General features: G+C 68.8%; 103 protein-coding genes and 5 pseudogenes (1 of these 108 running past the window's edge). 53 read left to right on the top strand and 55 right to left on the bottom strand.

Going from position 1 to position 107,926, the window contains the following annotated elements; all coding sequences use genetic code 11:
* Positions 1-324: 324 nt before the first annotated feature.
* On the bottom strand, positions 325-1,200 hold the full coding sequence (locus ACIHCX_RS27360; RefSeq protein WP_400033910.1) for a sigma-70 family RNA polymerase sigma factor: 876 nt from the start codon (positions 1,198-1,200) through the stop codon (positions 325-327).
* Positions 1,201-1,286: 86 nt separating this feature from the next.
* On the opposite strand from ACIHCX_RS27360, the gene ACIHCX_RS27355 reads away from it, so the two are divergent.
* A complete protein-coding gene (locus tag ACIHCX_RS27355; protein WP_400033908.1) occupies positions 1,287-1,745 on the top strand; it encodes a carboxymuconolactone decarboxylase family protein in 459 nt (152 codons plus the stop codon).
* Positions 1,746-2,989: 1,244 nt separating this feature from the next.
* On the opposite strand, the gene ACIHCX_RS27350 is transcribed toward ACIHCX_RS27355, so the two are convergent.
* The 5 genes from ACIHCX_RS27350 to ACIHCX_RS27330 form a co-directional block, all read right to left on the bottom strand.
* Complete coding sequence (locus ACIHCX_RS27350; RefSeq protein WP_400033906.1) at positions 2,990-3,487, bottom strand: hypothetical protein; 498 nt, start codon at positions 3,485-3,487, stop codon at positions 2,990-2,992.
* A gap of 242 nt (positions 3,488-3,729) precedes the next feature.
* Complete coding sequence (locus ACIHCX_RS27345) at positions 3,730-4,263, bottom strand: AAA family ATPase (protein WP_400033949.1); 534 nt, start codon at positions 4,261-4,263, stop codon at positions 3,730-3,732.
* A gap of 700 nt (positions 4,264-4,963) precedes the next feature.
* Positions 4,964-5,290: a DUF1048 domain-containing protein gene (locus tag ACIHCX_RS27340; RefSeq protein WP_400033904.1), complete on the bottom strand. Its 327-nt coding sequence runs from the start codon at positions 5,288-5,290 to the stop codon at positions 4,964-4,966.
* Between the two features lies 1 nt (position 5,291).
* Complete coding sequence (locus ACIHCX_RS27335; RefSeq protein ID WP_400033902.1) at positions 5,292-5,648, bottom strand: DUF1048 domain-containing protein; 357 nt, start codon at positions 5,646-5,648, stop codon at positions 5,292-5,294.
* Positions 5,645-5,971, bottom strand: coding sequence for a PadR family transcriptional regulator (locus tag ACIHCX_RS27330; RefSeq protein ID WP_400033899.1), 327 nt, complete (start codon positions 5,969-5,971; stop codon positions 5,645-5,647). The genes ACIHCX_RS27335 and ACIHCX_RS27330 overlap by 4 nt, the downstream gene beginning before the upstream one ends.
* Before the next feature lie 79 nt (positions 5,972-6,050).
* Between ACIHCX_RS27330 and ACIHCX_RS27325 the strand changes: the two are divergent.
* Positions 6,051-6,200: pseudogene (locus ACIHCX_RS27325) on the top strand (transposase); the annotation flags it as partial.
* Between the two features lie 90 nt (positions 6,201-6,290).
* Here ACIHCX_RS27325 and ACIHCX_RS27320 read toward each other — a convergent pair.
* The 3 genes from ACIHCX_RS27320 to ACIHCX_RS27310 form a co-directional block, all read right to left on the bottom strand.
* Entirely contained in the window at positions 6,291-7,349 is a 1,059-nt protein-coding gene (locus ACIHCX_RS27320) for a phosphotransferase (protein WP_400033897.1), read from the bottom strand.
* A 95-nt stretch (positions 7,350-7,444) separates the two neighbouring features.
* A complete protein-coding gene (locus tag ACIHCX_RS27315; protein ID WP_400033895.1) occupies positions 7,445-7,831 on the bottom strand; it encodes a hypothetical protein in 387 nt (128 codons plus the stop codon).
* Positions 7,832-8,024: 193 nt separating this feature from the next.
* The gene (locus tag ACIHCX_RS27310; RefSeq protein ID WP_400033893.1) at positions 8,025-8,738 is read right to left on the bottom strand and encodes an HAD family hydrolase; all 714 of its coding nucleotides are present in this window, start codon (positions 8,736-8,738) and stop codon (positions 8,025-8,027) included.
* Between the two features lie 368 nt (positions 8,739-9,106).
* Between ACIHCX_RS27310 and ACIHCX_RS27305 the strand changes: the two genes are divergently transcribed.
* Entirely contained in the window at positions 9,107-9,550 is a 444-nt protein-coding gene (locus tag ACIHCX_RS27305; protein ID WP_400033891.1) for an HIT family protein, read from the top strand.
* Positions 9,551-9,679: 129 nt separating this feature from the next.
* On the opposite strand, the pseudogene ACIHCX_RS27300 reads toward ACIHCX_RS27305, so the two are convergent.
* Positions 9,680-9,919: pseudogene (locus ACIHCX_RS27300) on the bottom strand (transposase family protein); the annotation flags it as partial.
* Positions 9,920-10,019: 100 nt separating this feature from the next.
* On the bottom strand, positions 10,020-10,364 hold the full coding sequence (locus ACIHCX_RS27295; RefSeq protein ID WP_354783638.1) for a helix-turn-helix transcriptional regulator: 345 nt from the start codon (positions 10,362-10,364) through the stop codon (positions 10,020-10,022).
* Between the two features lie 91 nt (positions 10,365-10,455).
* On the opposite strand from ACIHCX_RS27295, the gene ACIHCX_RS27290 reads away from it, so the two are divergent.
* From ACIHCX_RS27290 to ACIHCX_RS27280, 3 genes are all read left to right on the top strand, one after another.
* Positions 10,456-11,433 (top strand): zinc-binding alcohol dehydrogenase family protein, encoded by a 978-nt coding sequence (locus tag ACIHCX_RS27290; protein ID WP_400033889.1) that lies wholly within the window; start codon positions 10,456-10,458, stop codon positions 11,431-11,433.
* Between the two features lie 387 nt (positions 11,434-11,820).
* Positions 11,821-12,249 carry a VOC family protein gene (locus ACIHCX_RS27285; RefSeq protein ID WP_400033887.1) on the top strand — a complete coding sequence of 143 codons (429 nt, stop codon included), beginning with the start codon at positions 11,821-11,823 and terminating at the stop codon, positions 12,247-12,249.
* 50 nt (positions 12,250-12,299) lie between these two features.
* A complete protein-coding gene (locus tag ACIHCX_RS27280) occupies positions 12,300-13,064 on the top strand; it encodes a transposase family protein (protein ID WP_400033885.1) in 765 nt (254 codons plus the stop codon).
* 211 nt (positions 13,065-13,275) lie between these two features.
* Here ACIHCX_RS27280 and ACIHCX_RS27275 read toward each other — a convergent pair whose 3' ends face one another.
* The 4 genes from ACIHCX_RS27275 to ACIHCX_RS27260 form a co-directional block, all read right to left on the bottom strand.
* Positions 13,276-14,334, bottom strand: coding sequence for an NAD(P)-dependent oxidoreductase (locus tag ACIHCX_RS27275; RefSeq protein ID WP_400033883.1), 1,059 nt, complete (start codon positions 14,332-14,334; stop codon positions 13,276-13,278).
* 225 nt (positions 14,335-14,559) lie between these two features.
* Positions 14,560-15,306 (bottom strand): phosphotransferase family protein, encoded by a 747-nt coding sequence (locus tag ACIHCX_RS27270; protein WP_400033880.1) that lies wholly within the window; start codon positions 15,304-15,306, stop codon positions 14,560-14,562.
* Positions 15,307-15,383: 77 nt separating this feature from the next.
* Positions 15,384-15,536, bottom strand: a complete 153-nt coding sequence (locus ACIHCX_RS27265) for a hypothetical protein (RefSeq protein WP_400033878.1) — start codon at positions 15,534-15,536, stop codon at positions 15,384-15,386.
* Positions 15,537-15,820: 284 nt separating this feature from the next.
* The gene (locus ACIHCX_RS27260) at positions 15,821-17,032 is read right to left on the bottom strand and encodes a M20/M25/M40 family metallo-hydrolase (RefSeq protein ID WP_400033876.1); all 1,212 of its coding nucleotides are present in this window, start codon (positions 17,030-17,032) and stop codon (positions 15,821-15,823) included.
* A gap of 124 nt (positions 17,033-17,156) precedes the next feature.
* Between ACIHCX_RS27260 and ACIHCX_RS27255 the strand changes: the two genes are divergently transcribed.
* From ACIHCX_RS27255 to ACIHCX_RS27230, 6 genes and pseudogenes are all read left to right on the top strand, one after another.
* Complete coding sequence (locus ACIHCX_RS27255; protein ID WP_400033874.1) at positions 17,157-17,615, top strand: Lrp/AsnC family transcriptional regulator; 459 nt, start codon at positions 17,157-17,159, stop codon at positions 17,613-17,615.
* 55 nt (positions 17,616-17,670) lie between these two features.
* Positions 17,671-17,913 (top strand): annotated as a pseudogene (locus tag ACIHCX_RS27250) (NUDIX domain-containing protein); the annotation flags it as partial.
* A gap of 141 nt (positions 17,914-18,054) precedes the next feature.
* A complete protein-coding gene (locus tag ACIHCX_RS27245; protein WP_400033947.1) occupies positions 18,055-18,579 on the top strand; it encodes a GNAT family N-acetyltransferase in 525 nt (174 codons plus the stop codon).
* 264 nt (positions 18,580-18,843) lie between these two features.
* The gene (locus ACIHCX_RS27240; RefSeq protein ID WP_400033872.1) at positions 18,844-19,119 is read left to right on the top strand and encodes a hypothetical protein; all 276 of its coding nucleotides are present in this window, start codon (positions 18,844-18,846) and stop codon (positions 19,117-19,119) included.
* A gap of 74 nt (positions 19,120-19,193) precedes the next feature.
* Entirely contained in the window at positions 19,194-19,706 is a 513-nt protein-coding gene (locus ACIHCX_RS27235; protein ID WP_400033869.1) for a DUF402 domain-containing protein, read from the top strand.
* Positions 19,707-20,018: 312 nt separating this feature from the next.
* Positions 20,019-20,651: an SMI1/KNR4 family protein gene (locus ACIHCX_RS27230; protein ID WP_400033867.1), complete on the top strand. Its 633-nt coding sequence runs from the start codon at positions 20,019-20,021 to the stop codon at positions 20,649-20,651.
* A 50-nt stretch (positions 20,652-20,701) separates the two neighbouring features.
* Here the strand turns inward: ACIHCX_RS27230 and ACIHCX_RS27225 are convergent, their stop codons facing one another.
* A complete protein-coding gene (locus ACIHCX_RS27225; RefSeq protein WP_400033865.1) occupies positions 20,702-21,340 on the bottom strand; it encodes a LysE family translocator in 639 nt (212 codons plus the stop codon).
* Between the two features lie 232 nt (positions 21,341-21,572).
* Between ACIHCX_RS27225 and ACIHCX_RS27220 the strand changes: the two are divergent.
* Both ACIHCX_RS27220 and ACIHCX_RS27215 read left to right on the top strand, forming a co-directional pair.
* Positions 21,573-21,656 (top strand): annotated as a pseudogene (locus ACIHCX_RS27220) (transposase); the annotation flags it as partial.
* 388 nt (positions 21,657-22,044) lie between these two features.
* Positions 22,045-23,364 carry a peptidase S8 gene (locus ACIHCX_RS27215; RefSeq protein ID WP_400033863.1) on the top strand — a complete coding sequence of 440 codons (1,320 nt, stop codon included), beginning with the start codon at positions 22,045-22,047 and terminating at the stop codon, positions 23,362-23,364.
* Between the two features lie 103 nt (positions 23,365-23,467).
* Here the strand turns inward: ACIHCX_RS27215 and ACIHCX_RS27210 are convergent, their stop codons facing one another.
* Positions 23,468-23,746 carry a class I SAM-dependent methyltransferase gene (locus ACIHCX_RS27210; RefSeq protein ID WP_400033861.1) on the bottom strand — a complete coding sequence of 93 codons (279 nt, stop codon included), beginning with the start codon at positions 23,744-23,746 and terminating at the stop codon, positions 23,468-23,470.
* On the opposite strand from ACIHCX_RS27210, the gene ACIHCX_RS27205 reads away from it, so the two are divergent.
* Entirely contained in the window at positions 23,745-24,128 is a 384-nt protein-coding gene (locus ACIHCX_RS27205) for a VOC family protein (protein WP_400033859.1), read from the top strand. The two genes, ACIHCX_RS27210 and ACIHCX_RS27205, sit on opposite strands and share 2 nt — an antisense overlap.
* Positions 24,129-24,344: 216 nt before the next feature.
* Here ACIHCX_RS27205 and ACIHCX_RS27200 read toward each other — a convergent pair whose 3' ends face one another.
* On the bottom strand, positions 24,345-26,726 hold the full coding sequence (locus tag ACIHCX_RS27200; protein WP_400033857.1) for a SpoIIE family protein phosphatase: 2,382 nt from the start codon (positions 26,724-26,726) through the stop codon (positions 24,345-24,347).
* A 538-nt stretch (positions 26,727-27,264) separates the two neighbouring features.
* Between ACIHCX_RS27200 and ACIHCX_RS27195 the strand changes: the two genes are divergently transcribed.
* A complete protein-coding gene (locus ACIHCX_RS27195; protein ID WP_400033855.1) occupies positions 27,265-28,617 on the top strand; it encodes a PP2C family protein-serine/threonine phosphatase in 1,353 nt (450 codons plus the stop codon).
* A gap of 138 nt (positions 28,618-28,755) precedes the next feature.
* The gene (locus ACIHCX_RS27190; protein ID WP_400033853.1) at positions 28,756-29,835 is read left to right on the top strand and encodes an MASE1 domain-containing protein; all 1,080 of its coding nucleotides are present in this window, start codon (positions 28,756-28,758) and stop codon (positions 29,833-29,835) included.
* Between the two features lie 29 nt (positions 29,836-29,864).
* Here the strand turns inward: ACIHCX_RS27190 and ACIHCX_RS27185 are convergent, their stop codons facing one another.
* Positions 29,865-30,668, bottom strand: a complete 804-nt coding sequence (locus ACIHCX_RS27185) for a sulfite exporter TauE/SafE family protein (protein ID WP_400033851.1) — start codon at positions 30,666-30,668, stop codon at positions 29,865-29,867.
* Between the two features lie 85 nt (positions 30,669-30,753).
* Here ACIHCX_RS27185 and ACIHCX_RS27180 point away from each other — a divergent pair, with 85 nt between their 5' ends.
* A complete protein-coding gene (locus ACIHCX_RS27180; protein WP_400033849.1) occupies positions 30,754-31,551 on the top strand; it encodes an AraC family transcriptional regulator in 798 nt (265 codons plus the stop codon).
* 29 nt (positions 31,552-31,580) lie between these two features.
* On the opposite strand, the gene ACIHCX_RS27175 is transcribed toward ACIHCX_RS27180, so the two are convergent.
* The gene (locus ACIHCX_RS27175; RefSeq protein ID WP_400033847.1) at positions 31,581-32,018 is read right to left on the bottom strand and encodes a VOC family protein; all 438 of its coding nucleotides are present in this window, start codon (positions 32,016-32,018) and stop codon (positions 31,581-31,583) included.
* Positions 32,019-32,690: 672 nt separating this feature from the next.
* On the opposite strand from ACIHCX_RS27175, the gene ACIHCX_RS27170 reads away from it, so the two are divergent.
* Complete coding sequence (locus tag ACIHCX_RS27170; RefSeq protein WP_400033845.1) at positions 32,691-33,824, top strand: N-acetylmuramoyl-L-alanine amidase; 1,134 nt, start codon at positions 32,691-32,693, stop codon at positions 33,822-33,824.
* Between the two features lie 302 nt (positions 33,825-34,126).
* Here the strand turns inward: ACIHCX_RS27170 and ACIHCX_RS27165 are convergent, their stop codons facing one another.
* The 10 genes from ACIHCX_RS27165 to ACIHCX_RS27120 form a co-directional block, all read right to left on the bottom strand.
* Complete coding sequence (locus ACIHCX_RS27165) at positions 34,127-35,116, bottom strand: hypothetical protein (RefSeq protein WP_400033843.1); 990 nt, start codon at positions 35,114-35,116, stop codon at positions 34,127-34,129.
* Complete coding sequence (locus ACIHCX_RS27160) at positions 35,113-36,435, bottom strand: cytochrome P450 (RefSeq protein WP_400033841.1); 1,323 nt, start codon at positions 36,433-36,435, stop codon at positions 35,113-35,115. Before ACIHCX_RS27160 ends, ACIHCX_RS27165 begins: the two co-directional genes overlap by 4 nt.
* 90 nt (positions 36,436-36,525) lie before the next feature.
* On the bottom strand, positions 36,526-38,124 hold the full coding sequence (locus tag ACIHCX_RS27155; protein ID WP_400033838.1) for a prenyltransferase/squalene oxidase repeat-containing protein: 1,599 nt from the start codon (positions 38,122-38,124) through the stop codon (positions 36,526-36,528).
* The gene (locus tag ACIHCX_RS27150) at positions 38,121-39,206 is read right to left on the bottom strand and encodes a polyprenyl synthetase family protein (RefSeq protein WP_400033836.1); all 1,086 of its coding nucleotides are present in this window, start codon (positions 39,204-39,206) and stop codon (positions 38,121-38,123) included. Before ACIHCX_RS27150 ends, ACIHCX_RS27155 begins: the two co-directional genes overlap by 4 nt.
* 140 nt (positions 39,207-39,346) lie before the next feature.
* Complete coding sequence (locus ACIHCX_RS27145; protein WP_400033834.1) at positions 39,347-40,585, bottom strand: cytochrome P450; 1,239 nt, start codon at positions 40,583-40,585, stop codon at positions 39,347-39,349.
* On the bottom strand, positions 40,582-41,178 hold the full coding sequence (locus ACIHCX_RS27140; RefSeq protein WP_400033832.1) for a GTP-binding protein: 597 nt from the start codon (positions 41,176-41,178) through the stop codon (positions 40,582-40,584). Before ACIHCX_RS27140 ends, ACIHCX_RS27145 begins: the two co-directional genes overlap by 4 nt.
* A complete protein-coding gene (locus tag ACIHCX_RS27135) occupies positions 41,159-41,530 on the bottom strand; it encodes a DUF742 domain-containing protein (RefSeq protein WP_400033830.1) in 372 nt (123 codons plus the stop codon). Before ACIHCX_RS27135 ends, ACIHCX_RS27140 begins: the two co-directional genes overlap by 20 nt.
* Entirely contained in the window at positions 41,527-41,961 is a 435-nt protein-coding gene (locus ACIHCX_RS27130) for a roadblock/LC7 domain-containing protein (protein WP_400033828.1), read from the bottom strand. Before ACIHCX_RS27130 ends, ACIHCX_RS27135 begins: the two co-directional genes overlap by 4 nt.
* Entirely contained in the window at positions 41,958-43,160 is a 1,203-nt protein-coding gene (locus ACIHCX_RS27125) for an ATP-binding protein (protein ID WP_400033826.1), read from the bottom strand. The genes ACIHCX_RS27130 and ACIHCX_RS27125 overlap by 4 nt, the downstream gene beginning before the upstream one ends.
* Before the next feature lie 722 nt (positions 43,161-43,882).
* Positions 43,883-44,377 carry a GNAT family N-acetyltransferase gene (locus ACIHCX_RS27120; RefSeq protein ID WP_400033824.1) on the bottom strand — a complete coding sequence of 165 codons (495 nt, stop codon included), beginning with the start codon at positions 44,375-44,377 and terminating at the stop codon, positions 43,883-43,885.
* Positions 44,378-44,721: 344 nt separating this feature from the next.
* Between ACIHCX_RS27120 and ACIHCX_RS27115 the strand changes: the two genes are divergently transcribed.
* On the top strand, positions 44,722-45,618 hold the full coding sequence (locus tag ACIHCX_RS27115; protein WP_400033822.1) for an RNA polymerase sigma-70 factor: 897 nt from the start codon (positions 44,722-44,724) through the stop codon (positions 45,616-45,618).
* Between the two features lie 135 nt (positions 45,619-45,753).
* On the opposite strand, the gene ACIHCX_RS27110 is transcribed toward ACIHCX_RS27115, so the two are convergent.
* Positions 45,754-46,554, bottom strand: a complete 801-nt coding sequence (locus ACIHCX_RS27110) for a DUF427 domain-containing protein (RefSeq protein ID WP_400033820.1) — start codon at positions 46,552-46,554, stop codon at positions 45,754-45,756.
* Positions 46,555-46,793: 239 nt separating this feature from the next.
* Between ACIHCX_RS27110 and ACIHCX_RS27105 the strand changes: the two genes are divergently transcribed.
* Together ACIHCX_RS27105 and ACIHCX_RS27100 are read left to right on the top strand one after the other, a co-directional pair.
* A complete protein-coding gene (locus ACIHCX_RS27105; protein WP_400033818.1) occupies positions 46,794-47,267 on the top strand; it encodes a carboxymuconolactone decarboxylase family protein in 474 nt (157 codons plus the stop codon).
* Positions 47,268-47,366: 99 nt separating this feature from the next.
* Positions 47,367-47,501: pseudogene (locus tag ACIHCX_RS27100) on the top strand (ketoreductase); the annotation flags it as partial.
* 199 nt (positions 47,502-47,700) lie between these two features.
* On the opposite strand, the gene ACIHCX_RS27095 reads toward ACIHCX_RS27100, so the two are convergent.
* Entirely contained in the window at positions 47,701-48,147 is a 447-nt protein-coding gene (locus ACIHCX_RS27095; RefSeq protein WP_400033816.1) for a cupin domain-containing protein, read from the bottom strand.
* 366 nt (positions 48,148-48,513) lie between these two features.
* Here ACIHCX_RS27095 and ACIHCX_RS27090 point away from each other — a divergent pair, with 366 nt between their 5' ends.
* A complete protein-coding gene (locus tag ACIHCX_RS27090) occupies positions 48,514-48,906 on the top strand; it encodes a hypothetical protein (protein WP_400033814.1) in 393 nt (130 codons plus the stop codon).
* A 181-nt stretch (positions 48,907-49,087) separates the two neighbouring features.
* Here ACIHCX_RS27090 and ACIHCX_RS27085 read toward each other — a convergent pair whose 3' ends face one another.
* The 3 genes from ACIHCX_RS27085 to ACIHCX_RS27075 form a co-directional block, all read right to left on the bottom strand.
* Entirely contained in the window at positions 49,088-49,939 is an 852-nt protein-coding gene (locus ACIHCX_RS27085; protein WP_400033812.1) for a putative RNA methyltransferase, read from the bottom strand.
* Between the two features lie 260 nt (positions 49,940-50,199).
* The gene (locus ACIHCX_RS27080) at positions 50,200-51,813 is read right to left on the bottom strand and encodes an amidohydrolase (RefSeq protein ID WP_400033810.1); all 1,614 of its coding nucleotides are present in this window, start codon (positions 51,811-51,813) and stop codon (positions 50,200-50,202) included.
* The gene (locus tag ACIHCX_RS27075; protein WP_400033808.1) at positions 51,810-53,237 is read right to left on the bottom strand and encodes a purine-cytosine permease family protein; all 1,428 of its coding nucleotides are present in this window, start codon (positions 53,235-53,237) and stop codon (positions 51,810-51,812) included. The genes ACIHCX_RS27080 and ACIHCX_RS27075 overlap by 4 nt, the downstream gene beginning before the upstream one ends.
* 157 nt (positions 53,238-53,394) lie before the next feature.
* On the opposite strand from ACIHCX_RS27075, the gene ACIHCX_RS27070 reads away from it, so the two are divergent.
* Positions 53,395-54,300 carry an Lrp/AsnC family transcriptional regulator gene (locus ACIHCX_RS27070; RefSeq protein ID WP_400033806.1) on the top strand — a complete coding sequence of 302 codons (906 nt, stop codon included), beginning with the start codon at positions 53,395-53,397 and terminating at the stop codon, positions 54,298-54,300.
* Between the two features lie 32 nt (positions 54,301-54,332).
* On the opposite strand, the gene ACIHCX_RS27065 is transcribed toward ACIHCX_RS27070, so the two are convergent.
* The 3 genes from ACIHCX_RS27065 to ACIHCX_RS27055 form a co-directional block, all read right to left on the bottom strand.
* Positions 54,333-54,578, bottom strand: coding sequence for a helix-turn-helix domain-containing protein (locus ACIHCX_RS27065; protein ID WP_400033804.1), 246 nt, complete (start codon positions 54,576-54,578; stop codon positions 54,333-54,335).
* Positions 54,579-54,642: 64 nt separating this feature from the next.
* Positions 54,643-55,461: an isocitrate lyase/phosphoenolpyruvate mutase family protein gene (locus ACIHCX_RS27060; protein WP_400033802.1), complete on the bottom strand. Its 819-nt coding sequence runs from the start codon at positions 55,459-55,461 to the stop codon at positions 54,643-54,645.
* A 524-nt stretch (positions 55,462-55,985) separates the two neighbouring features.
* On the bottom strand, positions 55,986-56,951 hold the full coding sequence (locus ACIHCX_RS27055; RefSeq protein ID WP_400033800.1) for an NAD(P)-dependent alcohol dehydrogenase: 966 nt from the start codon (positions 56,949-56,951) through the stop codon (positions 55,986-55,988).
* A gap of 99 nt (positions 56,952-57,050) precedes the next feature.
* On the opposite strand from ACIHCX_RS27055, the gene ACIHCX_RS27050 reads away from it, so the two are divergent.
* Positions 57,051-57,722, top strand: coding sequence for a TetR/AcrR family transcriptional regulator (locus tag ACIHCX_RS27050; RefSeq protein WP_400033798.1), 672 nt, complete (start codon positions 57,051-57,053; stop codon positions 57,720-57,722).
* Positions 57,723-57,781: 59 nt separating this feature from the next.
* Here the strand turns inward: ACIHCX_RS27050 and ACIHCX_RS27045 are convergent, their stop codons facing one another.
* On the bottom strand, positions 57,782-58,222 hold the full coding sequence (locus ACIHCX_RS27045) for a winged helix-turn-helix transcriptional regulator (protein ID WP_400033945.1): 441 nt from the start codon (positions 58,220-58,222) through the stop codon (positions 57,782-57,784).
* Between the two features lie 138 nt (positions 58,223-58,360).
* Between ACIHCX_RS27045 and ACIHCX_RS27040 the strand changes: the two genes are divergently transcribed.
* The gene (locus ACIHCX_RS27040) at positions 58,361-59,233 is read left to right on the top strand and encodes an aldo/keto reductase family oxidoreductase (protein ID WP_400033944.1); all 873 of its coding nucleotides are present in this window, start codon (positions 58,361-58,363) and stop codon (positions 59,231-59,233) included.
* Between the two features lie 666 nt (positions 59,234-59,899).
* Here ACIHCX_RS27040 and ACIHCX_RS27035 read toward each other — a convergent pair.
* Complete coding sequence (locus ACIHCX_RS27035; RefSeq protein WP_400033796.1) at positions 59,900-60,430, bottom strand: hypothetical protein; 531 nt, start codon at positions 60,428-60,430, stop codon at positions 59,900-59,902.
* A gap of 549 nt (positions 60,431-60,979) precedes the next feature.
* Here ACIHCX_RS27035 and ACIHCX_RS27030 point away from each other — a divergent pair.
* The 5 genes from ACIHCX_RS27030 (at position 60,980) to ACIHCX_RS27010 (ending at position 65,017) form a co-directional block, all read left to right on the top strand.
* On the top strand, positions 60,980-62,077 hold the full coding sequence (locus ACIHCX_RS27030; RefSeq protein ID WP_400033794.1) for a peptidoglycan-binding protein: 1,098 nt from the start codon (positions 60,980-60,982) through the stop codon (positions 62,075-62,077).
* A 228-nt stretch (positions 62,078-62,305) separates the two neighbouring features.
* Entirely contained in the window at positions 62,306-62,656 is a 351-nt protein-coding gene (locus tag ACIHCX_RS27025) for a hypothetical protein (protein ID WP_400033792.1), read from the top strand.
* Positions 62,657-62,771: 115 nt separating this feature from the next.
* Positions 62,772-63,341, top strand: a complete 570-nt coding sequence (locus ACIHCX_RS27020) for a L,D-transpeptidase family protein (protein WP_400033790.1) — start codon at positions 62,772-62,774, stop codon at positions 63,339-63,341.
* Positions 63,342-63,606: 265 nt separating this feature from the next.
* Entirely contained in the window at positions 63,607-64,320 is a 714-nt protein-coding gene (locus ACIHCX_RS27015) for an SDR family NAD(P)-dependent oxidoreductase (protein WP_400033788.1), read from the top strand.
* A 76-nt stretch (positions 64,321-64,396) separates the two neighbouring features.
* On the top strand, positions 64,397-65,017 hold the full coding sequence (locus ACIHCX_RS27010) for a TetR/AcrR family transcriptional regulator (RefSeq protein WP_400033786.1): 621 nt from the start codon (positions 64,397-64,399) through the stop codon (positions 65,015-65,017).
* 316 nt (positions 65,018-65,333) lie between these two features.
* Here ACIHCX_RS27010 and ACIHCX_RS27005 read toward each other — a convergent pair whose 3' ends face one another.
* Entirely contained in the window at positions 65,334-66,380 is a 1,047-nt protein-coding gene (locus ACIHCX_RS27005; protein ID WP_400033784.1) for a LacI family DNA-binding transcriptional regulator, read from the bottom strand.
* A 217-nt stretch (positions 66,381-66,597) separates the two neighbouring features.
* Between ACIHCX_RS27005 and ACIHCX_RS27000 the strand changes: the two genes are divergently transcribed.
* The 6 genes from ACIHCX_RS27000 to ACIHCX_RS26975 are packed head-to-tail and all read left to right on the top strand — an operon-like array spanning position 66,598 to position 76,126.
* Complete coding sequence (locus ACIHCX_RS27000; RefSeq protein ID WP_400033782.1) at positions 66,598-67,887, top strand: ABC transporter substrate-binding protein; 1,290 nt, start codon at positions 66,598-66,600, stop codon at positions 67,885-67,887.
* A 6-nt stretch (positions 67,888-67,893) separates the two neighbouring features.
* The gene (locus ACIHCX_RS26995) at positions 67,894-68,838 is read left to right on the top strand and encodes a carbohydrate ABC transporter permease (protein ID WP_400033780.1); all 945 of its coding nucleotides are present in this window, start codon (positions 67,894-67,896) and stop codon (positions 68,836-68,838) included.
* A complete protein-coding gene (locus ACIHCX_RS26990; protein ID WP_400033778.1) occupies positions 68,835-69,743 on the top strand; it encodes a carbohydrate ABC transporter permease in 909 nt (302 codons plus the stop codon). The genes ACIHCX_RS26995 and ACIHCX_RS26990 overlap by 4 nt, the downstream gene beginning before the upstream one ends.
* A 55-nt stretch (positions 69,744-69,798) precedes the next feature.
* Complete coding sequence (locus ACIHCX_RS26985) at positions 69,799-71,055, top strand: glycosyl hydrolase (RefSeq protein ID WP_400033776.1); 1,257 nt, start codon at positions 69,799-69,801, stop codon at positions 71,053-71,055.
* Positions 71,052-73,070, top strand: a complete 2,019-nt coding sequence (locus ACIHCX_RS26980) for an endo-beta-N-acetylglucosaminidase (RefSeq protein WP_400033774.1) — start codon at positions 71,052-71,054, stop codon at positions 73,068-73,070. The genes ACIHCX_RS26985 and ACIHCX_RS26980 overlap by 4 nt, the downstream gene beginning before the upstream one ends.
* 35 nt (positions 73,071-73,105) lie before the next feature.
* Complete coding sequence (locus ACIHCX_RS26975; RefSeq protein WP_400033772.1) at positions 73,106-76,126, top strand: alpha-mannosidase; 3,021 nt, start codon at positions 73,106-73,108, stop codon at positions 76,124-76,126.
* 623 nt (positions 76,127-76,749) lie between these two features.
* Here ACIHCX_RS26975 and ACIHCX_RS26970 read toward each other — a convergent pair.
* On the bottom strand, positions 76,750-77,412 hold the full coding sequence (locus tag ACIHCX_RS26970; RefSeq protein WP_400033770.1) for a class I SAM-dependent DNA methyltransferase: 663 nt from the start codon (positions 77,410-77,412) through the stop codon (positions 76,750-76,752).
* Between the two features lie 183 nt (positions 77,413-77,595).
* Here ACIHCX_RS26970 and ACIHCX_RS26965 point away from each other — a divergent pair, with 183 nt between their 5' ends.
* The 11 genes from ACIHCX_RS26965 to ACIHCX_RS26915 all read left to right on the top strand — a co-directional run bounded on the left by ACIHCX_RS26965 (position 77,596) and on the right by ACIHCX_RS26915 (position 89,019).
* On the top strand, positions 77,596-78,501 hold the full coding sequence (locus ACIHCX_RS26965) for a LysR family transcriptional regulator (protein ID WP_400033768.1): 906 nt from the start codon (positions 77,596-77,598) through the stop codon (positions 78,499-78,501).
* A gap of 413 nt (positions 78,502-78,914) precedes the next feature.
* Positions 78,915-80,480 carry a 4-hydroxyphenylacetate 3-hydroxylase N-terminal domain-containing protein gene (locus tag ACIHCX_RS26960; RefSeq protein WP_400033766.1) on the top strand — a complete coding sequence of 522 codons (1,566 nt, stop codon included), beginning with the start codon at positions 78,915-78,917 and terminating at the stop codon, positions 80,478-80,480.
* 94 nt (positions 80,481-80,574) lie between these two features.
* Entirely contained in the window at positions 80,575-81,510 is a 936-nt protein-coding gene (locus ACIHCX_RS26955; protein ID WP_400033764.1) for a VOC family protein, read from the top strand.
* Complete coding sequence (locus ACIHCX_RS26950) at positions 81,507-82,259, top strand: dimethylmenaquinone methyltransferase (protein ID WP_400033762.1); 753 nt, start codon at positions 81,507-81,509, stop codon at positions 82,257-82,259. Before ACIHCX_RS26955 ends, ACIHCX_RS26950 begins: the two co-directional genes overlap by 4 nt.
* Before the next feature lie 3 nt (positions 82,260-82,262).
* Positions 82,263-82,685 carry a cupin domain-containing protein gene (locus ACIHCX_RS26945; RefSeq protein WP_400033760.1) on the top strand — a complete coding sequence of 141 codons (423 nt, stop codon included), beginning with the start codon at positions 82,263-82,265 and terminating at the stop codon, positions 82,683-82,685.
* Between the two features lie 58 nt (positions 82,686-82,743).
* The gene (locus ACIHCX_RS26940) at positions 82,744-84,294 is read left to right on the top strand and encodes an aldehyde dehydrogenase family protein (protein WP_400033758.1); all 1,551 of its coding nucleotides are present in this window, start codon (positions 82,744-82,746) and stop codon (positions 84,292-84,294) included.
* Between the two features lie 11 nt (positions 84,295-84,305).
* On the top strand, positions 84,306-84,707 hold the full coding sequence (locus ACIHCX_RS26935; RefSeq protein WP_400033756.1) for a RidA family protein: 402 nt from the start codon (positions 84,306-84,308) through the stop codon (positions 84,705-84,707).
* Between the two features lie 157 nt (positions 84,708-84,864).
* Positions 84,865-86,244, top strand: a complete 1,380-nt coding sequence (locus tag ACIHCX_RS26930; protein WP_400033754.1) for a purine-cytosine permease family protein — start codon at positions 84,865-84,867, stop codon at positions 86,242-86,244.
* Positions 86,245-86,343: 99 nt separating this feature from the next.
* Positions 86,344-86,943, top strand: coding sequence for a flavin reductase family protein (locus ACIHCX_RS26925; protein WP_400033752.1), 600 nt, complete (start codon positions 86,344-86,346; stop codon positions 86,941-86,943).
* Positions 86,943-88,136 (top strand): acyl-CoA dehydrogenase family protein, encoded by a 1,194-nt coding sequence (locus ACIHCX_RS26920; RefSeq protein ID WP_400033750.1) that lies wholly within the window; start codon positions 86,943-86,945, stop codon positions 88,134-88,136. Before ACIHCX_RS26925 ends, ACIHCX_RS26920 begins: the two co-directional genes overlap by 1 nt.
* Before the next feature lie 64 nt (positions 88,137-88,200).
* Positions 88,201-89,019, top strand: a complete 819-nt coding sequence (locus ACIHCX_RS26915; protein ID WP_400033748.1) for a fumarylacetoacetate hydrolase family protein — start codon at positions 88,201-88,203, stop codon at positions 89,017-89,019.
* A 113-nt stretch (positions 89,020-89,132) separates the two neighbouring features.
* On the opposite strand, the gene ACIHCX_RS26910 is transcribed toward ACIHCX_RS26915, so the two are convergent.
* The 6 genes from ACIHCX_RS26910 to ACIHCX_RS26885 all read right to left on the bottom strand — a co-directional run bounded on the left by ACIHCX_RS26910 (position 89,133) and on the right by ACIHCX_RS26885 (position 95,075).
* Positions 89,133-90,188 (bottom strand): MBL fold metallo-hydrolase, encoded by a 1,056-nt coding sequence (locus ACIHCX_RS26910; RefSeq protein ID WP_400033746.1) that lies wholly within the window; start codon positions 90,186-90,188, stop codon positions 89,133-89,135.
* Positions 90,189-90,764: 576 nt separating this feature from the next.
* Positions 90,765-91,364 carry a VCBS repeat-containing protein gene (locus tag ACIHCX_RS26905; protein ID WP_400033744.1) on the bottom strand — a complete coding sequence of 200 codons (600 nt, stop codon included), beginning with the start codon at positions 91,362-91,364 and terminating at the stop codon, positions 90,765-90,767.
* A gap of 467 nt (positions 91,365-91,831) precedes the next feature.
* Entirely contained in the window at positions 91,832-92,689 is an 858-nt protein-coding gene (locus tag ACIHCX_RS26900) for a serine protease (RefSeq protein ID WP_400033942.1), read from the bottom strand.
* A gap of 399 nt (positions 92,690-93,088) precedes the next feature.
* Positions 93,089-93,781 (bottom strand): hypothetical protein, encoded by a 693-nt coding sequence (locus tag ACIHCX_RS26895; RefSeq protein WP_400033742.1) that lies wholly within the window; start codon positions 93,779-93,781, stop codon positions 93,089-93,091.
* 34 nt (positions 93,782-93,815) lie between these two features.
* Positions 93,816-94,463, bottom strand: a complete 648-nt coding sequence (locus ACIHCX_RS26890) for an MSMEG_1061 family FMN-dependent PPOX-type flavoprotein (RefSeq protein ID WP_400033740.1) — start codon at positions 94,461-94,463, stop codon at positions 93,816-93,818.
* Between the two features lie 162 nt (positions 94,464-94,625).
* Positions 94,626-95,075: a hypothetical protein gene (locus ACIHCX_RS26885; RefSeq protein WP_400033738.1), complete on the bottom strand. Its 450-nt coding sequence runs from the start codon at positions 95,073-95,075 to the stop codon at positions 94,626-94,628.
* A 176-nt stretch (positions 95,076-95,251) separates the two neighbouring features.
* Here ACIHCX_RS26885 and ACIHCX_RS26880 point away from each other — a divergent pair, with 176 nt between their 5' ends.
* Positions 95,252-95,899 carry a TetR/AcrR family transcriptional regulator gene (locus ACIHCX_RS26880; protein ID WP_400033736.1) on the top strand — a complete coding sequence of 216 codons (648 nt, stop codon included), beginning with the start codon at positions 95,252-95,254 and terminating at the stop codon, positions 95,897-95,899.
* Between the two features lie 330 nt (positions 95,900-96,229).
* Positions 96,230-97,396 (top strand): alanine--tRNA ligase-related protein, encoded by a 1,167-nt coding sequence (locus ACIHCX_RS26875; protein ID WP_400033734.1) that lies wholly within the window; start codon positions 96,230-96,232, stop codon positions 97,394-97,396.
* Positions 97,397-97,475: 79 nt separating this feature from the next.
* On the opposite strand, the gene ACIHCX_RS26870 is transcribed toward ACIHCX_RS26875, so the two are convergent.
* A complete protein-coding gene (locus tag ACIHCX_RS26870) occupies positions 97,476-98,738 on the bottom strand; it encodes a beta-ketoacyl-[acyl-carrier-protein] synthase family protein (protein WP_400033732.1) in 1,263 nt (420 codons plus the stop codon).
* 70 nt (positions 98,739-98,808) lie between these two features.
* On the opposite strand from ACIHCX_RS26870, the gene ACIHCX_RS26865 reads away from it, so the two are divergent.
* Entirely contained in the window at positions 98,809-99,426 is a 618-nt protein-coding gene (locus ACIHCX_RS26865; RefSeq protein ID WP_400033730.1) for a TetR/AcrR family transcriptional regulator C-terminal domain-containing protein, read from the top strand.
* A gap of 237 nt (positions 99,427-99,663) precedes the next feature.
* Positions 99,664-100,740 carry a fatty acid desaturase family protein gene (locus tag ACIHCX_RS26860; protein ID WP_400033728.1) on the top strand — a complete coding sequence of 359 codons (1,077 nt, stop codon included), beginning with the start codon at positions 99,664-99,666 and terminating at the stop codon, positions 100,738-100,740.
* A 189-nt stretch (positions 100,741-100,929) separates the two neighbouring features.
* Here the strand turns inward: ACIHCX_RS26860 and ACIHCX_RS26855 are convergent, their stop codons facing one another.
* Positions 100,930-101,814 carry a glycoside hydrolase family 19 protein gene (locus tag ACIHCX_RS26855; protein ID WP_400033726.1) on the bottom strand — a complete coding sequence of 295 codons (885 nt, stop codon included), beginning with the start codon at positions 101,812-101,814 and terminating at the stop codon, positions 100,930-100,932.
* 386 nt (positions 101,815-102,200) lie between these two features.
* Between ACIHCX_RS26855 and ACIHCX_RS26850 the strand changes: the two genes are divergently transcribed.
* On the top strand, positions 102,201-103,229 hold the full coding sequence (locus ACIHCX_RS26850) for an aldo/keto reductase (RefSeq protein WP_400033724.1): 1,029 nt from the start codon (positions 102,201-102,203) through the stop codon (positions 103,227-103,229).
* 114 nt (positions 103,230-103,343) lie between these two features.
* On the opposite strand, the gene ACIHCX_RS26845 is transcribed toward ACIHCX_RS26850, so the two are convergent.
* The 5 genes from ACIHCX_RS26845 to ACIHCX_RS26825 form a co-directional block, all read right to left on the bottom strand.
* On the bottom strand, positions 103,344-104,075 hold the full coding sequence (locus ACIHCX_RS26845; RefSeq protein ID WP_400033722.1) for an amino acid ABC transporter ATP-binding protein: 732 nt from the start codon (positions 104,073-104,075) through the stop codon (positions 103,344-103,346).
* Positions 104,075-105,541, bottom strand: coding sequence for an ABC transporter substrate-binding protein/permease (locus ACIHCX_RS26840; protein ID WP_400033940.1), 1,467 nt, complete (start codon positions 105,539-105,541; stop codon positions 104,075-104,077). Before ACIHCX_RS26840 ends, ACIHCX_RS26845 begins: the two co-directional genes overlap by 1 nt.
* A gap of 112 nt (positions 105,542-105,653) precedes the next feature.
* Positions 105,654-106,631, bottom strand: a complete 978-nt coding sequence (gene hutG / locus ACIHCX_RS26835; RefSeq protein ID WP_400033720.1) for a formimidoylglutamase — start codon at positions 106,629-106,631, stop codon at positions 105,654-105,656.
* Positions 106,628-107,371 carry an IclR family transcriptional regulator gene (locus ACIHCX_RS26830; RefSeq protein ID WP_400033718.1) on the bottom strand — a complete coding sequence of 248 codons (744 nt, stop codon included), beginning with the start codon at positions 107,369-107,371 and terminating at the stop codon, positions 106,628-106,630. The genes hutG and ACIHCX_RS26830 overlap by 4 nt, the downstream gene beginning before the upstream one ends.
* 195 nt (positions 107,372-107,566) lie before the next feature.
* On the bottom strand, positions 107,567-107,926 hold the final stretch of the coding sequence (locus ACIHCX_RS26825; protein WP_400033716.1) for an IS982 family transposase. Its footprint extends 534 nt past the window's final position; the window shows 360 of its 894 coding nt (coding positions 535-894); its start codon lies off the right edge, out of view; the stop codon is at positions 107,567-107,569.

The following is a 107,926-nucleotide window of genomic DNA, read 5'->3' as shown; positions in this document are numbered from 1 at the left end:
GCCAACTTCGCCCGAGCACGGTTCACTTCATGTGCGTCCACAACGTCCAACATGCCCCAAACAGGGCCGAGAAGACCTAACGGAGCCCTACTAGGTCATGTACGCGCTTCTCCCACGCTGCGTATGACTGCGCCATCCCCGCATCCTGGCACGCTGACCGTCGCGTACCGTGACCGCGCGGACGACGAAACAGTGCTCATCAAGCTCACGCGCGACCAGGCATTCGTCCCGTCTGACTGAGGTTTCCGCAGAGGCTGACTTCGACGTATCTGCGGGATCAGGTGTGGACCGCTTCGAGTATGCGCGGCTGTCGCCGGTAGGGAGTCACACCGGGTCCGGCAGGTCCATGAGCGCGAGTTTGGCCGGGTCGACCACGGCGGTGATCTCGGTGATGTGGCCGTCGACGACGGTGAAGGCGAGGAGGGACAGCGGGGTGCCGTCCTTGCTCCAAGAGATGACGCCTGGCAGGCCGTTGACGGCCGCCGCATGTCCTCGTGCCGCGCTGCCGGCCACTCGCGCGCGGGTGGCGACTTCCGTGGCTCCGAGGGTGACGAACGCGCCGTTCGGAGTGTGGACGGTGAACTTCACTTCGGGGTGGAGAACTTGCAGCAGCTGCTCGAACTGACCGTCGCGGGCCGCGGCCAGGAAGGCTTGGACCACCTCGCGTTGTTGCCGTCCGACGCTTACCGGCTGCTGGGCGGCTTGTACTTTCCTGCGTGCGCGGCTGGCAAGCATTTTGGTGGCGTCGGCGGATTTGCCGAGAATGGTGCCGATCTCACCGAAGGGCACGGCGAACACGTCGTGCAGCACGACCGCCAGTCGTTCCTCAGGGCGCAACGAGTCGAGGACCGTGAGAAGCGCGAGGGCGACGGAGTCCCCGAGTGCTACAAGGTCTTCCGGAGCGGGAGCGTCGTCGAGCGTCACGGTGAATTCGGGTAGCTGGTCGTCGAAGGAGACTTCCGGGCGCGTCCGGCCCGACCGCAGGACATCGAGGCTGATGCGGCCGACCACGGTGGTCAGCCAGCCGCCGAGGTTGTCGATGGTGTCGGTGTCCTGGCGGGAGAGACGCAGCCACGCCTCTTGGACCACGTCTTCCGCGTCGGCATGTGATCCGAGCACGCGGTAGGCGACGGCGCGGAGCCGGTCACGGTGGGACTCGAAGGCACCGGCGATCGGGTCCGCGGGATGGGTGCCGGCCATGTTGTTACCTCCCTGGAAGCTGCTCCGTCATAGGGATGACGCGATCCGGCGCCGCAACGTAACCCGATGAAGGAGAACGCTCCCACATGGAAAACCGCCTCAAGAACAAGAACACGAACAACCCCGACGTGTGGACCGCGATCCAGCACCTCCAGAAGGCGATCGCCGCCGGGGGCGTCGATCCGAAACTGCTCGCGCTGGTCCACCTGCGCGCCAGCCAGATCAACAGTTGCTCGGCGTGCGTCTACGCCAGTGTCGCCGGGGGAAAGAAGGCCGGTGACACCGACGAGCGGCTGCACAACGTAGCGGCGTGGCGTGAGGCACCGTTCTACACCGATGCAGAGCGCGCGGCGCTGGCACTGGCCGAGGCCGCCACCCGGTTGCAGGACGGTGCGCAGGGAGTCACCGACGAGATCTGGGAAGAGGTCAGCGCCCATTTCACCGAGGAGCAGATCGGCGCGATCAACCTGGAGATCGCGCTGACCAACTTCTTCAACCGGATCAACCGCACCATCAAGGAACCGGCCGGCAGGACCTGGGGCTGAGCCCAGCGTGGTCTCACCCACTGAGGCTTCCCCAGCGAAATGATCCTCGAGTGGGCCACGGGGCCGGGCAGGCGTGAAGCCCCTTCTAGGACTGGTCTGCAAAGATCACGTCCGCTCGAACCAGAAGCCTCACGTTGGTCACCTGTGCTGCCGCGCTCGACGTCCCACGCCACATCGTGGAGTTCCTAGCCCGGCTTCTGGCCACCCCCCGGCGCGAGATCGGCACGCCGAAGGGCTCTCGCGCCCTGGGCCCGTTCCGCCAGGCGGTACTGGTGCTGCGCTGGTTCCAAGAACGCGGCTGCGTGCACTGCCTGGCCCGGGACGCCGGGATCTCGCAGGCCACCGGCTACCGCTACCTCCATGAGGGCATCGGCGTGCTGGCCGCCCAAGTTCCTGATCTGCGCGAGGTGTTGACCAGAAGATGCGCACCACAAGCCTCTTCGCCCTCCCAACACCAAAGTTCGGTCTCGCAGGCGGCGCAGGTTAGGGCTGCTCGCCCTACCCGCGCTGCTGAGCGACGCCCCAAGGCGCCGTACTCAGGCCACGGCCCAGGGCGCCGTGCTCAGTCCCGGCACCCCGGCCGACGAAGCCCGGCCACGGTCCCACACAGGGTCTGTCGCCGCGGAAGACGATCCCCCACAAATGTCCTGCCGTCAGATTACCCACCGGAACGGAGACCTGACCGACAAGGCTGATCCCATACACCGACTCAAGCTGCCTGATAATCCCCATCAGCGCCAAAGAGTCGAGACCATAAACCTCCATGGGCAGATCAGCGACAGGCACCACGTCAGTACCCAGACCAGGCAGATGCTGCCGCAAAATCGCCTCAAACCCCGCATCCCACAAAACAGCGGCCTTCGACAGACACCCTTCCCACAAGCAGGCGAGCGGTCCACGCGAGGAATCACGCGCTACCCCAACAATGCCCCCCACCACTCGACCACCCCTGGAGAGACAGTAGGCCACCAAACCCACCCAAACGATCACCCAAGCGTTGCAGCCGTCGACGACACCGCAACATCCCTGATCGACGAGAACAACAACTCCTCCAACCAAAGCACGACCTCCTCCACGACCCCGAACTGTCACCCCAACCACCCTGACCACGAGCCAATTTCGAGCGACATCGCCAACTGCCCGAAGAAGCTCAGCTGTCACTCAGCGCGGCCGCATCACAGAAGCAGAGCCAGAACCCGAGTATTGACAGCACTCCTGGCTGTGTCGTGTGAAAGTGACGGCGATCAGCAGGTTCGCCGGCTTCGTTCCTCGGCTTCGGCCGGGGTGTCGTAGTAGCCGGGCTGCGCGATGAGGACGGAGCTGAAGTAGTAGCCCCGCTCTTCCTCCGGTTCATCGTCAGCTTCGAAGGGACGCCAGAACTTCAGCAGCAGATCGGGGGCAACGAACGAAGCGGGATCCTCTGTATCTGCCTGAACCGCGGTGCGTTCGCGCATGAGTCTGACGACCTCGCGCGCCGGCAAGGAGAACACGTCCAGCTTGCCGAACATAACCCGGTCCGTCGCGGCGACCGGGCCTTTGAATTCGATCGCTTTCAGTTGACCTTGCATGCAGTGAATGCTGATCATCAGCCCGCTCGGACGGAAGATGTGCTGTCCTGGCCGGTCTGAATCCGACAGCGAGGAGATGTCGCGGAGCGAGTCCAGGGCGGCGTTGGCCGCTTGCCGAGGCATGCCGATCCGCAGGGGGCCGACTCCGACAGGAGGAGCAAGGTCAAAATCCATGCAGACATGGTGCCAAAGGGCACTGTCAGCAGTGGATGGACTTCACTCGGTACGGACTTCGCTGGTCAGCCTCTGCCCGGTGCTGCTCGCGGGGCGGGCAGAGAGGTCCTGAAGCCCGCAGGGAGGTCCTGAAACCCGGTCAGCCGGCCTCCGCCCGGGCTCGGGTGCCGGCGAGGCGGTAGAAGTCTGCTCCCGTTTCGATGACGGTGCTGCCGAATCAGCGCATCGCAACCGTGCTCCGGTCAGCGGTCCACGGCGGGCAGGTGGGCCAGGCCGGTGTCGAGCATGATGCGGTCGACGGTCTCGTGCAGGGCGCTGTCGGCGCCGATGACGGTCTCGATGCCGCCGGGCAGCAAATCGCGCGGCCGGTACCAGTCGCGCAGCTGCCTCTTGCTGACGTCGTCGGCGATCGGCTTGGTGGCATGCCGAGCGAGAGTTTCACCGAACGGCACGTCCAGGTAGTAGCCGTGGGTCGGGCCGCGGTGGTCGGCACGCAGCGCCGCGAGCATGTCGCCGTAGTGGTCGGCGTAGAGGATGCCTTCGACCACGACATGGAATCCGGCGTTGAGGGCGTAGCGGGCGGTCAGGTCGATCAGGCCGATGTTCGCGGCGCCGGGCCGGTCCCGCTCGCGGAGCACGATTCGGCGGAGGTTGTCCTGGCCGACCAGGGCCAGGCCGCGGCCGAACCGCTCGCGCAGGCCGGCCGCGACGGACGACTTCCCCGAGGCGCTGTTGCCACGCAGGACGACCAGCCGGGTTTCTTCAGTGCCCACCATCACGGCGGTCACGCTACCGGCGGCGGCCGGTGACAGCGTCTGGGGCGTTCTGAGGACGATGGTCTCTCGCGGCTGTTGCATGAGGGAGCATCGTCGTCGCCCAGACAGGTCGCCTGCCCCTACGGCGGCCCACAGGCCCGGGGACCGCTCGCGGCGCCGGTCCGGGTCGTCGACGCCGATCCCGTACCAGGGATCGCGGCGCTGAAGCCGGCGCAGGGTGTTCCCCCACACCGTGATGGTGATGCGGTGCATGACGGCGGTGTCGAGCACATGTTCTGCCTTGCCCGCCAGGACGACACGGGCCTCCTTCGCGAGGCGGGCCTGGGGCATGCTGCCGTTGTCGATCTCGAGGAGGCGGACCACGCTGGTTTTGGCCGGCGCGGCGACTTCGCTGAGCTGGGATACGGCGCTCGTCGCGCCGCAGCAGCCGCGCGGCTACCACCACCAGGCCGTGGTCATCGAGCCGCGCGAGTTCCGCCGGGGTGGAGCGGCAGCCTCGCCGGGGGGGGTGACCGTCCAGCGCACTCGGGCGCTTGTGCATGTCCCGGTAGAGGTAGGTAAGGCCGTTCAGAACGCCAGCCTGCTCGACCACCTCGGTGGACAGGATCCGCGGTGCCGGCCGGTCGGCACCTGTTCGCGCTGCGCCGAGGTGAACGAACCGCGCGTGCGGGCCACGCCCTCCGGCAGGGGGCGGTGGGCGTTACTTCTCGGCCGTGTCGGGTTCCCCGCTGAGGGACGCCTGGTAGACGTCCGCATGGGTGGGAGAGTCCTTGACCAGGTCGTCGCAGAAGGCGGCGACGTCGTCGCCGATGAGTTCCAAGACCCCCTTGCCCGCGGCGACGCCCTCCTCGAAGAAGTCGACGATCCCAGGGAGCAGGGGCCCGTCAGGCAGGTCGATCGGTCCGACCTTGAACAGGTACCTCTGCATCTCCTTGTAGACGATCTGGTAGTCCGCAGGGAGCGCCTTGACCCGAGCCATGTGTGCCCGCCACTGCTTCTTGCCCTCGATGATGTCCTGGATGCCCACGTCAGCCTCCCAGCCGGCTCAATTTCCTGGCGACGTTCCTGTTCAACTGCTCGCGCCACCGGTCGCGATAGGTTCGAGCTCCTTCTCCACCGGCCAGCGCCGCGCAAAAGCCTTGGATGTCGTCGCCGAGCACCTCGTGGACGCTCTGCCCGTCCGCCGCTGCTTCTTCGAGCAGCCCCAGGGCGGCGTCGAGGATCGGCGTCAGGTTGCGGCCGGTGAAGTCCGCACGGGGGAAGAGGTGGCCCTTGATCTGTTCCCACGCCGCCCGGCAGTCGTCCGGCAGGGCCTCGGCGCGAGCATCGAACGCCTTCCATTCCCTGGTGAGATCACTGCCTGTGACGGTCTCCCAGAAGTTCATCGCCCGCCCTCCTTGAGCCTGTCGATGCGTGATGAGACGTACTGCCATTTCGCCCAGAACTTCGCGAGTTCCTCGCGTCCGGCGTCGTTGAGCGCGTAGAACTTGCGCGGCGGACCGACCCCGGACGGTCGTTTCGTCACCTGGACGAGTCCGTTCCGCTCCAGTCGCAGCAAGATGGTGTACACCGTCCCCTCGATGACGTCGACGAAGCCGAGCTCGTTCAGCTGACGGGTGATGGCGTACCCGTAGGTTTCCTCACTGCCGATGATTTCGAGCACGCACCCTTCGAGCGTGCCCTTCAGCATCTCCGTCAGGTCGTCCATCGCGGGTCCTCCTCAACACCCTCGGTACTGCGTGCCACCGAGCACTGCTATACGGTATCACCGAGTAGCGGAAAAGGGGGACACGCCTGATGAGACGCTGTTCGCGGCGATCGTCTACGTGCTGGTCAGCGGCTGTGCCTGGCGAGCCTTGCCACCCTGCTTCGGCATATCGGAGTCGACCGCCCACCGCAGGTTCCTGATCTGGTCGAGAGCCGACGTCACTGCTCGACCGTCGCAAGGACGGCCGGACCCGCCGCTGGTGCTCGCGAAAGTGTTACCGCTTGTCCCGCGGCTGGCCTGAGCAGCCGAAGAAGAGGACCTAGTACCAAGGGCGGGCCTCATGCGTGGGCAGCGGACGCAGTCTTGGCCAGCGTTCGAGCAGGCGGCCGGCCAGGTCGGAGCTGAGGCGGCCGACGGCGTGCAGGTGATCGTGGTCGCGGGTCATGTCGGCGACCACGCCCAGGCGGTGGACGAGCCGCTCACGAGCGGAGACGTAGCCCCACTCGAAGTCCTCGGCAGGCACCCGGGCGAGCTGGTCGACCGTCCCGCGGTGGGCCCGCTCGACGAGCGCGTCGCCCTGGATCAGCCAGCCTGCGCACGCGTCGGCGAGGTCACCCGGCACGTCCTTCCCGGTGAGGCCGCGCCAGGTGGTCCGGTAGACGTCCTCGACCTCCGTGAGCGGGGCCGCGGTGACCGACATGGCACACCAGCAGGTGGGGAAGCCGATCCGGAAGTAGGCGAGTTCGATCAGGCCGTTGCCGAGCGAGGCCCGCTCGAAATCGACGAAGCGGACGCCGTCGGCGGTGCGCAGATCATTGCCGGGGCAGGGGTCGCCGTGCAGCAGCGCATGGTGCGGGGTGGGGTCCAACCGCTCCAGGAGACCGGCGAGTTCATTGGGAACCGTGGACGGTACCGGCACGTCGAGCGCCCTGGCCAGGGTGAGGAAGGACTCCACGTCGGTGGCCGTGGGCCCCGACCAGACCGGTAGTGCGCCCGCGTCGGCGGGCCCGGTCAGGGCGTGCAGCCGGGCGAGCGACTCGGCGTACCCCGGCATCCAGTCGTCCGTCTTGCCGAGGTCGTCCAAGTGCTCGAGGACCATCACCCGCGAGGACAGGTCCGTGGCGAGCACCGCGGGAGCCACGGCGGGACCGGAGGCCCGCCCCGCCAGGTGCAGCCCGGCGACCTCCCGCGCGAAGCGCGTGTTCGCGTCGGCGCCCGTGTCCCCGCCGTCGGTGATCTGCTTGACGATCACCAGCCGCCGGTCGGCCAGCCGCACCCGCCACACTCGTGACCGCGGACTGCTGTCCAGGAGTGTGGTGTGCTTGGGGGTGCCCACGGTGGAGAGCAGCGCCTCATTGAACGGAACTCGGTTCAGCATGCCGACGAGCGTAGCCGTAGCTTCGTACGCGCGAGCGCCCTAGCAGCCGACCACCGAGCACGGCCCCAGACGACCGGCACTGAGCCAATCAACCTTCACTGAGACAAACCATCAAGCATCAATTTTCGCTGAGACGGAAGTAGATCAGCGCAAATCGTTTGAGATCGCATCAACCTTCCCTGAGGCAGGTCAACATCGATTCGGCGGACGTGCGCGGCGCCGCCCTGGCGGCCCTGCGCGGCTGGGCCGCCCGCCGCGACCGCCTCGCCGCCAACCGCGCCGATCTCATGGCCGCCGCTTGGTGGGCGGGCACCCGCACCGTCGCCGAACTCGCCCGTGCCGCCGACGTCTCCCGCGACACCGTCTACGATCACCTGCGCGCCCGCGGCATCGAACCAGCCGAGAAGACCGCCGAACCCGCCGGCACCCTCCCGCCCTACGCGCCGCTCACAGCCGAGCCCGTGCGGGAACTCGCCCAGCATGCCTGGTCCCTGGTGCGGCCCGCGATGGGGCCGCCTCCGGGCGGTCGGTGTGTGCGAGCTGTTCCGCAGGCAGCAGCCACACCCGTGCTGCCTCGGCGGCGCGCGGCCGCTCAGTCGGCCCCATGCCGAGTTCTCTGCCCGTGTCGAGCAATCGTCAATAGTTTTGGGCGGCCTGGCCTTGATGAGGGCCGCATCAGTTGAGTACCGCGAGGCGGGTAGGCAGGTCGAAGATCGATGAGAGGCGTGCCTCGTCAGGTATTGCCACTTGACGGCGTGGGTCGATGAGGAGCGAGCGGATTCCGACCTGTGAGGGGCCGCGGTAGTCGGCGTTGTAGGTGTCACCGACGAATACGGCGGCGGCGGGGTCGATGCGAAGTTCGTTCAACGCGGCCATGTAGATCTTGGGGTGTGGTTTGCGCCATCCGACCTCGAAGGAAGTGACCACCGCGTCGAACAGCTGCCGCACTCCCATCTCTTCGAGGTGTCCCGGGAGGAGTTCCGCGTCCTGGGTGTTGCTCACCACGGCGAGCCGGTATTCAGCGGACAGCGTGGTCAGCAGGTCACTGATGCCTGGCAGGTGGTGCACCCCCTTGTCCCACTCCGACAGGTAGGTCCGCAGCAGCAGGTCGGTGTGGGCGCTGGCTGGTGTGCGGCCCAGGACGTCCCGCAGGAATGCCGTGCCGATATCGGTCATCGTGTACTCGCGGTCATCGAGGTCGCTGAGCTCGTCGAATCGCGCTGATGTTTTCGACCATGCCTCCAGGAAATTGTGGTAGGTCAACGCGGCCCCCAAGGCCCGGGTGATTTCATAGGACCGGGTGAAACCCTGCTCGGTGCGGCTGGGTGAATAGCTGACCAGGGTGCCGAAAAAATCGAACAGGACGTGAGTGACACGGGGGCCGGACATGGCGGCTCCTCTCAGCGCTTGGCCTCGTACGGTTCAGTATCGGATGAAGGGAGCCTCACCGGGTCTCCCGGCGCGGGTGCGGTCACCAGCGTCCTGGCACCAGGCCTGTTCGGCCAGATAGAGCCGACGGTCGATCAAAGCCCTGCCTCTGCTGGACGCGTAGGCGAGGAACACGCAGACCTGGCAACACCGGAACCTCGACGCCGCGCCCGGTGTCGTAGTCGGGTCGAGTGCCCTCCCCACGCCGACGCGGGGGCCAGGCACGCAGCCGCTGAGTGAGTCCACTTGGGTGAAATTCGCTCGCGCCTGTGTGCTGCTTCTGATGTTGTGAGCGGCACGGGGCAACTGGGGCCTTGAGGGGGCATGCTGTGCCGGACGACGGATGCATCTTTTGTGCAATAGCGAGAGGTCAGGCGGACGCCAGCATCGTCCACGAAGATGACTCAGTGATCGCCTTCATGGATCTCCAGCCTGTCACTCCAGGCCACTTGCTGGTCATCCCCAAGGCGCACGCGGTGGGCCTGGACGATCTCCAGGAGGACGCCGGCGTCCAAGTCTGGAAAGTGGCGCATCAACTCGGACGCGCACTGCGCAGGTCAAGCTTGCGATGCGAGGGCGTCAACTTGTTCCTTGCGGACGGCGAGGCAGCCTTCCAGGAAGTCTTCCACGTTCACCTCCATGTCTTCCCCCGCTTCGCAGGTGACCCATTCCGCATTGATGCTGACTGGCGCGTGCAGGAGCGAGACCAGCTCGACAAGACGGCTGCTGCCGTCCGTCGCGGCCTCGCTGCCCTCGACGTTGGCCCCCATTGACGACCGTCGCTCTCCGGGACACGGTCTCACGTTGGCTCAGCTGAGGCCCGACGCCGGTTTCCTCGGCCAGCTGGGGGTGGCGCCTTTCCGGGCCAGGTGCCTGGTCATGAGAGTGAGCCTCTTCCAACCTCACGCTGACGCGTGGTGAAGGACGACGACGGCCTTTGCGACGTCGGTGATTCGGTTGGTGCTGCAGCGGAGCTTCCGCAGGAGGCGCCAGCCCTTGAGAGTGGCCATGGCCTGCTTATCGAGGCATCGGATCTTGGCGTGGGTGGTGTTGTGGCGGCGCTTCCACCTTCTGAGGCGACGACCCTGAAACGGCACCCGGACAGGTCCGCCGGCGCTTTGATACGCCTTGTCCGCCCAGCATCAACGGAACGCTGATGGTTGGCGCTCGCATGGCAATGATGGCCGCGGTCGGGCAGGTGGCCGACGGCGCTGCCCGGCCGCGTGGAAGAGTCAGCTGCTGTCACTCGGTCTCGTCGGCGCGGAGGGTGAGGTCGAGGAGGCCGGGGAAGCGGGCGTCGAACTCTTCGCGGCGCAGTCGGTTGAGTCGTTTGGGGCCCTGGTCACGCTGTTCGACCAGGCCTGCGCTGCGCAGGATCGCGAAGTGGTGGCTCTTTGCGGCCCGGCCGACCGGTACGTCGAAGTTGCTGCAGCTGAGCGCCCAGTCGGGGTGTTTGGCCAGTTCGCGGATCAGCTGGATGCGCACGGGATCCGCGAGTGCGGACAGGGCCGTGAGAAGCGGGACCTCGTCAGGGTGCGTATGTACGGGCGCCGGACGGTGACTTGCGCCTTCAGTCTGTTCGGGCATTCCCATGTTTCCTCCAGCCAGTGTTCGACAACCATCGTACAGTGCTAGTGTTCGCTTTCAGTTGAACACTCGTTGAGGGGTGGTCTGACGTATGCGTGCGATCGAGTTCCAGGAGTACGGCGGTCCCGAGGTGCTGCACGTCGTGCAGACTGCGGCACCCGAGCCGGGCCCTGGCCAAGTGACCATCGAGGCCCTGTGGGCGGGGGTGAATTTCGCGGACGTGAAGGCGCGTGCCGAGGGGTACCGGGTGGCGTCGCTGCCCTACCGTCCGGGCCTGGAGGTCTCCGGGCGCATCCGGGCGGTCGGGGAGGGCGTCGAGGATCTGTGGGCGGGGCAGGAGGTCGCCGCGCTCGTCGACGGCGGCGGCTACGCCGAGGTCGTGCTCGCGGAGGCCGCGAGGGTCTTCCCGTTGCCCGACGGGCTGGACCTGCGGACCGCGGCCACGTTGCCGACGGTGCTGCCGACCGCGCACGCGCTGGTCCATGAGGTGGGGCGGCTGCGGGCCGGGGAGAGTGTGCTGGTGCACGGCGCGGCGGGAGGCATCGGCACGGCGGTCGGGCAGCTGGCCCGGGCAGCTGGCGCCGGCGCGGTGTACGGGGTGGCCTCCAGCGACGCCAAGGCCGACTATGCGCTGAAGTACGGCTACGACGAGGTGTTCCGGCCCGACACCTTCGAGACGGACGTCCGCCGGGCGACCGGCGGCCGGGGCGTCGACCTGGTCCTGGACCCGATGGGCGGCGACACGCTGCGCCGCGGCCTGGAGGCACTGGCGGTCTTCGGGCGTCTGGTGTCCTTCGGCAACGCCAGCGGCGCCAAGCCCTGGCGGGCCGGGCAGGGTGAACTGTACGCGCAGGGCCGATCCGTCGCCGGCTTCTCCGTGCTCGCCCTCGCTCAGTCCGCGCCCGACGCCCTGCGTGCGCTGACCGAACGCGCCCTGCGCACCGTCTGCGACGGAGCGGTCACCCTTCCCGTCACCGCCGAGTTCCCTCTGCCGGACGCGGCCGGCGCGCACCAGCTCATCGGCGAACGCACGTCCACGGGCAAACTGCTGTTGCGCACCACCGACTGATCGTCGACTCCCGCACGCGACGGTCCGTCAGGGCGACTCATCCCGCGGTCATCCACCACGAGCAACTGGCCCAGGAGCGCGTGCAGTGCCCCGGACTCAAGGACACGGACCCATGAATGCAGCAGCACAGCACATCCCGTGAACTGTCTGCCGTCGCGGGAAGGGTGTCGGCGCCGCTCCCTCGCGGGACAGTCAGGATTCCCTACCTGGAAGGCTGACAAAGCCCCACTTCATATCAAATATCTCCCTACCGGGGGAATTGGCGCGATCCGCTCATCGTCTCAGTCGATCTGGTCCTTTGACGCCACTCATGTCACGCGTGACCCAGACCCGCACGGCGATGAAACCGCGCATCCCTGGAATAGGACGCGCCAACATGGAGGACCGATGACATCGATCAAGACGTTCCAAGTCACCTTCGACTGCGCAGAACCTGAGCGCCTCGCTCGCCTCTGGTGCCAGGTGCTCGGGTATGTCGTGCCGCCGCCGCCCGAGGGATTCGCCACCTGGGACGAGTACAAGCGCTCGCAACCACCCGAGCAACGGGACTCATGGTTCGCTTGCATCGATCCCTCAGGCGTGGGCCCGCGGCTGTACTTCCAGCGCGTTCCCGAAGGAAAGGCCGTCAAGAACCGGGTGCATCTTGATGTGCGGGTCGGCACAGGGCTCGTGGGTGAAGAGCGCCTCGCCGCACTCGAGGCCGAATGCGCACGACTGGTCCCGCTCGGCGCAGTACACGTGCGAACACTGTACGACGGCAACGATTCGTGCATCCCGATGCTGGACATCGAGGGCAACGAGTTCTGTATCGACTGACAAAGTCGCGAACGTTTCCTCGCTCTGTCCCGAAACGACAGGAGCTTTGCGTGGTTGTCTACCCGTCCTCGATTGATCTGTCCAGCCGCACCTTGCGGTTCCTGACCGGACAACTGACAGCCAGGCGGCGGGAGATCGGGACGCGGTGGCGGCGCCTTCCCGCCGCGCGACAGGCCCTGCTTGCCCTGGCCCATCTGCGCTGCGGCGACACCTACGCACGGCTCGCTTTCGGGTTCGGCATCGGGATCGCCACCGCCTACCGCTACATCACCGAGGCCGTCGGCCTCCTGGCCGACCTCGCCCCGACACTCGCCGAGGCGGTCCGGATGGCCTCGATGAAGGCGTTCATCCTGCTCGACGGCACGCTGCTGCCCGTCGACCGGATCGCCGCCGACCGGCCCTTCTACTCCGGCAAGCACAAGAAACACGGAATGAACGTGCAGGTCATCGCCGACCCCTTCGGCCGCCTGCTGTGGGCATCTCCGGCCCTGCCCGGGGCCATCCACGATGTCCGCACGGCCCGCGAGCACGGCATCGTTGACGCGCTGGCCCAGGCCGGCGTCCCCTGCTGGGCCGACAAGGGCTACCAGGGCGCGGGAGGCACGGTTCGCGTTCCCTACCGCGGCAGGTGGGAGACGCTTTCCACCGGCCAGCAGGCCGTCAACCGGTCCCACGCGAAGATCCGAGCCCTCGTCGAGCAGGCCGTCGCCACCCTCAAGTCCTGGCGACTCCTCCGCAAGCTCCGGTGCTCGACCACCCGCATCACGAGTCTCGTTCAGGCCGTCCTCTGCCTGCATCTGGCCAGCTCAGACTGAGGATGGAAAGAGCTCAGTGATGGCGGCCCATGTGATCAGCGTTTCGGAGTACTGCACGAGCCGCGCGTTCTTCATCGCCCTGGCCAGCGCCATTATCACCGTCCGCTGTCTCGTCCGACGCGCCTGGACCCTATGTCGCTGGGACAGCAGCCCGAGAAGCCCGCGCATCCGATGACCCACCGCGCAACGCTCGCGGGGCGTTGACCAGGCGTCAGGCGGTCACCAGAGGCACACCGTCTGGGCAGCCGGCGAGCAACGACGCGATGTGGTCTGCGCACCGGACGGCTGCCGTGGCCATGGCCTCCTTGGTCATCCCGGCGACGTGCGGGGTCAGCAGGGCGTTCGGCAGACCGAACAGCGGCGAGGCGAAGGCGGCGTGCTCGTGCTCGAACGTGTCGACAGCTGCCGCCAGGAGCGGGTGTGCGTCGTCGCGCAGGGCATCGGCCAGCGCCTGTTCGTCCACGATTCCGCCCCGGGCGGTGTTCAGCAGGATCGCCCCGGACCGCATCATTGCCAGCTCGGCCCGACCCATCATTCCCCGGGTCTGCGCGGTGAGCGGAAGGTGCAGGGAGATCACGTCACTGGTGGCGAGCAGAGCGTTGAGGGACTTGGCCCGGGGCACCGAAGTCTCGGTCGGGCGCCGCGAGAAGCCCTGGACCGACATGCCCAGGGCGGTAGCTCGTTCGGCCAGCGCCAGTCCGATCCGACCCAACCCGACGATGCCCAACGTCAGTTCTGACAAACCCACGGCGGGAGCAGCTGGTGCACTCCAACGGCCCTGGTGCGCGGCCTCGTTGTACGCCGGAAGATTCCGGGTCAAGGAGAGGAGCTGGGCCAGGGCGAACTCGGCAACCGCGTTCGCGTTGGAGCCCGGGGTGTGGGTGACGACGACGCCGTGACGGGCGGCAGCGACCAGTTCGACGTGGTCGGTGCCTGCCCCGGCCCGACCGACCACCCGGAGCCGGTGGGCCAGCGCGGGGTCGGTGGCCGCCGCGAGGAAGGCAGCGCGCAGCGGGACACCCGCGCGGGACTTGACCGCGTGGTAGCCGATCCCATCCCGAATGGTCTCGGCGATCAGCGTCGGCTCGTCGAAGGCGTCGAAATCGGCAAAGTCCACCCGACCGACCCAAGCGGCCCGCGTGCCAGCCTGGTCGGCCACCCGCCGCACGTTCAGTGTGACGGCCAGCCCGTGGCCGAGCAGACGCGCCAGTTCACGGTCGAGCAGTTCGCCAGGAGCCGCGTCCAGCAGTAGGACTCGCAACCGCTCCATTGGATGGACCCCCTTCCCCCAGAACCGACCCTACTGTGCTCCAGGAGCTGGTCGCGAGACACTCCTGACCGGACAGGCATCAGTGCTACTACCCTGCTCGATCCCGCACCTACTGGCGGAGCGCCTCTTACAGCGTGTCCTACGTGGTGAGGCAGGTGATGCACCGCAGGACATGGTCTGCTCGATACGTCAGCACGCACTCGCAGCAGTCGGGCTCGCGCAGCCTCACATCCGGGATCTCAGCACGTCGACCTCACAGCCCGGCGCGAACGGGTCGAAGTCATGCTCGACCAGCCAGCGAACCACCAGCAGGCTTCGCAACGACCACCACGCGCGGACCACGTCGAGGTCGACGTCGGTGCCATAGCCGGCGATGACGTCGCCGAGGTGCTCCTCGTGTCCGAGCGTCAAGGTGGCGAGGTCGAACAGGGCATCACCCTGGCCGGCTTCGGACCAGTCGATGATGCCCGTGATCTCCTCGCCGTCGACGAACACGTGAGTGATCTGCAGGTCGCCGTGCGTGAACACCGGGGTCCACGGCCGGAGCGCTGCCTCGGCGACCTGGCGGTTGCGGGTGACCAGGTCGGCGGGCAGGACGCCGTTCGTCACGAGCCACTCGCACTCGCCGTCGAGATCCGCCGCCAACTCGTCGAGGCCCCGGCCGGCCTGGCCCGGCCGGGGCGGCAACGGCGCGTCGTGCAACTTGCGGATGGCGGCACCCGCCGCGGCCCATGCCGCCGGCGACGCGGTCGACGGCTCGCCGAGGCAGCCGAGCGCCGTCCCCGGGACCGCGGCGATCGCGAGCACGGGCGGCTTGCGCCACAGGACTTCCGGGGTCGGGACCGGCGCCAGGGCCATCGCCTCGACCTCGACGTCGATGCGCGCCTGATCGGCGTCCACCTTCAAAAACACGTCGCCGACGCGCAGGGTCGCGCGCTCGGAATGGGCGACGACGACTTTGACCTCATCCATGGGTGACCAGTATCCCGGGGATGACCGTCGACGTCGCCGGGTTTACCGCGTGCGATTACGCGGCTGACCACGTCCCGCTACCCGGCGGCCTCGTGCACGACACCGACCGCCGACCCGGACGCCCCGGCCCCGGAGCCGCCGGGCCGCGCGTCCTCGACCTGCCGGGCAAGGCCGCCGACTTCCTCCGCGCCACCGAGCCGGAGCCCGCCGAGCGCGCCGCGCTCGACCACGGCGTGATCCCCAAAGAGCGCAGGCCCGGTCGGGGCCGGACACCACGATCACGGCCAGCGCCACGGGCGGCGCATCCGAAGACGGCGGACAGGTCCACGAGGCACTCCTTTCTCAGGAGAAGGATTCAGGTGGCCCTGACTGAACGTGCTCGCGCCGTGAGCGCGATGGAGGTGGGGTTGGAGAGGGACACGGCTGGCTGATCACGGCGGTGCGCGCATCGTCGTATCCGCCTCGCCCGGGCCGGGCGGACGTACAACCGGCCGTCCGGCCCGAGGGGCGAAGGTCAGGCGAGCATGTCGGCTGCGTAGAGGGCGTAGACGGCGGCAGTGCGGAACAACTCCCGCTCGTCGACGTGCTCGTTCGGGCCGTGGGAGACGTCCAGGCGGCCGGCGCCGTAGCCGAAGGCGGGGATGCCGAGTTGGTCGTACCAGCGGTTCTCCAGGATTCCGCCGCACATCTCGAACCTGGCGGGCTCGCCGCGGACCTCCTCGACGCAGCGGGCCAGCGCGGCTCCGGCCGGGTGGTCGGCCGGGGTGCCGGCGGGCGGCTGGAACTGGGTGAGCTCGACGGTGACCTTCGCCTCCACCTCGGCCGCCGCGTCGCGGATGAGGGTCTGCATCCGCTCCAGTTCGGCGTGCAGGTCCTCTTCGGGATTGAAACGGCCGTCGACGGTGAACCAGGCGTCGGCGGGCACGACGTTGAAGTTCGACCCGCCGCCACACAGTCCGCCGACGACGACCATCGACCCGGCCGGGTCGTCAGGGTCCATGGTGTAGCCAGTGGGTCGGCCGGCCATCTCCTCGGCGTAGGCCAGCAACGGCCGGGCCACGTGGACCATGTGGGCGAAGGTGTTGACACCGAACACGGCCTGCCCGACGTGTGCCTCCCGACCCTCGAAGCCGACCTTGAGGCTGATCGCGCCGCGCGCGGCGTTCCAGATGCTGCTGCCGCTGGGCTCGCCGGTCACCATCGCCACCGCGGACGGGTCGATGAGACCGTGCTCGCGCAGGTGCCCGGCGCCGACGACGCTGCCGGTCTCCTCGTCCGGGACGAGGTGGATCACGATCCGCCCATCCCCGATCAGCCCCAACTCCTTCGCGGCCACCGCCCCGTAGAGCATGCTGACGATGCCGCCCTTCATGTCGGCCGTCCCCCGGCCGATCAGTTTGCCGCCCTCGCGCCGCAGGGTGAACTGCCCCCGGTCCTGCACCGGCACCACGTCGTAGTGGCCGTGGAAGTACAGCAGTTTCTCCCCTTCCCCGGCGCCGCCACGCACGACGAAAGGCTCCTCCAGGCTGTGCGGACCGGTGATCTCGACCAACTCCGCCTCCAGGCCCAAGCGGCGCACCTCCTCCTCCAGCAGCCGCGCGCACCGGCCCAGCCCCGCCCCGGGCGGGTTCTCGGTCGGCTCGGCGACCAGACGGGCGAGGAAATCGACCATCTCCTCGACTCGCGGCTCAAGCCACGCGGCGACCAGGTCGGAACGTGCGCTCATCGGTATCTCCTCGTCGAAGCCGGCCTGCGGGACGCAACAAACCGGATGCCCTGACTGACCTATGAGCAATTTTAGAAAATTACGAGCCTCATATGGTTGCCGATTCCGCCCTAGGATCGCCACCATGGGCAATGATGAAACTCTGGATGCCATCGACCGCGATATTTTGTTTCACCTGCGCCAGGACGGGCGGATGTCGAACGTCGAGCTCGCGGCCCGGGTAGGCCTGACTCCCCCACCGTGCCTGCGACGGCTCAAGAGGCTGGAAGAACGCGGAGTGATCACCGGCTACCGGGCCATCATCGACCCGGCAGCCATGAAACGCGGCGTGGAAGTGATCGTCTCCGTCGAAGTCTCCGTCACCGACGTCGACAGCCTCCGGCGCTTCGAGACGACCGTCGCCGCACTCGACGAGGTCATCGAAGTCCGCCGGGTCTTCGGCGTACCCGACTACTTCCTACGCGTCGCCGTCCCCGACGCGGACGCCTACGCCGTCTTCCAGATGACCAAACTCGTCACCATCCCCGCCGTCAACCGCGTGATCTCCTACCTCACCATGGAAGTCATCAAGTCCGAGAGCTAGGGTCCGTTGGGAAAGTCGATCTTCCTGGGGCTGGAGTCCTCGCCGGCTCGCTTTGATGTGGAGAGGGGCGGAGAGCGTGGATGCTCGCGTGCAGATTCACGTCTCGGCATACGCCATCGTGGTTCAGGAAGATCGACTGCTCCTGGCCCGCTTGGCGGACGCATCACCAATCTTCACTCCGGGGTTGTGGCACCTGCCGGGCGGAGGAATCGACCCAGGTGAGCAGCCGGTGGGGGCTTTGACCCGCCAGGTTCGGGAGGAGACCGGGTTCGAACTGGCTGCTGCTCAACTGCTCGACGCGCGGACTTATGCAGTTCGGCGACGTGGCGAAGGGTATTGGTCATGCCGCGGACGGAGGTGGGGCTGTATGCGGCTATCCGGCGTGACCATCGTGGCGGCGTGTCGATACGGGGGCGGACACCTGTGCGAAGATCGCAGCGTGGACGATCTACGCTTCCGTCTTGCTCACGACGCTGATCTTGCCGCTGTAGTGCGTCTGCGCGACGGCGCTGCCCGCTGGATGCTGGCCCAGGGCGTCATGGGTCAGTGGCGGCCTGGTGAGCTGGGCGAGGATCACTTCCGGCGGATCATGCACAGTGGGGAACTATGGCTAGCGGAGGTTGCCGATCGTGTGGTCGGAGCCTGGGAGCTGTGGTGGGAGGACGAGGACGCCTGGGGGCCGCAGCCGCCGACGGCCGGCTATGTGCACCGGCTGATGGTTGACCACGGCAGCGTCCCGCCCGGTACAGGGCGGGAGCTTCTGCGAGTCGCGGAGCGCCGCGTGGCCGAGGCGGGCAGACCGTTGGTACGTCTGGACTGCCTGACCGGCAACGCACGTCTGAATGCGTACTACCTCAACGCCGGCTATCAGGTTGTCGGGCGCAAGGAAGGAAAGCCGCAACCAGGCGGCAGGCCAAAGTCGTTCACGCTGCTCGAAAAATCCGTACGGGACGAAGGGGAATAGAAGACGCCTGCTCCGGCGTGGTGGGACGGGAGCGGCAGGACGCTACGGGTTGCCGCACTGCGTGGTCGGCGTCATCCGGCAGCCCTCTGGGCGATCCCACGACCGTCACCCGGTCGCGGGACACGAAGCTGCCGTCATTCGTCATCGACATCCGGGCCTCGATGATCGGCTCTGGTCAGTTTTCTGTGGAGCTCACCGTCAGTGATGTCATGCCGTGTGGTGAGATGGCCGCGCTCTGTCAAACGCTCGGTGGAGGTCATTCCGATGCCCGTGTACCCGTCGCTGATCCGTGCTCTGGCGGAGGCATTGGTCGACGTTCTCTGGTTCGTTGAGGCGTGCGAGGACGACCAGATGGATTCTGATGACGCGGTCAAGGTCCTGGAGGGGGTCGCCGCTCTGGTGACACAGTTGACGAGCGATCAGCGAATCGAGTTCATCGATCTGATCGGTTCGATGGCCGCGGAGGAGGCAGATCCGTCGCGTCGTGAATTCCTGGAGGGCTTCCCTGAAGGGTTCGGTCTCATCGAGGGAGATTCCTGACCTGGTTTCGTTCATTTCCAGTGCCGTGACCGGAAAGGTTCACCGGTTTGGCGTGCACACCGTAGCCTCCCAGCATGGATCGAGGAGAGGTTCGCGTCACCGTCCGCAAGTTCGACGGCAGCCTGCACTGGCACCACACCATGCTGCGGCTCGGCGAGGACGAGTACGGCGTCTGGCTCGGTGCGCCGATCGGGACGATCTACGGGAAAGGCGCGGAGACCGAGGTCTACGTCACTGAAGAGCCACGAGTCATGCTCTTTCCCTGTGATGCCTGGTGGACGGCCATGTTTCAGGAGGCACCCGCGCGGCTCGACGTGTACTGCGACGTCACCACGCCGCCCGAGTGGGCGAACACTGGCGAAGTGACCATGGTCGATCTGGACCTGGATGTCTGCCGGACCCGCGGAGACGGATCCGTCTACGTCGCCGATGAGGATGAGTTCGCCGACCACCAGGAACGTTACGGCTACCCGCCACATGTCATCGGCCACGCGGAGAGGGCCGCGGAGTGGCTGGCAGGGGCACTGCGCGACGGCGTCGAACCTTTCGCCACCCGCTACCGCGCATGGCTTGCCCAGGTCGGTTGAGCCGAGGAGCGCCGATCAAGATGCCGTGGCGAGCGGCGTCCACCCTACCGGATGCGGTTGAGGTGCTGGCCTGTCGAAATGCTCGTGTGCAACGAGACCGGCAGCACGACCTGCTTGTGGGTCGCGGTCGCCAGCCTCGGCCGGAATGTCGGTGAGGTCGCCAGTGCATGGTTCTCACCCTGCATTCGGTGATCGTTATGATGGCTCCCCACGTCGACCGGGTTCGCAGCGCCGCCGACCTGGCTACCCCGAGCAACGGTGTCAGCCCGCACAACTAGGGTTACTGACCACCTACTCAAGGGGGACTCCGCCATGGGCATTCATCCTGACGTGGCCGTACTGCTCGATCTTGTGCCGGCAGACCTGGCAGGTGGCGAGCGGATCGACTGGAATGTAGCCGAAGCTACGCTGGGCACCAAGCTGCCAAGTGACTACAAGACTCTGCTGGACACGTACGGCGCGGGCGATATCGGAGAGCTCGTCATTCTGCCTCCGCTCCCGAGTGACGTGTGCGGGTGGGAAGCGTGTCACATCGGAAGCATGGCAGTCGGCCTGCGTGGGCTCTGGGATGAGGACGCAGGCGTCCCGGGCGTCACGCTCGGTGCCGATGCCGTTCTGCCCTGGGGCTCTGGGATGAATGCCAACGAGATGGCTTGGCTCATGAACGACCCCGATCCGGACAAGTGGCCTGTCGTAGCCTGGCGTCGGCACCACTCATGGGGCGAGTCGCCTTCGGCCTTGTTCGACTGCGGCATGGTCCAGTTCATCACCCGCATGATGCTGGGCCGGTTCGACGCCTGCCCACTCGGCGATGCGTCCCTCTGGAAGCGGACAGACACTTTCGTCAGCTGGCGCGAGCAACGTCGACGGCTCGTGGCCGGGCTAGACCCGCAAACCGGCGAGCCCGACCCCTATGCCGACATGTACCCCATCACTGATGACTAGGAGCCTGTCTCAGTAACCGGCGACCCGCGCAACGTTTCGAGTACCCGTTGTCACACGTCATTCCCGGTGAGAGCGAGACGGACGCCGAGGCCGACCATCACCGCCCCGGACACTGCGCCAATCCCGGACAGGCGGCGGGGCGACCCGCGGATCCAGTCACGTGCGGTCCCGGCGAGGAGCCCCCAGGCCGAGTCGGAAACCAGAGCGACAGCGGCGCAGACGATGCCAAGGAGCAGGAGCTGCAGCGTCACGTGCCCCGCCGAGCGGTTGACGAACTGGGGCAGCACCGCGGAGAAGATCAGGAAGCCCTTCGGATTGCTCATCCCGACGATGAAGCCCTGCCAGACGATGCGTCGCACGTTTGCGGGTAGCCGCTGCTGCGCGTCCGTGACGGCCAGTTCCCCGCGATGCCGCCACGTCCGGACGCCGAGGTAGACCAGATACAGCGCGCCGGCGAACTTCAGCACCGAGAACACCATGATCGATCGCGTGACCACGGCTCCCAACCCGAAAGCCACCAGCACGGCCTGGATCATCACGCCGCCGTTGTTGCCCATCGCTGTGGCCAGCGCCGCCCGGCGTCCGAGCGCCACCCCGCGCCCGACCACGAACACCACGCTCGGCCCCGGAACAACGATCAGCGCAGCGACCACGGCGAGAAAAGCCCAGAAGTGCCCGATACCTAACATGCCGTCAGGTTAGGACCGTGGTCAGTGACCGGCAACCCGCGTGTGTCTGGTGATCACTCGTATGGGATGATCCCGGTATGCGAGCTCAGGAGGCTCGCATCCCATGCGCCAACGGGCCGCCGCTGGCGGCGAACGCCGCGTTCCCCTTCGTTCCCCAAAGCCAACGCCCACTTGGACGCCGCCGCAGCTTGGCCTTGCTTGCCTTCACCGCCTCCCCCGCGAGCTCTGACGGCAGAGCCGGTCCAACAATCCGCCAGAACGCCTGAACAAGGAGATCCGGCACCGTACTGACGTGGTCGGCATCTTCCCCGACCGCCACAGAACTCACCACACAGCCTCAAAACGAGTTCACCGAGTGGCCCTCGATACACCACTCCAGCGGACCTGACCCTCTCCCGCCAGGGCGGATGAGGTTTTCGGCAAGTGAAGGCACCGGTTCCGAACGATGTCCACTCAAGCTCCCTGATAATCCTGTGAGTTGGGTCAAGCGACTGCTAGCGACAAGCCATCGGGCGGCCATCGGAGCGTCACGCGCAGCCCTCGTTCGGTAAGGCGGAAGTCAGAATTCCAGAAGGCTCTTGTTGTCGCGTACCCAACAAGTCATCGTCTTTCGCGGGCCTGTTCGGCCCGCCGCCGGGGACACCGTACCGGCGTAACGCACGCACTCGCACAGCCCCTGTCACCCATTTCCAGGAGGCAGTACGTTGCGCACCTCACCCTCTGACAGAGCGAACCGAGCCCCCCTGCACGGCCGGTGGCGCCGCGTCGGCTCCGCCGGCGCCGCCACCGTCGCCCTCGTCCTCGCCGGATTCGGCACCGCCGTCCACGCGGACGCCGCGGCGGGCACCACGTCCTCGAAGGTGACGTGGACCCGCGCCTGTGCCGTCCCGAGCAAGGCGGGCGAGATGGCCTGCAAGGCACTGCGCGTCACCGGTGGCCTCACCGCGTTCCAGAAGGCGCAGGCCAAGGCCAAGGGCGTCACCCCCAAGGCCGCCGACGCCTCCACCCCGTCCGGCTACGGGCCCAGCGACCTCCAGTCGGCCTACGGCCTGACCTCCGCGGCTGCCTCCAACGGCTCCGGAAAGACCATCGCCATCGTCGACGCCTACAACGATCCGAACGCCGAGTCCGACCTCGCCAAGTACCGTTCCTACTACGGCCTGCCAGCCTGCACCACCGCCAACGGCTGCTTCAAGAAGGTCAGCCAGACCGGCTCCACGACCTCCCTGCCCTCCAGCGACGCCGGTTGGTCCGAGGAGATCTCCCTGGATCTCGACATGGCCAGCGCCATCTGCCCGCTCTGCAACATCCTGCTCGTCGAGGCCAAGTCCCCCACCATGGCCAACCTCGGCACGGCGGTGAACGAGGCGGTCACGCTCGGCGCGAAGTACATCTCCAACAGCTACGGCGGCTCCGAGTCCTCCTCCGACAGCACGTACGACTCCTCGTACTTCAACCACCCCGGCGTGGCCATCACCGTCAGCGCAGGTGACAGCGGCTACGGCGCGGAGTACCCGGCGGCGTCCCGGTACGTCACCTCCGTCGGCGGCACCGCCCTGTCGAAGTCCTCCTCATCCGCCCGCGGCTGGACCGAGACCGTGTGGAAGACCAACAGCACCGAAGGCACCGGCTCCGGCTGCTCGGCCTACGACACCAAGCCGAGCTGGCAGACCGACACCGGCTGCTCCAAGCGGACCATCTCCGATGTGGCGGCCGTCGCCGACCCTGCGACCGGCGTCTCGGTCTACGACTCCTACGGCGTCACGGCCGGCTGGTACACCTTCGGCGGCACCAGCGCCTCGTCGCCGATCATCGCCAGTGTGTACGCCCTCGCGGGCACCCCGTCCAGCGGCTCCTACCCTGCGAAGTTCCCGTACAACGCGGCCGGCACCTCCGCCCTGAACGACGTCACCAGCGGCAACAACGGCACCTGCTCCCCCACGTACCTGTGCACCGCTCAGTCGGGCTACGACGGCCCGACCGGCTGGGGAACCCCGGAGGGAGTCACGGCCTTCACCGGCTGACCTCCGGACACGGGGAGGGGACTGCCGCCAGCGGTACGTGACGACTCCGTCGGGCGGCGCACCCAAGAGAGCGGGCCGCGGCATCCAGCCGCGGCCCCCTCGCCTACGGCGCGCACCTGTTCAGAGGGTGTGCGACGACCCGGCACCTGTAGCCGTCCACCGAGACGTCCGCCAGTGGCAGTTCGCACGCCTCCGTGATCCGGAAGTCCGCCTCAGGCCACCGGCCGCGGGCGACGGCCATCATCTGCTGGCTCGGGTCCACGCCGATGGCCTTCGCTCCCCGCTCCGCCAGGGCGTGTCGAAAGAGCTGCCAGGTGCGCGCGCCAGGAGCGAGCGCAACTCGGTGGCATCTGGGGTGGAAGTCAGGAAAACTCGCGCGCATGGTCTCGGTATTGCAGAACGTGGCGATTGACTGTGTGGATGCCTACGAACTGGCCCGGTTCTGGAGCAGGGTGACCGGCAGGCCGTTGCATCCGGAGGACAAACCGGGTGATCCGGAGGTTCAGGTGTCGCTGGCGGATGGCCCGGCGCTGTACTTCAGCCAGGTGCCCGAGGCTAAGACGATCAAGAACCGGGTCCATCTGTGTCTGCGCCCGGAGACCTCGCGTGAGCAGGAGGTGGAACGGCTGCTGGGCCTCGGTGCCTCCCTTGTCGCCGATCTCCGGAATCCCGATGGCTCTGGCTGGGCGGTCCTTGCCGATCCCGAAGGCAACGAGTTCTGCGTGCTGCGCAGCGAGTCCGACCGGGCCGTCATGACTTCCTGATGCTTCCGCGACCGTCCGGGCCGGTGTCGGATGAGCGCTGGTCAAAGCCACTCGCTGATGGCAGCGACGAGACTCGAACTGCGGGAAGTCCCCGCTCTTTGTTGCGAGCACGGCCGAACCGTGACGAGAACGTGCGGCGTGCGCCACCTCAGGCCCTCGGCCAGCAGGATCCGGCGACCACCCGAGATCGAACGAGGAACAGGCGCGGGGCGAGAGTCAGTGGACGGGTAGCTGCTGCTCGGCCCAGATGGTCTTGCCGTGGCTGGTGTAGCGGCTGCCCCAGCGCTGCGCGAGTTGTGCGACGAGGAACAGTCCGCGGCCTCCTTCGTCTGTCACCAGGGCTCTGCGCAGCCGCGGCTGGGTCTGGCTCGGGTCGGAGATCTCGCAGATCAACGTCTTGTCCCTGATCAGCCGAAGGCCCACTGGGCCGCCCGCGTAGCGGATGGAGTTGGTCACCAGTTCGCTGACGAGCAGCTCGGTGGTGAACGCGAGCTCCTCCATCTGCCAGACGGCCAGCTGGGTGGTGACCGCGTACCGCGCTCGGCTCACCGCCTCCGGGTCGGCGGGGAACTCCCAGGCGGCGATGGCCCCCCGGGGTAGGGCGTACAGCCGGGCGATCAACAGGGCCACCTCTTGCTCGGGTGCCTGGGGCAGCAGGTGCCGCAGCACCACGTGTCCGGTCTGCTTCGCCGACCGGTCCTCCCGAGCCGCGGCCTGCACCTGGTCCCGCAACTGCCGCAACCGCTCCTCGGTGCCGTCCTGGCGGTGGGCCAGCAACTTGTCGGTGTAGAAGGCGAGCAGCGTCCCCGGCTCCATCGCCAGCTCCATCGACTCGAACGGCAGGCCACCCACCCCCAGCGGCGGCCCTGGCTTGACCTGCGCGAAACAAGCGGACTGCCCGGGGGCGGACAGCACCGGCGGCGGATGGCCGGCGCTGGCGATCGCACACAGTCCGGTGACGGGGTCGTACACCGCGTACACGCACGTCGAGCCGAGCACGCTGCCCACCCGGTGCCCCGCAGACGGGGCAGACGCCGCCCGCTCCGCCTGCGACAGTCGGGTGACCAGGTCGTCGAGGTGGGCCAGCAGTTCCTCAGGGGGCAGGTCCATGTCGGACAGGGTCTGCACGGCGGTACGCAGCCGCCCCATCGCCGCTGCCGCCTCGACACCATGCCCCAGCACGTCGCCCACCACGAACGCCACCCGGCACGAGGACAGTGGGATCACGTCGAACCACGTCCCGCCGATGCCCGTCGCGGTACCGGCCGGCACGTAGGTCCCGGTCGCCTCCGCCGCGCTGACCTGGACGTCTGCCTGAGGCAGCAGGCTCCGCTGCAGGATCTCGGCGGTGCGGCGCTCGCGGGTGTAGCGCCTGGCGTTGTCCAGGCTGATCGCAGCCCGGGCACCGACCTGGGCTCCCAGCGTCGCATCGTCCTGGTCGAAACGCGCCCGGGTGCCACACCGCCACAGCACAGCTGCGCCGAGGCGCCGCCCACGGGCTCGCAGCGGCATCATCAGCAGCGATGTCGCCGCGTCCGGCAGCACCTGGCGACTTCCCTCGGCGTCGTCGGCGAGCGCGGCCCGCAGCTCGGACAGGTCCGGCACGGCCACCGCGTGGCGTTGGTAGACCGGCTCGTGCTCCGGATCCCGGACCCGCACCAGGGCCCCGACCGGCAACAGCTCGGCCGGCCACGACCCGGCCACCGCGGCCCGCCGCAGCGGTGCCGCGAGTGAGAGGTCGCCGGGTTCCTCACCCAGCAGTGCCGCCTCCGCCAGGTCGATCGCCGCCAGGTCCCCGTACTCGGGTACCAGCACGCTGGCCAGCCCCTCGGCGGTCGCGACGATGTCCAGCGAGCCCAGCAGCAGCTTCTCTGCCCCCTCGACCAGAGTCTGCCGGCGCTGCGCCTGGTGGCGTTCGGTGACGTCGCGGAAGAGGACTGCGACGCCAGTGCTGCGGCCGTCGCGGTCCTCCAGCCGCAACGCCGACAGGGAGATGACGCGCTCCTGCTCGGGCGCCGTGCGATAGCGGGCTCGGAGCACTTGGTCAGTCACCGGCACCCCGGTCTGCGCGACTTGGCGCAACTGCTTCTCGACGGCCGCGGCGTCCTGCGGGACCAGCACCTCGTCCAGGGCTGCCCCTGGCAGTCCGGCCCCGGCGTCGGCGGGCGGGCAGACGGCCCCCGGAGGGTGGCTGCTTCGCACGATCCGCAGATCCGGATCGTGCAGCACCAGCCCGATCTCGGTCTGCCCGGACAGGGCGCGCACCAGAGCCTGGTCCTGTTCTTGATCCGCGGCCACCGCCTCCGGCACCGCCCACACCAGGCTCTGAGCCTCGAGGCCGCCGCCGAGCGGCAGCACCATCAGGCGCACTTTCACCGCGGGGCCGCCACTGCGGCGAAGCATCGCCCGACCGTCGCGCGGGAGCATCCCCCTGCTCGACCCGGCGGACAGGAAGTCGGCGAACGGCCTGCCGATCAGCTCCGTGAACCGCGCGCCGAGCAGCGCCACGACACCCGGCGTGCACGCCAGCACCGTCCCGTAGCCGTCCAGCACCAGCGCCGCTCCGTCGCCCGACTGCCGCGCGGCGACCTCGGACACAGGGCTCGTACTCGTACGCCTCACCCCCTGCACAGGTGATCGTCCACTTTCATTGAACCTCCCCGCGTCTGTCACCGGCATCCCGAGTACGGAGTTCCGGCGATCCTGGCCATGGTGCGGGCCGAACCCGAGGTGTTCCGGGCCGGTGGCGTGCGCCAGGTCGCGTGCGCCCTGATCCGAGCGATCGCCGTATCTGGGCCAGTGTTTCCTACAGGCTGGACGGGAGTTGTCGGGGCGGCGAGACCGCGAGCCGCTGCTTCGGCACTGGGAAGGGAACCGCCAGGGTGTGTTCGAGTAGGGCATGCCGCTGGTGGAGTAATGGGCGGGTTGGGGTGTTCAGCCGTGTGACGCTGTGTGGTCTTTGTTGATCCCGGGTGTGTCAGGAGGCCGGCATGCACCGCTCGCGTGAGTGTCTGTGTGAGCGGATCCGTCGTGATGGCCGGATGGATCGCAGGATCTGGGCACGGGCCTTGACCTGCCGCTGCGGGGTGAGCGGGGACGCGGTGGCGAACGAGTACCGGTCCAGTGGAGGATCGTGATGACACGCGGCAGCGGGGAGGAGGGGCCGCGCGGTCGTGACCTGCTGGGGCGGCTGGACGTCGAGCTGGGTCGGATCGACGAGCAGTTGCGTGCCCTGGCCGCGGCAAAGGGCCGGATTCAGGGGCTGTTGGACGCGGTGGTGGCCATCACCCGGGAGATGGAGTTGCCCGCGGTGCTGCATCGCATCGTGACCACCGCCATGGACCTGGTCGGCGCCCGTTATGGTGCGCTGGGAGTCCTTGCTGATTCCGGCGATCACCTGGCGCAGTTCATCGTCGCCGGCATGACGGAGGAGGAACGCACGGCCCTGGCTGGGGTTGACTTCCCTAGCGGCCTCGGCGTGCTCGGGTACCTGATCCATCACCCCGAACCGCTGCGGGTCGACGACATCTCCTCCCACCCCGCCTCGACCGGGTTCCCGCCCGGCCACCCGCCCATGCACACCTTGCTCGGTGTCGCCATCAGCGTCCGCGGCGAGATCTACGGCGACCTCTACCTGTCCGAACGAACGGACGGGCAGCCCTTCGACGTCCATGACGAGCGCATCCTCGTCGCCCTGGCCAGCGCCGCCGGGATCGCGATCGACAACGTCCGCCTGTTCGAGCAGGTCCGTGCCGGATCCGAGCAGTTCCAACGGCTTTTGCTGCCGACCCTGCCCGACCTGCGACCCTACGAGGCCGCCGCCACCTACCGACCCGCCGCCGAGCCCAGCCCATTGGGCGGGGACTGGTACGACGCCTTCCTGCTGCCCGACGGCGCGGTGGCGGTCGTCATCGGCGACGTGGTCGGCCACGACCTGCATGCCGCAGCCGCCATGTCCTCCACCCGTAACATGCTGCGTGCTTTGCTGTTCGACCTGCGCACCCCACCCAGCGCAGTCCTGGCCCACCTCGACCACACCCTCCAGGCCATCACCGACAACCCCATCGCCACCGCCAGCCTGGCCCGCATCGAGCCTGCTGGAGGGGCATGGAGACTGCACTGGAGCAGCGCGGGCCACGTCCCGCCTCTCCTGATCACCCCCGACCAGCGAGCGCGATATCTGTTCGCCGAACCCGGACTGCCTCTGAACGTCGACAGCGGGCAGCACCGCCCCGACCACACCCATCCCCTTCCTCCTGATGCGACCGTGGTCTTCTTCACCGATGGGCTCGTCGAACATCCCGGGCGGTCCCTCGACGAGGGCCTGGATGAACTCGTTGAACTCGCCACCGCCCACGCGGCCCTTCCCCTGCCGGACTTCGTCCGGACGCTTGCCGATCACTGCCCCGGCGACGGGCACGACGACATCGCCATCCTCGCCCTGCGCACCCCGCAGCGAACCATCGCGAGTGTCATGAATCAGGTGTGATCCTCCCCAAAGGAGTCACCTGGTGAGCACGACGACGGGTTTCGGCACGTGATGTCGGCCAGAACAGTCACAGGGCGAAACCCGACAGAGCATTTCGTGAAAGGCCACACAGATGAGCGGCGGCGTGGTGAACCGGTCGTGATCGGCGGACGACGCAGTACGGGACGAGACCGGAGGAAAGACCTCCCGAAAGCGGTCGCCCACCGCGACCGACTCCGGCGCGGGAGCACGGCGGCACTGGAGATCTGCGCCGTCGCCGCGCTGTATTACGCCTCGGGCAAGCTGGGGCTGCTCCAGCAACTCGTGCGCGGCCAGGTCACACCGCTGTGGCCCGCGAGCGGCATCTCCGTTTCCGGACTGCTCCTCCTCGGACCGCGCATCTGGCCCGGGATCACGCTCGGCGCGTTCCTGATCAACATCTCACTGGGGCTGCCATCGATCGCCGCGGTGCTTGTGATCACGACGAGCGACACCCTCGCGTCCCTGTGCTCCTACGCGCTCCTTTGCCGCGCCGGATTCCGCACCCGGATGAACCGCTTGCGAGATGCACTCGCACTGGTCTTCCTCGGCGCGCTCACCAGCATGCTCATCAGCGCAACCGTGGGATGCGGCACCCTGCACCTCACTCGCGCGCTGCCCGGCGGGTTCTGGCCGACATGGTGGGTCTGGTGGACCGGCGACGCGATGGGCGTCCTGGTGGTCGCGCCGGCACTGCTCGCCCTGCGCTCGGCGCGCCGGCCCAACGACGCGCCCCTCTCCCGGTGGTTGGAAGGATCCCTTCTTGGGGCGGCCACCATCGGCATCGGGCTCCTCCAGACCTCTCCCGCACCGCTGCTCTTCCTCGCCTTCCCCTTGCTGACCTGGGCGGCCTTCCGCTTCCAGCGGGCCGGAGCCGCGCCCTGCGCGCTGGCCGTATCCACCTTCGCGATCCTCGCCGCCACCCACAGATCGGGCCCGTTCACCGGTCACAGCCTGCTCGCCAACATGATCGCTCTGCAGGCATTCAACGGCGCCGCCGCACTGACCGCGCTGCTGCTCGCCGCAGCCATCACCGAGCGGAACCAGGCCCAGGAGAAGATCGAGCAGGCCTGCAGGCGGCTCGCCGAGATGGTGGCCAGGATCGCCCAGGACACCGGTGTCGTCCCCACGTTCAGCGACAACGACCAGCGCGGAAAGGGTGACCAGGCGGAGGACGGCGGAGCGACCCGACCGTCGTGAAGGCGCAGCTGCGGGTCGCGGGTCAGGCCCTACGCAGAGAGCAGCATGGCGACTGTCACCAGGGCAAGCAGTCCGATGTACGCCCAGGCGTAGGTGCGGTCGGGGATCCGGGGCGGACGCCGCCGCAGTATCGCGATCACCGGCAGAGCTCCGAGGAGCAGCGCCGAGGCAGCGCGAAGGTCGATGAGACCCACCAGGTGCAGGTGCGCGTCAGCAGCAGCGGGGACCGCGGCGCCGCCCAGAGACACTGCGGTGGCCGGCAGCGCGATGGCGAGGGTGAGGGGGTTGGCCAGCGCAGTCGCCACGCGCATCGTGTGCCCGGCCCTCCGCATCGCGGGGACAGTCATCACGCTGCCCCCCACGCCGAGGAAGGCTGCGACCGCACCGGCCGGCGCGCCGAGGACGGTCGGCAGTGGACGCGGGGCATCGGAGGTCGCCTCGATCCGGGGGGCCGGGCGCAGGAAGCCGGGGCGCAGGAGCACGTCGGCGATGGTGAGAGCGAGGTACGCGACGAAGGCCCAGCGGGCCAGATCGGCCGGGGCGAGGCGCGTGGCGAGCGCGCCGACCGAGGCACCGGCCGCCAGCAGGACGAGCAGCGTGCCGCTGCCGCGGAGCGCGAGGAGCACCCGCCGTGGTGTGACGGCTGTCGCGAAACCCGCATTCACCACCATCACCAGGGCCGAGGTGGCAGTCGCCACCTGCATCGCGTCCGCGCCGAGCGCGGCATCCGCCCACACCACGACCGGCACCGTGACGAACCCGCCGCCGAACCCGAACAACACCGTCGTCGCCCCGGTGAGGAGCCCGATCCCGATCAATGCCACAACATCCACAGCCCCCACTCCACCAGCTCCGGCAGGTGTCCCGCATGCGATGTCCGGCACCATTCCTTCGCGTCTCAGCCAGTAGGGTGGCTGGGTGAGGAACGTCTCCCTGGCCGACGTCGACCACGCCGACCGGGTCGTCCTGCCGATCGGCACCGACTACCCGCCCGGCCACCTACTGGACTGGCACGAACACCGGCGTGCCCAGTTCCTCTACGGCGCCACCGGGGTCATGGTCGTCGACACCGCTGAGGGCACCTGGACCGTTCCGCCCGAGCGCGCCGTACTGATTCCGGCCGCCACCCGGCACCGGGTCCACATGCTGGGGGTGAGCACCCGGAGCCTGTACATCGAGCCGAGCGCCATCCCCTGGTGGCCCGCCAGTTGCACGGTCGTGAACGTTCCGCCGCTGTTGCGCGAACTGCTCCTGGCCGCTGTCGAGTTCGAGATCGATTACAGCCTGTCCGGACGGGAGGGAAGCATTGCCACCCTCCTCCTGCACGAGATCGCGGAGCTCGCCCCGCTCCCGTTCCACGTCGGGATTCCCGCCGCCGCTGACCTCGCGAAGCTCTGCCGCGAGTACCTGGCCGCCCCGGACGCCGGCGTCACCAACGCCGCATGGGCCGCGAGGACGGCCATGAGCGAACGGGCCTTCACCCGGCGCTTCCGCTGGGAGACCGGTGACAGCCCCGCCGTCTGGCGAGCCCGCGCCCGCCTGCTCGCGGCCGTGCCACTGCTGCGCACCGCGTCGGTCAGCGAGGTCGGTGTCCGTCTCGGCTATGCCTCTCCCGCCGCGTTCACCGCCGCCTTCACACGCACCTTCGGCATGCCCCCGTCCCGCTTTGCCGCGAGCCGCCACAGCGGCGGCCCCAGCCGCAGTCGCAACTCCTGACGACTCTCGTTGGCCTGACCGACGACCCGTCAGACCACGCAGAACTCGTTACCCTCCGGGTCCGCCATCACCACGTGATCCGGCCTGCCCTGCAACTCGTCCTCGCGGACCACGGTCGCACCCGCGGCGGTCAACCGCTCCACCGCCTCGACCACGCGCGGCCAGCGCACCTCCCACGGTGTGTCACGGCCACCGCCAACTTGCACGTCGACATGCAGCCGGTTCTTCACAACCTTCGGCTCCGGCACCTTCAGAAAGGACAACGTGGGGCCTACGCCGTCCGGATCCGAGAGGTACGCCCCGTCATCCCACTCGTCCTCCGGAACCCCATGATCCGAGAACCACTCCTCCCAGCTCCCGAACCCTGGGGGCGCGGGCTTCTCCACATAGCCCAACGCCAGTGCCCAGAACGCGGCCAGCTTCGCCGGGTGCACGCAGTCGATCGTCAAGCTCCACTTGGTCGCCATGAACCCTCCCCAGTCGGAGGAACGGACTGTACCGCGCGCCTACGACAGTCTCGGCCGCGAGGTCGGGCTCCCGGGAGGTCACGGCTGCCCCGGGACGTCCGCGGCATGTCAGGTGCGGAACCACCGCAGAAACCCGCTTCCGGTCCGCCCCTCGGATCTGCCCCGTCCTTCGTGCCGTACGGCGACTCGGTCGGCAGCCAGTGTCTCCAGGCCGTGGATTTTCCCGACGTCCACGAGGGTGACGTCGACCTTTGCGCGGCAGGTTCTGCAGTGGTGACAGGTCGACGGCCGACTGGTAGCTCCGGCAGGTCAGACGCAGGGTCAGAGAGGACAACGAGGGAAAGGCACCGGAGAAGTCCGGTACCTGCGCTCCCGTCAGAACGCCGGAGAAGGTCGGAAGTGACCTTCTCCTCGCAGCGGGTGGCCAGGTTCCGTACCGTCTCGGCGATGCGGTCGCGGAGTTCGGCCGGTGCCATGACCTCGACGTCACCGGTGCACCACCGCCGAGGAGCCGGATGCGACGATGCGCACCCACCGGGCCGTGATCGGAAGCAGATCAGGGCGGCGGGGAAACTGATGAACTGCACCTGGATAAACGGACGTTCACTGCATAGTCTCCGACAGGCCGCCCACACTCCTGGGCTATCCACTCACTTCGGAGTCCTCATGGTGATGCACGAGCACGAAGTCGATCGCCGCACCCTGTTCCGGGTCAGCCTGGGTACGGCTGTCGCCGCCGTCGTCGGCACGGAGGTGGCGTTCCCGACCGCCGCCGGCGCCACTCCCTCGCCGCAGTTCCCCTGGATCATCGACTGCGACAGCTGGGGCGCGCGCCCGCCGTCCAGTCCGACCGCGATCACCGGCAACACCACCAACAAGATCATCTTGCATCACATGGCGTTCCCCAACGTCACGGACTACTCCCGCGAGCACGCCATACAGCTGGCACGTGACTGCCAGGACCTTCACATGGACACCAACGGCTGGGCGGACACGGGGCAGCACTTCACCGTCAGCCGCGGCGGCTACGTCCTCGAAGGCCGGCACCGCAGCCTGGAGACCCTCGTCGCCGGCGAGCACCAGGTGACCGCCGCCCACTGTCCGGGGGAGAACGGCAACGCCATCGGGATCGAGAACGAGGGCACCTACGTCACCGAAACCCCACCGGCGGCACTGCTGGACTCGCTGGTGGAACTGTGCACCGCAGTGTGTCGGCAGTTCCACCTGAACGCGTGGGACATCTTCGGCCACTGGGACTTCCGCCTGGGAACCGACTGTCCCGGCATCGCCTTCTACCGACTCTTCCCCCAGATCCGCAAGCGGGTACTGCAGTCCATGGGCGTGTCGCCTGCCGCCGCGCCGACACGGAGATGGCCGGACATCTGGCGGTTCGTCGACAGTCAGGTGGTGCAGGTTGCCCAGTACCTGCTGGTGAACGCCGGCTACGGCGACCTGCCCATCGACGGCGTGTTCAGCACCGACATGAACGCCGTCGTCGCCGACTTCCAGACCAGCCATGGCATTGCCGTCACCCCCGACGCCACCTTCGACACCCCCACCTGGGAAGCGCTCGCCCCCACGCTGGACAAGGACTCCTCCGGGTTGCCCGTCGAGGCGGCGCAGTACCTGCTCACCATCAAGGGCTACGCCGACACCGTCGGCATCACCGGCACCTACGACCACAACACCATGAAGGCGGTGCAGGACATGCAGCGCCTGCACAACCTCCGCCCCACCGGCAGGACCGACCTCAGCACGTGGTGCGCGCTGGCCGGTGGCACCGTCCGCGAGACGTTCACCCGCTGAGCCTTCTCCGACCTGACCACCGGGCCGAGTCCAGCCAGGGTGGCGCCGCTCCTGCGACGGCCGATCGCGCGGCAGGCGGTGTGGGGCGTTCGGTCGGCGGTCCAGCCGAGCTGCCGGGCTGACTCAGCTCCCCGCTGCCGGCTCCTGGCCGTCGGGCCCCTCCTTGTATGCGAGGTGCCCGACGGCCGAGTGGGCCTGGATCAGCCTGCCGTTGAGTGCGGCCACGAGGTCTGTGGACGCGGTACGCCTCCCCCGACGTACCCGGTTCCGCGGTCTTGTGGAGCTGTGGCTCCCGCGTTGGTTCAACGACTGGTGTGGGCCGCGCCGCGTTCGGGGCCCTGGTATCGGGCATGGCTGGTGTGCCAGACGAAGGAGCGGGCGATGTCCTCCAGGGCGCGGGCGTGGGCTGCGAGCGCGCTCGGGGGGTCGCAGGCGAGGCTTGTGATCCCTTGCCGGGCGACGGCTGCCTCGTTTTCGCACATACCGCCGGCGCGCGCGAACGCCTCCTCCAGGTTTCCGCCGTGCCGCGCCCGCAACAGCGTGGGCAGACTCAACGGCTGCGCCGGCCCTCGCGCCGCCTCACGCTCGTAGGAGGCCAAGTCGTTGATCCAGCCCGCGAGGTTGGCCACAGCGGTCTCCAGATGCCGTACCGGCGCCAGCGCCCGCTGCGCGTCCGTCAGTTCGTAGTCCAGGACGATCTCCGCCGCGGCGATGATCGTCCTGACGAACACGGTGTGCGGGCGCATCTCCAGATAGGTCGCAAGCGCGACCCTCTCCGGCTCCGCCACATGGTGTGCTTCCCAGACCAGGGCCATGAGGGTGTCGCGCAGGCTCGCGGCAAGTCGGAGGTACGCGGCCGGGCCGGTCCGGGCCCGGAAACGGGCAAGGAGGTCGTACAGGGCGGCGGGGAACGGGTTCGTGAGGGGAGGCGGGCTGCCGCCGGCGAGGACAAGCGTCAGCTCCGCGGTGCGGTCGACAAGGGCAACCAGGTCGTTGGCGGCGTTGCTCTCGCCGTGCACGTCGTCGAACGCGGTGAGCCACAGCAGGAGTTCCGCGAACAGCACCAGATCGTCCGCGTCGGCGGTCGGGAAGGTGCGCGACACTCCGTGACTCGTGATGTTCACCAGAACGCTCCTGGCCCTGGCGGAGGGGAGCAGCGGGTACTCCTCCAGCCAGCCGAGGAGTCGGCGCTCCGTCCGTTCCCCGTGCGGACTCGCGGGGAACGGACCGGGGAACGTGGCGGTGAAGTCCGGCTGAGGCAGAATCGTCACCGCATCGCCGGTACGGGTCATGCGGCCTCCTGGTGGCGGCGCACAGGGGTCCGCGCCTCGGCGGTCATGCGCAACGTGGACGGATGCAGAGTGATCGCTCCGACCGGCCGAACGGCAGGTCCGGCGACGGGCCGCAGCCGCCAGCGGGACGCTATCAGAGCCGTGATCAGGGTCGCTTCGGCCACGGCGAACTCGTTGCCCATGCATTGCCGCTTCCCGGCCCCGAACGGGATGAACGCGCCCTTCGGGGGCTGCGGACGCTCGGGCAGCCAACGGTCGGGATCAAAGCGGAGCGGGTCGGGGTACAGACCGGGGTCACGGTGCAGCGTGTAGGGGCTCCACACGATGTCCTCCCCGGCCGGCAGATCCACGGCTCCGAGCCGCACGGGCTCGGTGGTCTGACGGGTCACCAGCCATGCCGGGCTGTACAGGCGCAGACTCTCGTTGACCAGTCTGCGCGTGAACGTGAGCCGGCTCAGAGTCTTCGTCGTCAAGGGCTCGTCCGTGAGGGCCGCGTCGACCTCGCTGTGCAACTGCCGCTCCAGGTCCGGGTTACGGCTCAGCTCGTGGAACAACCAGGTCAGGGTGACCGCGGTGGTTTCCGAACCCGCCGCGAGCAGGCCCGTGACCTCGGACAGGATGTCCTCGTCGGCCAGCGGCGTACCGTCCGGCTCCTGGGCGGACAGCAGGAGGGACACGATGTCGTCGTGCTCGTCCGGCCGCGCCAGGTGGTCGGCGATGACCTCACCCACGGCAGCGCGCATCACCTGACCGGCACGCCGCGCCCGCCTGTTCCCCCGGGTCGGCAGCCGTTCGAGGAGGGGAAGTGGCAGCAGGGCACGGCGGAGCGCCGCGGCGAACAGGGTGTCGACGCTCTCGAGAATCGCGTGCCCGGTCTTGCGGTCGGGGACGGTGGAGAACAGGGCCCCCATGACAACGTTCTGCGTCATCAACTGCATCTCGGTCTTCAGATCCAGTGGGCCCATGCTCTGCCATGCCGCGATCATCGGCTCGACGGTGGTCTGCATGGTCCGGACGTACTGGTCGACCTGTTGGTGGTGGAACGCGGGCTGCATCAGGCGGCGGCGCCTCAGGTGCCGGCCGCCCTCCGCGACCGGCAGGGCATCGTTGCCGAAGAGCTTCAGCTTCTCGAACAGGAGCCCTTTGCTGAACTGCCCCGATTTCCTGGTCAGCATCTCCTGCACGAGGTCGGGAGAGTTGATGACGGTCAAAGTCTTCGGACCGATCGAGATGCGCACGATCGGCCCGTGCTCACGCAGGCGCTGCAGAAAGGCCAGACGGTCCCTTGCCAACGGCACCGCGTGTCCGATGAACGGCACACGCCCTGGAGCGTATGGCGGAAAGTGCAGGTCGGTGTTCACAGGTGGTTCCTCCGAATGCGATCCAGGCTGAAGGGGCGGCGGAACGGTTCAGGGCCGACGGGCCTGCAGCAGCTCGAGCGCGGCGATCACCTCGGCCTGCGCCATGGCCTGGGGGGCGTAGAGGGTCTTGTCGTGCCAGAGGGCAGGGTGGTGAGGGTCGGAGGAGTGGACGGCCTCGCGCAGGACGTTCTCGGCGAGTTTCAGGGCCTGGGTGGCCTCGGGCGTGCCCGTGTGATCCGGGGAGTTGAGGAGGATGTTCACGGCATAGGCGGTCTCCTCGGCGGTGCCACCCCACACGCCCCAGGATCCGTCGTCGCTCTGGGCGTCCAGCACCCAGTCGGCGGCCGAGCGGATGGCGTCGCGGGTGGTCGGGCCCGTGTGCCCGGAGAGAGCGGTGACGCACCGTTCGGTGGCGTAATAGGGGGACGCGTGCCACTTGTCGCGCCAGGCACCGTCGGGCTCTTGCTGGGCGAGGAGCCAGTCGCGGGTCAGGTCCCGACGGGCCTGGAGAGCGTCACCTGTCGCGGGCCGGTGGCCCAGCCAGGCGGTGAGCGCCCGGAGGGCGTGGGCGTTGGCTGTGCTGGAGCCGGTGTCCTCGCCGACATAGCAGTCGTAGTGGTCGCCTGCCTCGAAGGCGGACAGCGGGGAGGGGTCGCGGGGCGAGCCGGCGAGGGCGGACGCCAGCACGGCCATGGCGGTGTCGTCGGTGTCGGGCAGCAGGCCGGGGGCGCCGCGTACGCCGGTGGTGTCGTAGATCTCCGCAGCCCAGGCGCGGATGGTCGGCACACAGTCGGCGGGCAGGCCGGGACGGGCCAGGGCGACGGAGACCCACAGCCGCTCGAAGACGGAGATCGGCGTGGCCTCCGGGAAGAGACCGTCGTAGCGCTCCGCCACGGCGGTCAGCGCGGTGACCGCCTGGTCCCGGCCCGCGTCGGGTCCGGTGGCCAGCCAGGCGGCGGTGGCGGCGGGGGAACTGCCCAGCAGCCCGCCCGGGACGCCAGGCACCATCCGCGGCAGGCGGCGCGCGACCCCTTCGAAGGTGTGGTGCAGCTTGAGTGGCACACCGCCGGCCAGCTGGCACCGCTCGGCCACGCGGTCGGGCAGCGCCGCCTGAAATCCGCGCGGCTGATCCAGGCGCTGCCCGCGGGCCCAGGGACCGAGTCGGGGCAGGGCGGCGACCTCCGGCTGGTCCAGGTGGTCGTTGATCAGGACGACCAGGTCGGGGGCGAGGATCTCGATGGCCGCCGTGTCCGGCCACCCGCCGGTGCCGGACAGCTCCCGCAGCGCGGCGAGCCCGTTGTCCACAGCCGCGGCGAGCCGCTCGCGCGAGACGCCCGCGGCCGTGTTCTGGCGCAGCGTGGACAGGAGGGCTTCCGTGACGCTGAGCGTCGGCAGCAGCCGGTACGGCGTGGGGCCCTCTCCCCAACTGCCCGCGGCGGACTGTCGCTCCAGCAGCCATGCCAGACGGCGTTCGTGTCCCTCCAGCCATGGCGCCCAGGAGGTCACCCGGGCCGTCTCGTACACGGAGGGAGGCACATCGCCCCAGGGGTCGTTGTCGACCGACGTCACCAACTGCCGGGCCAGCTCCACGTAGCTGTTCGTGTGCTGTGCCCGTATCGGGGCCGCCTGGTGGGATATGGAGCTCATGACTGCCTTTCCGTGGCCATCCATACGATCTGCCTCAACGTCTCGGCGACGTCCTGGGGCAGGTCTGCTTCTTCCAGCGTGGCGAGCGCGGTGTCGCGCCTGGCGATGATCATGTCTTCGACCCGTTGCCGGGCACCGGTGGTCTCCATGACGGTGCGGAACCGGTCGATGTCCTCGATCCCCAGTTCCGGGCTGCCGATCAGGGTGCCGAGCAGCTTCAGGTCGGCCTCGGAGGCGTCCTGGATCGCGAGAGCCAGGAGCACGGTGGCTTTGCCCTCACGGATGTCGTCTCCGACAGGCTTGCCGGTCCGCACCGGGTCACCGAAGACGTTGAGCAGGTCATCGCGCAGCTGAAACGCTTCTCCCAGCGGGAGGGCGAAATCGGTGCAGGTCTGCAGCAGCTGCGGATCGCCGCCGGCCAGGGAAACGCCGAGGTGCAGGGGCCGTTCCACGGTGTACTTCCCCGTCTTGTACCGGGCGACCCGCAGCGCGGCCTCGACGTCCCCGGACATCCGGTCGGTCGACAGCAGATCCAGGTACTGCCCGTAGACCAGCTCGGCGCGCATGCTGTCCACCAGTGGCAGGACCCTGGCCCGCGCCCGGGCTTCGAGCCCCGCGCCCGCCAGCATTTCGTCCGACCACACGAGCAGGAGGTCACCGAGGAGGATGGCGGCGCCCCGGCCGTGCGCCTCCGCCTTGCTGAGCCGCCCACCGCCGCTCATGTACTCGGCGGCCAGGGCGCGGTGGGCCGAGGGCCGTCCGCGGCGGGTGTCGCTGTCGTCCATGACGTCGTCGTGGATCAGGGCGAAGGTCTGGAACAGCTCCAGGGCGGCGGCGACGCGAAGGACCGCGTGGGGGTCTCCCGGTGCGCCTGCGGCCTGCCATCCCGCCACGCACAGCAAGGGGCGCAGTCGCTTGCCGTTGGAGAAGAGGAGCCGGCGGGCGGTGGTGAACAGCGGTGCCATCTCCGGGCCGTGCGCTGCCCGCTCCTGCACGTCGACGAAGTCCTCGAGCACCGCGTCTACATCGTCACGAACGGATATAAGGGTCGGGATTTCGGTGTCCCATGCGGTACCGGCCATCGACGCACGTACCTTCCTTGAAGCGAGAATCCCACGCAAAATCGCCCCTTTCCCGTGGACAGGCAGAACACGGCCCCCGGGTGTGCACCCGGGGGCGGTCGGTCAGCTGTCGGTGTTGGTGTCGGTGTCGGTGATCTAGATCAAGCAGACACCGGGACGCTACCCCGCGTTGATCTCCGTGAATCCGGAGTCTGCGGAGTGAAACGGCAGGGCAGTGAGGTGAGGACGCGATAGATGGGGCCCGGCTGGTACGTCAGGGTGGCAGCCGGGACGGTGAGTTCGACGTCCGGCAGCCTGCCCATCAGCCGCTCGATGGCCGCGACCGCCACCACGAACACGATGTCCTCGGCGGGGCAGGAGTGCGGACCGGCCGCGAAGGCGAGGTGTGCCTTGTGGTCGGAGCGCTGCTCGTCGGCCACCTGACCGGTGTGGGGGCAGGTGTTGACCGCCGCGTAGGAGACCATGACGGGCTCTCCGGCCTCGATGGCGCGCCCGTGGAAGGTGACGGAGCGCCGTGCGCGGTGAAGGCTGTACATGGCCAAAGGCGGATCCGCCCAGAGCACCTCGTCGATGGCGTGCCTGATGGGCAGGCTCCCGGTGGTGAGAGTGCCCCGGTACCGCTGGTCGGAGAGGATCTGCGCGAGGGTGTTGGCGATCAGGCCCGCCAGCGTGCCGTAGGCCGCGCCCTGAGTGATCAGTACCTGGTTGATCACCTCCTCCGGGCCGAGCCCGTGCGGGTGGTCGATGAACCAGGAGGTGAGGTCGCGGCCGCGCCGCGCACTCTTCATGGCGTAGAGGCTGCCCAGATAGGCGGTGAGGGCCTGCTCACCCGCCTCCTTGGCCAGGGGGACCGTACTCATCAGCGCCTCGATCGCCGACATGAGCTGGTCCGCGCCCTCGTCCGGCATGCCGAACAGAGTGTTCAGGACCATGAGCGGCAGCCTGCGGGCGTACTGGGCGACCAGGTCGGCGCGTCCCGTATGGGCGAACTCGTCCAGAAGGGTGTCCGCGTGACGCAGCGTCACATCTCGCAGGTACTGGGGGTCGAGGAGCGCGAAACTGTCGGTGATGACCTTCCGCAGATGCGCGTGTTCCTCGCCGTCGGCGAAGGCCAGGCTGGGGCGCCACTGCAAGGGCTCCCTGACCGGGCTGTCCGCCGGCACCGTCGTGTCCCAGCCCCGCGTGTCCTTGGTCCAGGTGCCGGGGTCCTGCAACAGGTCGAGAGCGGCCCGGTAGTCGGTGACCACCCACACGGCGAGGCCGGGGTCGATCTCGGCGCGGCCCACCGGGCCCTGATCGCGCAGCAGTTGGTAGCTGCGCTGAGGGTCGGCGGCGTGCTCAGGTCCGTACAGCGGAACAGCGTTGGGGGCGGCTGTCACAGATTGCCTCCGGCACGGGTCACGAGGTGAACGGCCAGCGCTCGCAGCGCGTTGAGGCTGGAGTCCCAGTCGCGCGCATCGCAGATGACCATGGGCGTGTGATCCTCGAGATCGAGCTTGACGCGGAGGGTCTCCTCGTCATACGCGGGGGATTCGGGGAATTGGTTCACGGCTACGGCGTAGTCCAGGCCGGTCTCCTCGATGAGGTCCATGACCTCGAAGGAGTCGGCCAGTCTTCGGGTGTCCACGATGACGAGTGCGCCCAGGGCGCCACGGGCGTAGTCGCTCCACAGGGGCTTGAACCGCCGCTGCCCGGGAGTGCCGAACAGGTACAGGACGATGCGCCCCTGCGCGATGGTGAGACGGCCGAAGTCGATGGCCACCGTGGTGGTCTTCTTGTCCGCGACCGCCAGTTCGTCGACCTGGGCCGCCGCGTCGGTCATGACCTCCTCGGTGTGGAGGCTCGGAATCTCCGACAGGGTGCGGATCATCGTGGTCTTACCGATGCCGAACGGCCCGGCCACCAGGATCTTCACCCGTTCGTGGTTCGAGTCCGGCAGGTAGACCGGCGCACTAGAGGGCGAGGAGCCCATGCATAACCTCCTCCAGGAGGGCCCTGCTGGGCCGTCCGGCGTGAGCGGTGGGAGCAAGGGCGTCCGGAAGCGGCGCGGCGGCACGCAGGTGACCGTCGGACACCAACTGGGCGGCGAGCATCTTCACCACGCCGATCGGAAGACGCAGATAGCCCGCGATCTCCATCACGGTCAGCCCGCCGTCATTGACCAGGTCGAGAAGTCGCTGATGGGCGGGCGTGTGATGGGGCAGCGCGGATTGGCCCGTGGCGGTCAACGCCGTCAGGTCTTGGAGGGTGCTGTGCTCGGGAGCGCTGACCCCTCCCGTGGCCAGGTAACTGGGGACCAGTCGTCGTGCCGGGCCCGGGCTCATGACGCCGGGCCATGGGAGCGCGTGGGTACGGACATCAGCGCCTCGCCGAGGTTCTTCGCCTGCCGCGCGAGGGTGTGCGCGACGATGTTCATCGGCACGTCGGTGCCGAAGGAAGCGGCGATGAACGCGTTGGCTCCGCCGGCCGGCATGACCATCAGCGTTCCAGAGGCGTCGAGTTGGACCGTGATGGTGGAGATCGGAGTCTCCTCGGGCGCCTCGAGCGAGACGACGGCAGCCGCGCGCGCGGCGCCGTGCAGGGCGGACACCATGGCCGCCATACCTTCGGATTCATCGCGACCGAGGCTGCCCGAGGCTCCGACGACGATGCCGTCGGCGGAAAGGATCAGAGCATGCCGGACGCCGATCTCGATGATCGGGCCCAGGACCCAGGACGGGTCGGGGATCTGGTCGCTGAGAGTTGACTGGGTCAAGACTTGTCCTTGTTCTCAGAATCGGTTGCGTCACGTCCGGCGGCAACGGCCTGCTCGAAGTCACCCCATGCAGCGCCGGCCTCATCCGGGTCCACCGGTCGAGCCGTACGAGTCAGAGAGCGGCCACGGGAGGATCCGCTCCGGCGGCGGCGCTGGGGCAGCCCGCTGGCGTCACGCGAAGACGGCGCGCTGACGTCGCGCAGTCCCTCCCCGGGCACCGCGGCGGCAGGAGGTACGGGTGTGCGCGGCGCCGGGGCCGGCAGGGCCGCCATCGCCGACGGCGGCTCCGCCTGCTCGTCGATGGTGGTCAGCAGATGCTTCGGAACCGCCAGCACGGCGCGAACCCCGCCATAGGGGGAGACCTGATCGACGGACACGTGGAAGCCGTGATCGGCGACCAGCTGCCCGATGGCCGCGAAGCCCAGAGCCGGAGGGTCGCCCAGCTCGGTGAGCAGCAGCTTGCCGGCATTCTCGCCGCTCACCAGCCGGGTGCCGCGCGCGACGGACTCGCGGGTCATCCCCTTGCCCGCGTCGTCGATCTGGATGCACACGTTGCCGTTGTCCGTCTGCAGCAGCGTGACCTCCACCGCCAGGTCGCCCCGTGAGGACTCCAGCGCGTTCGCCATCAGCTCGGTGCAGGCCACCGCCACCGGTTCCGCGGCCCGGCCGACGATGCCCACCCCGCCGACCAGCAGTTTGGTGTGGACCTGGATCCGCTCGAATCCGTTCAGACGCGACGTGGCTCCCGCGACGACGTCCGGGAGGTGGGTGTCCGGCCGGACCAGGCCGGGCCACGAACCACTGACGATGGCCGCCTTCTGCACCAGCCGGAGGACTTGCTCGTTGAGCTGGTCGATACGGAAGTACTCCTTGACGACCTCCGGGTCGCGGCAGTCGCGCTGCAGTTCGTCGATGAGCGTCTGCAGCCGGAAGCTCTGGGCCTGGATCGCCGTGCAGGCGCCGCGCAGTGCCGCCCGGGCGGCGGAGTCGATACGGCCGCGCTCACCGATCAGCGTCTCCACGAACAGGTCGTGGGCCGCCTGGGCCTGCGTCGCGAAGTCGCTGTCGTCGTTCAACAGGCCGTCGGGTACGGGGTGGTGATCACTGATCAGGTGCAGAGCGGCGGCGGGCAGCCGGTTGTTCACCAGGTGGCTCAGTTCTTCGAACTGCGCCCTCTCGCGTGCCCGGAGGGTTGCCAACTCCTCATTCTGCTCCGCGATTTGTCGGGTCAGCGCCGCACAGCGACGGGACAGGACCACGCGGGATCTGGCCAGAGCCGCTGCGGCGGCAGCGCCCGCGACGGTTGTCGCACCCAGCACCGCGAAGGCAGCTTCGGGATTTGATGTCACGGATAGGGGGTCCTCGGAGAGTCAGAGCCAGGCCCCCGCCGGCATCGGGCGATTCAGCGGAAGCTCACGCCCGACAGGCAGACCTGGCGATGTGGGTAAGGAAGAGGCGCGCACGTCTGCAGGCCACCGAGTGGGACGACCTGCTTCCCGGAACCCCGGGCTCCCAGGAGTCCGTCCAGCGACTGGTTCGCGCCGAGATACAGAACACGGACACGCCAGACATACTGGGGGCCAAGGGAAGCAGGGCATGTCGCTCCGGTCGACAACGAGCAGATGATCCGGCATGTTACTCATAAGATGATCAGCGTGGGACATCTTCACGCTGCTCCCACAAAGCAGACCCCAAAGGCCACTTGGCCGTCGCGTGCGGATCGGTACGGCCGTACTCGGCCTCCCCGCCGACGGGGGGGGTATTCCGGTCAGCCCGGTTGCTCCGGCTCGGGGTGCGACACGAGGTCCAGGCCGCGTCGGTGGGCAGGGTTTCCCGGTAGCCGGTGGAGAGGTGCTCGGTCGCCAGGCGGACCAGACGCTCCTCGTCCACCACCAGGCCGACCCACGAGCAAGATCAAGGTCTATGGCTGGAGGTCGCGCTCGTACCAGGTGCCTGACTTGCCGCCGAGATCGGCCGGGGTGGCCGGGCCGACCGGGACGAACCCGGCCTTGGTCAAGACTTTCTGGGACGCGGCGTTGTCGTGGGAGGTGGCCGCCCGCAGTGTGCGCAGGCCGTGCCGCGCGGTCGCAGTCCGGCACAGCTCCCGGACGGTCGCGGTCGCCACGCCGCGGCCGGCCACCTGCTCCGCGACCCGGTAGCCGAGTTTGGCGGTGCCGTCCTCCAAGTCGTACAGGTTGAACCTGCCGAGTACCGAGCCGTCCTCGGCGACGAGCACGTAGAAGGCGCAGCTGCCGGCCTCCTGCTCGGCCAGCAAGGCGTTGTGCCGGTCGGTGAACTGGTCGAAGAAGGCGTCGCCGCGGTCGGAGATCGAGGCAGCGAAGTAGGCGCGGTTCGCCAGCTCGAAGGCCAGGACCGCCGAGGCGTGGCCGGCATGCAGCCGCTTCAGCTCGGGCATTGCCCGACCCTACCCAGATCGCGCGCTGAGGCCACCTGAGTTTCCGCCGGCGGTGGACAGCGCTCCGTGATCACGACCTTTGCGCTGGTCGGTTCGCGTTACCGTGTGTTCCGGGCGGCGAGCGTACCGTCCGATGCGGCCGTGCTGCCGCTGAGCGGCCGTGCTGATGTTCCCGCATGCGAGACCCCGCTCCCCCGGCCCGCCGATCCCACTGTTCCGGCGATGGCGCCGCATCAGTCAGTGGGGCCGACATCGCACGGTGTTACCACTGCTGTTACACGGGCTCGCTCACGCGCCTGGCGCACCTCGGCTTGTAGCATGAGGCCTGAGCGGGAAGGAAACTGATGCACGCCGAGAAGGACACATCCTCCCTCGACCGGGCGACGAAGGAATTCGTCACGGCGCGCTCACAGCTCTTCGGTATCGCCTACCGGGTACTCGGCAGTGCGGTGGAGGCCGAGGACATCCTCCAGGAGGCGTGGCTGCGCTGGCAGAACACCGACCGCTCGGTCGTGCGCGAGCCGACGGCCTTCCTGACCACGGTGACGGCGCGGCTCGCCATCAACCTCGCCCAGTCGGCCCGGGTACGACGTGAGTCGTACGTCGGCCCCTGGCTGCCGGAGCCGGTCGACACCAGCCAGGACCCGCAGCTGGGCGCGGAGCGCGCCGAGGCCGTGGAACTCGCGGTCCTCATGCTGCTGGAGAAACTGAATCCCGTGGAGCGCGCCGCCTACGTGCTGCGCGAGGCGTTCGACTATCCGTACAAGCGGATCGCGGACATCCTCGAGACCAGCGAGGCCAACACGCGCCAGCTGGTGAGCCGGGCGCGCAGGCATCTGGCCGACGGTCGCAGGGAACCGGCCGGCACGACCGCTCACCGGCGGCTGATGGAGGTGTTCCTCGACGCGGCGCAGACGGGCAACCTCACGGTCCTGGAGCACGTGCTCGCCGAGGACGTCGTCAGCTACTCCGACGGCGGCGGGATCCGCGGGGCGTCCAAGGTCCCGGTCATGGGCCGTACGCACGTTTCCCACTACCTGGTCGCCTTCGCGCCGCGCTTCTGGCCCGCCGGGGAGATCCGGTGGGTCGAGGCCAACGGCCGTCCGGCCGTCCTGGTCTCGCACGGCGGGAACCCGGTGGCCCTGCTGTCCGTCGAGGTGTCGTCCGAGGGCATCGACCGCATCATGTGGATCATGAACCCGGCGAAGCTGCTGCCGTACGTGGAGACGCTCGACGCCTGACCGGCACGCGGACCGGCGGAAGTTGGCGGTCACTCGCGTGATCTGCCCGCTGCCCCGGGCCACCTGCGCCGTCCCGATTTCTGACGGTCGTGTCCGTGCGCGGGGCGAGTCACACTCAAGCGTGGAAACACACGGTCACGGAGCGGATGGGGCGGAGGGCCGGCGGCCCTGCTTCGTGGGACCCGGGAGCAGCGTGCCGTCGACGTACAGGTCGACGTGCTCGTTGTAGAACGCCACCATGCCGGCGATGCGGTGGGAGTGGGTCGTCGGGAAGTCGTAGGCCCAGGCGATGTCCTCGTGGGTCTCGGCGTCGCCGTCGAACGACCAGTAGCCGCTCGTCGTGCCCTTGTAGGGGCATTGGGTGACCGTGTCCGAGGCGCGCAGCCGGGTCCAGTCGACGTGGACGCGGTCGAGGTAGTACCGGGTCGGCAGGCCCGTCTCGAAAAGCTTCACGCACTGCGGCGCGTCGGCCAGCACGGCCCCTTCCCGTTCGACGCGCACGCTGCTGGAGGAACGCAGCGCGTCCACACGGGAGTAGGGGCTTCGCGGGTGGACGAAGACGGGTTCGTCCTCCTCGAACCACGCGTCGAGCGCGTCCCACTTGAAGCGGACGGTGCCGTGCAGCGCCTCAGGCGCGCCTGGCTCCCAGACCCAGGCGGCGCCTTCGCGCACCTCGGAGCCGACGCGCAGCGAATGGCGCCGCGCCGGGCCGACGCTCAGCATCTCGGCGTGGTCGTCGTCGGTCAGCACGCCTTCAGCCAGGTCCTCGACCGGGATGCTGAATTGAGGGTAGGCGGGCCATTCCCATACGTACACGGCGCGTCGGGTGTCGAAGGCGACGCGGCCGCCGACCATCGCCCGGATGCGCCGCGGCACCGGCTCGACATGTCCGACCGGCACGATCAGGGCGGGATGCAACACACTTTCTTGTGCCATGGGGTCACCTCGGTTCACTCGTTCCACACGTCCCGGCGACTTCGGAACCGGCCTCGGACGCGAGTGCACCGTCCTGGCCCGGAGTTCCGGTCTTTCGCTCGCATGCTACCGACCCGAGTCGGACATACCGCCTCGAAACCACCAGCGGGGAGTGACGTGCATCACGGATCACTCTGTCACAGCCCGACGGGGAGCCCGGTCAGTAGGGCGTAACCGCAACACGACGAGGAGATCCCACCATGGAAGCGCGTCTCAACTACTTCGGTCATCCCCTTGCGGCCAAGGTGCTCAGGCACATCAACTCGGCCAACAAGGTGGTGGCCGACTCGACGCTGCCGCCCACGGTCCAGGAACTGGTGAAGCTCCGCGCGAGCCAGATCAACGGCTGTGGCTTCTGCACCGACATGCACAGCAAGGACGCCGCTCACGCCGGTGAGACACAGCAGCGCCTGAATCTGGTGGCGGCCTGGCGCGAGGCCAAGGTCTTCACCGAGGCCGAGCGTGCCGCGCTCGAACTGGCCGAGCAGGGCACTCGCATCGCGGACGCGGCCGGCGGAGTCACGGACGAGGCCTGGGAGAACGTCGCCAAGCACTACGACGAGGACCAGCTCGCCGCGCTGATCTCGCTCATCGCCGTGATCAACGCCTACAACCGCATCAACGTCATCAACCAGACACCGGCCGGCGACTACCAGCCGGGCCAGTTCGGCTGAGGCGCCACGGGCCGCTGTGGGCGGTGCGGCGAGCGACCCCTCGCCGCACCGCCCACAGCGGGCACCACAGCCCCGCGCTTCGCGGGACGCGTCGCCGTCGTCACGGGAGCCGGATCGGGCATCGGCCGGACGACGGCGACAAGCCTGTCCGAGTCGGGAGCCCGGGCCCTCGGCGTGGGACGCCGCGCGGAGGCCCACCGGTGTGGTCGCCGTCATGCCACTGGCCGAGACTGACCGCGCCGTGCTCACCCGCATGTTCGACGTCAAGGTGGTCGCCCCGAGCCTGCTCGCGTACGCGGCGAACCGACCCACAGCTGGGCGCTGGAACTCGCCTCGGACGGCGTCCGGGTGGTTGCGGTCGCGGCGGGCCCGACCCACGGAGCGCACGGCCCGGCTCCGGCGGAACCGCGCCGTGCGCGTGGTGGTCCTGAGGTCAGGCGGCCGGTCGCGGGGCGCGCAGGTGGGCGCGCTCGGCCAGTTCCTTCTCCTCGACCAGCTCGAGCATGGGCTTGCCCGGCGCGCAGAGCATGGTCACGACGAACCGGGTCTTCGCGTCCGTCAAAGCGTTGCCGTCCTGATAGTGGATCACGTCGCCACCGGGCTCCCAGAACGTCCCGCCGGCCTCTACGACGCGCTCGGGCTCGCCCTCCAGCTCGAAGCGGACCGCGCCCTCGATGACGTACCCGAACGCCGGTCCCGAGTGGCGGTGCGGAGGAGTGCCCGGGTCGCCGGGCTCCCACTCCACGTGGATGGTCATCGCCGAGGCGCCGTCCGGGACGGAGAGCGGCGCGGCGTCCTGGAGCATCTTGACGGCCGTCTGCCATCCTCCGGTCTGCCCGTGCTCTCCGTGCCCGACCGCCGTGTGATCGTGTGACATCATCCTGCACCTCCGTGAGTCCACCGTGTCATGGGCTCCGAGCGACCGCGCGGCGGACATGCGTGTCCGTGCGTCAGCGCCCACGACCGTTTCCTCATGCTGACCGGACACGCCGCGGATCTGTGACGACCACAGACTGCCGTCCTGCGGTGCGGGCCGCTCGCGGCGGTCCCTGTCAGCGGTATGACCGGTGGCGCGACATGTGTCGGGCGCACCCAGCTTGCGGCCGACGGCGACAGAGCTGTCACACCACGGTCCGCTGTCCAGTCAGTCCATGCAGACGGAGCGTTTCGGTTCGGCGTCTCCGTCCGGCCGGTACGCAGTGTCAGCCACGCGATCGCCCGAGCCGGCCCACGGAGAGGAGGCACCATGTTGCTCGAGACGGACAGTTGCAGCCCGCAGGGCGCGTACGTATCGCGTCCGACCTCTGACAAGGGCGATCCGTTCGGCGGCCCAGCTCCCCATGACGAACGTACCGGCACCGACCGGCCGGTGCCAGGACCCCGGCTCCTGCCCGAGGGCTGCACCAAGTGGCTGGTCGGCCTGCCGTTCCACGACTCAGCCAGTCGGCTGGTCTGGCTGTACTACGTGATCGAAGGGGCGTCCTCCCGCACCGGCGCGGTGTGGACGGCGCTCGTCCGTGCCAACAGCCGGCGGGAGTGGGAGGCTCGGGGCAGGGTTCCCGTCGAGGCCGGGCAGGTGGAGGTACATCGGATCCGTTGCGATGCCATCGGACGCTACTCGCTGGTGCGTTGTTCCTGAGTCGCGCGGAGAGGGCGGGGTGGTCAGAGCACCCCGCCCTCCGTATGACGTCTGCCAGGGGCCGAACGCCTCGCGGGCAGATCTCTCCACGGGCGCCCTGTCTTCCCGTTGTTGTGAGGAAGCCAGGGCGCCAGGCGTGCCCGCTGCTCGTGGGTCAGCAGGCGCAGGCGCCCGCTCGTGGTCACCGAGGCTGGTAGGCGGTGGCCAGCACAGACACCGTGACCCGGTCGGGCAGGAGGCCGCCCTCGTCCAACTCTGTGCGGCTCAAGTGACGTGCGCTCGGCGTCATCCCCACCAGGTCCAGGGCCTCCAGCCCGACCAGGGCCATGGAGTACTCCACGCGTTCGGTGACGACGGCCTCGAAGTAGGGGTCCAGTGCCTGGTGCAGGCGCTGTTCCTTCAGCGGGTCGATGCTGACCATCGCAGGCACCCGGCCGCGCAGCTCGGCCAGGTGCCGCGCCGTGGGACGGGCCACGATCAGCCGGCCGGCCGGGCGGAGTACGCGGCAGAACTCGGCGGGATTGCGCGGTGCGAACACGTCCAACACTACGTCGGCCACCTGGTCCGCCAGTGGGAAGGGCCGGAAGACGTCCCAGGTCGCCGCAGCGGCTCGTTCATGGGCTCGGGCTGCCGAGCGCAGCGCGCGCACCGACGTGTCCAGGCCCAGGCCTCGGGCGCCGGGCAACTGGTCGAGAACGCCGGCCAGGTAGTAGCCCGTGCCGCACCCGACGTCCACGACGGTACCCCGCTGCGGGGCCGAGTCGGCCGCCAGGTGGGCCACGGCCCGGCGGATGGGGGCATACCTGCCGGTGGCCAGGAAGCGGTCCCGAGCCCGGACCATGGCCGCGTCGTCGCCGCTGGTGGCACGGGCGCCCGTCAGAAGGCCGGCATAGCCGTGGCGGGCGATGTCGAAGGTATGGCCCGCCGGGCAGCGCAGTGCGCCGCGGTCGGGGTGCAGGTGGCGCGTGCGACACGTCGGGCAGCGCAGCAGGTCGAGGGACAGTCCGAGGGCACGGGGAAGCGAGACGGGCACGAGGCACTCCTGGCAAGGCTGAAGGGAAGAGACCGTGCCTGTCACGCACACACGAAGGGTCACTGCCTCAGGAGGGAACCGGCAGTACCAGCAAGGTGGTTCGCGTGGCAGGCACACCAAGGAGGGCGATGCCGTCCGACATCGCCCTCAACGCCTTCCGATCACAGGAAGCAGCAGTGCGGGGTGCTCATGAATGCCACGCCATGAGTTTACGAGCCTCGACGAACCCCTTCATGCCCCCCGAAGCCGGGAGACACGGCCTAGCCGAGGATGACCTCTTCTCCGCCGATCCACGACTCGGTCACGCCGACCTTGGGCAGCCGTTCGACGGGCACCGTGACGGGGTCCGCGTCGAGGAACACGAGGTCGGCCTTGGAGCCGGGGCGGATGACGCCGATGTCCTGGCGGCCCAGCATCTGCGCCGGGGTGACGGTGACGCCGCGCAGTGCGTTGGCGCGGCTGGCCTGCTGCGCCTCGTCGCCCGAGACGGCACCGCCGAGGGTCTCACGGGTGACTGCGGCCCACACCGCCTCGAGCGGGTTGGGCATGGTCACCGGCGCATCGGAGGAGATGACGACCGGGACGCCGGCCCGCTCGAACTCGCCGTACGGGTAGAACCGGCCGCCGAACTCGCCGAACTCGTCCATCAGCGAGTCGCCGTAGAGGCTCACCTGCATCGGCTGCGGCACAGGCACGACGTGCAGGTCGGCCATCCGGCCGATCTGCTCGCCGGTCGGGAAGCCGCAGTGCTCGATGCGGTGCACCAGGCCGGTGCGCGGTCGTTCGGCGCGGGCGCCGGCGACGGCGTCGAGGACCACGCCGATCGGCAGCGGGCCCTGGGCGTGGGTGGCTGTGCTCAGGCCGAGGTGGTGGGCCGTGGTGATGAGGGCGGCGAGTTCCTCGGGCTCGTGGTAGAGGTAGCCGTCGGGCGAGGGCTTACCGCAGCAGGCGTGCCCGTTGAGGTACGCCGTACGCGCGATGACCGAGCCGTCGGCGTAGAGCTTGACGCCCCACAGCCGGAGCTGGTCGTCGCCCAGCCGCGAGCTCATGCCGAGCCCGGTGAGGTGCTCGAGGTTGCTCGACAGCGCCAGCATCTCGGTACGCATCCGCAGCCGGCCCTCGTCCCGTGCCCGCAGATAGCTGTCCATCTCCAGCTGCGTGACCTGGGCGTCGCACATCGTGGTGATGCCGGCATCGAGGAGCGAGCGCTGACCGAGGTCGAAGAGGTGGTCGATTTCGGCGTGCGTCATCGGGAGGTGGAAGTTGGGGCCGTGGTTGCGCACCTTGACGCCCTCGGCACCGGTCAGCAGGTCACACGCGGAGTCGAAAAGAACACCCGTGGGCTCGCCGTCGGCGTCGCGGTCGATCCGGCCACCGATCGGCGTCGGGGTCGCGGCGGTGATGTTCGCCTGGCGCAGGGCAAGCGTGTTGACCACGTAACCGTGCCCGCTGGCGTGCTGGATCTGGACCACGCGGTCACGCGTCACCCGGTCGAGGTCGGCCGCCGACGGGTGCCGGCCCTCGACCAGCTTGGACTGGTCGTATCCGTAGCCGCGAACGGCCTCACCGGGACGCGCGGCGGCACGGTCGCCGAGGAGGCGCACGACGTCGCCGATGCTGCGGGCGCTGGAGAGGTCCACCCAGTCGATCGCCGACCCGTGCAGGATGGTGTGGGCGTGTGCGTCGACGAAGCCCGGCATCAGAGTGCGACCGTCGAGGTCGACGATCTCGGGCGTCCCGTACGCCGAGCGGCGCATCTCGGTGAGGGTGCCGACCGCCTGCACCACGCCGTCGTGGATCAGCACCGCCTCGGGCATGTGACCGTCGTCGGTCATGGTGCGGACGGGGCCGCCGGTCAGGATGGTCGAGCTCATCGGGTGGAAACCTCCGGAGTGCTGACCGCGACGCGCGCGGTCCGGGTCATCAACAGGTAGCAGGCACCGCTGACCACGATGCCGACCAGCCAGGACAGGTCGCCGCCGTCGAGCTTGTGCGCGACGGGCCCGGCCCAGAAGCCGAGGTTGGCGAAGGGGAGCTCGACCACGAAGCCGAGCAGAAAGCTGATCGCGCCGGCGACATTGACACGGCCGTACTTGCCGTTCGGGTCGAAGATCGCCTTCACGTCGTAATGGCCACCGCGGACGAAGTAGAAGTCGGCGAGGTTGATCGCCGACCACGGGATCAGCAGGATCAGCACAACACCCAGGGCGTCGGTGAACGCGCTGGTGAAACTCTTCGAATAGGCGATGGTCGCGACCAGGCAGATGAGCGCGAAGGGCACGAGAGACCACAGTCGGGTGCGGAGGCTCGCCTCGACCGGCGCGACGGTACGGCGCAGCGAGGTGACGATGCTGATCGCGGTGTTGCCGCCGGCGTACATCGACAGCGAGCCCTGCAACACCTGGATGCCCATCACCACGATCACCAGCAGCGTGGTGAAGGCCTTGCTGAAGGAGTCGCTCACCTGGACCACCGAGCCCAGGGTGTCGGCACCGAAGCCGGTCACGGTGGTCAGGTAGGCGCCGAGCACGAACAACCAGATGCCCGAAATCACGATGCCGGCGTAGGTCCACCAGGCGGTTGCACGGGTCGAGGTCGACTTCGGCAGGTAGCGGGAGTAGTCGGCGATGTACGGCGCGTAGCCCGCGGCGTAGACGAAGGTCACCGCGATCCCGGTGAGGAACAGGCCGGTCTGGAAGCCGCCGGTGTGCAGGTTGTGCGTGGTCGGGTGGTGGATGCCCGAGTGGCTGACCACCAGGATCGTCAGGATCCCGAAGACGACCACCGAGGCGACGCTGAGGTACTTCGCCAGTCGATGGCTGAGGTCGTAGCCGAAGAGGGCCACCACGAAGGTGATCGCGGTGACGACCACGGCGACGAGGTAGGCGTTCCAGCCCCACACCGCGTGGGCCAGCAGACCGCAGATCGCCGGTGCAGCGGCGAAGAAGACCAGGTAGTTGATCTCCGCGATGATCATCGGGACGATCCCGCCGACGTACCCGAACTGGGCACGGCTCTGGATCATCTGCGGAATGCCGAGCTGAGGGCCCTGGGCCGAGTGGAAGGCCGCGAGGAACCCGCCGAGCGCGAAGCCGATGACGATGGCCGCGACCGACCAGGCGAACGACATGCCGCCGCCGACCAGGATCGAAGCGGTGACCACGCTGACGATGACGCTGTTCGCGCCGAACCACAGCGTGAACAGGTGCCACGGCTTGCCGCGGCGCTCGGTCAACGGGATGAAGTCGATGGTGTGGGTCTCGATCCCACCTGATCGGCTGCGTTCTTCTGTCCTCACCGGATCTCCTGCGATTCGTGCCGGAGGCCCCGGCCGTTGGTCCGAATGGCTCGTCACGTGCGAGCCGTTCAAACGATATGGGTCGTGGTGTTCATCGTCAACGCCCCTTTCGTTCGCTGGAAGGTCTCACTGCATCCGATTCGCTACCCTGAGCCCGGTGAACCTGACCGAAACCGACCTCGAACTCGTTGAGGCCCTGCGCGAGGACGGCCGCGCCTCCTTCGAGTCGCTCGCCGGGCGGGTCGGCCTGTCCCGCAAGGCCGTCCGATCGCGCGTGCTGCGGCTCTTCGAAGACGGCGTCTTGCGCGTGGTGGCCACCGTCCGACCCGAGTTCGACGGCATCCACGCCAACGCGCACCTCTCTGTCAGTGTGACCGGGGCGCGTCGCGACGAGGTCGCTCGCATGCTCGCCGAGCAGGACGAGACGGTGTTCGTTTCCATCGTCTCAGGACGTGCCGGCGTCGTCGCGGAGATCAGGACCACCGATCTGCACCGGCTTGGGGATGTCGTCGACCGCCTCCGCGGCGTCGAGGGCGTCACTCGCATGGAGACGCTCGTCTACACCGATGTGGTCATGGAGCCGCATTTGCCTCCTCCGAGGGCCGCCGTCGGCACGGATCCGGATGTCGACCACCTCGACCGGACGTTGGTCGATCTCCTCCGCGCCGACGGTCGCACCAGTTACGCCGACCTCGCGGCGCACGTCGGTCTGTCGGCGGCGGCCACTCGGGCACGCGTCCGCAACCTGCTCGACTTGGGCGTCATCCGGATCGTCACTCTGGTGAACCCGACCAAGCTCGGCCGCTCCTTCATGACCGGCTTCGCCCTCGACCTCGGAGAGAAGGCACAGGACGTTCTCCACCGGATCGAGGAGATCGGCGCCGTCGACTTCCTGGCCCTGACGCTCGGCACCGCGGACGCCGTGGGCACCATCGTGACCACCACGGTCGAGGACACCATCGCCGTGCTCGACCGGATCGGGACGATGGACGGCGTCGTCGGCTTGCGCTCGTGGACGCACCTGCGGCTGGTTCAAGAGCGCTACGGCATCGTCGGCGGCTAGCTGGTCGGCTCCGGAAGTCCTCCGGGGGCTGATCATGCTGTCAGTGCGACGGAGAATCGTTCTGGGCGATCGGCGGTGTGCCGGTCCAGCCTGGCCACCAGATCGTCCGGGTCGGTCGAAGTGGGGCGGCCGGATCGCTGACGGTCCTGGAGCCCGGCAAGTCCCTGCTCGGCGAAGCGGCGCCGCCATCGGCGCACCGTGTCGAGGTGGAGGCCCGTCTCACGCGCGATGCGGGCAGGGGTCACGGTCGGCGGCGGCCTGCCGCACCCGCGCGCCACACGCCCCTGCCGCGCGGTTCGGGCCGGATGGCCGCCATGACCGCGCCTCCCGACTCGATCAAGGTCAGTTGGGTTCGGAGAACAGCGCGTTGAGTTCCGGGAAGGCCATGCCTTCGGCGAGAGAGTCGTACTCGCCGGCGCCGAAGAGTTCCCGCGCGGTGCGGCGGGCGGCAGCGTAGGCGGCCTGTGCCACGCCCGAGCCGAGACTGACGCGAGCCACGCCGAGGGCGCCGAGCTCGGCAACGGTCGGGGCGCCGGGGCCGGCCATGACGTTCAGCGGTACGGAGATGTCCCTGGCCAGCACCGCAATGGTGGCGGTGTCGGTGATGCCGGGGACGAAAATGCCGTCCGCGCCCGCATCGACGTACATGTGTGCCCGGGCCAGGGTTTCCTTCAGTCGGGTGTCCGCGTCGCCGAGCCCGAACAGGAAGGTGTCGATACGGGCGTTGAGGAACAGGTCCGCGCCTGCCCGGTCGGCGGTCTGCCGGGCCGCGGTCAGCCGCATCGCGAGTTCTGCCGGAGGCCGGTTGCCGTCCTCGACGTTGACGCCGACGGCGCCGGCAGCGAGCACCCCGGTCACGGTCTCGGCAACGCCGGCGGCATCCGTCCCGTACCCGCCCTCGATGTCCGCGGTGACCGGAACCGCGACGGCAGCGACGATTCGGCCGACCAGTTCCAGCGCCCGCTCGCGGGTAAGAAAGTCGCCGTCAGGGGAACCCAGCGACCAGGCGACACCGGCACTGGTCGTGGCGATCGCCGGAGCGCCCGCGGCCTCGATGACGCGGGCGCTGGCAACATCCCAGGCGTTGGCGAGAGCCAGGGGTGCAGGTGCGGTGTGCAGGGAGCGGAAGACGTGGGCGTTGTCCGGCCGTGTGATGGTCATGGACGCAGTCAAACATCGACTGCCGCCCGCCTTCTGGCAAGAAACCGACACAGACCTCGACCTCGAAAGGACGCAGGTAGTGCCACATCACGCAACGTTCGCCCTGTCGACCACCTCGCGGAGCAGTTCTCGTCGGCGGCATGCTTGTTCCGCCAGATGGCGTCGTTCTCCGGTGGCAGCGCCTATCACTGACCGACGCTGAACCCACGGTGGGGCGCGTCCGCCCTGCGGACGCGGCCAAACCCTGCTTCGACATGGACAACATGGAGACATCACCCATGCGGGACCATCCCGAGCGCTTCGCCGCCTGGCACGCGTGCGTGGCACGGCAGTTGGACGCCGGGCGGTCGGCCGACCTCCAGGACGACGAGTACCGCTCCTGGGCGTACGAGGTCTACTGCCGGCACGGCAGTAGACCGGAGGGCGCCTTCGCTGACCTCCTCCATCGTGGCGTGGGTCCTGAACCCGGATCCGGCGCCCGACCCGTCCGCCCCGGATCACCTCCTGCGGTAGCCCTTGGGGTCCTACGCGACCCTGACCACGTACTTGCCCTGGACGCCGCCCGCCTCTAGCGCCCGGTGTGCCGCTGCGGTCTCCTCCAGGGGGAAGACCATGTCCACCGCGGGGCTCAGCTTGCCCTCGACCACATGGCGGGCGAGGTCGTCGAAGTCCGCCCGCGTCGGGTTGCCGCTGAAGAAGCGCACCCGGCCGTGTCCGCGGACCGTGCTGGCCGCGAGGTAGCCGAGCGACGCAGCGGGCCGTTTCAGGTCGAAGGCGATGGTGACCATGCGCCCGCCGGAATTCAGTAGGCGCCGGAAGGCCCGCAGGTCGGTCCCCACGGTGTCCAGGATCACGTCGAAGCGGCCCAGTTCCGCCGGCCGCACGGTCCGGTGGTCGACAGCCTTGTGCGCGCCGAGCCCGCGGACGAAGTCGAGGTTGGCTGCGCGGGCGAGGGCCGTGACCTCGGCGCCGTACGCCCGTCCGAGCTGGACGGCGGCGTTGCCGACACCGCCCGCCGCGCCCCGGACGAGGAGTCGTTCGCCGGGGCGCAGCCCGGCTTTGTCCCGCAGCGCGGTGATGGCCGTGGTGGCCACCGGCAGCGCGGCGGCGTCCACCAGGTCAAGGCCGTCGGGGAGCCGGCCGACCCGCTCGGCGGGCACGGTCACGTACTCGGCGGCGCTGCCGAACCCGGAGGTGCGGCCCAAGACCCCCCATACGCGGTCGCGGGCCGCGAACCGTGTGACTCCGGCACCCAGTGCGGCGACCTCTCCGGTGAAGTCCAAGCCGACGCGCTTGGGGAATTTCCGGCCGCTCAGAAGGCGGAGACGGCCGGCACGGGCTGCCAGTTCGCCGCCGTTGACGCTGAACGCGCGCACCTTCACAAGGACCTCGCCGTGGGCCGGCTCGGGGCGTGGCACGCGGCCCGCGTAGAGCACATCGGGGCCGCCGTAGCGGTCGTAGAGCACTGCCTTCATCATGCGGTCGTTCATCGTTCTGCCTTTGCCGCCGGGAGCCGTACGGGTCTGGCATCGACCGTAAGCTGTTAAGTGGACGCAATCGTCCGGTTGGACTGGAAGCGAGAGACAGTGATGGCGGAATCCTCTCGGATCACAGCCCGGGACGGGGTGCGGGCGGACGCCCGGCGCAACCGGGAGCGCGTCCTCGTCGCCGCCCGTGCGGTCTTTGCGGAGCACGGGATCGACGCCCCGATGGCGACCGTGGCCCGTCGGGCCGGGGTCGGCGTGGCGACGCTCTACCGGCATTTCCCGACCCGGGACGCTCTGGTACGGGGCGCGTTCGCGCAGCAGATGGAGCGGTGCGCGCGGGCGCTCACCGAGGCTCTGGCCGCCCCTGACCCGTGGCAGGGCTTCCAGCAGCTGGTCGAGACGGTCTGCGCTCTGCAACGGGAGGAACGCGGGTTCCCGGCTGCGTTCGTCGCGGCCTTCCCGGAAAGCACGTCGGAACACGCGCAGTCCCGGCAACGAGCCGAGCGGGACTTCACGACCCTGGTACGCAGGGCCCAGGCGTCGGGCGCACTGCGGGCCGATTTTCACCCTTCCGACCTTGCCGTGGTCCTGTTGGCACACTGCGGTCTGGTGACCGCCCTACCGGATGATGGTGCAGCGTCCCGGCGCCTGGTGGCCTATCTGCTCCAGTCGTTCCGCACCGACACGGCCAACAAACCGCTGCCTCCGCCGACTGCGCTGACACTGCGCAGCCTCCCGATTGCAACTGACAGTCCCCAGGGGCAGCGGCCCTGACGCCGCCGTTCTTGATCTCGGTGAGGATGTGCAGCCAGTGCTTGGCGCCCTCGCCGCCGTCACCCGGACGTGCGAGCGTCGCAGTTCTCGCGGTTTGCGAGGACCTCGGCCATGTGTGTCTGCGCCCAGTTTCTGAGCCCGCGCGTCATGTGGTGGAGCGAGAGGCCGAGGTCGGTCAGCTCGTAGGAGACGGTGACGGGGACAGTTGGCGTCACGGTGCGGGTGAGCAGACCATCGTGTTCCAGCGACCGTAGCGTCTGGGTCAGCATCTTCTGGCTGACCCCCGCCAGAAGGCGAGCGATCTCGGAGTAACGCATCGCCTTCGGAGCGTCTGCGTGTGCTGCACCGGGGGGTCCGGGGTTGTCGTCGCCGCCCAGCGCACACAGGATCAGGACGACCCACTTGTCCGAGATTCGGTCGAGCAGTTGCCGGCTGGGGCATTCTGCGAGGAAGGCGTTGTACTCCACCTTGGCCTGGGCCCTCTTCTGGGCCGCCTTCATCGTCGTCACTGATCGCACCTCTCACCGATGGGTGGGTTACGCACTCCAAAGTGCCTACTTCCTGTCAGGAAGTTTCTCTCCCATGCTGGTGCAGGGAGGCAGCAGGCGCCACCCCCAAGCAGGACGAAAGGCAACATGATGAGCACACCCTCCCCCTCTCTTCCCGGCGGCACCTGGACTCTGGGTGACTTGACCGTCACCCGGTTCGGTTACGGCGCCATGCAACTGGCCGGACCGTGGGTGATGGGGCCGCCGGCCGATCGCGAGGGTGCCCTGGCCGTTCTGCGTGAGGCGGTCGGACTCGGTGTCACCCACATCGACACCAGCGACGCCTATGGGCCGCGCGTCACCAACGAGTTGATCCGCGAGGCACTGCACCCCTACCCCGAGACGCTGCACATCGTGACCAAGGTGGGCGCCACCCGCGACGCACAGGGCGGCTGGCCCACGGCCCGGCGGCCCGAAGACCTGCGCCGCCAGGTCCACGAGAACCTCGAGTCCCTCGGGCTCGACGTACTCGACCTGGTCAACCTCCGACTCGGCAACGCCGAAGGTCCCCAGCCCGGCTCGCTCGCCGAGGCGTTCGAGACGCTCGTCGAACTCCAGCAGCAGGGCCTGATCCGCCACCTCGGGGTCAGCAACGCCACCGAGGAGCAGGTCGCCGAGGCACAGGGCATCGCACCGATCGTGTGCGTGCAGAACCTGTACAACCTCGCCCACCGCCACGACGACAAGCTCATCGACCGGCTCGCCACCGACGGCGTCGCCTACGTGCCCTTCTTCCCCCTCGGGGGCTTCACCCCGTTCCAGTCCTCGGCGCTGTCGGCGGTCGCCGCCCGCCTGGAGACGACCCCGATGTCCGTCGCACTGGCCTGGCTGCTGCTGCGGTCACCGAACATCCTGCTCATCCCCGGCACGTCATCGACGGCCCACCTACGCGAGAACATGGCCGGCGCGGGACTCTCCCTCTCTCATGAGGACCTGACCGAACTGGACGACATCGGCCGCTGAGCGGCCCAGAGCTGATCGCAAGCTCGTTGCCGATCGGGAACTGCGGGCTGTGGGTACCGACGGCTGGCGCGAAGCTGACCGCCCGGTTCACGGGACTGACCTCACGTTCCTCGGTCAGCGACATCCGTCTGACCTGGGCGTATTCGCGCGAGATCTAGTGCCGTATCAGGCAACGTTTGCCTCGTCGTGATGTGACGCCTCGCTGCGCACCAGTCAAGGCATCTCAGCTGGGGAGCATCGGAGCGGCTGAACAGAGGCGCGTTGTCGACGATCGGCTTGCTGAGCGACCAGAGTATGGTGCCGCTGGTTTGTCAGTGGGCGGCCGTACGCTCAGCCCGTGAATATTGATGATCTTGAGTGGCAGTCACGGGGTCTCGGTGGATACCCGCCGTGTTGGTCGACCTGCTGGTAGAGCAGGGGCACGTAGAGCAGCTGGTCCGGGCGGCTCCAAGGGGAGCGTGGTCCTGCGCGAGGGCGGCCGCGCACCAGCTATGCGGTCGTCGACAGGGCAAACGTTGCCTGATCCGGCAGTAGTTGCGGGGATTGCGCTCGTAGCGGGGGCTCAATGCACGGGTCTGCCGGCGTCCTGTGTTCACGCAGTCCCGGCCGGACCGGGGCGGCAGCGGACGGAACCGCGTGTCCTCGTGCTCAACCGCCTTGACCTCCTTACAACTGGTCCCCCATGAAGACTGGTTCCGGAGGATGCGTCCCGCCACCGTCCTTGATGTCCTGCTCGCAGGTCCGTCGGTCGTAGGACTGGTCGTTGGGGATCAACAGCACTCCGGCAACCTGCTCGGGGTGGTCGACGGTGAGCCAGTCGTCGCCCGTGAGGGCACCGTCCCGCTCGGGCCACGCGTCGGACGAATAGACCGTCTGACACCTCAACACCACGCGCTTCTTGTCGACCGCGCAGGCATCCACTCCAGGGCCGGATATCTTGTCGGCGCCGTCGAAGCGGTAGTGGAAGTGGACCCGGTCACCTTCGGAGGGCACCTGCGGGTGGGGCTCGAGGCGCCAGTCAACGACCCGGGCCGTGACGCCGAGAGGCTGCCCAGACGTGTCCACGACCTGCACCCTCACACCGGCCTCACCGCGCTCCGCCGTCGTGTCGGTACAGCCCCAGGGGGAAGAGCAGCCGGACAGGGCAAGGATCACCAGAGCCAACGGGGCATCGGCAAGTACCCGTGCGGGGAACACTGATAGGACCTCCGGTCGGGGTGGGGCGGAGCGGAGCAGCGTATCCCGGGGCCTGGCGGCTGCGGGTGATGGCGACGAGCGTCTGCGGCGGCGAAGCCGGAGCACAGAGGAGCCCTGACCTCACACCGACCCGGACGCCACCGATGGGTCATCGAACAGACCATGTCCTGTCGCGGTGTGTGCGCTGCCCGGTCATCACCGGATCCACCGCCGCTCCTTCCTTCAGGTGAGCCACTCGCTCCGGTACCGCGCTGCCCCGCGCACTCATCCGAGTGAAGGAAGTCCGTCCGCCGCGGTTGCCGGTCCGGCTCTCCCCAGGGGTGGAGGTGGCTTCGCCGCACGGCCATGGAACATCCGGGGCTGGGCCGGGGCTTGGGCGGCCCGCACCACGGCCGAACCGGACGCCGCGGTCACGTCGCTACGATCACCGTCGCCGAGGCCGATGCATCGATGCCTGCCGTCATGCACTGACCTGACCTGCTGTTATGCCGCTATGCAGGAGGTGCGGAGGCCCGGTTGTTCGACATGACGACAGGGAGAGGCAGGTACATGGCGCAGGCGCGGGGTGGCCAGGGCCGGGAACGGAGCCCGGGGGTGCAGTTGGCGCGGCTGCTGCGCCGCTGGTGGGAGGAGGCCACGAGCTCGCCCGGCGGGACTCGGCCGACGCAGCAGGCGCTGGCCGCGAGGCTCGGGGTCGACCAGACGACGCTGTCGCGCTATCTGAATCCGAAGCACCTGTCGACCGCTCCTCCGAGGGTGGTGGAGGCTCTGCACGTCCAGTTGCGTGCCCCGGCGGCGGAGCTCGAACAGGCACGGGTGCTGTGCCGGGCCGCGCGGGCAGAGAACGGCCGTCAACGGGTCGCCGACGGCGGAGGGGAGCACGCCGCGCCGACGGATGCCGCGGCCGCATCCGACGCAATCCCCACACCCGATGCCGTCTCCGGGAGGGAGGGAGCCGATGCCGTCCCCGGCACGGCCGCCGCGCGCGGTACGGATGGCCGTGGCGCATCCGGCCGGCCCCGCCTCCACTGGCTCCGGCCGGTCCTGGTCGCGGCGGCCATGGCTTTGGCGTTCACCGCCGGAGTGGTCGTCCACGAACGGTTCTCCGCCCAGGACCGCAGGGCCGTGGCCGAGGGTGCGGCCAGTGCCGTGTCCGAGAGCCGGACGTCGTACGAGTGGCCGTTGCTGCGCATGGGCGAGGAGGACCAGTTCACCCGTGCCCGCGCCCTGCAGTACCTGCTGAACGCGCACGGCTACAAGGTGCGGGCCGACGGCTTCTTCAGGGAGGACACCCGGGACGCCGTCATGGACTTCCAGCTCGGGAAAGACCTGTCGGCCGACGGCAAGGTGGGCAGGAAAACCTGGCCGGAGCTGGTGAAGGAGGTCGGACCTGGATCCGGGACCTTCGAGGTACGGGCCGTACAGGAACTTCTGAACAACGTGGGCCAGGGCAGCACGGCGGTGTCGGGGAGGTTCACCGCGGTGACCGCCGAGGACCTGAGGTTCTTCCAGCGCACTCATGGCCTGTCCGTGACCGGCCGGGTGGACGTGGACACCTGGCTGGCCCTGCTGGTGGAACAGCTCCCTCCCGTCAAGGCACCGGACTACCAGCGGGCCACGAGCCCTCGGGCCTCCGCTTCTGTGTGACGGCGCACCCGCCCCGGGCACGCATCAGGCCATAGTCCCAGGTCAGAGGCCTGCCATGCAGGGTGCATCAATGCGCATCGGCAAGCAGCCGGGATCGTCTTCTCCCACCAGGCCGGCCCCGGCATGCTGGGTCCGCGGCCGGCACCCTCGACGGTCCGCCCCTTCGGGCGGCGACAGGTCCAGGGATCCCGGTCGCCTTCCTGTCAGCACACCGCCCGAGGGAGCATCATGTCCACTGTCCGCAAGACCATCACGTCCGTTCTGTCGGCCGCCGTCCTCACCGGTGGGCTGGCGGTCGGCGCCGCCGGTCCGGCGAGCGCCGCCACCTGCCCGTCCTCCGCGTCCCCGGTGATCGACGGGGCGTCGGCCAGTTGGAGCCTTCGCTGCTCGGGCAGCGACGTGACCGTGTCCGGCTGGGTCCAGGACACCCGCATGGACGGCAAGTGCGCCGTGATCCGAATCAACGCCGGCAACGGTGGATACGAGACGAAGTCCGCGTGCGGTTCCGGGGTCCGGGAGCAGTTCTCCTTCACCTTCGCCGGGACGACGTCGGCACAGGTACGCCTGGCCATCGCCTGACCGCGCTCCGGGGGCGGGCTGCGCCGCCCGCCCCCGGACATCCCGAACACCACTCATGCCAGACATGTGCGGCCGGGGGACGCCCGGCGCCGTGCGGGAAGAACGAGGAAAACACATGAGCAACGACGGAAGTCACCTGCGCGGTGCCGTGATCGCCGGGGCCGTGGCGACAACGCTGGCGCTGGCACCGGCCGCCGCCGCACAGGGGCCCGCCGAGGCGCCGTCGGCGGCCGCGGCAACCACCCTGGTCTTCGACAAGAACCAGGACGACCCCACCGACTCGCGGCTCTCCGTCTACCAGGGCAAGAAGCTCTGGGCCACCTACCGGGCCGGATCAGGCATCGGCGTCAAGGACGACTGCGCGCGCGCCAAGGGCTGGCTGCCGAACGGCAACTGGAGGATCAAGCTCAAGTCCCGTACGTACAACGGCAAGTTCATCAAGGGCTACGCCATCTACCTCCAGGACATGAAGTGCTCCAAGGGCACCCCGACGCGCACGGAGATGTTCATCCACTCCGAGATGAACCGCGACGGCAGCCAGGGCAGCAGCGAGCCGCGCCGGTGGGACGGCGTCGGCGACTACAAGTCCAACGGCTGCGTGAAGCTGAACCCGACCGACATCAAGAAGATGTTCCGGCTCCTCGACCGCATTGGCTGGCCGACCCACCTCCGCGTGGTGTCCTGACGCGGTGACAGAGAAGAGGGCGAGCCACTTCATCGGTCCGCCCGCCTTCGGAGTGACCGTGACCTTACCGTGCACCGCGCCCAGGGATCTTTCCATGACGCGCTTTCTCCCACCAGGTAGGCGCAGGCTCCCAGCGCAGGTGGTGGGCCTGCCGCAGGGGCGCAGCGCTGGAAGCGTCGTTGAAGGTAGTCGACCAGTCGTCTAGCCTCCCGATCAGCGAGCTGGCAGGCCTTGGTTCGCGCACCCACTCCGAGAGAGGGCAGTCATGAGCATTCCCGATCAGAAGGTCGCCGTCATCACCGGTGCATCCCAAGGCATCGGCGCAGGACTGGTCGAGGCGTACCGCAAGCTCGGCTACGGCGTCGTGGCCACTTCGCGCACCATCGCCCCCTCACAGGATCCCGACGTCCTGACCGTCCAGGGCGACATCGCCGACCCCGCCACGGCCGAGCGTGTGGCCGCGGCTGCCGTCGAGCGCTTCGGCCGCATCGACACCCTCGTCAACAACGCGGGCGTCTTCGTCGCCAAACCGTTCACCGAGTACACCCAGCAGGATTACGACACGGTCATCGGTGTCAACCTGGCCGGGTTCTTCCGCATCACCCAGCTTGCCGCCGAGCGGATGCTCCGCCAGGGAAGCGGCCACATCGTCCAGATCAGCACGAGTCTCGTCGACCACGCCAACTCGGCGGTCCCCTCGGCGCTCGCCTCTCTCACCAAAGGCGGGCTGCAGTCCGCCACCAAGGCCCTGGCCATCGAGTACGCCGCCCGCGGCGTCCGCAGCAACGCGGTTGCCCTAGGCATCATCAAGACCCCCATGCATCCGGAGGCGCACCACGAGACACTCGCTGCGCTCCACCCGGTCGGGCGCATGGGTGAGATCAGCGACGTCGTCGACGCGGTCGTCTACCTCGAGAACGCACCCTTCGTCACGGGAGAGATCCTCCACGTCGACGGCGGCCAGAACGCCGGCCACTGACTCCCTGTGCCCCCGGGCGCCCAGGCGGCGCCCGGGGCCGGAATCCGACATAGACGATCGGTCGTATACTTTTGCCATGGGACGCACCAGTGACGCCAAGGAGAAGATCCTCACCGCCGCGCACTCGCTCATCGAGCAGCGCGGGTACACAGCGCTGGGTGTCGCCGAGATCTGCAAGGCCGCCGGCGTGCCCAAGGGCAGCTTCTACTATTTCTTCGAGTCCAAAGAGGCGCTCGCCCTGGCCGTGATCGACCAGCAGTGGGAGATCCAACGCAGCGACTGGACCCGGGTTCTGCGGGACAACGCGGAGCCGCTGCAGCGGCTGCGCCGACTGTTGGAGGAGACCGAGGCAGACCTGCGCGAGGGCCAGCAGAGCTGCGGGACCGTCTCGGGATGCATGTTCGGAAACCTCACCCTGGAACTGAGCAACCAGACCCGACCCATCCGGGAACGCCTGCAGGAGGTCTTCGACGCCCAACTGAAAATGGTCGACGATGTCATAGCCGAGGCCCGCGAGCGCGGCGAGGTCTCCGTCCACGACACCAGGGAAGCCGCCCGATCGATCGTCGCCCAACTCGAGGGCCAGGTGCTGTTCGCCAAGCTCTACAACAACACCCGGCATCTCGAAGCCCTGTGGGAAAACTGCCAGTCACTGCTCTCCGTCAGCCGAACAGACACGGCGCCCGCAAGCTCCTGACCAGCTCAGGCTGCCACCGCTGGTGCCGTCGTTGACGATCAGCACATCGTCCAGAGCACCAAGGTATCTGGCGTCGCATCCCCCAGGCCGTCGCGGGCCTGGCCGGCGTCCCACGCGGCTCGGCGTCCACGACGCACTCCCGACGGCTGCGTTGCTGGGCCCGCGGGCTGAGGTTGGCGATGCCCGGGTACCCGTCCACTGCCGAGGCCAGAAGCGAGCGCAGGACGTGGACGACGCCGGCCGTGTCGGCGAGGGCCTGAGGGCTGGCCACGACCGGGGCGCGGCCCGCGTGCAGGGGAGCGTGGACCCGTGAGAGTCATGCGCGCCGCGCAGCCCCTGTGCTCTCGCGTCCGATCAGCCGGGGCACCGGCACCCTGACCGTGCGTGCCGGGCCGCCGTCGAGCAGTGCGGTCAGCTCCCGTGCCGCCGTACGGCCGAACTCCATGCTGTCCCGGGACAGCGCCGACAGCCAGGGCTTGACCATCCGGCACAGGGCCGAGTCCTCCCAGGCCACCACCGACACGTCCGCCGGTACGGAGAAGCCGAGTTCGGTGGCGGCGGCGACGCCCGCGAGGGCCATCACGTCATTGTCGTAGATCAGGGCCGTCGGGGGAGCTGCGGAGCCGAGGACCCGGCGGGTGACGGCGGCGCCCTCCGCGTCCGAGTAGTCGGTGGTGATCGACTCCACCCCGGTCAGCCCGCGCCGCTGCGCCTCTGCGCGCAGGGTCCGGATCCGGCGTTCGGTGTGGGCCAGACCGGCCAGTCCGGCGATGTGCACGATCCGCCGGTGGCCGAGTGTGTACAGCTCGTCCACCACCGAGGCCATCGCGCCCGCGTCGTCCGCCCACACCGTGGACAGCCCGGGGTGCCGCTCGTCCGGCGCGCCGCCGATCACCACGGCGGGCAGGCCGAGTTCGTCGAGCAGGTCCGGGCGCGGGTCGTCGGTGCGCGGGTCCACCACCAGGACGCCGTCCACCCGGTGCTCGGCCCACCACCTGCGGTAGACCGCGCACTCGTCCGGCACGTCCTCCACCACCTGGAACAGCAGCCCGAGGTGACGCTCCGCCAGTTCTTCCTGGATGCCGGAGACGAGCTGGAGGAAGAAGGAGTCGACGCCGAGGGTGTCCGCGGGCCGGGCCAGCACCAGGCCGACCGTGGCCGCGCCCTCGCCCGACAGCGCGCGGGCCGCCGTACTGGGTCGCCAACCCAGCTGCTCGGCGACCCGGCGCACCCGCTCGCGGGTGACGTCGGAGACGCCCGGCCTGTCGTTGAGGGCGAAGGAGACGGCGCTCTCCGAGACACCGGCACGGCGCGCGATGTCCTTCATCGTCGGCCGGCGCGCCGGGGACCGCTTGGCCGGCATGTTCCCTCATTTCTCGGCAGTGATCGCTAAAGCGCTTGAGTGGAAGTAGCCTAAAGCGCTTTAGTACCCGCTGGCAAGTAGCTTCTAGCACCTGCCTGACCTGCACTAATGATCCGCTCAAGGCTTTAGTGGTCCGAATCCATTGACTTTTCCCGAACGCGGCGTGCATGGTCCTTGCCGACACCAGCCGCCGACGCCGCAAGGGAGCCGTGTCACCATGCCCATATCCCGCAGAGCACTCGCCGCCGCTGCCGTCACCGCCCTCGTCCTGCCGCTGAGCGCCTGCGGCTCCGGCGATGGCGGCGGCGGCTCGACGGACGCCTCCGGCAAGGTCGAGGGCGACATCACCTTCCAGACCTGGAACCTGCGCGCCAACTTCAAGGACTACTTCAACGGCGTGATCGCCGGCTTCGAGAAGAAGTACCCGGGCACCCACGTCAAGTGGGTCGACCAGCCGGCCGAGGGCTACCCCGACAAGCTCAGCGCCGACGCCGCCGCGGGCACCCTGCCGGACGTGGTCAACGTCTCCCCGGACCTGCTCGCGCCGCTCGCCAAGGCGGGCCTCGCGCTCGACCTGGACAAGGCCGCCGCGAAGTACAAGCAGGAGTACCTGCCCGGCGCCTGGGCCGGCGACCAGATCCCGGGCATGACCGGCACCTACGCCTTCCCCTGGTACCTGAACACCGGCCCGCTGTTCTACAACAAGGCCCTGTTCGAGAAAGCCGGGCTGAACCCCGACACCCCGCCGAAGACGTACGACGACCTCTTCACCCAAGCCCAGCAGATCGCGGACAAGTCCGGCGGCAAGGTCGCCACCCTCGCCAACATCCCCACCATCGAGGACTTCGGCCGCTACGGCGCCTCCCTCATGAACCAGGACGGCACGGGCTTCACCTTCAACGACGCCAAGGGTGTCGAACTCCTCACCAAGTACAAAAAGTTGTACGACGCCAAGGGGCTCGACCCGCAGGCGCTGACCGCAACCCCCGAGTCGGCCGGGAACAAGTTCCTCACCCAGGCCGTCGCCATGAACCCCGGCAGCGCCCTGGACCTGGAGAACTTCAAGAAGCAGGCACCGAGCCTGTACAAGAACATCGGCATCACCGACCAGATCACCAACACGGGCCACGTCAACATGTACGTGATGGGCGTGATGGTGAACTCCAGGACCAAGCACACGCCCGCGGCCGTCGCCTTCGCGCACTACGTCACCGACGCCGAGCACCAGATGTCCTTCGCCAAGAAGGTCGCGATCTTCCCGTCCACCGCCGGTTCCCTCGACGACCCGTACTTCACCAAGGAGGACGGCACCGACGAGACCCGGGTGCGTATCGCCGCCGCCAAGTCGCTGAAGAACGCGGTCAACTACACGCCCGTGCTGTTCAGCGACCAGATGAAGACCGCGCTGCGCAACGAGGTCGCCAAGGCGTTGCAGGGCAAGCAGAGCCCTGAGACAGCGCTTGACAACGCTGTCAAGGAATGTGACCAACTCCTGAAGCAGGGATAACGCACCATGGCCACCCCGATCGTCTCCCGGACGCGCCCGTCGCCTCCGGCCGGGCGCCGCGAGCGCCACCCGGCGATCCGGACACGACGTCAACTGCCCGCCAGCCCCTGGCTGTTCGCCGCTCCGGGACTGCTGGTCACCGCCGTCTTCGTCCTGTACCCGTTCGTCTCCACGGTGATCAACGCCTTCACCGACCGCCGCACCCTCATGCCGGGCCGATTCGTCGGACTCGCCAACTTCCGCGAGCTGTTGCACGACGACATGTTCTGGATCGGTCTGCGCAACAGCGCGCTGTATGTCCTCGGCGTCGTCCCGGCGCTGGTGATCCTGCCGCTGCTGCTCGCCATGCTGGTACGCAAGACCATCCCCGGCATCACCTTCTTCCGGTCGGCCTTCTACACCCCGGTCGTCGCGTCGGTCGTGGTGGTCGGGCTGATCTGGGTGTGGCTGCTGGACGAGCGCGGTCTGGTGAACGCGCTCCTGGAAGCGGTCGGGGCGGGCAAGGTCGGCTTCCTCAGCGATCAGTGGCTGCTCCTGCTGAGCGCCATGGCCGTGACGGTCTGGAGGGGTCTCGGCTATTACATGATCATTTACATGGCGGCGCTCGCCAACGTCCCGCGCGAGCTGCATGAGGCCGCCGCCGTCGACGGCGCGGGCCCGGTGCGCCGCTTCTTCACCGTGACCGTGCCGGCCCTCCGCTCCACCATGGTCCTGGTCGCCGCGCTCGCCGCGGTCTCCTCCTTCAAGGTGTTCTCCGAGGTGTACCTGATGGCGGGCCCGGCCGGCGGACCGGCCGGCGAGGACACCACCCTGGTGATGCTCGTGCAGCGCACCGGCACCGGCCTGACCGGCCGTGTCGGCTACGCCTCCGCCATCTCCCTGGTCGTCTTCGTCGTCACCGTCCTGCTGATGCTGCTCGTCCTGCGGGCCGACCGGAAGGAGGACGCGTGAGCCTCACCGACAAGGCACCCAAGACCGGCACGGGACCGGCACCCGCCCGCACCTCCCGCTTCACCGACGAGAACGGTCGCCGCATCCGGGCCTGGGAACTGATCCTGCGCTACACGCTGCTGCTCGTCGTCCTGGCCCTGACCGTCGGCCCGTTCCTGTGGCAGTTGTCCACCTCGCTCAAGGGCCCGACCGAGGACATCTTCAGCTCCCCGCCAAGGTTCCTGCCCGAGCACCCCACCCTGCACAACTACCAGCGGGTGGCCGACACCATCCCGGTGTGGGAGTACGTTCTCAACTCCCTCAAGGTCGCCGCCGCCAACGTCGTCACCAACTGCGTCGGCTCCGCCCTCGCCGGCTACGCCCTGGCCCGGCTGCGCTACCGGGGCCGCCGGGCCGCCACCCTGGTCTTCGTCCTGGCCATGCTGGTGCCCGCCGAGGCCATCGTCATCGCCCAGTTCACGACCATGCGCGACCTCGGCCTGAACAACACGCTCACCGGCGTCGTCCTGCCGGGCGCCGTCGCCTCCCTGAACGTCCTGCTGATGCGCAACGCCTTCCGCAGCCTGCCCTTCGAGGTGGAGGAGGCCGCCTACGCCGACGGCGCCAACGTCTGGCAGCGGTTCGTGCGGATCGCGTTGCCCTCGGTCAAGGGCACCCTCGCGGTCGTGGCGATCTTCGCCTTCATGTTCGCCTGGGACGACTTCCTCTGGCCGCTGATCGTGCTCAGCGACCCGTCCAAGTACACCCTGACCATCGGCCTCAACTACCTCCACGGCACCTTCGCCAACGACGAACGCCTCGTCGCCGCCGGCACCGTCATCGCCGTGGCACCGCTGATCGCCCTCTTCGCCTGCCTCCAGCGCTACTTCTTCCGCGGGGTCGGCGAAGGCGCCGTCAAGGGCTGAACCGACGACCGATCCCAGGGCTGATCCCCGTACTCCCACCTCGCAAGGACCCCGTATGCCTTCCGCCGTGCGCTTCGGCGTCAACTACACCCCGAGCCAGGGATGGTTCCACCACTGGCTCGACTTCGACCTCGACGCCGTACGCGCCGACCTGGACTCCATCGCCTCACTCGGCCTGGACCACATCCGCGTCTTCCCGCTGTGGCCGTACTTCCAGCCCGACCGCGCCCTGATCCGCCCCCGCGCCGTCGAGCAGCTGCTCCAGCTCGTCGACGCCGCCGCCGAACGCGGACTCGACGTCAACGTGGACGGCCTGCAAGGGCACCTGTCCAGCTTCGACTTCCTGCCCGCCTGGACCCGCACCTGGCACCGGCGCAACCTGTTCACCGACCCCGAGGTGCTCGACGGCCAGGCCGCCTACCTGCGCACCCTTGCCGCAGCCCTCGCCGACCGCCCCAACTTCCTCGGCATGACCCTCGGCAACGAGGTCAACCAGTTCTCCGCAGGCCCCCATCCCGACCCCGACCGGGCCACCGCCGACCAGGTCGACGCCTGGCTGGAGCGCATGCTCACCGCCTGCGAGAAGGGCGCCCCCGGCAAGCTGCACCTGCACGCCGAGTACGACGCCACCTGGTACCAGGACGACATGCCCTTCACCCCTGCCCAGGCCGCCCGGCACGGCGCCCTCACCGCCGTCCACTCCTGGGTCTTCAACGGCACCGCCCAGCGTCACGGGCGTACCTCTGTCCCCACCGAGCACCACGCCGCGTACCTCGTCGAGCTCAGCAAGGCCTGGGCCGACGACCCGCACCGCCCCGTCTGGCTCCAGGAGGTCGGTGCCCCCGCCCCCCTCATCCGCGCCGAGCACGCCGCCGCCTTCACCGAGGCCACCGTCGCGAACGTCCTGGACTGCCCGGACCTGTGGGGCATCACCTGGTGGTGCTCCCACGACGTCTCCCGCGACCTCGCCGACTTCCCCGAACTCGAGTACACCCTCGGCCTGCTGACCAACGACCGGCAGCCCAAGGACCTCGCCCGTTCCCTCTCGCGCGCGGCCCGCGACCACACCTACGCCCCGGCCCCGCGCACCACCGCGCTCGTCGTCCCCGCCGACCCGGCCGCCCGCTCCCGCTGCGCACCCGGAGGCGACGTCTTCGAGGCCTTCTTCCGGCTGACCGCCGACGGCGCCCGCCCCACCACCGTCCTCGACACCCGGGCGGCCGACCGGGACCACCTGACCTCACGCGCCATCACGGAAGTCGTCACGTCCGACCAGGTAGTTCACACCGCCCGAGGAGGCACCCGATCGTGAACCCCACCCGACGCACCGTCCTGCTCGCCGGCGCCGCTGCCGCGTTCCTGCCCGCGCTGCCCGCCGCGAGCGCCGAGGCCGCTCCGAGGGCGACGGCCGCGCTCCAGCCGTACGCCTCCTACTGGTACCCCGACTCCCTGCCCTCCGGCAGCCCGGGCCCCGGCATCACCTGGCGCAGTCTGAAGAGCTGGCGCGCCGCCACCGACGCAGACCTCGCCTTCAACGCCGCCTCCGTCCCGCTGGCGTCCCGCTTCACCCCGAACCCGGCGAACGCCACCGCCCGTGCGGGGCAGGCCCGCATCCAGTCCCTGGTCTCCTTCGGACCCACCTCCTCCAACCCCTCCCAGGGCTCGGCCACCGCCGACTACTACGCCCTCACCCACTGGGCGTACGTCGACGAGCTGGTGTTCTGGGGCGGCTCGTCCGGTGAGGGCCTGATCCTCGCCCCGAACGCCCCGGTCGTGGACGCGGCCCACCGGCACGGAGTCCCCGTCCTCGGCAACGTCTTCCTGCCGCCCGCCGCCTACGGCGGTCAGCTCCAGTGGACCCGCGACCTCGTGCAGAGGGACGCCTCCGGCCACTACCCGCTCGCCGCCCAACTGGTCGCCGTCGCGGCCGCGTACGGCTTCGACGGCTGGTTCGTCAACGCCGAGACGGGCGGCGGCGACAGCGCCCTCGGCGCCGCCATGCTCGGTTTCGTCGAGGAGCTGAAGCGCCTGGCCTCGGCCAAGGGGCAGCGGGTGACCTGGTACGACGCGATGACCGTGAACGGCTCGGTGAGCTGGCAGGGGGCGCTGAACGGCCAGAACCAGGCCCTCTTCCAGGCCGTGGACGACATGTTCGTCGACTTCCGCTGGAGCGCGGACTCGCTCGCCTCGTCCGGACAGAACGCCGTGCAACTGGGTCGCAGTCGCTACGAGTTGTGGGCCGGTGTCGACGTGGAGTCGCGCGGCTCGGACACCTCCGTGAACTGGGACGCCATCGTGCCGTCCGACCGCGCGCACGTCACCTCGATCGGCCTCTACCGGCCCGAGTGGACCCGCAACCACCTGCCCGCCGGCCACACCCCCGAGGACTTCCACGCCGCCGACGACCGGTTCTGGACCGGCCGCTCCCTCGACCCGTCCCGTCCCGACCCCGCCGACAGCTGGCGGGCGCCGGCCGTGTCCGTCGCCGACCGGTCGACCGTCACCGCGCTGCCGTTCGCAAGCGTCTTCAACACCGGGCACGGTCTGCGCTGGTACGAGGACGGCGAGGTCGCCTCCGACACGCCGTGGAACCACCTCGGCCTCCAGGACCGGCTGCCGTCCCGGCGCTGGGCGGTGCGGACGGACGGACAGCGGCCCGCCGTCTCCTTCGACTTCGCGGACGCCTGGCGCGGCGGCAGCAGCGTGCTCGTGGACGGCGCGCTCGACCGGGCCGCCGTGCTGGACCTGTACGCGACCCGGCTCCCGATCGGTCAGGACACGGTCATCGAGCTGACCCACCGCACGGACGCGGGGGCCGTCCGGGTCGAGCTCGCCTTGGCGACCGCCGAGCCGGACGCCGCCGGAGCCGCACCGCCGTACACGTACCTGCCCGTGCCGGCCGGCACGGGGGACGGCTGGCGGACCTCGGCCGTCCGGCTCACCGGCCTGTCCGGGACCGTGCACGCGATCGGGGTCCGGCTCACCGCCGCCGACGGCGGCCCGGTGCGCTGGCGGCTCGGCGGCCTCGCCGTCCACGACCGTGCCGCCACCCCGGCCGCCCCGGCCGGGCCGCGGATCACCGCCGCCTCGGGCGGCGACCTGCGCCTGGCCTGGAACCACCCGGCACCCGGCACGGTGCGCCACTACACCCTGCACCGTGTGCTGCCCGACGGCACCCGCCGCTTCCTGGGCGGCAGCTGCCAGCGGGCCTACTTCGTCGGCGGTCTGACTCCCGCACCGGGAGAGCGCGCCGTACGGTTCGAAGTACGCGCGGTGGGGGAGCTGTACACCTCGTCGGCCCCCGCGACCGTCACCCACCCCTGGTAACCACCCGCTGACGTACGACCTACGGAGCATCCCCCATGCATGACGACCGCAGCCTGGTCGAAGCCCGCCTCAAGCGTGTTCTCGACGAGCGCATCCGCCCCGCCGTGTACCCCGAGTCCGTGCCCCTTCAGGTCGCGGTGTGGCACGCCCCCGGTGAGCCCGTTCCGGTCGCCGAGGGACTGGCCGCCGAGCCGGAGCCGATCGAGGTGGGTGCCCGGTGGGGTGCTCCGTGGGGCACCAGCTGGTTCCGGGTGACCGGGACCGTGCCCGAGGCGTGGGCCGGCAGGACCGTGGAGGCGCTGCTCGACCTCGGCTTCGACGAGAACATGCCCGGCTTCCAGTGCGAGGGCCTGGTCTACCGGCCCGACGGGACCCCCGTGAAGGGTCTCAACCCGCGCAACCAGTGGGTCCGCATCGGCGCCCCCGTCGCGGGCGGTGAGGAGGTGCGGCTGCACATCGAGGCCGCCTCCAACCCCGTCATCCTCGACTACCACCCCTTCCTGCCCACGCAGCTCGGCGACAAGGAGACCGCGGGCAGCGAGCCGCAGTACACCCTGACCCGCATGGACCTCGCGATCTTCGACGAGAGCGTGTGGCAGCTGGTGATCGACCTGGAGGTGCTCGGTGAACTGATGGCCGAGCTGCCGGTGGACTCCCAGCGCCGTTACGAGATCGTGCGCGCGGTGGACCGGGCTCTCGACGCGGTCGACCTTCAGGACGTGAACGCCACCGCCGAGCGGGCCCGTGCCCGGCTCGCCGACGTCCTCGCCGCTCCGGCCGTGCCCTCCGCGCACCGGATCAGCGCGGTCGGGCACGCCCACATCGACTCGGCGTGGCTGTGGCCGCTGCGCGAGACCGTACGCAAGGTGGCCCGTACGACGTCCAACATGACCGCGCTGCTCGAGGACGAGCCGGAGTTCGTCTTCGCCATGTCCCAGGCGCAGCAGTGGGCGTGGATCAAGGACCACCGGCCCGAGGTGTGGGCGCGGGTGAAGAAGGCGGTGGCGGACGGGCGGTTCGTCCCGGCCGGCGGCATGTGGGTGGAGTCGGACACCAACATGCCGGGGTCGGAGGCGATGGCCCGGCAGTTCGTGCACGGCAAGCGGTTCTTCCTCGACGAGTTCGGCGTCGAGAACGACGAGGCCTGGCTGCCCGACACCTTCGGCTTCGCCGCCGGGCTGCCCCAGATCATCAAGGCGGCTGGCTCGACGCGGCTGCTGACGCAGAAGATCTCCTGGTCGCAGACGAACAAGTTCCCGCACCACACCTTCCAGTGGGAGGGCATCGACGGCACCCGCATCTTCACGCACTTCCCGCCCGTCGACACCTACAACTGCTCCATGAAGGGCAGCGAGATCGCCCACGCCGCCCGCAACTTCAAGGACAAGGGCGTCGCCCGGCACTCCCTCGCCCCCACCGGCTGGGGCGACGGAGGCGGCGGCACCACCCGCGAGATGGTCGCCAAGGCGGCGCGGCTGCGCGACCTCGAAGGCTCGGCGCAGGTCGTGTGGGAGACCCCGCAGGCCTTCTTCGACCAGGCCGAGGCCGAGTACCCGAATGCCCCCGTCTGGGTCGGCGAGCTCTACCTGGAGCTGCACCGCGCCACCCTCACCAGCCAGGCCAAGACCAAGCAGGGCAACCGGCGCAGCGAACACCTGCTGCGGGAGGCGGAGCTGTGGGCGGCAACGGCGGCCGTACGCACCGGATTCCCCTACCCCTACGAGGAGTTGGACCGGATCTGGAAGACCGTGCTGCTCCACCAGTTCCACGACATCCTGCCCGGCTCGTCCATCGCCTGGGTGCACCGCGAGGCACGGGCCACCTACGAGCGGGTCGCCCGCGAGCTGAACGAGATCGTCGAGGCCGCACAGCACGCGCTGGCGGGCGAGGGCACCACTCCCCTGGTCTTCAACGCAGCCCCGCACGCGCGCGCGGGCGTCCCGGCCGGCGCCGCAGCCACACCGGCCACCTACGGCAGGACGGAGCTGACGCCCCGCGAGGTCGGCGGACACGTCCTGGACAACGGCCTGCTGCGTGTCGAGATCGACGCCCGAGGCCTGGTCGTCTCGGCGTACGACATCGAGGCAGACCGGGAGACCATCGCCCCGGGCCGGGCCGCGAACCTCCTCCAACTGCACCCCGACTTCCCGAACATGTGGGACGCCTGGGACGTGGACGAGTTCTACCGCAACACCGTCACCGACCTCACCGACGCCGACTCCGTCACGACCGGCGAGGACGGCACCTCCGTGCGGGTCGTACGGTCCTTCGGGGACTCCCGCGTCACCCAGGTGCTGTCCCTGGCGGCGTGGGAGCGACGGCTGGTGCTGGACACGGAGGTGGACTGGCACGAGACGGAGAAGTTCCTCAAGCTGGCCTTCCCGCTCGACGTGCACGCCGAACGGTACGCGTCGGAGACCCAGTTCGGGCACTTCCACCGGCCCACCCACACCAACACCTCGTGGGAGGCAGCCAAGTTCGAGGCCTGCAACCACCGTTTCGTGCACGTGGCGGAGCCCGGCTGGGGCGTCGCCGTGGTCAACGACTCCACGTACGGCCACGACGTGACCCGTACCGTCCGTTCGGAGGGAGACCGAGGGACCACCACCACGGTCCGGATGTCGCTACTGCGCGCCCCGCGCTTCCCTGACCCCGAGACCGACCAGGGCGTCCACCGCTTCCGCCACGCGTTGGTGCCGGGCGCGGGCATCGCCGAGGCGGTGCGCGAGGGCTGGCGCATCAACGTGCCCGAGCGGCACGTCACCGGCGCCGGGCAGGTCGCTCCGCTGGTGTCCGTGGACGAGGACGCGGTGGTCGTGACCGCGGTGAAACTGGCCGACGACGGCAGCGGCGACGTGGTGGTCCGCTTCCACGAGGCCCACGGCGGACGAGCCCGGGCCACGCTGACGGCCGGGTTCGAGGTGGCCGAGGTCACAGTGACCGACCTCCTGGAGCGGCCCTTGCCCGGCGCCACGGCACCGGAGCGGGACGGCGACCGGATCGCGGTGCGCCTGCGGCCGTTCGAGCTGGTGACGCTGCGGCTGCGGCGCGGCTGAACCGACGGGACGTACGGCGACCGCCACCCTGCGCGAGCGCCGTACGTCCCGTCCCTGTTCTCCCGGGCGCGGGCAGGGCCCGGTGATGTGCGCGCCCCCGCCCGACTGCTGGCCCAGGGGCATGAGGCTGATCGTCCATGGAGAAAGGCCGCACCCGGAGTCAGTCAGAGATCACGGGACGCGGACGGCACGCCTCGCTGAGGAGGCCATCGGTGTGTCGTGCTGGTGCCCCCACAGGTAGTGTGGGGGCACTTCGCCTTGCTCTGTCGGGCGGATGGTGTGCCGGGAAGTCTGGTCGGCGATGGACCCGTCGTGGTCCGAACCAGCCGCTGCCGTCCCGATGGAGTCTCGCGATGTCGCCCCAGGAGCCTTCTTCTTCGTCCCCGTCCGAGTCCCGGGATTCAGCGATCCGGCAGGTTCTCGCCAGCTTCGACACGTACGCCCGCATGCGTAACGCGCGTAACGGCATCCTGCCTGCCACCCGTGTCACTCCGCAGGACGCGGATCGCGCCTTCGGCGCTCTTCGGGCGTCCATCGAACGGCTCCGGAACCTCAACCAGCAGTAACGCTGGCGAAGGTGGGAACGCATCTCGACGAACACGATCGCCGCCAGGACCTCCAGGTCACCGTGGCGCCGTGGCCTGACGGCGCGCGAGGATGATTCCCCCGAGCTTGCTCTCCGCCGAGGTGAGAGTTCTGTGCGACTCGATGGCGAAGCCGGCATCATTGAGCCACGCCATCATTTGGCCGTGCTGGCGCCGATGGACATGGACCTTCATCGGATGCCCGCCATAGCCTTCGGTCTTCAAGCGCGACTCACCACCGACGTGGAAGCTCAGGAGCAGTAGCCCACCGGGCCTGACGGCCCGTTGGAAGTGAGCGAAGACCGAGTCGATCTCGTCGTCGGGGACGTGGATCAGCGAGTACCAAGCGACCAGCCCGGTCATCGAGGCGTCACCGAGGTCGAGGTCCGTCATGGTGCCGAGATCGAACCGCAGGCCGGGGTGATCACGCCGGGCCACCTCGAGCATCCCGGGCGACAGGTCGATCCCGAACGCGTCCACGCCCAGCTGACGCAGGTGAGCCGTGATCCTCCCCGTCCCGCATCCCACGTCGGCAACCGGTCCCCCACCCTGGGCACGCACCAGGTCTGCGAACAAGGCCAGGACAGCGCGCTCCTCAGGCGTTTCGTCCAGGAGGTGACGTGTCAGGTCTGCATAGCTGGCAGCCACGGTGTCATAAGACGTCCGCGTGTCGTCCAGCCAGCCGTCGGTGTTCGGTCCCATTCCCACGGCGGCAGGCTATCCGACAGCCCAGGTGGGACCCTTCGTTCCCGCACGCGTGCTCACCCTCGGCGACGACGCGGAGCGATCCGAGCGTAACGAGCCGTACAGGCCGCCTGCGGCGGCTCCCCTCACGAAGGTGGAACATCTATTGACATTTCGTAGATGTCATGACATCTAGAGGGCATGGATTTTCGCCAACTCGAGTACTTCGAAGCCGTCGTCCAGGCCGGTTCGGTTTCTCAGGCCGCCAAGAATCTGCACATGACGCAGCCGCCGCTGAGCCACGCCATCGCGAAGCTGGAGCGGGAGCTCGGAGTGAGCCTCCTCGAGCGAACCGCGAAAGGGGTGCATCCCACCCAGGCAGGCCTCCACCTCCTCTCCAGGGGCGAACGCCTGATAGCGGACCGAAATCGAGTCGTGGAGACGCTGAAACTGATGGGCGGGGGCGCAATCGGCGCTCTGCACATTGGCGCGGAACCCATGATCATCAACGAAGTCATCGCGGACGTACTGGCGGAATTCCTCGATCAGGCCCCCAAGGCGCGCGTCACGCTGGCAGACATCACTCCCGACCTTATTGTTCAAGGTGTACTGTCCGGCGATTTGGACATGGGGTGCGTCCCCTTCGGGTCCACACAATTCGCCAGGTTCGTCGCCGAGGGCTGCGACTGGTGCCCCATTATCGACATCAACGTCAAGCTCGCCGTTCCAAGGTATCGCGCTACGGAATCCCGTCCTGACGGCAAGGGGTGGGGCCGGTGGATCCTGCCGTCCCGGCTTTCCGCGTTCTGGGGTATGCCGGACGCCGCGGAAAAAGCACTGTCGGGCGACGACTCCTTCGAGGTCATCGAGGTGTCCACGCCGCAGACGGCAGTCGCCTTCGTTGCCGCAGGGCTGGGTGTCGCGCTCGTGACCGAGCGCATTGCCGCAAGGAGCGATGCGGTGGCTCTTCTCGATCCCCCGGAATGGCTCCGGTCCATGCAGGCAACTCTGCTCTGGAAGCGCGGAGGAGAGATTACCCCACTCATGGATCGCTGGTTGCAGGCCACTCGGACCGTTGCCGAGCACCGCCGCGCGCTCGGGCGGTGAGAGCAGCCATACGCGGAACTATGCACCCCTCTGCTGCGCCCTATATGGAAAGGGAGGGTGAAATCAAGAGCACATCCCCGTGAGTATCCACCGAATCCTTGTGATGTGCGCCACACGGGGGTCGGTGTTCGTTCCGCGGCTGTGCCCCCGCCATCGCGTAAAGTGCCAGCTCAGAGGCGGTTTCCAGCTCAAGTGCCGGTCGACCCGGAGGTCGGTGGCCGGCGCACTCGTGCATCGTTGGGCCCTTCCCTTTTCTATTGCCCGTGCCCTGCCGCCGTGTCAGTCTTTCCGGCAATTCAACGGCGCGGGCCGAATCAATGAGAGAAAACGCCTCGTGTGATCGCTGCCCGCACCCTGGTTTCACGAACCGCCGGCTCCGCCCGGTTCCGTGAACGACAAGAAGGGGCCGGTCAATGACGGCGGCAAACGCGAATCAGTCGGCACAGAGCCCTGCCGGCCGCGAGTATCTCCCTTTTACCGGAGCTGAATATCTCGAGAGTCTCAACGACGGCCGAGAGGTCTGGATCTACGGGGAGCGGGTGGAGAATGTCGCCGAACACCCCGCCTTCCGCAACTCGGCCCGCATGATCGCTCGCATGTACGACGCCCTGCACGACCCCGCGCGCAAGGACGTCCTCACCGCGCCCACCGAGTGGGGAGGTTTCACCCACCGCTTCTACCAGGCTCCCAAGAGCGTCGAGGAGCAGGTGGCCTCCCGTGACGCCATCGCCGAGTGGCAGCGGATCACCTGGGGCTGGATGGGCCGCTCTCCCGACTACAAGGGCTGTTTCCTCGGCACCCTCGGCGCCAACGCCGAGTTCTACCGGGGCTTCGAGGACAACGCGCGTGCCTGGTACCGCAAGGCCCAGGAGAAGACCTGGTACATCAACCACGCCATCATGAACCCGCCCGTGGACCGCGGCCTCGGCGCGGATGCGGGCAAGGACGTGTTCATCCGGGTCACCAAGGAGACGGGCGCCGGCTTCTACGTCACGGGCGCCAAGGTGGTGGCCACCGGATCCGCCCTCACGCACCACACCTTCGTGGGTCACGTGGGCCAGGTCGCCGTGCAGGACCCGGCCTTCTCACCGGTGTTCATCACGCCCACCAACGCCCCCGGCGTGAAGCTGCTCTGCCGTACCTCCAACGAGTACCGTGCGGCGGTGCTGGGCAGCCCGTTCGACTACCCGCTGTCCAGCCGTCTGGACGAGAACGACGCGATCCTGGTCCTCGACAACGTGTTCGTCCCCTGGGAGAACGCGTTCATCTACAACGACCTGGAACAGGCCAACAAGTACAACATCCACTCGGGCTACCTGGAGCGCGCCTCGCTGCACGGCTGCACCCGGTTCGCCGTCAAGATGGACTTCCTCGTCGGCATGCTGTCCCGCGCCCTCGACGTCACCGGGGCCGGCCAGTTCCACGGCGTGATGTCCCAGCTCGGCGAGGTCATCGCGTGGCGCAACACCTTCTGGGCGCTGTCGGACGCGATGGCCAAGAGCGCGGTGCCGTGGAAGGGCGGCATGATCCAGCCCGACCCGCAGTTCGCCGGCGCCTACCGCGTGATGAACCAACTGGCCATGCCGAAGATCAAGAACATCATCGAGCAGGTCGTGGCCAGTGGACTGATCTACCTCAACTCCCACGCCAACGACTTCAAGGCCGCTGAGATCCGGGGCTACCTGGACACGTACCTGCGCGGTACGGGGGGCATCGACGCCGAGGAGCGCGTCAAGGTCATGAAGATGCTCTGGGACTCCATCGGCACGGAGTTCGGAGCCCGTCACGAGCTGTACGAGATCAACTACATCGGCAGCAACGACGTGACGCGTCAGACCAACCTGTTCGGCGCACGGGGCAGCGGTCTGCTCGACTACTGCAAGGAGTTCGCGCAGCGCGCCATGGACGAGTACGACCTGGACGGCTGGACGGTTCCGGACCTGCTCAATCCCGACGACGTCAGCATTCTCAAGGGCTGACGACCGCGCGGCTCCCTGCCCAGAGGGAGCCCCGGCCGTTCGGCGGCGCCGGACCGTACCCGCCGCCGTGCTCTCACCCACTCCAGGAGGACCCGTGGCTACGGCTATTGATGCTGCCCAAGTCACCTACGAGGCACCGGATCTCGAGGTGATGGAGAAGTTCCTGACCGCGTTCGGCATGGTGCCGGCCGAGGGCAGTGACGACCGGACCCTGTACATGCGGGGGACGGGCACCCAGCACCACATCCATGTGACCCGCAAGGCCGACAAGCAGCGCTTCGTCGGTGCTTCGATCGAGGTCGCCACCTACGAGGACCTCGTCGAACTCGCCGCGCTGCCGGGGTCCTCCCCGGTGCGCGAGTCGACGGAGCCCGGCGGCGGCCACGAGGTCGCCATGACCACGCCCGACGGCTTCGAGATCCGGGCGATCTGGGGCCGGCGCAGGGCCGAGCCGAGCCCGGACCGGGAACCCTTCGCGATGAACAACATCCGCGACAAGAACCGGGTGAACGCCGCGGTCCGCCAGCCCGTCGCGCCGTGCACCATCGCCCGCCTGGGTCACTTCGTGCTTCATGTGAGGAACCACGACGAGACCATGGCCTGGCTCGACGAACGCTTCAACTTCCTCCCCTCCGACTACTTCGTCCCGCCGGGCGAGGAGGGGCCGGTCGTCGGCACCTTCGTCCGGCTGGACCTGGGCGAGCAGCTCGTGGACCACCACTTCATGCTCGTCCTGCAGTCGGACTGGGCGGGAATCCACCACAGCGCGTTCGAGGTCACCGACATGGACGCCGTCATGTCGTCGCACGACTACCTCATCCAGCAGGGATACACCCTCGACGTCGGAGTCGGCCGCCATCTGCTCGGCAGCCAGATCTTCGACTACTGGAAGGACCCCTTCGGCTTCCGTATCGAGCACTACACCGACGGGGACATCGTCGACCGCAACCACCGGCCGACCAAGTTCAACGGCACCGCCAGCGACACCACCCAATGGGGGAACCGCCCGCCCCTGGAGTTCTTCCAGTGACCGCCGCGGCCAACGCGGACCTCGCCGGGCCGCTGCCCGAACCGGTCCGGGCACAGCTGACGGGGGCGGGCTCGGCCACCGTGGCCAACATGCTTCTCCGGCGCGGCCTGCGGAACGTGATCATGGTCGGGGTGCGGCCGCTGGCAGCCGGCCAGCAGCCGCTGGTGGGACCGGCCTACACCCTGCGGTTCATCCCCGCACGTGAGGATCTCGACACCCTCGCCACCTACTCGAGCAGCGACAACCTGCACCGGCGGGCGATCGAGGAGTGCCCGCCCGGCGCGGTGCTCGTGATCGACGCGTTCGGCTCCACGGCTGCCGCGTCCATGGGCGACATGATGGCGGCGCGGCTGAAGCACCGCGGTGTGTCCGGCGTGGTCACCGACGGCGGCTACCGGGACTCACAGGCCATCAGGGACACGGGCCTGCCGTGCTACCAGCGGGACAGCGCGCCCCGAGCGACCCCGATCGCCCTGCACCCGGTCGCGCTCGACGAACCCGTCGGATGCGGCGGAGTAGCTGTCTACCCCGGCGATGTGCTGCTCGGCGACGGCGACGGCGTCGTGGTCATTCCCCGCGAACTGGCCGCGGAGGTCGCCGCGGAAGCCGCCGACGCCACCGCGTACGAGGAGTTCGCGGCTCTTGAACTCCAGCGGGGCCGGTCCCTCTTCGGCCTGTTCCCCGCCACACCCGAAAGCCGCCAGGAATACGACGTGTGGGTGGCCGCGGGCCGCCCCGGATCGGAGTGAACAGTGGACATCAACCCCGCGACCATGAAGTCGCTCGAGGTCCTGATCCATGCCGCCGACCTCAAGGAGGAGGAGTGGATCGACTATCCCGACTACGGGTTCCGTCAGTACTTCCTCTACAAGAACCCGGACACCGGCGCCAGCATCGCCCTCCTCGAGTACCAGCGCGGCGGCACCATCCCGACCAAGCACACGCACGCCTCGAACCAGTTCATGTACTGCCTCGAGGGTGACTACGAGTACACCGACTCCGGCCTCCGGCTGCGTCCCGGGTCGTTCTACATGAACCCCAAGGACCACCCGCACGGTCCGACGCTGGCGCACGAGCGCAGCGTGCTGATCGAGATCTACGACGGCCCGCACTACTACGAGAAGCCGGAGTACCACACGGACGAGACGATCGGCGACTTCCTTGCCAAGGAGTGATGCGCCGAGCCCGTCCGAGGCGTTCCTGCCGAACCCGCACGACTGATGGGGAACGATAATGACCGCAACAACCAAGAAACTGTTCGACGCTGAAAAGGTGATCGCCGAATTCGGCCTGGACCAGGTGCATTCCGGAACCTACGCGGACTCGCTCGGTTGGGGAAGCGTCGAGGGCCGGCCGGTCATCGAGGCGCAGTGTCCCGCCGACGGTGAGGTCGTGGGCCGGATCGCGGCCTCGGACGGACGGGACTACGAGACGCTCGTGGACGCCGCCGTCGAGACCCAGCGGAAGTGGCGGATGGTACCGCCGCCGCGGCGTGGTGAATTCGTGCGCCGGATCGGCCAGTTGATCGAGGAGAACCTGGAGAGCCTGGCCGCCGTCGTCGCGCTGGACACCGGCAAGTCGACGATGGAGGCCAAGGGCGAGCTCCGCGAGGCGATCGACATGTCGACGCTGGCCGCCGGCCAGGCGCGGATGATGTACGGCTTCACCCAGCAGTCCCAGCGCGCCGAGCACCGCATGTACGACCAGTGGCTGCCGCTGGGCGTCGTCGGGCTGATCAGCGCGTACAACTTCCCGGCCGCCGTCTGGGCGCAGAACGGTTTCCTTTCCGCGATCGCCGGCAACACGGTGATCTGGAAGCCGAGCCCCAAGGTGCCGTTGACCGCCGTCGCCGTGCAGAAGCTGGTCAACAGGGCGGCGTCGGAGATGGGGTGCGGGGGCGTGTTCTCGCTGTTCATCCCCGAGGACAACGCCGTCGCCGAGAAGATGGTCTCCGACACCCGTGTCGCCATGATCTCGTTCACGGGTTCCACGCCGGTGGGGCGCAAGGTCGCCGAGATCGTCGGCTCGACGCTGGGCCGGCGGTACCAGCTGGAGTGCTCGGGCAACAACGGCTGCATCGTCGACGAGACCGCCGACCTGGAACTCGCGGCCAGGGCACTGACGTTCGGCGTGGTCGGCACGACCGGCCAGCGCTGCACGAGCACCCGCCGTGTCATCGCCCACGCGAGCATCGCGGACGAGTTGGTCGAGTTGCTGAAGAAGGCCTTCGACCAGATCACCATCGGTGACCCACGCGATCCGGACACCGTGGTCGGCCCGCTGATCGACCAGCGTGCGGTGGAGGACTACAAGAAGGTCCTCGCCGGTGCCGAACGGGAGGGCGCCACCGTGGTGTACGGCGGCAACGTGATCGATCGCCCGGGTCTGTACGTCGAGCCGGCCATTGTCACGGGCGTCGAACCGCACTTCGAGATCGCCCAGTCGGAGACCTTCGCGCCGATCGTCTCCGTGCTGACCTACGACGATCTCGAGGAGGCCATCGAGATCCACAACGGCGTCGCCCAGGGTCTCGCCTCGGGCATGCACAGCACGAACCTGACCAACATCGAAACGTTCCTGTCGGCCCGGGGCAGTGACTGCGGAATCGTGCGCGTCAACATGGGCACGACGGGTGCCGACGTCGGTTCCGCCTTCGGCGGCGAGAAGGAAACCGGTGGTGGCCGTACGGCCGGTTCGGACGCCTGGAAGGGATTCATGCGCCGCCAGAGCGTGTGCGTGAACTGGGGCGGAACGTCCGCGTGGGACAACCGCATCGACCTCTGAGGACAACAGTGATGAAGAAACAGCGTATTCACTCCGCCGCCGTGCGCGAGCCGGCGGACAAGATGTGGTCGAACTGTCTGCGGATCGACGACCTCATCATGGTCTCGGGAATGACCGCCCGCGGACAGGACAGGGAGACCGTCCTCGGCGAGACCTCCTACGAACAGGCCAAGGTCGTCTTTCAGAAGATCAAGGACCTGGTCGAGGCGGCGGGCGCGGTCATGGACGACGTCGTCAAAATGACCATCTACGTCACGAACATCGGTGACAACGACCAGGTGTGGAAGGCCCGTCAGGAGTTCTTCTCCGGCGACTTCCCCGCCTGCACGCTGGTCGAGGTCTCCGCCCTCGCCAAGCCGGAGATCCTCCTCGAAATCGAGGCCGTCGCCGTGGCGGGTTGCAGCGCGGACTGACCCTCACGGCGACATCGGGCGGGTCCGACAGGGAGATTCCGCCGCAGGCGCCACATCTTTCACAAGGACAGGAACCACCGTGTCTTCATACACCAGGAATCCCAGACGGGCTGATGCGTCACTGGCGGCTGCGGCGGAAGACCATGCGTCGGTCAGCGTGCCCCTGGCAGAGCGCAGGAGCGGCTACCAACTCGCCCTCAGCCCGGTCAGCGTCGCCACCGCCCTCGTCGTCTTCGCCATCGCCGGCTTCACCGTCGTACTCGCCGGCTTCACCGTGGGCCTGACCGTCGGTGTCCTCGTCGCGGCCTTCGCGGTGGTCCTCGGCAAGGCCCTGGGACGGATGGCCTTCGAAACCGGTATGTCGAGCACCATCACCTCCCGATTCTTCGGATTCGGCTTCAAGGGCTCGGCGATCGGCTCGATCGTCTTCGCGTTCATGATTCTCGGCTTCCTCGCCGTCGAGGCCGCCCTCCTCTACCAGGGCACGCTGTTGATGTTCGGCCTGCCCGACTCGTGGGGATGGCGCATCCTGATCTACGGCTGCATGACGCTGCTGTGGATCGGGCTTGCCATCTTCGGCATCAAACTCGCCCTGCGAGCCACCGGCGTCCTGATCGCCGTCACCCTGCTCGTCACGATCTACATGATCGTGGACATCTATGTGATCCAAGGCGCCAGCCCCATGGACGTGTTCACCTATGCGGGAGTCGTCCCCGGAGGCGTGTGGCCGCGCTTCGAGTCCGCGGTCTCGGTCATGGGCGCCACGGCGGGAACCATCGCCCTGGTCACGACGGACTTCGCGCGTTACTGCCGCACGCGGCGCGACGTGACGGTCCTGGCCGTCGCCGGCCCGATCACCCAGAACATCGTCATGACCGTCCTGGGCTCCCTCGTCGTGATCGGCGGCATGCCCCAGGTCATCGGCTACCTGATGGCCCACAACAAGGGCATGGGCCCGGAGGCGGCAGCCGTCGCCGGCAACACGTTCGTCATGCAGAACACGGGTGCCTTCTTCGTCATCTTCGCGGGCTGGATGGGATTCGTCACCATCTACGCGGCCCAGGCCAAGGCGCAGGCGATCAACGCCTACTCCGGATCGCTGTCGTTGGTCAACCTGGTCGACTCCCTCACCGGAAGAAGGCCGGGCCGGGCGGCGATGGTGGTCGTCGGCAACGTCATCGCCCTGGTGATGATCTCCGCCGGAATCCTGGAGAGGTTCACCCAGTACCTGGCGTACCTGGGGGCCATGACGCTCGGCATGTGCGGCGTGATGATCGCGGACTACTACCTGGTGCGCCGGGCGCGGTTCGACAGTGCCACCCACCGGGTCGAGAAGTGGAACTGGGCCGGAGTCGTCACGCTGGTCCTGTCCGCCACGGTCGGCATCGTCCTGATGGCCACCGATGTCTTCGCACTCGGTTTCCTGGTGTCCTTCGTACTGGCGCTCGCCGCCTACCCGGTGCTGCGGAACCGACTGCCCGAAGGCACCGGCACGACGTTCGTCGCGGGCGAGGAAGCCCTCGAAGAGGCCCGTTGACCCCTGCCGGCAGCCACGGCCCACGGCACGTGGCTGCCGGTCCCCCATCCCGGCCCTGAAGCAGGGCCGGACCCCACCACTCATCCAGGAGGCTTCGGGATGACCGAGATCATGTGGGACTCGGAGATCTATGAGAAGGCCGCTGACGCAAGGACCCTCGCGTCGAGCGCGGCGGTCCCCTCGCTCGCCGACCCCCGTCAACTGCGCAACACGCTGGGAAACTTCGCCACCGGTGTCGTCGTCCTCACCTATCAGTCAGGCGACAGCTACTACGGGGTCACCGTGAACTCCTTCACCTCGGTGTCCCTGGACCCGCCTCTGGTGCTGGTCTCCATGCAGCGGACCTCACGCGCCCTGACCTACCTGCTCGAGCGGCCCTTCGCGGTCAACGTGCTCGGGGACAACCAACTCGCCACCGCGCTGCAGTTCGCCGGCAAGCCGCAGGACACCCACCGCATCGAGTGGGTCGGCGACGACGTGGCCCCACGGATCAACGGCTCGCTGGCGTACTTCCAGTGCACGCCGTGGGCGGGGTACGACGGTGGCGACCACGTCCTCGTGCTCGGGCGGGTGCTGTCCTACGGCCAGCAGGACGACACCCGGCCCCTGCTCTTCTACCGCGGCCAGTGGGGCGCCCTGGCCGAGGACGCCGAGCGCAAGGCCAGTGAGGGCGCACAGTCCGAGAGGGGCCGACGGTGATGGCCGACACGCAGGTGGACGAGGAAACGAACAGGCTGCTCACGGAGTTGACGGACCTCTACCCGCTCCTGCAGAGCGAGGCCGAGGACAGCGAGCGGCTGCGGCGCCCGACACCGGTGGTGCAGGACGCACTCCGCGACTGCGGCGTCTTCACGCTGATGGTGCCGGCCGAAGTCGGCGGCCTGGAGGCCTCTCCCCTGCAGATCCTGCACGTGATCGAGAAGCTGTCCCACGCCGATGCCTCGCTGGGATGGCTGGTGCGCGCCCTGGCGGGTGAGACGGCCACAGCGGCCACCTACCTGAGTGACGAGGCGGTCGGCGAGCTCTTCGCCGACGGCACGTACCCGCTGGTGGCGGGTCAGTCGACCGCCTTCACCGGCCGGGCCGTACGGGAAGACGGCGGCTATCGGGTGAGCGGCGTCTGGAAGTTCGCCCCGGGCGTGTCCATGGCCACCCACCTCAATCTGGCGGTGACGGTCGACGGCACGGGAGAGCGGCTGGTGTGCGTCGTTCCCCGTTCGGCGATGCGGATCAGTGACAACTGGGACATGCTGGGGCTGCGCGCGACCGCGAGCCTCGACTACCGGGCCGAGGAGGTCCTCGTCGAGGACAAGTACGTCTTCGGCATCGGCCCCGAGAACGCCCGACGGGGCCACCGCATGAGCCGCGTGAGCCCCGCGCTGCTGGCCGGCCTGCACCAGGCGGCCTGGTCCCAGGGTGTGGGGCGGCGCATGCTCGACGAGCTGCGCGACCTGACCCGGCGCAAGGACCCTTCCGAGGGCTCCCCCGTCACCAGTGACGAGTTCTTCGCGGAGTTCGCACGGCACGTCTCACATGTCCGGGGCACGATGGCCCTGCTGCGCGAGACCTGGCGCGACAACGAGTCAACGCTCGCGACGGGAGCGCAGTTGGACGACGAGCAGGAGACGATGTCGCGGCTCGCCTGCAGCCTGGCGACCCGGACCGCGCTGGAGATCAGTCAGCTCGTGCACCGCTTCGCGGGCACGCAGGTCATGCGGAACGGCACGTTGCAGCGCTTCTTCCGCGACAGCCACGCCGGAAGCCAGCATCGGGGCTCCTCGCACATAGTGACGCAGAAGTGCGGCCGGATGCTGTCGGGCACCCTGCCCGCCGGGTCGCACTGGGGGTTCTTCGATCTGGTGGTTCCCGAGCCGGCGGCCGACAGCGCCTGAGGCGCCGGACCGAGCGGGAGATCCGGCGCGGACAAGGGCGCCGGCGCGACAGGAAAGGAATGAAGTGAGACTGGCAACCGTGCGCACCCGCCAGGGGACATGCGCTGCCCGCGTGGACGGAGACGAGGTCACCGAACTCGCCGGTCATGCCGACGTCGGTGCCCTGCTGGCGTACGAGGACTGGCAGCGTGTCGCGAGGAACGCCACCGGACGCCGGCACCGCAGGAGCGACGTCGCGTTGCACACCGTCGTACCGCATCCGTCGAAGGTGCTGTGCGCCGGCCTCAACTACACGAGCCACATTCAGGAAATGGGCCGGGAACTCCCGGCCCATCCCACCCTCTTCGCGAAGTTCGCCGACACCTTGACCGGCCCGGCCGATGCTGTGGCGGCCGTGGCGGAAGATCCCGAGATGGACTGGGAGGGAGAGCTCGCCGTCGTCATCGGACGGACCGCGTACAAGGTCCGTGAGGAAGAGGCAGGCCAGTACGTCGCCGGCTTCACGGTGGCCAACGACATCTCGATGCGGGGGTGGCAGTACCGCACGACGGAGTGGCTCCAGGGCAAGATCTGGGCACGTTCCACTCCGGTCGGCCCGGTCCTGACCACGCCCGACGAGTTCGATCCCGCAACCGCCGTGCTCCGCACCACCCTCAACGGCACCACGGTCCAGGAGCACCGGATCGCGGACCTGTTGTTCACTCCGGCCCACTTGGTCGCCTACGTGTCGACCATGGTGCCGCTGCACCCCGGAGACCTGATCCTCACCGGCACCCCCGGCGGAGTGGGCCGGGCCCGTACGCCGCGGAGGTATCTGGCACCCGGCGACCTGGTCGAGGTGACCATCGACGGCATCGGCACGGTGTCCACCCCGATCACCTGAGCCCCGCGTGCGACCCGGCCCGGTGCGCCCCATCAGCGGTCGCGCCGGGCCGGATCCGTGGAGTCCGCCGGGCCGGACCTGCTGAGTCGCAAGTACTGCGCCTCGAGCCCGGATCAGGCCAGCTTGATCCGCTGGAGGTCCTCGCCCACGACGACCTTGCCGCCGTACCCCCGCTGTGCCCACTTCTTCCACTTCCGGACGTCGATCGGGTTGCGGGCGACCTCGGAGATGTGCGAGAGCACGAGCATGTCGACCTCGGCCCGCTGCGCGATCGGACCGACCTTCTGGACCTCGACGTGGGACTGCAGCAAGTGGTCGACGAAGACTGCCGGGGCGTCGAGCCCCTCGACGCTGATCGCCTCGTGGACCAGCACGTCCGAGCCCTTGGCCAGGGCGATCAGGTTGTCGGTGTAGGTGGTGTCGCCCGAGAACGTGACCGAGCCGTGGTCGGTGTCGAAGCGGAAGGCGAAGGAGGGGAACACCGGTCCGTGCGGCACCAGGATCGCGGAGACCTTGACCCGCTCGTCCTCCATCACGACGAACGGCTTCATCGCGGGCGCGGTGTTCTCGTAGGTGGCACCGACCTCGGGAAGCTCGATCTCGTGCACATCGGCAAGGTCTCGGATGTCCTGGATGCCCATGTCCCGCAGGAAGACGTTCGTGCTGTAGGCGTACGCCGCGTGGCAGTCGTCGGTCAGTGCCTTCAGGCCCGGCGTCGGGCTGTCCGGGTTGACCGTCGGTGCCTGTCCGCCACCGAACTTCGGCGGGAGCCCGCCGGCCGGTCCTGGGCCGTAGACGGGGACGGGGCGGGTGAGGTTGTCGTGCTCCTGGTTGGGGACGCTTCCGCCCAGCAGGAAGAAGTTGTAGTAGTCCGCGATGTGGTCGGCGTGGAGATGCGTGATGAAAATGCCGCTCAGGGAAGCCAGCGTGAGACCTGACCGCACGTACTGGGTGGCGGCCGAGCGCCCGCAGTCGATCACGTACGTCGCGCCGTCGACGACGAGCGCGGTGGAGATCCCGGCCCGCAACGGATCCACCGGAGGGCCCGCCTTGGTGCCCAGCAGCACCAGTTCCAGCGCGCTCGACGAGCCCTTGCCGGGCCCCCGGCCCGAGGGTTCGGCGCGGGTCTCCGCCGCCGCCGCTGTGGCGCCGGGGAGACTGAGGACCACCGGAGAGATCCCGAGGGCGGTCAGCACGGAACGCCGGGCGACCCCGCTTCCGGTAGCGGCAGGAGATTCAGGACCGCACAGCTTGCACATGATCATCCGCCTTGGTGTGGGTAGTGGGCTGGTCGAGGTTGCGGGCTGCCATCGACAGGGCGCGATATCGGCGTTTCGGGATTGCGGTCGCCGGAAGGTGCTCATTCACCTGGCAGCGATCCGGCTGGGAAACTGCCTGCGCCAACTGCCTGCGGCGTCGAATTGCCGGGAAGACTGGCATGACCGTTTGACGCAGAGCAAGAGAAGTCAGAAGCCTCGACACGCCGTCCGCGCGTCGGTCCGCGTTCCTCCAGTAAACCGCAATATCACCGGAGAGCACCGCTGAACAGCCACTTCAGGTCACCGTGGGTGGGCGGAACCACCTGAGAGTCAGCCCTCATGTGATGCAGGTCACGTTAATTCCTCATCGCTCCGCGGAGACCTGCACCGAACTTTCCCTGCCACTCCCATACAGAAACAGATAGGGGGAGGTAAAGGAATTTGTATGGCTCGACTATCCCTGGTCGGCCGTCCGAGTGCGTGAGGCTAGGCGCCGGCGCAGGTCGGGTAGAACGCCGTCAAGTCGGCCTTGGGCATGGAGCCGGGTATGCGCCGGTCGGTCTGGTCGGCGTCCTTTGTGTACTGCCTGTTGGCGGCGTCGGACTTCCGGTCGAGACCCTTCCTGCTGCCGAGACGGGCCGTCGTTGCATAGACGCCGTCGCCTTCGTGACCGTAGGACGCGAGGTCCGGGTGGTGGTCGTGATCGTAGTCGGCGACGGCGAGGGCGCGCGGCTCCGACAGCTCGACGTGGTGATCGCTTTGTCCGCGTCCACGTGCCGAGAAGGGCCCGAGCCGCAGTTCGGAGACGTCCGGGTCCAAGGGGTCGTCGCCCTGGAACGCGTTGGTGGCAGCGACGAAGAGGTCGCTCCAACCGTCCTGGTCGAAGTCGGCGACGACGGCCAGGACGTCCTTTGCGGACTTGCCGCGATCCCCGACGAGATCCCGGGGCCCCACCGTCGTTCCTCGCCGCCCGTGCTTGGATCCGAAGGTGATGGTCAGGTCGGCGCCGGTGAGGGAGGGGGGAGAGACACGGTCGGCGATGCCGTCGCCGTTCAGGTCCGCCACGAGGGCTCCGGAGGAGGTCACGCAACTTCTGATCGCGGGCCCGGCAGCCGGGCGACCGGGCGGATCGCCTCGGCCGTCGCCGCATCCGGTCACAAGAGCCGTCGACGCCGCGAGCATCACTACGGACCATGCCCGCCCGGCTGTCCGTTTCCCACCGCGCACGACGTGACCGCCCCTCCAGGAGATTGATCGGAAGTGGAGCAGAGCCTAGCCTCGACCTCTCGTGATGGTCTGCCGAGGGAGTTGGCGGGCGATTTGGGCGTTCTGCGGCTGAGGCCGGGCCATGGTGTTGGTGGCGAAGCAGGTCAGCAGCATGCGCTTTGGCCGGCCGGCGCTGAGGTGATGTGGTCCAAGGCGGTGTTCGACCTCGCATGCCCCGGCTTGAGCAGGGCCGCGACGGGTTCGCCGGACGGGCGGTTCGTCATCGAGGACGGCCGCCGCACGGACATGCCCGCGGGCCGGTCCGTACGGCGTACGTCCCCTGTGGACTAGGCCTGCGGCTTGGGGAGTTCACATCCCTTGCGGCTCAGGTCGAGCTTGCTGCCGTCGACGACGCACGGCACGATCACGTAGGTCTCCTGGGCGTAGTTCGTGCCCTGGCGGATGGTGATGCGCCCCTTGCGGTCGACCTCGCAGGGGTTGTTGAGCGTGCACTGCTCGCCGTCCTCGTTACCGGTGTTGTTGACGGCGATCACGCGTCCGGTGTGGTCGTCGATCACCGGGGAGCCGGAGGTGCCTCCGATGGTCTGGCACGCGGGCGTGTAGCGCACCGAGTCCTTCCAGGTCCACCAGTACTCCTTGAGCTGGTCCACGAACCCGTCGACGGAGCACTTGTACTGCTCCTTCCAGTACCCCGACACCACGGTGATCTTGGTGTTCTTGCGCGGGTGGCGCGGGTCGAGCAGCAGCGGCCGTACGTGGTACTTGCTCTCGATCTCGGCGTAGGTGGTGGTCGTCCGGTACAGCGAGATGTCGGTGTCGGTCATCGTCGCGTACGAGATCTGGTCGGCCTGAAGCGTGCCGAGCACCCCGGCGTCCTTGTCGAGGAGCTTGAACGTGCGGGTGGACGGCTGGTTCACGATGACCTGGCCGGCCTTCGGGAAGCCGCTCTCGATGCAGTGCCCGTTGGACAGCACGAGGGCCGGGTCGTTGGGCTGTGACTGCGGGGTACGCACGACGGAGCCGGAACAGTTGCTGAGCGCGACGGTGCCGGCGAACGTGACGGGCGCGTCGTTCGGTCTCGCGCGGGTGCCGGCGTCCCCGCCCGCGGTCCCGGCGATGGCGGGTGCCGCGCCCGCGCCGACCAGGGCGAGCGCGAACGCCGCGCCGGTGAGTGCCTTGCCGATCCTCGGTGAGCGACGTGTCGTGCGTGTCATCGGTGCTGCGGGTGACATTGGATGGAGCCCCCTTGCCGACGTCGGGTATGACGTCTGTAGCCGATGGTTGCCGTGCGCATTCTTCGGTGCCGACGGTCGGTGGGACAAGAGGTGGGACCAAGTCCGTGTCCCACCGCGGTCCGTGGGCACGGCGGACACGGGCACGCACCGGGCCGGGCGCATGTGCGGACCCGAACTCGCGCTGGGAGCTCCGACTTGGTGTTTCGCCAGGTCACGTCGGCTCCGGGGTCGCCGGAGCGGTGGGCGGCGGCGGCAGAAGGTCGCGGGGCGCGCCGGCGGACACGACGGCGACGAGGGGGTCCTCGGTGGGCAGGTCCGGCCTTGGGGACCATCGGTGCAGTCGGAGAACTACGACGAAGGTCCGTCCCACCGGTAGGTCTGCCCGGGACAGGGCGGCGCGGGGTGCGGCGGCGGGGCGACAAGGTCGTCGCGCCGCCGGCCTCCCGCCAGGAACGCACCTGTCGCCGCTACGACGAGGACTCCGGCTTCGATCCCGGAAGCGACATAAGCACCAAAGCCGTTGGGAGTGGCCCGCTCCGGCCGGACTTCGCCTTCTGGGTCCTCGATGACTCTCACGGTGTCTCCGACAGAGAGGCCCGCGCAGTCGTCCAGGGCCCTGGGTACCCTCGCCCCACCCTCCACGTGCTGCAACTGGCAGAGAGTTTGGCGCCTGGGCCGCTCGTCGATCCTGACCACTGTCACCTCGCTCCACCGCCCTCGTGTCTGCAGCACATCGGCGGTGTGGCCCCACCACCAGCCCGTGGCCGTGAGCAGGACCGCCGACGCGGCGTACGGCAGCGTGAAGTACCAGGCCCTGCCGAAGTAGTTGACCTCGGTCATCAGGAACAGAAGGCTCAGCGTCACCACGCCGAGCAGGACGTAGGCAGGCCAGCTGTCCGAGCGTATGAACAGCAGCCCCAGCCGCAGCGCGAACACCAGAACGCATGCGAGCAGTCCGAGGACGAGCCCAGTCCAGGTCAGCGCGGTTCGTGAGGCCCTGAGCTCGAACTGGGTGAGCCCCTTGCTCACGGCGTGCGCCACGAAGGGGACGCCACGTCGCCGCGGCGGACCGACGTCAGGCCAGTCGGTACAGGAGGGAGTCACGCTGATCCTGCTCGACCTCGGCGAGTGTCAGGTTGGGGTCGCGCTGATGGGCGAGAGCGACCTCGGCCGGCGTCGGCTGCTCCTCCTTGAGCGGCCATGCCTCGGGACGCCAGAGCTTCGACCGGACGAACGCCTTGGCGCAGTGGACGTACACTTCGTCGGCCCGCACGACCAGCGCGGTTTTCGGCGGCTTGCCGACCGGGGTCAGCCGCGCCAGCAGGTCTTCGTCGGCCGTGATCCAGGCTGCGCCGTTGACCCGAAGCGTCGTGTCCCGGCCAGGGATGACGAAGTTGAGCCCGGCGTGCCCGTTGGCCAGGATGTTGCGGTAGCTGTCCAGCCGATTGTTCCCCGTCGCGTCCGGAATCACTACATGACGCTCGTCGAGGACCATGACGAAACCGGGGGTGCCGCCCCGAGGGGCCACGTCGCAGCGGCCCTGGGCATCGCTGGTGGCGACGAACACCACGGGCGAGACCGCGATGAGGCGGCGCGACATCTCGTCGATGTGGTCGAGCTCTTTGCGTACCGCCCGCTCTCCGGGGTCCGCGTACAACTCCCGGAGTTGCGCCTCACTGGTCAGAGCTCGGGGTATCAGGGTGTCATCCACCCTGGCGATCATAGCCCCGTGGGTCGAAGAAACCGGGGGTGGCCGTCGAGGGTGCCGCTGTGTCGCGACCCCGCCCCGGAACCCTCCGTGTGTTCCGGGACGGGGCTGTAGGTGGGGCCGGTGTCGGAAGGGCTGCCGCCCGCCCATCACGTGGGTAGTGCGCCTGGGTTGGGCTCATACCCTTCGCTGTCGTCCCCACAGCAGTGCGACCGCCAGGAGGCCTGCCAGGCAGGGCACCATCCCCACCCAGCCCAGCGTCAGGGGCAGACCGGTGTCGCCGGAGGTGTCCTTGGTGAGCAGCCCGGTCAGCCCGGCACTTGCGCCGAGCACGAACACCACGGTCGCGGCGGGGCGGGCCCACCACTTGCCCGCCCTGACGGCCCATATCGTCCAGAGCCAGGCGAGGACACCGAGCGCTCCGATGACGGACAGCAGAACCAGGTAGGTGGTGACGGCCGAGTCGATGCGCGTGGGGGCGTACGTGGGGTAGCCGGCCCGGATGTGGTCGGCCAGCAGATGGGTGGTGGCACGGTCGACGTACGGGACGATCGTCGCGATGACGGTGAGCCCGAGGCCCGTGAACATCGCTCCGATGGCCAATCGCTCACGCCGTGTCTTCGTCATCAGAGTGCCTTCCTTTCGTGCGGACGGCGCCGCGCCGACGGAGGTGGTTCCGCTGTCCTACGTCGCCATGGGCGCCGGTCCGACGTACCGACTTCCCCCTCCCAAAACCTACGTCGTAGGTTTCGTCCTGCAAGGTACTTTCTACGGTGTAGGTTTTGCAAACGAAGGGAGTGGCCGTGGCCAGACGTACACGGGGCACCTCGGCGGGGCTCGACCGCGAGCGCATCGCTGCCGCCGCCGTCGCACTCGTCGACCGCGACGGCCTGGAGCGTTTCGGGGTCCGGCGACTTGCGGAGGAGCTCGGGGTCGACCCGATGTCGATCTACCACCACATCAAGGGCAAGGCCGCGCTGCTGGACGCGGTCTCCGAGGCTGTGCTCACTGAGATGGCGGTCGGCGGTGTCGACGCATCGCACGACTGGCAGGAGATCGCCCGCCGCACGGCGCACGGCTACCGGGACATGGCCTACCGGCACCCCCGGGTGTTCCCGCTGCTGACCACACGCGCCCAGACCTCGCCGGCGGCCCTCACCGCCCTGGAGCGCCTGGTCACCGCCATGCGTGAGTCCGGGCTGCCCGACCAGGTGGCCGCGGACGCGCTCACGGTGCTGTTCGGCTTTCTCAACGGACACCTGCTGGCACGCACCAGCGGCGGACCCGACGGGCCCAGCCCCGTGCCCGCCTTCGACACCGAGACGCACCCGACGATGGCCGCCCTCGCACCTCTGCTGGCCGACTTCGGGTCCGTTGCGGAGTTCGACCGGATGCTCGACACCGTGCTCGACGGGATCCAGGACCGGGCCGCTCAACAGTCGAGCGGATGATCACGCACTCGGGACAGCGTCGTCACACACCTCAGGACCACACCTCAGGCGTGGACATCCTCGAGCGGGCCACGACCTGGCCTGGCGGAAATTCGTGTGCCTCGGGGGCCCGAGCGCGTTATCGTCTCCCGTATGAACGTCATCGGCCGAAGCACCATCGCGACCGCGCGAGCGACCAGCTCGCCGGTTGCCGCCGCCTGACCTTCTCCCTTTCCCATCGGCGACCGGAAACGGCCCGTCGGTGGTTCTCTGGCGTTCTTGCCGCGATGTGACGACCGCACGGTCCCGTTGTCCGGTGCCTCCCCCGCTGTGATGCGAAGGAGTCACCCCATGAACACGGAGCAGATCGTCCGCACGATCGTCGAGTACTTCGAGGAGCGCGGTCATCGCAGGATCACCGGCTCGACGCTGCTGCCACCGCCTGGCGACCCGGTGCTGTTCACCACCTCCGGCATGCATCCGCTCATCCCCTATCTGGAGGGGCGTCCCCATCCCCTGGGCAGACGCCTGGTCAACCTGCAGCGCTGTCTGCGGACCACGGACCTGGAAGAGGTGGGTGACGCCAACCATCTGACGGTCTTCGAGATGCTCGGTACCTGGTCGCTGGGCGACTACGACGGGTCGATGAGTCTCGACTGGGGGTACAGGCTGCTCACGGAAGGACTGGGGATCGATCCGGGCCTGCTGCACGCCACCGTCTACGGCGGCGACGACCGAGTCGGGCCGGACACCGCTTCCCTGCGCCTGTGGCAGGACCGCGGCGTTCCCGTGGAACTCACCGTGGAGGACAACTGGTGGTCCAACGGACCGGTCGGCCCGTGCGGCCCCGACTCGGAGATCTTCCTGTGGAGCGGTGAGACTCCGCCCGAGTCGACGCCCACCCGCGACGACCGCTGGGTGGAGGTGTGGAACCACGTGATGATGCGCCACCGCCGGCTCGAGGACGGCTCCCTGGTGCCGCTCCCCCAACGCAACGTGGACACCGGGCTCGGCCTGGAGCGGCTCGCCTCGCTGTTGCAGGGCACGTCATCGGTGTTCGAGTGCGACGTCTTCGATCCCTGGCGCCGTCTCGTGCCGACGCTGTGGCCAACGGACGAACCGTCGCGGCGCCTGCTCTACGACCACCTGCGCTCGGCCGTCGTCGTACTCGGCGACGAGGTACGTCCGGCCAACACGGGACGGGGCTACGTGCTGCGCCGCCTGGTGCGACGAGTGCTCACCGTCCTGTGGCGGGACGATCCCTCGCGCAGCCTCGGAGACCTGCCGGACGAGCTGATCTCGCACACCCTGGACCACTTCCGGCAGGAAGTGGAATCCGGCGACGTACGTCGGCTGCTGCTTCAGGAGGAGCGCCGGTTCAGCCAACTCCTGGAACGCGGCCGGAAGGTCCTTGCCCGGCCACGGTTCCAAGGCCCTCTGGGAGATGAAGACTTCCACTATCTCCACGACACGCACGGCCTGCCACGCGATCTGGTCATGAGCCTGCGCCAGGAGTGACAAGTGGTCTGTCCGCAGGATCACGCGCACTCGGCCAATCGGCGGCATCCCTCCACGACCAATGGTGCGTTCGCATGGGTCACGGTGTGGGCGAGGGTGTACGGGACGCGTGGTGCCGTGCCGGGGTGACGACGAGTGAGACGTTCTGCCCGCCGAAGCCGAAGGAGTTGCTGAGCACGGCCTTCTGGGGGACATCGCGTCGCTGTGCGACGACATCGAGATCGATGTCGGGATCGACGTCGGCCGTGGTGAGGTTGCGGGTCGGTGGGATGACGCCGTGTTCCACACTGAGGACGGCGATGAGTGCTTCGATCGCGCCGGCGGCGCCGAAGAGATGGCCGAGCGCCGCCTTGGGGGCCGTCACGGTGGCGCGGCCGAAGACCTCCCCGATCGCGCGCGCCTCGGCGAGGTCGCCAACCGGAGTTCCGGTGGCGTGGGCGTTGATGTGGCTGATCTGCTCGGGAGCCAAGCCGGCCTGTGCGAGGGCCTTCCGCATGGCGGAGATCTGACCGGAGCCGTCGGGGGCAGGCGCCGTGATGTGGTGGGCGTCGGCGGCGATGCCGGCGCCCGCGAGCACCGCGTGGACGCGGGCGCGCCGAGCGCCTGCATGCTCGGCGCTTTCGAGTACCACGACAGCGGCGCCTTCGCTGAGGACGAATCCGCTGCGGTCCGCGGCGAACGGCCGTGACGCCGACGCGGGTTCGCCGGTGTGCCGCGACAGTGCCTGTGCCTGCGCGAAGCCGGCGACGGTGATCGGGGTGATCGCGGCCTCGGTTCCGCCCGCGATGACCACGTCCGCCTCGCCGGCGCGGATGAGCCTGGCCCCCAGGGCGATCGCCTCGGCACCGGAAGAGCATGCCGAGACGGGTGTGTAGGCCCCGGCCCGTGCGCCGTATTCGATACTGATCAGCGCCGCGGCCGCATTGGGCATGAGCATCGGGACCGTGCGTGGCGAGACGCGCCGAGTCCCGGCCGCCTCCAGTACGTCGTCCTGCTTCAACAGTGTCCGTACGCCACCGATGCCGGTGCCGATCGCCGACGCGAGCCGGTCCGGGTCCACCTCCGGGGCGCCGGCATCGGCCCAGGCTTCGGCCGCCGCGGTGAGGGCTGCCTGCTGCGAGCGGTCGAGCCGCCTGGCTCGCACGGGCGGCAGCGACTCGGCGGGGTCGACCGCCATCGTCCCCGCGACGGTGTCGGGAAGGCCGGTGTCCTCGTGGCCGGGCAGGACGCCGCCGCGGATGCCGGACTCGCCGGCGAGCAGCGCGTCCCAGGTGGACACCACGTCTCCACCGAGTGGTGTGATCGCGCCGAGTCCGGTCACGACGACTTCAGTCCGGTGCATGCGCTTCGACCTTTCTTGTATGCGATACAAGTGAGCAGACCCTGCTTGTTGTATCACATACAATCCAGGCGTGGAGAAGAAGCGAACCGAAGCCCGGGCAACGCCGACTCCGGCGCTCGACCGTGGTCGCACGACGAGGCGCCGGCTGATCGAGGTCACTGCCCGGCTCTGCAAGGAGCGGCCCGGTGCCGAGGTGAGCGTCGCGGAGATCGCGAAGGCGGCAGGGGTCTTCCCCAACCAGGTCACCTACTACTTCGGCTCCAAGGACTCGCTGATCGTGCACGCCGCTTTTCTCGGCTTGCTGCACGACACCCGACGGGTTGAGCGCATCGGTCGCCAAGCCCCCGACGCGGCGACATTCCGGCGCAACATCGCCCGCGCCGTCCTGTCTCTGCCCTCGCTCCCGTCGGTCGCGCGCGCACTCGCGGCCGCGATCTCCAAGCCCGAACTCGCCCCTGTGGTCGACCAGCACCTCCAGTTGCTGTTCCGACAGTCCGAGCGCTTCGTGAGCCGGCTCATCGACGGTCGCGGCTGGAAGGCCCGTCGACCGCTCGACGTGGAGGCCAGGACGTTTTGGAGCACCGCGCTCGGCGCGGTGCTGCTCGTCCGCGCCGGAGCACACGGCACGGTCGCCGACCTCGACCTCGCCGGATCACTGACCATCCACGACGCGTCCGAGCCCGACTAGGGCCCACGGCGGCGACGTGCACGTGGGCGCGTCCGCCGACGGCGAGCCCGGTGAGCGCGGGCACCAGGGCGGCACGGCCGCTCAGCACGAGGGCGGCTCCGGGTGAACCGGCGAATGCCCAGCTCAGAGAGCACAAGGGTGGGGACAACCCCCTGAGCTGGAGGGGGCTCGACCCCCCACGAGGCCTACAGCTGACAGGCTGGTGGCGGCGGGACGGCCGTAGCCAGACTCGCCTGCATGACGATTTCCTCCGACGCTCCGGTCACGACCGTCCCGGCCGCCGTGCGGCCCCGCAGACCTCGCCCCGAGGAGGGCAGTGACTTCGCCCGGCTGTCGCAGCGCATCTCCGAGGCGGATCTCCTGCGGCGGCGCCCCGGTTACTACACGGTGCGGCTCGGTCTGGTGATCGGGCTGCTGGCGGCGGGCTGGGGGGCCTTCGTCGCGCTGGGCGACACGTGGTGGCAGCTGGCGGTCGCCGCCCTCATGGCGTTGATGTTCGGTCAGGTCGCCTTGGTTGCTCATGACCTGGCGCACCGGCAGGTGTTCCGGAAGCGCCGTGCGAGCGCGATCTGGGGCCGGCTCTTCGGCAACCTCGGCATCGGCATGAGTTACGGCTGGTGGATGAACAAGCACACCCGCCACCACGCCAACCCCAACCACGAGGAACTCGACCCCGATGTCGCCCCTGACATCCTGGTGTGGTCCACCGAGCAGGCCCGCAACAGCAAGGGTCCGGCCCGGTTCATCGGCGGCCACCAGGCGTTCCTGTTCTTCCCGCTGCTGACGCTGGAGGGCTTCAACCTGCATGTGGCGAGCGTGCGGGCGCTGCGCTCGCCGTCGCTGAAGTGCCGTCTGCTGGAGGGCACACTGCTCTTCCTGCACATCGCGGCCTACGTGTCCGCGCTGTTCCTCGTGCTCTCCCCCGGCAAGGCCGTGGCGTTCCTCGCCGTGCACCAGTGCCTGTTCGGTGTGTATCTCGGCTGCACCTTCGCCCCGAACCACAAGGGCATGCCCACCTTCACCGGCGACGACCGCCCCGACTTCCTGCGCCGCCAGGTGCTCACCTCCCGCAACGTGCGGGGCGGCCTGCTCACCGACGTGATGCTCGGCGGGCTCAACTACCAGATCGAGCACCACCTGTTCCCGAGCATGCCCACTCCTCATCTACGGCGGGCCCAGGTCGTCGTACGCGCGTACTGCGCGGAGATCGGCGTGCCGTACCACGAAACCAGCCTGATCCAGTCCTACCGCGAGGCACTCGTCCACCTGCACCGAGTGGGCGAGCCCATCAGGCGCCAACACAAGGCGTCCTGACGGCAGATGCTCCCACCTTGCGCCCTGATCGCCGTGTCGCCCGGCCGGTTCACCAGAACGGCCCGACGGGCCTCTCCCGGGCGTTTTGGCGACGCCTTCGAGCTGACGCGGCGCCCGGTCCGGTCAGGTGACCGGACCGGGCGCCGGCCGTCGTGCGCGGGGCGCGCCACGGTCAGTGCCGGGACCGGGTCAGCAGTACAGGTTGTCACCCGTCGACACGCCCAGGATCTGCGTGAACTGCTGGTACGTGGTCACACGGCTCTGCACCTGGGCGGGGTTCCCGCCGTCGCACTCGATGGAACCGTTGATGGAACGGATCGTCTGGCCGAAGCCCGCGCCGTTGACCATGGCGTTGTGCGCGGTCATGCTGCCGGGGCCGGACTGGGTGTTCCAGTACCAAAGGCCCGTCTTCCACGCCACGGCGGAGTCGTTCTCCACCAGCCAGGGATTGTTGAGCAGGTCGATGCCGAGCGCGTCGCCGGCCGCCTTGTAGTTGAAGTTCCAGCTGAGCTGGATGGGGCCGCGGCCGTAGTAGGCGGACTGTCCGGCCGGGCAGCCGTACGGCTGGCTCCAGTCGCAGTAGTTCGGATAGTTGGCGGTGTTCTGCTCGACGACGTAGACCAGTCCGCCGGTCTCGTGGCTGACGTTGGCGAGGAAGGCGGCTGCCTCCTGCTTCTTGGTCTCGTCGCTGCCGGTGTTGGCGAATCCGGGGTAGGCGTCGAGCGCGGCGACCAGACCACTGTAGGTGTAGAAGCCGTTGCGGTTCGGGAACATCTGGTTGAACTGGGCCTCCGAGACGACGAAGTCGCCGATCTGCGTGCCGCTGTCGCAGTGGTACGGCTGCCAGTACCAGGTGCTGATGACCGGGTCGTAGCCCGGGTTGTCGTGCTCAGCGATGTACGCATTGCCGTCCGTGTAGCGGACGATGTCACCGGTGACGTAGGCCCTGCCGGCCTCCCAGTTCGGGTAGCTCGAACAGGTGGCGGCGGACGCGCTGCTGGTCGGCACCAGCACCGGTACGGCGGCGGAGAGGGCGAGCGCGGTCACGACCGCGGAGATGCGACGCCTCGACACGGAATCAACTCCTTGACGGAGAACGGTCGTACCCGGCGCGGGCAGGACGGAGCGAGCCTTGTGCGCGTCCCGGTGGAACCGGACGGGGCGCTGGGCCGACCGTGGTGGGGGGTGTGAGGCACACTCAACCGCATTGGTCTGTACCAGTCAAGGTGCAGATCGGTCAGCGGCGAAGGAGGAGCGGGGCGGCAGGCACGGCCAACCGGGCTGAAACGGGGCCGTGTTGGGCGGCGTGCACCACGGCCACCGGGCACAGGGTCGCCCGACGACCCGCACACCCCCTTGCTAACCGGAACACTGTTCCGTATTGTTTAAGTCGAACGATGTTCCGTTTGCGTGAGCTCAGCGCGCCGCGGCGGGCATCACATCAGGCATGGGAGGAAACCGTGAAGTACCGCACGCTGGGCCGAACCGGTATCAAGGTCAGCCCGTACTGCCTCGGTGCGATGATGTTCGGCACCGTCGGCAACCCCGACCACGAGGACTCCGTCCGCATCATCCACAAAGCGCTCGACGCGGGCGTCAACTTCGTCGACACCGCCGACGCCTACTCGCGCGGCGAGTCCGAGGAGATCGTCGGCAAGGCCCTCAAAGGCCGCCGTGACAACGTCGTCCTGGCCACGAAGGCGCACCTGCCGATGGGCGACGACCCCAACCAGCAGGGCAACTCGCGGCGTTGGGTGACCCGCGCGCTGGAGGACTCACTGCGTCGGCTGCAGACCGACCACGTCGACCTGTTCCAGATCCACCGGCCCGCGCCCGACACCGACGTCGAGGAGACCCTCTCCGCCCTCACCGACCTGGTGCGCGCGGGCAAGGTCCGGGCCGTCGGCTCCTCCACGTTCCCCGCCTCGGACATCGTCGAGGCGCAGTGGGTCGCCGAACGGCGCGGCCTGGTGCGGTTCCGTACCGAGCAGCCGCCGTACTCGATCCTCAACCGGAGCATCGAGCGCGAGGTCCTGCCCGTCTGCGAGCGGTACGGCATGGGGACCATGGTGTGGAGCCCGCTCGCGGGGGGCCTGCTCACCGGCCGCTACCGCAAGGACCGGCAGGCCGACACCCACCGGGCCGCCTTCGGCTTCGGGCACCTGCGCGACGAGCGCCGGCTCGACGCCGTGGAACAGCTCCTCCCCCTGGCCGACAAGGCGGGGATTCCGCTGACGCACCTCGCCCTGGCTTTCGCGATCGCCCACTCCGGCGTCACCTCCGCGATCATCGGGCCGCGCACCATGGACCACCTCGACGACCTCCTCGCCGGCGCGGAGATCAGCCTGACCGACGACATCCTCGACGAGATCGACGCCATCGTGCCGCCCGGCACCGATGTCGGGACGCTCGACATGGCCTACGACCCGCTCGCCATCCAACTCGCCCCGCTGCGCCGCCGCCCGGCCATCGAGCGCTCCGCCGCCTGATCCGTCGGCGGGAATCGGCCGGCGAAGGTCCCGGACCCCGGCCGGAGTCCTCAGAGTTGCCCGGAGGCTGCACTGGGCCTCGGCCTCCGCACCGGCCGACGTACCGTCCCGGTGTCAGAGGACCTTGGCGAGGAACGTCCTGACGCGCTCGTTGTCGTTGCGTTCGGAGAAGAACTCCTCGGGCGGCAGGTCGGCGGCGATGCGGCCGCCGTCGATGAAGAGGACCCGGTCGGCGACCTTGCGGGCGAATCCCATCTCGTGGGTCACCACGACCATGGTCATACCGTCCCGCGCGAGGTCGGTCATGATGTCGAGGACGTCGTGGACGACCTCGGGGTCCAGCGCGGAGGTCGGCTCGTCGAACAGGATGAGTTCGGGGTCCATGGCCACCGCTCGCGCTATGGCGACGCGCTGCTTCTGGCCGCCCGACAGCCGGTTCGGGTAGATGTCCGCCCGTTCCAGCATGCCGACCTTCTCCAGCAGGGCGCGGCCCTTGCGCTCCGCCTCCTCGCGTCCGCGGCCCAGGACGTTCATCTGTGGCAGCACCACGTTGCGCAGCGCGGTCATGTGCGGGAACAGGTTGAACTGCTGGAAGACCATGCCGAGACGGGCCCGCAGCCGGTCGAGGTCGGAGCCGCCCGCCGTGAGTTCCTCGCCGGAGAACTCCACACGCCCCGAGGTGGGGGTCTCCAGCAGGTTGAGGCAGCGCAGGAAGGTCGACTTGCCGCCACCGCTGGGCCCGATGACCGCCACCACCTCTCCCGGCTCGATGGCGAAGTCGATGCCGCGCAGCACCTCGTGGTCGCCGTATCTCTTGGTGATGCCGAAGGTCTGCAGGAGCGCCATCAGACGTACACCGCCATCTTCTTCTCCAGGGCGCGGGTGGTGAACCCGATCAGGTTGGTCAGGACGTAGTAGAGGAGGCCGATGAACAGGTACACGGTCAGGGCGTCGAAGGTCCGGGATATGATCGTCTGCCCTACCATGAACAGCTCACCGATGGTGATGAACGAGACCAGCGTGGAGTTCTTGGTCAGCGACACGAACTCGTTGCCCAGCGGCGGCAGCATCCGCAGGAACGCCTGCGGGACGATCACATGGCGCATGGCGGATGCGTGCGACATACCGCAGGACCGGGCGGCCTCGAGCTGGCCGCGGTCGATCGACTGCACCGCGCCGCGCACGATCTCGGTGACGTAGGAACCGCTGTACAGGCCGAGTGAGAGGACGCCGGCGAGCATCGGCGGCAGTTGCAGGCCGAGTTGGGGAAGCCCGAAGTAGACGAAGAACAGCTGGACCACGAACGGCGTGCCACGGATCACCGAGACGTAGACGTTGCCGAGCCAGCGCACCGGAGCGACCCGGCTGAGCTTGGCGAACCCGCCGGCCATGCCGAGCATCAGGCTCAGGCACAGGGACATCACGATGACGGAGATACTCACCAGCAGTCCGTGCTGGATCTGGCCCCAGGAGTCCACGATCGTCCGCGGGTCGAACAGCGGCTTGGACGCCTTGGACGCCTTCTGGGCGGTCGGACCCTGTGCACCGAACCACTTCTTGGTCAGTTCGGCGTAGGAGCCGTCCTGCTTCATGGTGTGCAGCGCGGCGTCGAAGGCCGCGGTCACCGCCGCCTCGGACTTGGGAAAGGCGTAGCCGTAGTTCTCCTCGGTCAGCCGCTGCCCGACCTGCTTGAGGCCCCCGCGCTGGGCGATGAAGTACTGGCCGGCCGGGCCGCCGGTGACGACCGCGTCGGCCTGGCCCAGTCCCACCGTGGAGAACATCTGCTGGTTGGTCTGCACGACGACCCGGCGGGCACGCGGCTGGTTCTCCTTGAGCCACTCGACGGACTTCGTGCCGACCTGCACCGCGACGCGCTTGCCCGCGAGATCGGCCAGGGAGTGGATGGAGGTGTTGGAATCGGCGACGAACACGGCCAGTCCGCCCGGGTAGTACACGTCGCTGAAGTCGACGGCCTTGGCCCGCTCGTCGCTGATGTAGATGCCCGAGGCCCCCATGTCGATCTGCCCGGCCTGCAGGGCCGGGACGATGTTGTCGAAGGGCATCTGGGTGAACTCGACGTTCTTGATGCCCGCGCGACTGGCCAACGCGCGCACCAGGTCGATGTCGAAGCCGACCTTCTCGCCCTTGGCGTCGGTGGACTCGAAGGGCGGGAACGTCGCATCGGTGCCGACCCGCAGCACCGCCTCACCCGAACGCAGCCGGGCGAGCTCCTGGGCGCCGGGTCCGGCCGACCCGGCGGCGGTCGCCGGACCCGCGCCCGCCCACATCACGACGACGGACAACAGTCCCACCAAGACGGCTGCGACTCTCCTCCGCACGGGGGCTTTCACCATGTTCAACTCCATTGGAATACAGGGCATGACGCAGTCGGCACGCGACTGGCGAGGGGGTTCGGGGCAGGGGTCACCCGCGGGCGCGCCGTCGAGCGCGGAAGGCACCGACCGAAACGGTGTGCACGATGCGGGCGGCCAGAGCGGCGGTGGCGTGGTCCCGGTCGTAGGCCGGGTTGAGCTCCACGACGTCGAAGAGGCCGAGTTTGCCGCTCTCGGCGACCGCCTGGCAGATCTCGATGACGACGGTCGGCGGCACGCCGAGGGCGGCCGGCGCGCTGACGCCGGGTGCCGCCGAGGCCGGCATGACGTCCAGGTCGAGGGTCAGATGCAGGACGTCGACCTGGTCGGCGAACCGGGCGACGAAGTCGAGCACGTCGTCCAGATGGCGTTCCTGGGATTCCTCGTCCGTCCTGAACGCGACGTTCAGGTCGGCCGCGGTCCGCACCAGCGCCGTGGTGTTGCTGGACTCGCTGATTCCGACCACCGCGTAGGTGAACGTCGCCCCGCGCCCCTGCTCGAGGTCGGCGATCTGCCGGAAGGGGGTTCCGGAGGTGGCTCGGTCCGCCTGCCGCAGGTCGAAGTGGGCGTCGAGGTTGAGTATCCCGAGCCGGCGGCCGTCGAGGACGCCGCTCGAGGCAAGGCCCCGGTAGGACCCGTACGCGGTCTCGTGTCCGCCGCCCAGGACGATGGGCAGGTGTCCGGCCCGAACCAGCGAGCGGACCGCGGCGGCCAGGTTCTCGTGTCCGGTTTCGAGATCGCCGTCCACCACGTTCACGTCGCCGGCGTCGTGGACGACGAGGTCGGCTCCGAGAGCCTTGGAGGCGAGGGCCCTGCGTATCGCGGCCGGGCCGTCGGCCGCCCCGGGCCTGCCTCCGTTGCGGCGCACCCCCTCGTCGCTGCGGAACCCGATGAGGGCGAGGCCCGGGGAATCGGGACTCTCCGCGTTGACCGCGTTGTGCCAGCGCCGGTGGTCGGCTCCGGGTCCGTCGACCCGCCCGGTCCACACCGGTGCGGGGGCCGTGTCGCGGCCGGTGATCCTCGATGTCATGACGGTGGCTCCTCGATACGGCTGATGTCCTGTGCCGCGGCATGGGTGAGTGTCAGCAGCGTCTGGTGGTCGCGGACTCTGAACTGGGGCGCCATGGTGCTGACCGTTCCGGTGACCTCGCCGCGCCGGTCGAAGACCGGCACACTCACGCCCCACACGCCCTCGTCGACGGCGCCGGTACTCATCGCGTAACCCCGGTCGCGGACATAGCGCAGGTCCACCATCAGCGACTCGGTCACGGTCGGATCCAGCCGGTGCGCGGCGCAGATCTCGGCGACCCGGTCGGCCGGCAGGTGCGCGAGAATGGCCTGCGCGCTCGCTCCCCAGGTCAGCGGCTGGGCCACACCCGGCGAGAAACTGCACTTGACCATACGTGGTCCGTCCGCGGCCTCGACACACAGCACGTGGTCGCCGCTGGGTATCAGGAATGCCGCGAGTTCCCCGGTGTCCGAGGCCAACCGGGTCAGCCGGCTCTTCACCGCCCCGCCGCCGAGCATCTCGCGCCGGTAGTTCTCCGCCATCAGCACGGCCAGCGAACCCGCGCAGTACCTGCCGCGGGTACGTGTGGGGCTCGCCAGGCCGATCTGCACCAGGTCGTTCAGGTGCCGGTACACCGCGCTGATGGGAATGCCGGTGTGCCGGCAGATCTCGTCGGCACTCACGGTCGCCTGCTCGGCCAGCACCGCCAGGATGGCGCCGGTGCGATGGGCAGGCCCTCGAACGGACTTCTGTGGGGTCACCCGCCGGACACTAGGCGACAGTTTCAGCCACGTCACCACCGTCCTCCCAGCTCATGGGAAATTTCCTTTCGATCGGTGGGAGAACGTGCGAAGCGATTCCACCCAAAAGGGCACGTAACAACAACTTGGCGGCAGCCGAGGCTGGAGCGTGGAGTCTCGGCCGGACCCTGGACTAGACGAATCAGTCCGGTGTGATCAGTGGTCGTAGGCGATGAGGGATCGCATGGTCGGCTGTCCGGTCTTGTGGTTGTGCCAGACCGCCGCGGCCAACGCGAGGACGCGCTGGGCGACGCGGACGGCGACGCCCTCGAAGGTCCGGCCGCCGTGCTGTTCCAGGTCGAGCTGGCCCTTGAGGGTGTCGTTCACCGACTCGATCAACTGCCGCACCGACTTCGGCAGGGACTCGCCCGTGCGGCGTTTCTCCCGCTTGAACGACGGCCGCAGCAGATCTGCCCCGCGCAAGGCCAGATCGGCCTCGAACTCCTTGGAGGCGAAGCCCTTGTCCGCGATCGGCAGCAGGCCGGGCCGGTCGGTGACTGCGTCCGGCTCGCGGTC

Origin of the sequence: Streptomyces sp. NPDC052043 (genome assembly GCF_044548235.1) — a bacterium.
Taxonomy (GTDB): Bacteria; Actinomycetota; Actinomycetes; order Streptomycetales; family Streptomycetaceae; genus Streptomyces.
The sequence above is the reverse complement of the archived record's forward strand: the minus strand, read 5'-3'. Positions and strand labels throughout refer to the sequence as shown.

What these genes read in the sequence shown, in the direction of transcription:
- ACIHCX_RS26965 (WP_400033768.1), top strand. Translation starts at nt 77,596, where the DNA reads ATGGATTTTCGCCAACTCGAGTACTTCGAAGCCGTCGTCCAGGCCGGT.
- ACIHCX_RS26870 (WP_400033732.1), bottom strand. Translation starts at nt 98,738, where the DNA reads ATGCACCGGACTGAAGTCGTCGTGACCGGACTCGGCGCGATCACACCA.
- ACIHCX_RS26935 (WP_400033756.1), top strand. Translation starts at nt 84,306, where the DNA reads ATGAAGAAACAGCGTATTCACTCCGCCGCCGTGCGCGAGCCGGCGGAC.
- ACIHCX_RS27015 (WP_400033788.1), top strand. Translation starts at nt 63,607, where the DNA reads ATGAGCATTCCCGATCAGAAGGTCGCCGTCATCACCGGTGCATCCCAA.
- ACIHCX_RS27135 (WP_400033830.1), bottom strand. Translation starts at nt 41,530, where the DNA reads ATGAGCCCGGGCCCGGCACGACGACTGGTCCCCAGTTACCTGGCCACG.
- ACIHCX_RS26925 (WP_400033752.1), top strand. Translation starts at nt 86,344, where the DNA reads ATGACCGAGATCATGTGGGACTCGGAGATCTATGAGAAGGCCGCTGAC.
- ACIHCX_RS27240 (WP_400033872.1), top strand. Translation starts at nt 18,844, where the DNA reads ATGCCCGTGTACCCGTCGCTGATCCGTGCTCTGGCGGAGGCATTGGTC.
- ACIHCX_RS27255 (WP_400033874.1), top strand. Translation starts at nt 17,157, where the DNA reads ATGGGCAATGATGAAACTCTGGATGCCATCGACCGCGATATTTTGTTT.
- ACIHCX_RS27210 (WP_400033861.1), bottom strand. Translation starts at nt 23,746, where the DNA reads ATGCGCGCGAGTTTTCCTGACTTCCACCCCAGATGCCACCGAGTTGCG.
- ACIHCX_RS27230 (WP_400033867.1), top strand. Translation starts at nt 20,019, where the DNA reads ATGGGCATTCATCCTGACGTGGCCGTACTGCTCGATCTTGTGCCGGCA.
- ACIHCX_RS26885 (WP_400033738.1), bottom strand. Translation starts at nt 95,075, where the DNA reads ATGACGAAGACACGGCGTGAGCGATTGGCCATCGGAGCGATGTTCACG.
- ACIHCX_RS26875 (WP_400033734.1), top strand. Translation starts at nt 96,230, where the DNA reads ATGAACACGGAGCAGATCGTCCGCACGATCGTCGAGTACTTCGAGGAG.
- ACIHCX_RS26975 (WP_400033772.1), top strand. Translation starts at nt 73,106, where the DNA reads ATGCATGACGACCGCAGCCTGGTCGAAGCCCGCCTCAAGCGTGTTCTC.
- ACIHCX_RS27120 (WP_400033824.1), bottom strand. Translation starts at nt 44,377, where the DNA reads ATGCCCGAGCTGAAGCGGCTGCATGCCGGCCACGCCTCGGCGGTCCTG.
- ACIHCX_RS27290 (WP_400033889.1), top strand. Translation starts at nt 10,456, where the DNA reads ATGCGTGCGATCGAGTTCCAGGAGTACGGCGGTCCCGAGGTGCTGCAC.
- ACIHCX_RS26970 (WP_400033770.1), bottom strand. Translation starts at nt 77,412, where the DNA reads ATGGGACCGAACACCGACGGCTGGCTGGACGACACGCGGACGTCTTAT.
- ACIHCX_RS27195 (WP_400033855.1), top strand. Translation starts at nt 27,265, where the DNA reads ATGACACGCGGCAGCGGGGAGGAGGGGCCGCGCGGTCGTGACCTGCTG.
- ACIHCX_RS26960 (WP_400033766.1), top strand. Translation starts at nt 78,915, where the DNA reads ATGACGGCGGCAAACGCGAATCAGTCGGCACAGAGCCCTGCCGGCCGC.
- ACIHCX_RS27045 (WP_400033945.1), bottom strand. Translation starts at nt 58,222, where the DNA reads ATGAAGGCGGCCCAGAAGAGGGCCCAGGCCAAGGTGGAGTACAACGCC.
- ACIHCX_RS27000 (WP_400033782.1), top strand. Translation starts at nt 66,598, where the DNA reads ATGCCCATATCCCGCAGAGCACTCGCCGCCGCTGCCGTCACCGCCCTC.
- ACIHCX_RS27010 (WP_400033786.1), top strand. Translation starts at nt 64,397, where the DNA reads ATGGGACGCACCAGTGACGCCAAGGAGAAGATCCTCACCGCCGCGCAC.
- ACIHCX_RS27110 (WP_400033820.1), bottom strand. Translation starts at nt 46,554, where the DNA reads ATGGCACAAGAAAGTGTGTTGCATCCCGCCCTGATCGTGCCGGTCGGA.
- ACIHCX_RS27360 (WP_400033910.1), bottom strand. Translation starts at nt 1,200, where the DNA reads ATGGCCGGCACCCATCCCGCGGACCCGATCGCCGGTGCCTTCGAGTCC.
- ACIHCX_RS27225 (WP_400033865.1), bottom strand. Translation starts at nt 21,340, where the DNA reads ATGTTAGGTATCGGGCACTTCTGGGCTTTTCTCGCCGTGGTCGCTGCG.
- ACIHCX_RS27320 (WP_400033897.1), bottom strand. Translation starts at nt 7,349, where the DNA reads ATGCTGAACCGAGTTCCGTTCAATGAGGCGCTGCTCTCCACCGTGGGC.
- ACIHCX_RS27030 (WP_400033794.1), top strand. Translation starts at nt 60,980, where the DNA reads ATGGCGCAGGCGCGGGGTGGCCAGGGCCGGGAACGGAGCCCGGGGGTG.
- ACIHCX_RS26890 (WP_400033740.1), bottom strand. Translation starts at nt 94,463, where the DNA reads ATGATCGCCAGGGTGGATGACACCCTGATACCCCGAGCTCTGACCAGT.
- ACIHCX_RS27050 (WP_400033798.1), top strand. Translation starts at nt 57,051, where the DNA reads ATGGCGGAATCCTCTCGGATCACAGCCCGGGACGGGGTGCGGGCGGAC.
- ACIHCX_RS27260 (WP_400033876.1), bottom strand. Translation starts at nt 17,032, where the DNA reads ATGAGCGCACGTTCCGACCTGGTCGCCGCGTGGCTTGAGCCGCGAGTC.
- ACIHCX_RS27005 (WP_400033784.1), bottom strand. Translation starts at nt 66,380, where the DNA reads ATGCCGGCCAAGCGGTCCCCGGCGCGCCGGCCGACGATGAAGGACATC.
- ACIHCX_RS27150 (WP_400033836.1), bottom strand. Translation starts at nt 39,206, where the DNA reads ATGGCCGGTACCGCATGGGACACCGAAATCCCGACCCTTATATCCGTT.
- ACIHCX_RS27350 (WP_400033906.1), bottom strand. Translation starts at nt 3,487, where the DNA reads ATGGATTTTGACCTTGCTCCTCCTGTCGGAGTCGGCCCCCTGCGGATC.
- ACIHCX_RS27055 (WP_400033800.1), bottom strand. Translation starts at nt 56,951, where the DNA reads ATGAACGACCGCATGATGAAGGCAGTGCTCTACGACCGCTACGGCGGC.
- ACIHCX_RS27025 (WP_400033792.1), top strand. Translation starts at nt 62,306, where the DNA reads ATGTCCACTGTCCGCAAGACCATCACGTCCGTTCTGTCGGCCGCCGTC.
- ACIHCX_RS27295 (WP_354783638.1), bottom strand. Translation starts at nt 10,364, where the DNA reads ATGCCCGAACAGACTGAAGGCGCAAGTCACCGTCCGGCGCCCGTACAT.
- ACIHCX_RS27155 (WP_400033838.1), bottom strand. Translation starts at nt 38,124, where the DNA reads ATGAGCTCCATATCCCACCAGGCGGCCCCGATACGGGCACAGCACACG.
- ACIHCX_RS27040 (WP_400033944.1), top strand. Translation starts at nt 58,361, where the DNA reads ATGAGCACACCCTCCCCCTCTCTTCCCGGCGGCACCTGGACTCTGGGT.
- ACIHCX_RS27275 (WP_400033883.1), bottom strand. Translation starts at nt 14,334, where the DNA reads ATGGAGCGGTTGCGAGTCCTACTGCTGGACGCGGCTCCTGGCGAACTG.
- ACIHCX_RS26940 (WP_400033758.1), top strand. Translation starts at nt 82,744, where the DNA reads ATGACCGCAACAACCAAGAAACTGTTCGACGCTGAAAAGGTGATCGCC.
- ACIHCX_RS27270 (WP_400033880.1), bottom strand. Translation starts at nt 15,306, where the DNA reads ATGGATGAGGTCAAAGTCGTCGTCGCCCATTCCGAGCGCGCGACCCTG.
- ACIHCX_RS27315 (WP_400033895.1), bottom strand. Translation starts at nt 7,831, where the DNA reads ATGCTGGGCGAGTTCCCGCACGGGCTCGGCTGTGAGCGGCGCGTAGGG.
- ACIHCX_RS27165 (WP_400033843.1), bottom strand. Translation starts at nt 35,116, where the DNA reads ATGACCCGTACCGGCGATGCGGTGACGATTCTGCCTCAGCCGGACTTC.
- hutG (WP_400033720.1), bottom strand. Translation starts at nt 106,631, where the DNA reads ATGACATCGAGGATCACCGGCCGCGACACGGCCCCCGCACCGGTGTGG.
- ACIHCX_RS26860 (WP_400033728.1), top strand. Translation starts at nt 99,664, where the DNA reads ATGACGATTTCCTCCGACGCTCCGGTCACGACCGTCCCGGCCGCCGTG.
- ACIHCX_RS26985 (WP_400033776.1), top strand. Translation starts at nt 69,799, where the DNA reads ATGCCTTCCGCCGTGCGCTTCGGCGTCAACTACACCCCGAGCCAGGGA.
- ACIHCX_RS27020 (WP_400033790.1), top strand. Translation starts at nt 62,772, where the DNA reads ATGAGCAACGACGGAAGTCACCTGCGCGGTGCCGTGATCGCCGGGGCC.
- ACIHCX_RS27115 (WP_400033822.1), top strand. Translation starts at nt 44,722, where the DNA reads ATGCACGCCGAGAAGGACACATCCTCCCTCGACCGGGCGACGAAGGAA.
- ACIHCX_RS26845 (WP_400033722.1), bottom strand. Translation starts at nt 104,075, where the DNA reads ATGGCGCTCCTGCAGACCTTCGGCATCACCAAGAGATACGGCGACCAC.
- ACIHCX_RS27105 (WP_400033818.1), top strand. Translation starts at nt 46,794, where the DNA reads ATGGAAGCGCGTCTCAACTACTTCGGTCATCCCCTTGCGGCCAAGGTG.
- ACIHCX_RS27090 (WP_400033814.1), top strand. Translation starts at nt 48,514, where the DNA reads ATGTTGCTCGAGACGGACAGTTGCAGCCCGCAGGGCGCGTACGTATCG.
- ACIHCX_RS27310 (WP_400033893.1), bottom strand. Translation starts at nt 8,738, where the DNA reads ATGTCCGGCCCCCGTGTCACTCACGTCCTGTTCGATTTTTTCGGCACC.
- ACIHCX_RS27095 (WP_400033816.1), bottom strand. Translation starts at nt 48,147, where the DNA reads ATGATGTCACACGATCACACGGCGGTCGGGCACGGAGAGCACGGGCAG.
- ACIHCX_RS27285 (WP_400033887.1), top strand. Translation starts at nt 11,821, where the DNA reads ATGACATCGATCAAGACGTTCCAAGTCACCTTCGACTGCGCAGAACCT.
- ACIHCX_RS27205 (WP_400033859.1), top strand. Translation starts at nt 23,745, where the DNA reads ATGGTCTCGGTATTGCAGAACGTGGCGATTGACTGTGTGGATGCCTAC.
- ACIHCX_RS27060 (WP_400033802.1), bottom strand. Translation starts at nt 55,461, where the DNA reads ATGACCATCACACGGCCGGACAACGCCCACGTCTTCCGCTCCCTGCAC.
- ACIHCX_RS27140 (WP_400033832.1), bottom strand. Translation starts at nt 41,178, where the DNA reads ATGGGCTCCTCGCCCTCTAGTGCGCCGGTCTACCTGCCGGACTCGAAC.
- ACIHCX_RS26995 (WP_400033780.1), top strand. Translation starts at nt 67,894, where the DNA reads ATGGCCACCCCGATCGTCTCCCGGACGCGCCCGTCGCCTCCGGCCGGG.
- ACIHCX_RS27330 (WP_400033899.1), bottom strand. Translation starts at nt 5,971, where the DNA reads ATGGACGACCTGACGGAGATGCTGAAGGGCACGCTCGAAGGGTGCGTG.
- ACIHCX_RS27345 (WP_400033949.1), bottom strand. Translation starts at nt 4,263, where the DNA reads ATGGTGGGCACTGAAGAAACCCGGCTGGTCGTCCTGCGTGGCAACAGC.
- ACIHCX_RS27175 (WP_400033847.1), bottom strand. Translation starts at nt 32,018, where the DNA reads ATGGCGACCAAGTGGAGCTTGACGATCGACTGCGTGCACCCGGCGAAG.
- ACIHCX_RS27355 (WP_400033908.1), top strand. Translation starts at nt 1,287, where the DNA reads ATGGAAAACCGCCTCAAGAACAAGAACACGAACAACCCCGACGTGTGG.
- ACIHCX_RS27170 (WP_400033845.1), top strand. Translation starts at nt 32,691, where the DNA reads ATGCACGAGCACGAAGTCGATCGCCGCACCCTGTTCCGGGTCAGCCTG.
- ACIHCX_RS26920 (WP_400033750.1), top strand. Translation starts at nt 86,943, where the DNA reads ATGGCCGACACGCAGGTGGACGAGGAAACGAACAGGCTGCTCACGGAG.
- ACIHCX_RS27080 (WP_400033810.1), bottom strand. Translation starts at nt 51,813, where the DNA reads ATGAGCTCGACCATCCTGACCGGCGGCCCCGTCCGCACCATGACCGAC.
- ACIHCX_RS27235 (WP_400033869.1), top strand. Translation starts at nt 19,194, where the DNA reads ATGGATCGAGGAGAGGTTCGCGTCACCGTCCGCAAGTTCGACGGCAGC.
- ACIHCX_RS27335 (WP_400033902.1), bottom strand. Translation starts at nt 5,648, where the DNA reads ATGAACTTCTGGGAGACCGTCACAGGCAGTGATCTCACCAGGGAATGG.